Consider the following 111,421-nt stretch of genomic DNA (forward strand, 5'->3'; position numbering starts at 1 on the left):
CCTCCGAGCGGAGCACCGCGCGGCGGATGCGCCTCTCCACGGGGAGGCGCGTGATATCCAGGCCGGAGACCCGGCAGAATCGCCGCCAGCGGAATTCGGGCGTGGGGGGAAGGCTCTCCAGGCCGCGCAGGTCCACAGGGGCGGCGGGAACTCCGACGCGGGTGAGCATACCCAGTTCAGCGGGGAGAGCGGCCAGGGCGGGGCGGGGGGAGAGCAGGATCTTCTCCAGCTCCGCCTTGACGCGCTCACCGGATACAAGGTCCAGACGACCGGCGTTTCGGTGCAGGGCGGCGGCGGTACCGTTCTCCAGGGTGAAGTCCAACTGGGCGGCGAAGCGCACGGCCCGCAGCAGGCGCAGCGCGTCCTCCTGAAAGCGGCGGTCCGGGTTTCCCACACAGCGGATCAGTCCCGCGTCCAGATCTGCCTGCCCACCGAAGGGGTCTGCCAGGGTCCCATCCCGGCGCAGAGCCATGGCGTTCACGGTAAAGTCGCGGCGGGCCAGGTCCTCCCGGAGCCCCACGCCGAAAGACACGGCGTCCGGATGCCGCCCGTCGGCATAGTCGCCCTCCCGCCGGAAAGCAGTGACCTCCAAAGACATGTCTCCCAGCAGCACGGTCACGGTGCCGTGGCGGAGGCCCGTGGGTACGGTGCGGGGGAAGAGGGAGACCACCGTCTCCGGAAGAGCGGAGGAGGCCACATCCCAATCCCCGGGCGGCCGCCCCAGCAGGGTGTCCCGAATACAGCCGCCCACGGGGCAGGCCTCGTATCCGGCCTCCCAGAGGGCGGCGCAGCAGACCCGTACCGGGGTGGGCACCTGATTCCAATCCATCTTCTCTCCCCTTTTTGGTATCTTTTGCTTGCCTGAGGTCTATAATGGCCGTATAATATAATATTTGAGAACAGTCCCATTATAAACTTTGAAAAAGGGTGTGTAAACCCATGGATCACAACATCCATACCTATATCGCCCCCGGTCGCCGGGCCCATCTGGTGGGGATCGGCGGTGTGTCCATGTCTCCGCTGGCGGAGGTCCTCCACGGCGCGGGCATGGTCATCACCGGTTCCGATATGCGGGAGGGCACCGCCGTAGCACATCTCCGGAGCCTGGGGATTCCCGTGGCCATCGGCCACAGAGAGGAAAATGTGGGGGATGCGGAGCTTGTCATCCGTACCGCTGCCGTCCACGACAGCAACCCTGAGATCGCGGCGGCCCGGGCGCGGGGGATACCCGTCTTTGAACGGGCTCAGGCATGGGGCGCCATTATGAAGGGATATCAAAACGCTCTGTGTATTTCCGGGACCCACGGCAAGACCACCACCACCTCCATGTGCACCCATATCATCATGGCGGCGGGACTGGACCCCACCGTGATGATCGGCGGCACCCTGCCCCTGCTGGGGGCGGGCCACAGGGTGGGCGCCGGGGACACCATCATCCTGGAATCCTGCGAGTATTGCAACTCCTTCCTCTCTTTTTTCCCCACCATTGCCGTCATCCTGAACATTGAGGCCGATCATCTGGACTTTTTCAAGGACCTGGAGGATGTGGAGAGCTCCTTCCGGGCCTTTGCCGATCTGGTGCCTGAGGGCGGGCGCATCATTGCCAACCGGGACGATGAGAACACCATGCACACCCTGGCGGGCGAGACCCGACCCGTCACCACCTTCGGCCTGGAGGAGGGCGACGTGCATGCCGCGGGCCTCACCTGGTCAAAGGGGCTGCCCAGCTTTGACATCATCCTGCGGGGGGAGCGGTTTGCCCATGTCTCCCTGCGGGTGCCCGGGCTCCATAATGTAAAGAACGCCCTGGCCGCCGCCGCCGCCGCCGCCGCCCTGGGGGTGTCCGGAGAGGCGGTGGAGCGCGGACTGGGGCAGTTCGGCGGGGCGGGGCGCCGCTTCGAGTATAAGGGGAGCTTTCGCGGCGCGGAGATCTATGACGACTACGCCCATCACCCAGGCGAGCTGAAGGCGCTGCTGGATGCCGCGCACACTCTGGGCTATCAGAGGGTAATCTGCGCCTTCCAGCCCCACACCTACACCCGCACGGCGGCGCTCTTCGATGACTTTGTAGAGGTGCTCAAGCAGCCGGATGTGGTCCTGCTGGCAGAGATCTATGCCGCCAGGGAGACCAATGACATCGGCATCTCCTCCAAGGATCTGGCGGCCCGGATCCCAGGGGCCCGCTACTGCGCCACCCTGCCGGAGGTGACGGCGGCCCTGCGGGAGCTGGCCCGGCCGGGCGACCTCATCCTCACCGTGGGGGCGGGAGACATCTACACCGCCGGAGAGGCCCTGGTCGGCGAAGCGTGAGCGTGCCAACTTGAATCAGCATATTTTTAGGGGCCATCGTTTCCGGAACCGATGGCCCCCACTTTGTATTGACTTTGTATCAGAAGCCATCGATGCGGCGGACTTGCGGCGACCGTGACGGCGACGCGGAAAGTCCACCTGTTGACGCGGCGGATATAGAGCTGGCCGGGCAGGGTCAGATTCCGGAGAACACTTACTCCAGCCCGGCCTTGGCCACCCAGCGCCCACTTTTCCAGCGAAAGGCGCACAGCACGCCGCGGAAGATGAGATCGGCCGCCATGGCGGTCCAGACGCCCGCCAGGCCCACATCCAGTACAAAGACCAGAATGGGGGCGCAGACCACCCGGACCCCCCACATACAGAAGAGGGCCAGGAACATGGGAAAGCGCACATCGTGGGCGCCGCGAAGGGCGCCGGAGAGCACGATGAAGGCGGCAAAGAAGGGTTCTGACACAGACACGATGCGCAGCACCAGCGCGGCCTGGTCGATGACCGCCTGATCCGTGGTGAAGAGCCCGGCCAGAGGGCGGGCCAGGAAGAAGAGGGCCAACCCTGTGGCGGAGCAGAGGAGAAAGCCGGCAATGCCCGCCAAGGTGCCATAGGCCCTGGCGTCCTCCCGATTTTTGGCCCCCACCGACTGTCCCACCAGGGCAGTGGCGGCAAAAGAGATGCCGTAGGCCGGGAGATAACACAGTCCCTCGGCAGTGGTGGCGATATGGTTGGCGGCCAGGGCTACGGTGCCCAGCTTGGCCACCACAAAGGTCATGGCGACCTGGCCCAGGTTGATGGTGGCGCGCTCCGCGATATAGGGAACGCCCAAGTGGGCCGCCTGCCGGATGATGGCCCTGTCCGGATGAAAATCCTCTCCCCATTCGATGTGGATCTCCCGTCGACGGTCAAAGGCGGCGCGGAAAGTGAGGACACCGGCGGCCGCAAGGGCCATGGCCGAGGCGATAGCGGCGCCGGCCACGCCCAGTCCGGCCCCCGGAATGGTGACAGTGCGGCCCAGCAGGGAGACGGGCCGAGTCTCGTAAATGAGGAAGAAGTTAAAGACGATGTTGAGCAGGTTGGCCGCTGTGTTGAAGAGCAGTGGCCGCTTGGTGTCTCCCATACACCTCAAAATGGAGGAGAAGACAGATACCGCGGCCGCGAAGGGAAGGCCCAGGGAGTAAAAGCGCAGATACTCCACGGCATAAGGGAGCACCTCCGGCTTGGCACCCAGCCAGACAGGGATATAGGAGGCCAAAAGCTGGAACACGGCCAGGACGGCCAGACCGGCAGCCGCAGTGGCCAGCACCGCCTGCCGGATGACACGGCGGGCCTGCTCCGGGTCACCCGCCCCGATGGCATTGGCCACCTGGACCGAATAGCCAACGCCGATCCCGGCCAAGGTGCCGTTGACCAGCCAGATGGAGGCGGCGTTGATGGCCACCGCCGCTGTGGATGTGGCGCCCAGGACCCCCACCATGCCGGTGTCCACATAGCTCACCATCGTGCCCAAGATCTGCTCGATGATGGCGGGCCAGGCCAGATGGGCCAGAATACGCAGGCGGTCTCCGCCGCCCGTCAGCCTTGCCGGTGTGGTTGCTCCCACGTAGGATCCCCGTCCCCTCTGCGTTATAAAAAAATATTGATTGGATTATTTTTTATTATACAGCAGAGCACCCTCTGCCGTCAACCGCTCTTTCCACGCCTCGGCCAGCACCTCCAGGTCCTCCCGGTAGGCGCGGTCGGTCTGCTCGGGGCGCTTTTTCAGGGTCTCCAGGATCTCAAAGGTGAAAGCGGAGGCGCCGCAGCGGGACCAATCCTCCTGAAGGGGAAGAAAGGTGCAGGAGCCGGTGGACGCGGAAAAGAGAAAGCGGTTCTGCTGACCTCTGGGATCCATCGCGGTGAGCACCAGGATCCGCCCGGAGACGGTATTCCGAATGGCACAGATACCGCCCTCGGTGGGACGGGACTTGTAGGCGGCGGTGAGCTCCTTTTTCCGTTCCGCACTGGTGGACATCAGTAACCCATCTCCTTCAAAAGACTGGCAAGGAGCCGCATCCGCTCCCCCAGAAGCTCTCCGTCCCGGCTCAGAGCCTCCCGAAAGAGGCGGACATCCTCACTGATATGGTCGTTTTCCGTGCAGACCACCACCGTCATGGCATCCCCCTGGAGGCCCACCCGGTCGATGACCGGGTGGGCCTCGTCGTAGCCCTTTGGGTAGCGGTAGGCCTCCTCCCGGAAATAGAGCAGGGAACGACAGGTAAGGATGGCCAGGTCCAGGACCCGGTGGAGAGGGAGCTCCTCCGACTGCCGGGACCACTTTTCGCCGGTATAGCGCCAGACTTTGGCGGAAATGTCCACTTTGCCACGGTCGTTCCACTGTGCAAGGCCCAGAGAGAGGCCCTTAGTGTCGGTTTGATAGGCGTTCCGACCGTCAACGTGCTCATAATCCTCAGCTACGATGACTGGTTTGTGCCTGAGTGCGGTGGGGATCTTCATGGCAATGCCTCCATCTAGTAAATTAGTAAATAAGTAAATAAGTAATGCAAGTATAACACGCATGTTTTTTACTGTCAAGGGGAAAACTATGCGAGCCAAAGGAGGAAGCGTTTTATGGATATGACCAATAAGGAATATGGGGAGTATGTCAACGGCAAGTCCAAACCCTCGCCCATCCTAAAAAATTTGATATGGGCGTTTGTGATCGGCGGACTGATCTGCACGGTGGGACAAGGGCTGCTGAACCTGTACAAAAAGGCGGGACTCACGGCGGAGGACGCAGGGAGCGCCGTATCGATGACCCTCATTTTCGCAGCCGCTCTGCTTACGGGACTGGGGCTCTTCGACAAGCTGGCCAAGCGGGCGGGAGCGGGCACGCTGGTGCCCATCACCGGCTTCGCCAACGCCATGGTCTCTCCGGCGCTGGAGTTCAAAAGCGAGGGGTTCATCACCGGCACCGGGGCCAAGCTGTTCACCGTGGCGGGGCCGGTCCTGGTGTTTGGGATCAGCGCGTCGATTCTCTATGGGATTCTTCTGGTCCTCTTTTTCAGAGGCTGAAGGGAGGGGAAGTCCCCTCTCTACATAAGTTTTTAGAATTTCTTACAAATAGAGCTTGACAAAACTGCAATTATGTTGTATTATATAGCCAGAAAGGATGAGGTGAGTCCGATGTACTAAGGCAAAGCTCACGAATCCCTTTACCGGGCGTCGAACCTAGGCGGCGTCCACCGCGTTGAAGGTCCAGAGGCAAAGGAAAACAACCCCCGCAGCGCAAGTTCCCTGACAAGGCTCACTGATCGTGAGAAGGCACACGGCAAACCTCCAGCGAAGTATCGCAGACGACGGAACCGAATGTGCGACTGGTTGTACGAGTGGTAACTGCAAGCAAAGGTCGTTTCCCCAAGGCACCGGATGTTTGGCGCGTTAAAAATCCGCAGAAAGTCAGAGGTAACCAATTTGATCGAAATCCAGAATCACGTGTAGCCCCCCGGTCACGTTCGGATGACCGGGGGGTTGTGCTGTATTAAGAGGAGTTTGATGGGCGGCACGAGCCTCCCTTTGCATAAAACAAGCTCCCCCAATGCCGGACCTGACCTCAGGCGGACAAGGGGGGAGCTCTGGAGGGGCTCAGGTCTCCATATGGCGGCCTAAAAAGCCCGCAATGGTTTGGGCCAGTTTGTATTCGGTCTCGCCGGTGGGGGCGTCCCCGGGGGCGGCGGCGAAGAGGACGCAGCCCAGAACATCACCCTCGGAGAGAATGGGAGCGGCCACGTCCAGAAGGTATTTGTCCGTGTCCTCGCAGATGGGGAGCGGACTGTCCGCCTCCTTGCGCTGATAGATCTGGCGGCCCTCCATGATGTTTTCCAGTTCCGCGGATATCCGCTTGTCGGCCAGTTCCCGGCGGGCCGTTCCGGCTACGGAGATGCAGGTGTCCCGATCTGTAATTACGGCAATCCGTCCGGTGGTCTTGTTCAGAGTCTCGCACATCTGGCCGGCGAAGTCGCTCAGTCCACCCATCAGGGAATATTTTTTAAAAATGACGCCGCCGTCTTTGTCGGTATAGATCTCCAGAGGGTCGCCCTCACGGATTCTCATCGTGCGGCGGATCTCCTTGGGGATCACGACACGGCCTAGGTCGTCCTAATGTGTCAAGTAAAACATAAAATTTTTGGTGCGCTGCACCGCTGCTTCCTGCTTGATTTTTGCGCTACCTTCATGCGCGTTCCCAGGTTGCCTTTAGCGCATTCAAAATATGGAAACCCGTCTCACACTCCGCAAAGGCATCGTCGGTATCATAGGGGACGATGATTTTAACTCCGGCTTTCTGAAACTTATCAGCAAGCTGTGGGAAATCGTAATAGCTCCTCGCCAGCCTATTCAATCCACGAACGACAACGCCATCAAAGGTGTGAGCATCCAGCTGGGCGAGCAGCCTTTGAAGTTCAAAACATTCCGCAAGAACTCCTGGGGCATTATCCTTGAAAACCTCTACAACCTCATGCCCGTGCTCGTTTGACCAGCGCCTCAATTCCTGCTCTTGATACGAAATCGCATCCCCGGTGTTGTCGTTTGCAATTCGTATATATAATGCGACCCTCATACAGCTTTCCTTTCTCGGTAACCTTGTCCCGCAAACAGGTCTTCAAACTTCCATCGGATTTCAATACGCTCATTGCTAAAAACTTTTACGCGGTCAATCGCTTGGTACATACTCTCCGTCAGGAGCGCCCCATCCAGATGTGTGGCATAAAGGTATTGGGACAGCTCCCGCTTGGCAGACTCTCGCGCCTCAATCTGTGTCCGTTGTGCCTGGCGCTTCAGTTCAATTTCCGTGCGCTCGCCTTGGAGGTGTTCAATTCTTATGGCCAGGGCGGCCTTTTGTTCTACAAAAGCCCCCCGATCTAAGTCGCCGTTGCGGTATGCTTCGTAGTATTGGACTTTTTGCGCTTGGCAAGCGGCAATCTCACGATCAATTTTTCCTACCATCTCTGGCCAGTTTTCATTTGGGTGGCCGTCGCCTTGAAGCGCCAGCTCTTTTGCCCGCTCTCCGAGCAAATACAACTGGGCCTTATAGACCGGCAGCATGACGGCCTCTAAATCTGTTTTGCTCCATCGGATATTTGAGCAGGTGGCGTTTTCCTGGTATAACTGGGTGTCACACGCGAAATAGGTATCAAGGCCATGAGACTTCCTCAATTTCCTGCCACAATGCCCGCAATAGAACACTGTATCACAGGCGGGGGGAGATTTTCGCTCGGGTCTTTTTACCTCCCTTATCATGGCGTGGGCGGCGTCAAATTCTTCTTTCGTTACAAGGGCTTCGTGCGTATTTTCGGTGATGATCCATTCTTCGCGGGGGACCCGGCGCTGGTTTTTGTCGCGCATATACCGGCTCTCTCGTGTGTGATTGGTCATCACCCCGGTATATTTATCGTTTTTTAAGATGTTCAGCACAGTGATATGCGACCACATCAACTCCCGATTTTGGCACGCTGGCTTCAAACGGTGCTGTTTATAGGCCAGTGGCGTAAGCACACCGCGGGTGTTCAATTCCTTTGCGATTTGAGAGGTGCTTTTGCCCCTGATGATTGATTGGAAAATCTCGCGGACAATGGGGGCTGTGTTTGGATCAGGCACCATTAAATGCTTGTCACCCGGGGCTTTTTGATAACCGTAGGGAACATGATTGACAAACCGCCCCTTTTTCATGCGGGAGTGCATTGCGGAACGGACCTTGATGGAAAGATCTCGGCTGTAATTTTCGTACATGAAATTGCGAAAGGCAATATCCATCCCGCCGGTTTTGCCCTCATACTGTTTGCTGTCATAGCCATCGTTGACCGCGATGACCCTGACCCCCAAAAAGGGGAAGATGTGCTCCAGATAGTCGCCCACATCCAGATAGTTTCTGCCAAATCGAGAAAGGTCTTTGACGATGATACACTTGACCTCACCGCGCCGTGCAGCTTCGATCATCGCCTGAAACTGCGGCCGGTCCGTGTTGGTACCTGTCAGCCCATCGTCGATGAACTCTCTGATTTGAACTTCAGAAAACTCTGGATTATGCTGAACATATTCTAAAATTACCTTCCGCTGGTTGCTAATAGACTGGCTTTGGTCGGCAAGGCCATGAGCACGGTTAAAGTCCTCCAGGGAAGTCCGCAGGTAAGCGGCAGGCGTATCCGTCATGCTATGCCACCTCGCTTTCCACAGCCTTGCAGTGCGCCCGGATGCGAGATAATTCATCCTGGAACAAGAACGAGACTTTGATGGAGCCGTCAGCGGACAGCCGGATCTCACTGATAAATGCTGTGACCAATTCTCTGGACACGATTTCAGCACTTTTGTATTGTTCAATCAGAGCCATCCAGCTTTTAGCACAATCCGACACTTGGCTTGTAAGGGTAAGCCGCTCTTGGAGCTGGCTGATCCGCCCCTGTAAGGCAGCTACTTCTTCCTGGTATTTGCCACGGGCAAATGTGTATTCCTCCCGCGTCAGAAGCCCCGTCCGATAATCGGCATAAAGCGATGTCGCATACCCTTGTTTCCGCTTAACTTGCTGTTCGAGCTGCTGCAATTCATTTTCTTCGGTATGGGCAGGGAACTTCGGTTGTTTCTTTGATAGCCGCTCCAGCACTTGTTGCGCATCGCAAAAGAGCTCCATCTGTATTTTCAGTGTCTTTAACACCATGGCATCTAAAGCGTTACTGCGTATCGTCTTTTTGGTGCATCGCAGTTCCTGATGTTCCTCGTAGGTGGGGCAGATATAAGTGAAGTAGGCCTTTTTATGGTTTTTGCTTAGATTGCGATATAGCTTCATTTGTGTCCCGCAGTCCGCACAGACCAGTCTTTCCCGATAGGGGTTATCACCCTTGGGGAGGTGGCTGCAGGCTCCATAATTGGCATTATAGGCATCTGCCCGCGAACGGTTGATTTCTTGTACCTGATTGAAAAGCTCCTCGGTAATAATCGGATCATGCGTATGGTAGGCAATATCCCATTCAGACTCCGGTGTGCGATGGACGGGTATGCCGCGGGCCAGACTTGCCGTACATTTTCCTTGAGCCAAGTGTCCGATATAGACAATGTTGCGGAGAATATCGGTGAGTGCATGGCGATTCCACAGAAGAGAGCTGCCTTTTTTGTTGTTATTGGTAACAATCCCGTGTTCAAACCGATAGCGGCCCGGCGATGGAATACCACGCTCATTGAGCATTCGTGTGATTGTCCCGTATCCGAGCCCTTCGGCGCGCCATTGATAAATCTGCTGGATGACCGGCGCGGTTTCAGGGTTGATAATCAGGTGGTTTTTGTTTGAGGGGTCTTTCAGATAGCCGTGAGGGGCATAGCTACCGATATATTCTCCTCTTTGCCGTTTGGCTTTTAAGGCGCTGCCAGATTTCAGGGAAATATCTTTTGCATAGTAGTCATTTACGATATTTTTCAGAGACGCGGCAAATTCGTCCTGTGATTTGATCTCCGCCGTATCATAGTTATCGTTCACCGAGATGAAGCGGATACCCAGCTTTGGACAAATCCGTTCCAAAAAACGGCCCGTCTCAATATAGTTGCGGCCCAAGCGGGAAAGGTCCTTGACGATAATGCAGTTAATCCGCCCGGACTTAACATCCGCCATCATTCGCTCCCAGTTCGGACGATCAAAATTTGTCCCAGTATAACCGTTGTCGATATACCGCTCTACGATCTTCAATTCCGGATGACCGGCGACATACTGCTCTATGATGGCGATCTGGCTTTCAATCGGCTCCCCATCCACTTTGCCGTTGTCCAGCACGGATAGGCGGCCATAAAGCCCGGCGACCCATAAAGCCCCTTGGATCTCCGGGCGCATGGGGGATGCGTGGACTCTTTTCTTCCTGGCCATGCTCAACCCGCCTCCTTTTCAGCGGCGTGCTGTGTCTGCACCTGTTCCCGCAGGAACGCAATCACATCGGTCAGTTGGTCCTTGCAAAGCAAGGTGACGGTAATCTTTTTATCGGGATAAATGTGGATTTTGTCAATCAGATTGACGACCACCGTGCGAGTGAGCTTGGCAAGATTTCGATATTGACGGAATTGAGCCAGCCACCCCGTCTGGTTGACAAGACCAGCTCGGACGGCATCCAGCTCTGTTTTCAAACCCGAAATATCATCTTCGATGAAAGAAATCCTTTCAGAAAAGTCCTGCTTCATGTGTAGAAACTCATCTTGGGTGATCAGCCCGTCTCGAAGATCCTCGTAAACGCTGGTTTTCAGCGTTCTATATTTGGCAATTTCAGCTTCCTGTGCAGAAATAGCCGCTTCCAGACGCATAATCTCCCGACGCTCCCAGGCCAATGCTTCAACCTGCCCCAGAGCCCGGTCTACATCCAAAATCAGTTTGATCTCAGATTGAAGTGTAGTAAGGACAGCCGTTTCCAGCTCTCGCTCCGAAATGTTCCGCCCCTCACATCCTCCCGTTTTTTTCGCTGTGGGACAGGCGTAGTAGGCATATTTTTTCCCGTTATAAGAGACGGATTTCCGCTTTGCCAGTGCGCCGCAAGTCCCGCAGAAGACACGCCCGGACAGAGGATATACCGTATCGGAGCCTGGTGCCCGACGGCCATCCTCCTGCATCAGCCGCTGCACTAATTGGAACTCCCGGGCTGGGATAATCGCCTCATGAGCGTTCTCGATACGGCTCCACTCACTCTTGTCCTTGATGATAACTTTTTTTACTTTATAGTTTGGAGTTGTGCGGCGGCCTTGGATCAGAACACCCGTGTAGAGCTCGTTGGTCAGAATACGGATCACCGCTTTCGGACTCCATTTGCTCCGGCTACTGGTCTGAAAGGCGGTTTTGTATTTGATCCCAATGGAGCGTTTATACTCTGACGGTGGCAGGACCCCGCGGCCGTTCAGCTTCTCAGCAATGGTGACAGGGCTCATGCCCTCAATCTTCCACTGAAAGATCTCGCGCACATATTCACCGGCCACCTCGTCTATAACCAGCTTATTTTTATTTTCCGGGTCGCGCAGATAACCGTAAGCTGTATAATTGGCAATGAACTCGCCGTCTTGGCGACGGCTTTCAAAACTACTCCGCACCTTGATGGAGATGTCTCTGCTGTATGAGTCATTCAGGAAATTTTTTACGGGCAGAACAAGGCTGTCCCCGGTGGAATGATTTAAGCTGTCGTAGTTGTCGTTGACTGCGATAAAGCGTACACCGAGCTGAGGAAAAATCTTCTCAATGTATTTTCCTGCGTCAATGTAGTCACGACCAAACCGAGAAAGGTCTTTCACGATAACACAGTTGATTTTACCGGCCTTAACAGCTTCCATCATTCTCTGGAAGTCCGGACGATCAAAATTTGTTCCGGTATAACCGTCATCACAAAACTCCGCTACCAGCTTGATATTCGGATTTTGAGCGACAAATCGTTCGATTATAGCCCGTTGGCTGGAAATACTGTCGCTCTCCAGCTTATCATTGGATAAAGAAAAGTCGCCATCTTCCTTAGAAAGTCTAAGGTAGTCGGCGGCTTCATAAATCATATCTGCATTTAGCATAGCTACCGCTCCTGTCGAGATATTGACGGCCAGGCCATCATGACGACTGGAGTTTCACTGATTTTGTCCATGCTCAGTTTACCACAGCGGGTCAAAAAAGTCCAGCCGCATTTTCAGGTAAATCCTCACAGGAGCGACAGCATATCAGCAAAGCAGTCGTTTAGGGTTGGACCACCCTCTGTATAGGCCACATTGACAACAACATCTCCCACTCTGAAGCAGTAGGGATTTTTGATTTGCTGAAGAAATGACTGGATGCGTTCCGCTTGTCCCAAGCTGCTATCCAGCTTTACATCACGAATATCAACCAGTTCGTCGATGCTTTTATCAACCTGATGTTTTTCTGCCATGACCTCACCGCCTTGCAATCATTATTTCCAAGTTTTGGGCAATTATTCTAACGAAACGATAGCCCGTGGACATAGGAATAGGGACCGCCGGAATTACGGCGATCCCTATTTGTTCACACTGACATGATAACAGAAATAAATGATACTTACAAGCCCGTACCCTCTGCTCATTTTCTTTCAGGTAAATGGCAATCAATCTGCATAGATTGTTGAACTTACTCTTTCCCGCGCACCTAATCCGCAGAAGGCAGCTCGAACTTGTAGCCGCTGTGGGGGACGGTACGGATCGGGTTTCCCGGTCCCATCTTCCGGCGGAGCTGGCTGATGATGTTGACCACGGCCGCGCCGCAGTCCTCCGGGAACTCGTGCCATACGGCCTCGTAAATCTGCTCCTGTGTAAAAATCCAGCCGGGGTGCCGGGCCAGATAAGCCAGCGTGAAGAACTCCAGGTGCGTAAGGTGGAGAGGCTGGCCCTGCCACTTTACCGTCTGCTTGCGCAGGTGCAGCTCCAGGCCGGGAATGGTGAGGGTGTGCTTTGCGGCGGGCGGCTCCACGACCTCGATTCCAGGCTCTTCCGCCAGGAAGTCCTTGATCCTATCCAGAATTTGTTCCTCGCCATTGGTGACGGATAAAATCAGCAATTTCCCCACGCGGGGTCCTCCCTTTCTTCTGACTGCTTACCGGTCATTCCGGCTCCACCGCCCCTTTTAACAATTCAAAGGACCGCTGGCTGATGGTGTGCTCCATCCGGCAAGCCTCCCGTTCCGCAGTCTGGGGATCGACACCAGCCGCGATAAGCCGGCGGGTGAAAAAACAGTGCTTCTCATAGGTCTGCTCAGCCACCTCTCGGCCTATATCGGTCAAGCGCAGGGAAAAGTCCTCGTCCATGGTGAGGAAGCCACCGTCCTTTAGTGTTGCCACCGCATGGCACACGCTGGGCTTGGACACCTCCATATACCGGGCCACACCCACGGAGCGTACCATTCCTTTTTCCTTTTGGAGCACCAGCACGGCCTCCAAATAATCCTCGCCGGAAGCGTGCAGTTTTTTATCAGGAGGCATTGACCGCACCTGTTTCTTGCTCGTGGGAGAAGAAAGCCCGCAAGAGCTTCACAGCTTCCCCATCCATTGGCCGATGCCACAGCACCTTGCTCCCCTGAATGAACAACAGGTAGGTGCAGCATTTATAAATGAGTTCCGGGTCATGCGTGATCAGAAACAGGCTCTTTCCCATCTCTTTCAAGCGGTTTAAGTTGTCCGACACCTCCAGCATATGCCGGTAATCCAATCCACTGGTAGGCTCGTCAAATATCAGGATCTTTTTGTCCGAGGCTATTGCACTGCCAATCGCCACCCTCTGTTTTTCACCGCCGGACAGGGACATGGGGTGCAGCTTTACTTTGTCCAACAGGTCCAGGCTGTTCAGTATCTCCTTGGCGCGGGCCGTGTCAGCTTTCTCGTCCTCACCGCCCATACTGAGCAGCAATTCGTCCAGCACATCTTCCGTAAATAGCTGGTGGTTTACATCCTGCATTACCATATAGGAGATATGCCTGCGTTGCTTCGCGTCATAGGGGGTCCCATCCATTTCAAGCACACCTTTTGCTTTTTTATCCAGACCGCACAGACACCGGGCAAAGGTAGATTTTCCCGCGCCGTTGTTTCCGATGATGCCAATGATCTCGCCTTGAGGCAGGGTCAGGTCTGGAATATCCACATTGAGGGGGCCGTGCTTTTCATAGGAGAACTGGAACCCCTTGATATGTAATTTCGGAGCGGCCGGTTTGGGGGCGGCCTCTGGGGGCAGGTGGAATGGGTCCAGTGCCCGCAGCCCCATCCCCTGCAATTCATCGGGCGATAATTTTTGAAACTCCGTCCCGGTAAATTCCCGTACAATACTTCCGTGCTTCATATAAAGAATTCGATCTGCGTAGGGAACGAGATAATAAAGCCGGTGTTCCGCGACAATCACAGTCTTTTTCTCGGACTGCCAGTGCCGAATCACACCAATCAAATCTTCGATAGTGGCAATATCCAGGTTGGAGGATGGCTCGTCCAGTACAAAGATGTCCGGGTGGATTGCGTCGGCAGAGGCACAGGCGATTTTCTGTTTTTCTCCGCCGGACAGAGCAAACAAGCTCCGATTCAGCAGCTTTTCCAGCTTGAGGCTGTGGGCAGTCTCTTCCAGGCGCTCCCGCATCTCCGGGACTGGCAGGGCCATGTTTTCACAACCAAAAACGATCTGGCTGGTCGTATCTACATTGTAGAATTGAGTCCTTGGGTTTTGGAATACAGACCCCACCCGTTGCCCGATTTGATAAAGAGGATAGTCTTTTAACTCTTTCCCGTCTAAAAGGACTTGCCCGGTCAGCTTCCCGCCGTAATAATGCGGGATCAGACCGTTGACCAGCCGGGTCAGCGTCGTCTTGCCGCAGCCGGACTCTCCGCAGAGCAGGATGGTTTCGCCATCCTGGATTGTCAGATTGATATGGTTCAGGTTATTTTGGGTTTCTCCGCTCTCATAAGTAAAGGAAACATCTTTCAATTCGATCACGGTATCACCTCCTTACCACGGACTGAAAAAGTATGTGGAGAGCAGTGCGGCTCCGGCAATCAGCACCGCCAGCAGATCCCAGCCAGTAAAACCGACCTTTGTGATATTGGTGCGCCGGACCGGGTTATCCAAGCCGCGGGTCAGGGCCGCCGCGGAGAGATCATCCCCGATTTTGACCACCGAGATCATCAGGGGAATAAAACGGTATTCAATCAGGGCGGCGGGGTTTTGCCAGAATTTCTTTGTCCCGAACTGGACCTCCCGCATCCGCATGGCGTCCTTGATGGCGGCCGACTCCTCCTGCATGGTAGGGATAAAGCGAAACAGGACGGAGAGCGGAATGGTGATCTGCCGCCCAATGTGCATCCGGCCCAGCGCGGTAATGCACTCGCTGGCCGTGGTGGATTTGATGATGTAGGCCCCCATCACAAAGGCCGGAAAGAGCCGCAGGACCAGTCCCACCAACAGGACTACCAGCATATTGACGATCATGGGAAACTGGACGGAGTTCTGGATGGCCTGTACAAACAGCCCCGCCGCGAACAGGCAGAAGAACACCGTTGCCGTCTTATACTGCCGGTTAGTCAACAACAGGACGAAGGGAATCATCGCCACCGCGATCATAAAGGCGGTGTGGCTGTATAGAAATTCCGCGGTAGCGACAACGGCCATCAGCAGCAGCTTGGTTCGTGGGTCCAAGCAAAAGCCTGTTCTGTTTTCAACAACCGCTTGAAACTGCTCCATTACACAATTCCAGCTCTCTCAAAGTGTTTTTTCAGCATTTTATGACCCAGCAGCGCACCCAAAATACCGCCCACAAACAGCAGCGCAAAGCCCACATACAGCATCCAGGAGGGCATCAGGGATTGTAAAGTGTTTGCGTACTGATCGCCCATGGAGGTGTGGATGTTTTCCCAATACGCTTCGCCGGCAAACCAGAGATTGGCGGGGCAGCCCATGATGCCAAGGCAAAAGCAGGCATAGCTCAGAACAGTGGCCTTGAATTTCTGATAGCCGCCGATTTTGAGCACGACATCGCTTAGAATGCCACCGAGTACCCAGCCGAGCAGGCCGATCCAGCCATAGCCGATCAGATAGAAAAAGATGCCGCCGATGATACCTGTGATGGTCAGCATACCAAACTTCTGAATCTTGGTATAGTAGAGCATCATAGGAATGCCGCAGACGATAGGCCAAATTATGAACAGGAACGGGTAAACCACCGGCAGCGCAGTAAGCAGGCCGACAACAAAGAAAATAACGAGGGTCATGGCTGTGTAAATGCCGACATTGATTAGGTCTTTACCTGTGAGCTTCTTTGTGTTTTCCATTTTTAATATGTCCTTTCTGAAAAGAATTAAGTGTTGCAAAACCCCGTGCAAAGGGGACGCTGCGGTTTCACCTCCACATCATTTGGTTAGTAGATGCTAACTATTGCGCAAAAATTTTGGGGATCAGATCCCCAAAACTGTCTGCCATCCGGAGTTGAAAAAAGAGACAAGCGTATGAACATATTTCAGCGCGGCCTCCTTGGGGAAGTTGTGCATGACCACTTCAGCCAGAGATGCAAAATACGCATGGAGCAGAATATGCCACTCCTCTTCCGCCAATTCGCGGACCTGGAAGCCCCGAGATTTCAATTCCGCAAAGAACTTCAGCGTGACCCGGGTTTCCAGACAGACAACATCATCCAAAAAGGAGGAATACCGCGTGCCCTCCGCCCGCATGAGAAGCAGCCGGAATACATCAAAATGCTCATAGATGTATTCGATAATGACCGACAGCGTTTCCTCCGACAGTTTCCAGAGGGATTTCAAGTCATCCGTCTTTGCCAGTTCCATGTGCTCATTTACTGACGCCTCATAGATGGCCTTGACCTCCTGGACAACAGACTCCACCAGCGCGCCGAACAGGGCTTCCTTATCGTCAAAGTGGTTATAAAAAGCTCCATTGGTCACATGGGCGTCCTTGCAGATCTCCCGGATGCTGGCCCGCTCAAAACCGTATTCCAGAAAGTGTTTTTGGGCGCAGAACAAAAGATTTTCGTGTGTCTGCTGAAAGTCTCTTGACATTCGCTGTCCCTCCGTCCTATACTAAAATTACACTGTAATATTACATCGTAATTCAAATTTTAGCACAGGACCCTTGAAATTGCAATACCCTCCTTGCATTTTTTGTGGCCTGAAAGGAGGCTGGTTATGAAGTCGAAAGAACCGGGAACGATTCGGCAGCTCTTTGCTTTCGTGGGAGAAAACAACGGTAAAATGCTCCTCTCCATCTTCCTGGCTGTCTTGGGAGAACTGTTTGGCATAGGCCCGTTTTTAATGGTGGCTGTCCTCGCGGACGCCTTGTACCGGGGGACTGCAACGCCCAAGCTGGTATTGTTTCTCTGCGGAGGCGCCGCAGTTTGCCAGATCATAAAAATGCTGCTTACCTGGCGGTCCTCCCTGATGTCCCACAAAATTTCCTTTACCATACTGAAAAATATCCGGGAGGCCATTACAGGTCGGATGGCGAAGATCCCCATGGGCGTCATGCTGGAAACGCCCACAGGAGCTTTCAAAAATCTGATTGTGGACAATGTGGCGAAGCTGGAGGACTCCATGGCCCATTTCATGCCGGAACTGCCCTCTAACATCGCCGCGCCCCTATGCAGTATTCTTCTGATTTTTCTGCTGGACTGGCGGATGGGGCTGGCCGCACTGGTGACAATTCCGCTGGGCACCCTCTTTTTTGCCGCCATGATGCGGGGATATGGGCCCCGCATGGAGAACTATATGCGCTCTGCCAACGAGATGAACAGTGCTCTGGTGGAGTATGTCAACGGCATTCAGGTCATTAAGGCGTTCAACCGGTCCGCAGCTTCCTATGGAAAGTATGCTGATTCTGTCCGCTATTTCCACGATTCCACCATGGCATGGTGGAGCCAGTGCTGGCTTTGGAACGCGGCGGCCCGGGCGGTCCTCCCTTCTACGCTTCTGGGGACCCTTCCAGTGGGAGCGTGGCTCTACATGGAGGGAAGTCTTTCCCTCCATGTCTTTCTGGTGGCCTTGGTGGTGCCTCTGGGGTTCATTGCGCCTCTGATGAAGGTATCCGAAGCCATGGAGCAGGTCAGCATGATTAAGGGCAATCTGGAACAGGTCACCGCCTTTTTGAAAACACCGGAACTTGTCCGCCCCACAGAGCCCGCAGAGCTTGGGGAGCGGTGTTATCAATTTGAGGATGTCCATTTTGCTTATAACGAAGCCGAAATTCTCCACGGTATCTCATTCCAGACACAGCCCGGTACCATGACCGCCATAGTTGGTCCATCCGGCTCCGGGAAGTCTACGATTGCCAAGCTGATGGCCGGTTTTTGGGATGTAACCTCCGGTACGGTCCACTTTGGCGGGCAGGATATTCGTAGCATCCCATTTGGACAGCTCATGGGTGAAATCAGCTATGTAGCCCAGGACAATTTTCTCTTTGACAAATCCATTCGGGAAAACATCCGCATGGGAAATCCAGATGCCAGCGACGAGGAAGTAGAGGCTGCGGCCAAGGCCGCCAACTGCCACGACTTTATCATGCAGTTAGAGCAGGGTTATGATACCATGGCCGGCGATGCCGGGGCCCGCCTCTCCGGCGGAGAGCGGCAGCGCATCACCATTGCGCGGGCCATGCTCAAGCAGGCGTCCGTCATTATTTTGGACGAGGCGACCGCTTATGCAGACCCTGAGAACGAGGCGCTGATCCAGCAGGCTATCAGCAAGCTGGTGGTGGGAAAGTCTCTGATTGTCGTGGCCCACCGGCTGAATACAATCCGCAATGCCGACCAGATATTGGTTGTTGCCAACGGTGAGATTGTGGGCCGGGGCATCCAGGAGGAGCTTCTGCAGAGCTGCCCCCTTTACCGAAAGATGTGGCAGGACTACACAGGCTCTACGGAAGGAGGCGCAGAAGATGTTTGAAATGATTTGCCGTGTCTTTAAGATTGCGGGAAACAGCCGGAGAAAAATTGTGGCAGGCATCGTCTGCAACATTCTGAAATCCTTCTTCAACGGTTTTATGATGTTCGGTGTATTCTGGATTCTGCTCCATCTGGATGGACTCTCCCCGGCCATCATCGGGCAGGCTTTTGGCGTAATTCTGGGCAGTGTGCTGGGCCGCTTCTTTTTCCAGTGGATGTATGACCGTACCATGAGCGGGTCCGGCTATGACATTTTCCGGGATTACCGTCTGGAGATTGGGGAACGGCTGAAGCAGGCGCCCATGGGATATTTCTCAGAACAAAATCTGGGCACCATTCAGGCCATGCTCACCACCACGATTGCTGATCTGGAGGGGTACTCCATGCTGGCGATTGAGCAGATGACCAGCGGTGTGGCTATGGCTGTACTGATGTCCGTGATGATGTTCTTTTTCAGCCCGGTGATTGCGGGATTGAGCCTTGTGGGGCTGGCACTTGGGATGCTGGTCCTGCGTTGGGTGCGGCTTCGCGCCGCCCAATATGCCCCCATTTACCAGGAGGCCCAGGAGCATCTGGTCGGTAAGGTGATGGAATACATACGGGGCATTTCGGTGCTGCGTTCTTTTTCCAAAGGCGAGGAGGGACAGGTGGAAGTCCGCGCTGCGTTCCAGAAAAAATGGGATGCGGACTACGGCCAGGAAAAGGCTACAGCTGGCGTCCTCCGTTTCTATGGGCTGACCTTTAAGCTCATGAGCTGTGTGCTGATTGCGGCGGCGGCTCTGCTGTATCTGGCGGGGCAGATCAGCCGGCCTTATTGCCTGACTTTCCTGTTCTGCGCTTTCACAGTCTATTCCGATTTGGAGACGATGGGCAACAGCGCCTTTCTGAGTAAAAAGATCAATACGGAACTGGACCGGCTGGAGGAGGTCACCGACATTCCAAAGATGGATACCAGCTCGGAGAAACTGGTTGTGTCCCACTATGATATTTCTCTGGAGCATATCTCATTTGGCTATGGGGGCCGTCAGGTGATCCATGATATTTCACTGGAAATCCCGGAGCACACCACCTGCGCGATTGTAGGGCCCTCCGGCAGCGGCAAGACTACACTCTGCAATCTGATTGCCCGCTTTTGGGATGTGCAGGAAGGGACCGTTCGGATTGGCGGGAAAAATGTGAGGGATTATACTGCGGACAGTGTGCTGGAATACATCAGCATGGTCTTTCAGAATGTGTACCTTTTTCACGACTCTGTGGAAAACAACATCCGGTTTGGCCGGCCGGAAGCCACCCGTGAGCAGGTGATAGCGGCCGCAAAACGGGCCTGCTGCCATGACTTCATTCTATCTCTCCCTGATGGGTACGACACAATCATCGGAGAGGGCGGCTCCACCCTCTCCGGCGGAGAAAAGCAGCGTATTTCCATCGCCAGGGCCATTTTGAAAGATGCTCCCATCATCATTCTGGACGAAGCGACCTCCAGCGTGGACCCGGAGAATGAACAGGCGCTTTTATCTGCCATCCAGGAGTTGACAAAGGATAAGACCTTGATCTCGATTGCCCACCGCCTGAGCACCGTCCGAAACGCCGACCAGATTATTGTAATAGACCAGGGACGGATTGTTCAGAGGGGAACACATCATGAGTTGCTGCAAAAGGAGGGAATTTACCAAAGGTTTTTAACCCTGCGAACCGCCGCCACGGGATGGCAATTATAGCTCCGTTGGTTTATTTGTGGCACATCCTGGCAAAAAGCGCAACTGTTCAAGAGATGAAAAAGGTGGTATGCTCTACTTGTATTTAGGTCAGATTTTGTAGGTCAGATTTTTACCCGTGAGGGGCCAATGCGCCCCAAGCGGAGACTTGCCAGAACCTAAATACCGGACCGACCACGCACAAAAACCGCAGTTACCCCATTCAAGGGGCGGCTGCGGCTTTTTTGTGCACTAAACACAGAAAGGAGCAAACGACCATGAATGAAAACCTGTTTACTTTCCCCGGAGGGACAGCCGACGCAAGCGGTGACAACCCATTCGACCTGAGTGGCTTCACTGAATTGACCGGCAGCAACACCCAAAACCCATTTGCTGATCTGCTCGCGGGCGGAGAAGCGACAGAACAGCCTCCGGCAGAAGGCGCCGGCGCTGTGCAGGCAGATGACTCAATCCCGGAAGAGAAAGACGAAACCGACCAGAATCACGAGACCGTGGAAGAGGATGAGTCCCATGAGATTTCCAAATCTCCGGCCCCTCAAGATCCACAGCCAAAATCACCTCCCGCGCCGAAAAGTGAGGAGGACCATGCCTCTGATAAGCCGGAGGAAGCGGAGGACAATCCCCTTCTTGCCGCTATGGAGCGTCAAGAAGAAAAGACCGCCCCAAAAGTGGCCGAACCCATCTTCGCCCAGCTTCCGGTGTTCTCCTACAATGGATCGGAAGCGCCCATCGAAGACACCGAGCAGACATTCGATGAACTCCGCCTCTCCAAGCTGACGGACTTTCCGGAGTTTGACGAAGCGCAGAGCCTGAGCTGGAAAGTCGTTTACGGCAAGATCGTCAAGGAGATCGTTCTCCCCAAGAAAACCAAAATCGGCCAAATCAAGCGCGAGATCGAAACCTCCAAGGAATTTATCAACGCTTTGAAGAAGGCAACCGACAAGCACCCCAAGTGCCTGGTCAAACCCTCAATCAGTATGCAGAAAAAGGGAGATGCCAGTGCATATAAGGGCGCTTTTTTGTATCTGTCGGAGGCCCAGGCCTCGCCTAAAACCATCACCTTTATCCCCGGGCGGGATGGAAAGGTCTATGAGCGCCGTATTACAGGCGCGGGGGAGTTTGTCACCCCCGCTGAAAACATCACCGTGCTGGATGAGATCCGGCCGGGTTTCCACCCGTCCCTGCCCCGCATTCCCTATTCGCTGATGGAGCAGGCCATAGGCCTGTTCCGCACGATGATGCGCAAGGGAAAGGGGCGGCAACCGGCGGAGGCCCTGGTGCATTTCTACTGGGATAAGCAGGAGCAGCGGTACTTTATCCGCGTCCCGAAGCAGATCGTGAGCGGAGTTTCTGTTGACGCCCTTCTGGACGATGAAGAGCTGATGACCAGCGACCGCTATATCCACTACGCTGACCTGCACTCCCACAACCGGATGCCCGCGGTATTTTCCAAGACGGATGACCATGACGAAAGGGCAACCCGGGTCTATATGGTAGTCGGCCGGCTGGACCGTTACTTCCCGGAGATCACGGTGCGCATCAGCAACGGCGGGCGCTTCCTGGAGATTGCCCCCGAGCAGGTCCTGGAGATGCCCCCGGTAGGGCACTTTCCCCCGGAATGGCTGACACAGATCTGCACGGATGCAGAGGGCGCTTTTGGGGTGGCCGCATGAACTTCTCAAAAAAACGGCCTGTAAAGATCGTCATGCTGGGCGCCGGCGGGACCGGAGCCCACATTGCGCCGCACCTTTACCGGCTCTTATATGCGTTGGAGCGTCCGGTGAAATTTATCATCTGCGACGGTGATAAAGTGGAGCCTAAAAATCTGGTGCGCCAGAATTTCACAGAGGCTGACCTTGGCGAAAACAAGGCCAGGGTAATCGCAGAGCGATATTCCGATGTGTTCGGCCTTGAAACCTCGTATATTCCCCGTTTTATCGAGGATGCCGGACAACTGGAAGAACTGCTTAGGCCCGAAGTATTTCGCCACTATGTGTATGGGTCTGAGCCAAACACGGGCAGATGGGTCACCAACTCGGAACTGGTCATTTTGATCGGAGCCGTGGATAACAACAAGTCTCGTAAACTTTGTCACGAGGTATTCCTCAGAGCGCGGGACCTGGTCTACATTGACTCCGGGAATGGAGAATACACCGGCCAAATTGTCTGCGGCATCCGCAGAGCCGGTAAAACCGTCTACAAGCCTGTGGGGATGCTTTACCCGGAGGTAAGCACCCCGGAAGATCTGTTCCCCACGGAGGTCTCCTGTGCGGAGGCGTCGGTCTCCGCCCCGCAGACCATCGTGGCAAACCTGATGGCCGCCACTGCCGTGGTCACTATGATCTACAACATTCTGGTCATCGGCTGCAACACCGTACAGCAGACCACCTTCTCTACCAAATCGGTGAACATCCGATCTTTTCAAAAACAGCCAACGAGGAGGAAAGCCGCATGAGTACCTTCCATGCCTATGTTGACGCCGCACACTTCCACGAAGCATTGGGTAATGTGCTGCGCTTTGCCGCCAAGCGTTCCCGCCTTCCTATTTTGGAGGAAGCACAGGTCCGCTTTGAGGATGGGCACTGTGTCCTGACCTGCACCAATTTAGACCAGTGGTGTATGAGTACAATTCCCGCAGTCGGGGACTCTTTCTCCTTTGTGTTTGTGGGGACCCGGAAAATCCTCTCCGCCTGCAAATACTTTTCCGGAGAACTGGAGCTCACTTACACGATTGAACCCACAGAGACAAACCCTGATCCGAGGGGCCAAATTTCTATCAGCGACGGGAAACGGAGCCTGAAACGCAGTACGGAGCGCACTTCCGATTTCCCCGAGCTCAAGGAGAAGCCTTTGGACCGCCATTACCCTGTCAATCCGAAAAGACTGCTGGAGCGGTTCAAGCGGGTGAAATACGCCGTTTCCTCGAATGACGCCAGACCAAATCAGTGCTGTATTGAATTTCTGAAGGACAAGATCATCGCTGTGGACGGCTACCGCCTGGCAATGAGCACCGATCCCGCCGTCAATGTGGAAAAACCTTTTTACATTCCGCCGGAGGTCATGGCAGAGCTTACGATGTTCAAGGATCAGGACTGCACGATCTCCGTTGGAGAGGAGTGGGCGGCGGTTGAAAGCGAAACGCTGCGTGTGCTCACCCGGATACCCGGCTATGACGGCTTCGATGTCGAAAGGGCGATTCCCACATCGTTCAGTACGGAATATCCCGTTGATGTGGATCAGCTTTTGGATGAAGTCAGGTATCTCAACGGCTTTATCACCGCAAAAACCCGAAAGCCGATCCGGTTTGACGGGGGCACACTCTCTCTTGAAACACCAGGAGGCACCTATCTCTCCAAGGTCGGCCTGCCTCCCGTTGAGGCGCGGGGCCTCAATCCGAAATACCTGCTGGAGGGGCTGGAGCAGTTCAAGGCAAAGAAAGTGCATACGGTCACCATGAAAATGGGGCACCCGCACTCTCCCATGATCCTGACGGATGGCAAAGACGACCTGGCCATGGTCCTACCGGTCCGGCTGAAAGAAGTCGCATAATAAAAAAGGAGCGATCACAATGAAAAACCTGTATATTCCCAAAGGGAAAACCCTGCATTACGAGACCCTGTACTGCCAGAACATCGTCAATGACGGCACGCTGATCGTGGACGGAACGCTGCACGCCCGGAGCATTTCCGGCAAGGGCATTTTGAAAGCCGGCACAGTTTCCGTCCGCCATGTGGCGGAGATGGATATTGAGTGCGCCACGATGAATGGAGAAACCATGGCCGCTGAGCGTGTGTGCGCCGCTGAGATCGTCCTGTCCGGCTCCGCAACTGTGTCCTGCTATCTGGAGGCGGAGTATGTGGAGGTCCCCAAGCTGACCATGGCAAAGCACAACATCGGTACCCTCAAGGCCGATGATGTTATCACGCTTCCGGAGAAAAAGCGCGGGATCGTCGGCACCCTGGTGGCGGGCTTTTTTCGCCGCTTGTGGTTGTCCGTGATCCACCGTATTCCGGTAGACGCCCCGTATGTCCAGGTTGCGGCCCCGGCACCGGAAAGCACCGATACGGAGCAGGAACAGCCGAAGCCGGAGCGGGCCGGCGATTTTCAGTCTCAGCCCGTTACCCAGCCAATGGATCTGGACCTGGAAGAGGATTTCGAGTTCAAGCGGCTCAAGGCCATGTACCGTCTCCTGAAAGACTGCGGATACACCCTGCGTATCACAAAGCAGGAGGAGACTGTGCTGACTCCGCGGGAGGATAGCGCGTCTACCCTCCCCAAGGCTGCGTGACCTATGGAGAACATCATCATCCGGCAGCGCCGGGAGGTGACCGCCATGGGGATAACCCGGGTCCGGGAGCTGTGCGCCCAAGGCTACATAGACCAGTCAGGCGTTTTTCGCCTGAAACGCTGTGTCGGCCGATATGGGCCGAAAGAGCCGTGCAAAACGGCAAACCCTGTTATTACAAACCGTGCCGCGTAGGCACTGAAAGCAGAGGGGGACTGTGCGGAGCGCGGTCCCCCTCTGGCTAAATCACGGAGGTGATCAAACATGGAGCAGGTAAACGAGGCACAGCCTCAAAGCCAGCCCCCTTCCCAGCGGTTTTATGCCCTGGAACAGCTTGGCGAGCTTGCCGGTACCATTACTTTGATTTCGGAGGGCCTGCAAGCCTATCGGGCTCAGGTTGCCGGGCTTTTGGCCGGCCAGAAAAAGGCGGAGGCATTTGAACTGTACCGCCTGCTGGAGCGGCAGCGCACTTATCTGGTCGAACAGATCCGTGCGACCCGGCCTTTCCTGATGGAGCTGGAGAATCCGCTGGCCCCTGCCGCGCAAAAGCTGGCGGAGCAACTGGCAGCCTTTCCGCTGATGACCGCGGACTACTCCAAACTGACCGAAGTGCTGAAGCGGTTTGCGGACGCGCTTCCAGACCATCAGACCACAGACGCCTCAATCATCGGGCGCCTGATGAACAATGTCCGGCTGGGGCATTACCCCACGGACCTCACTCATGTGGGGTATATCGCCAACAGCATTGTCTTTCCCGCAGAGAACACGGCCAACCTGATTGACCCATGCTGTGGAACAGGGGACGCCCTGCTCCGGCTCGCCCTGGGGACGGACAGCCAATGCTACGGCATTGAACTGGATGACCACCGGGCGGAACAGGCACAGCAGCAGTTGTACCGTGTCGGCTTCGGCAGCTTCTTCGGCTCCAATATCAGCCCAGGAGCTTTTCATGCCGTTTTCCTGAATCCGCCCTATCTGTCTGTCCTGTCTGAGAATGGAGGACGGAGCAGAGACGAAAAGCGGTTTCTGATTGAGAGCATCCCCCTTCTTATGATGGGCGGGCTTCTGATCTACATTGTCCCCTATTACCGCCTGACGGCAGATCTGTGCGGCATCATCTGTGACAACTTTGAACAGGTGCGTATTCACCGCTTCCTGGACAGGGAGTTCAAGCAGTTTAAGCAGGTGGTCGTCACAGGCGTGCGCCGCAGACGGACGGAGGCGGAACAGGATGCGGAGGCGCTGTGCTCCGCCGCGGAGCACCCGGAGACCTTACCTACCGCCGACCTTCTGCCCAAGGCCTGCTATGAGCTCCCGGCAGTCTCCAAAAAGGTGGAGACATTCCGGGGGGCTGTGTTCAATGAAGACGAGCTGGCCCGCCAGCTGGCAAACTCCACCGGCTTTGACCGGCTGTTTGCCAAAAGCCGGCTGGACAGCGAGATCAAGCGTCCGCCCCTGCCCCTGTCTATCGGACAGGTGGGGCTGATCGGCGGCTCCGGCCTGATCAACGGACTGATGGAGTGCGACTATCCGCATATCGTCAAGGGCCGGATCATCAAAGAGAAGCACACCGTCACGGATGAAAACAGGGGGCCCCATGGGCGCCTGATTTCCACCGAGATACGGGAGACGATTTCCAACCGGATGATCTTCAATATCCTGACGCCGAGCGGTTTCCGCTCGCTGACTTAAAGGAGAAAGTGATATGAACGAAAAAAACTATTTTACCATTGTTGTGCCTCTTTCCCCTGATGCACAGAAAATCGTGCAAGGCAACCCATCAGCCGTCCCGCTGCGGGCGGCGGTTTGGTCGCAGGCGGCGGAACGCATGAAGCCGCTTCTGGGAGGTGTCTGCTCCCGTTTCTCTCCCGCGGTAGCCCCCTATGGAGAGCCGCTTCACCTGCCCTTCGGCGTCGCTTTGGGCGGTGCAGAAGCCGAACAGTTTCTGCTCTGCTATTTCCATGCCAGGGAAAATCAAGAGGAGGAGATCAGGAGCCGCACTCAGGCCATTCGAGCTCTGGGCAGAAAAGTTGGTCAGTTCCATCCTGATGAAGAAACGACTTTGACCGTCATGGCGTTTCGTTCTTCTGATCCTGAACTGCATAAGCAGATGGATGTTGCCCAGCGTTTCTTTTCCGACGATATTACCGCCGCTGCGGGTCTGTACTATTTAGGCTTTGGCTCCAACTACATCAATGAGCAGCAGGAGCGGCAGATCCTCTCCAATCCGGAGGCTTATGCTCTCTGTGTGGCTGAGCTTCAGCCAGTGGAGGAAGCAGCGCGATGAGGAAAGTGTTAGACCTTGGCGAACTCCATAAACAGCTCAGACAGACGGAGGAACATGAGCCGCACTTCGACGAGGAGCTAAACCCCTACCTGCTGGACACAGTTCTTCCGCAACTGGAGGGTGAGGAGCCCATCCGGCTGGAGCAAATCGACTTTGATCAGTTCGACGAAGAGGACCCGTTCACAATCCTCGACTATTATTACTGGCGGGAAAATCTTTGTAATACGATGCGCCACATCAACAGGCGGATTTCCGACATTTTGCCGTCTTGTGTGAAAACCAGAGCGTTTTTATAGGAGGCCGGACATGGACGAAGATACTTTGAACGCAGCCATGAGGATCTTAAACATGGCAAAAGTGCTGGAGAGCCACGGGAAATTGAACAGGCTCATGGATATGCTTGGAGATTGCACGGAGATCACCTGGGATAATCAGTGCATGGTGGAACGGTTTGCCTGTGAGAGCGTATTTCAGAATACCAAGTGCTATGAGCAGTGCGGAAAGCAGGTCTCCCATCATGCGTATGAACCGGATCGTGAGGTCTATGTTCTGCGCGACCCGCTGCTGGACAGGTTTCATGCTTTGTGCCGGGAATATGAATCCCGAAGAGGGATAACCCGAATTGAAAACCCCTATGCGCGGGAGCTGGAGGACGCGGTCCACAGTGCTATGCGCCTCAGCAACTATAACTTTGATTACCTTTGGGTAGACGGCTCGGAGGCGCGGAAAAGCCCCAAACTCCTGCTCTTTCTGTTCGAGGAGTTCTACTCCTTTGATGAGATTCCGAAGGCTCTGTGCGACATCCTGGACGCCTGCCAGAGCGGAATCAGGGAATTAGAACAGGAGCTGAAGAAGCCGGCGGGCAAAGTAATTGCCCTGCCTTCTCAGCCTGCGCTGAAGCAAAAGGAGGCGGCATAAATGGAGGCCAGCAACGACATTATGATCCGCATTTCGCCCAATGAGGGCAAAATCACCGTGGAAGAGGACGCGCAAGGTGTCTTCTCCCGGAAAAGCATCACCGAGGAAGATCTGCTTCGGTGCTTCAAAGACAGCCTGCGGACAGCAGACGAGGGCTATCACAGCGGTTTCCTGCCGCTGAATACTATCTCGCTCTATCAAAGCGAGACGGTAAAACGCTTCGTTCTCTGGCACCCCAGGCTGTACGCCGATGTTTCGGTCTACGATACGCCCTATCCCCACTTCCCGATCCCTCGTCTGGTATTTGGCTTTTCGCTCAATCAAGAGGGGAAAGCATCCCATTGCCGGATTGGGGTGGTGGCGGATGAAATCCCGACCCCGGAGACACCCATGTACTACTATCCATTTTCCAATGTGAGCCGCGAAAGCGGGAGCCTTTGCGTGGGAGCCAACACGCTGCCAATCTATAAAAAGCCGCACAAGGCACACAACCTTCCAGCGTTTCTCCTGAGTATTCCGAACAACATGCACTATTACAGCAGCTCCAACAACAAGTTAGGACTGGAATATCGGGAACTCATGGAGCATCTGAAGGACAAAGACCCCGAATACTACTATTCGGACATTCTCATCCCCAAAAAGGAAACGCTCGGCGAGTTTATTCAACGGGCCTAAAGGAGCGAATATCATGTGGAACAAATCAGCGGAAGAACTTCGGGCGGCCCTTTCCGCCCCCTTTCAGAGCGCCGACATTGAGTGGCGGATCTCCGCGACCAATTCAGCAAAGACCAGCGGCCTGGCAGTGCCCTATGTGACCAACCGAGCCATCCAAACCCGGCTGGACAGCACAGTGGGCATCGACGGCTGGCACAATGATTTTGTGCCGTGGAAAGGCGAGAGCGCCCAGCTGTGCGGCATTTCCATCTATTTTCCGTCCCAGGAGGCGTGGATCACCAAATGGGACGGGGCCGATGACAGCGATATTGAATCGGTCAAGGGCGGCCTCAGCGACAGTATGAAGCGGGCCGCGGTTGAGTGGGGCATCGGCCGGTATCTCTACGGCATGACGCAAAAATGGGTCTCCATTGAGCAGAGGGGAAAAGGGTATGTGATCTGCAACGACGAACGCCCCACCTTGGACGCCGTCCATGATCAGTGGGTGCAGTCACTCCAGCAGAAAAAGGACCACCCCGGCGAACAGGACAAACAGGGCCATCACACCCGGAGCCAATCTGCCGATCCCAATGGCCGTCCCCGCCAGCAGGGCGGACAGCCTGCCCCTCAGAGGCAGGGCGCAACCCCTCCGCCGCAGCCGCCGCAGGCACAGCCCGGGCGCCCGCCCCAGCAAGCCCCTCAGATGCAGGGACAGCCTTCCCAAGGCCAGACCTCCGCTTCCGGCATCCCGGCCGGGTGCTATCTGGTGACCGGCGCTGTCCTCAAGCCGACGATGAGCGGAAACAGCCGCACCAGCGTCCAGGTCAGGGACAGCGCGGGACAGGTCTTTCAGGCATATACCCGGGGCGCCGACAGCCGGCTTGCGCCGGGACTGATCCTGACAAACGCGAATTTTTCCACGCAGCACAGCAACGGCGTCACCTTCTATATTTTGGAGGCATACCAGATCCTCGACCTGGGCTCAGAACAGGCCGCATAAGTAAGGAGGCAATCAAATGATCCAACCGATCAAGCAATTCCGCGTGACCCGGCTTACAATCAGCGGGTTTAAGGGATATGCGGACCAGAAGACCTTTCAGTTTGGCGGCATGAATGTGATCTCCGGCCATATGGGCGTGGGGAAAAGCAGCATTGCCGACGCCATCGCCTTTGCCATCACCGGCGTAGGCTTCTATGCCGGCGCGAAGATTGACTACCTCTATCATCAGGATACCCGTGATTTGCTGGTAGAGCTGGAGTTTGAGGATGAGTCCGGCAAACTTCGGACCCTCGCCCGCCATCGCAAGGATGACAAAATGGACATCACGCTGGATGGTGTCCGCATCGGCCAGGGGGATCTCACCACCATGTTTGGAGAGCGCGATCTTTTCCTGTCGATGTTCAACCCGCAATACTTTATCAATGTTTTGGGCAGTAAGGGCCGCAACCTTTTGGAGCGGTATCTGCCGGAGGTGCCCAAGGCGGAAGTTCTCGCTCAGCTCAGCGACCAGACGCGGGCACTGCTGGAAAAGCAGGAGTTTCTATCCGCGGAGGCTTACTCCAAGCAGCTGCGCGAACAAGTGACCGACATAGAAAAGGATATGGTCTATATCCAGGGGCAGATTGACCTGCACGCCTCTCAACAGAAGGAGCAGGCACAGGAGCTCATGGAAGCTCAGGTAAGGCATACACAGCTTCAGGAGCGAATCGGTGAACTGGAGCGTAAGCGCACCACAGGTTTTGACGGAAACAGTATGATCGACCGTCTGGCCGACTTATACGCCCGTTATGAAGAATTACAGCGGGAGAATCCAGTGATTGCCGATACGGCAAACCTGGATCTTCAAATTCACGCCGCAGCTGAGAAGCTGGCCCGCCGCAAGGCGGACGCCTACCAGAGCAAGTATGCCGCCGCACTGGCCCAGGCGCAGGAGCGTATCCACAGGCTCAGTATGGAGTTCAAGCGAACCAAGCATATCCACGACGGCCTGACGGCGGGGGTGCAGTGCCCCATGTGCCGCCAGACCATCACGGAGCAGACATTGCCGCAGGTGAAGGGGGAATTTGCCGCCTCCCTGCGCCGCATCCAGGCCGAAGGCTGCCAGCTCACCGCCCAGTGCAAAGAAGTCCAGGAGTTGGACGCCAAGGCGCGGACCGTTTTTGAGCAGTTTCGGGAGGACGATATTGCCGCCGGAGAAGCCGAGCTTGAGGAACTCAGCGGCCAACGTAAACAGGCGCTTGAACAGGCGGAGGAACGGCGAAATTTCCACCAGCAAGAGCTTGAGCGCCTGCACAGCGAGATCCAGAGCACCGAGCTGGACCGGGAATGCGGTATGCTCAGCCAGGAGGAAATCGAGGAACTGAACAGGGCCCGCACGGAGTTTGCCGGGCTCAATGCCAAAATTGAGGTGCTGTCGAAGCTGGTCCAGGCCTCTCCGGAGGCTGCGGGGAAGCAGGAGCAGGACATCAAGCAGATGCAGGCCTCCATCCAGCAAAAGAAGGAGCTTCTTTCCGCCCTGGCCTTCTATATCTCAAAGCGGGTGGAGATCAACTTCTCTAAGCTCAGGATGAACCGGGTGTCGATCACCCTCTATGATGTGGTGAAGAGCACCGGCGAAGTCAAGGATGTATTCCGCTTCACCTATGAGGGCCGCGACTACATTTGTCTGTCTCACTCCGAGCGAATTCGGGCTGGACTGGAAGTTGCGGAGCTGATCAAGCGTCTGCTGGGCGTCGAGTACCCGACTTTTATCGACGATGTGGAGTCCGTTCCCGTCATCGACAATGTTCGCCCCACGGGGCAGGTGTTTATCGCCAAAGTGATCAAGGGCACCGCGCTGCAGGTCCAGGTGGCCGACAATACGGGTGTCCCGAAAGCCGCATAAAACGGTGAGCGCCTATGGGCAAGCACCGTTCCGGCCATTCTTATCAGGAATTTCCGATCCTGAATGTGGCGAGAAGATGTGGGCTTGTCCTGAATGACCGCACGCTGGAATGGGAGGAGGTGGAAGCCTCCTGCCCATTCTGCGGCGACCACGGGCCAGGGAAACACCATCTCTTTCTCAACACCACCAGAAATATTTTCCGCTGTGTGCTCTGCGGAGAAAAGGGCAACAGCGTGTCCCTCTATGCCAAGATGGAGGGGGTTTCAAACCGGCAGGCGTTTCGGGCGTTATCGGAGGACAGCGTTCTTTACCGGTTTCCCCAGCAGCCCCTGTCACAAAAACCGGCGGAACGGGAGCCCAGCTCCCTGGCCGTCCGGCACAATGTCTACTATGATATGCTCATGCACCTGGAGCTCTCCCCCAAGCACAAAGCCGATCTTTTGGCTCGGGGATTGAGTGAGGAGCGTATTGAGCAAAACATGTACCGCACTCTGCCCATGTCCAGCTCCGCCCGGCGTTTTCTGGCGGGCATCCTTTCCGACTTTCACAATCTGGAGGGCGTCCCGGGCTTCTATGTTGACCGGGGATACTGGAACATCCTCGGCCATTCGGGGCTTCTGGTGCCGTGCCGCGACAGGAACGGCTATATCCAGGGTCTCCAGATCCGGCTGGATGATGAGACCAAGCCGGATCGAAAATACCGGTGGCTCTCCAGCCGCGGCAAGGCTCATGGGACCCGCAGCTACTCCTATATCCATGTCACCGGGAATATCCATGCCAGGACCGCCTATCTCACAGAGGGAGGCTTAAAAGGCGATGTGGCCAGCTTCCTGGATCACGACGCGCTCTTTCTCTGCTTTGCTGGCGTGACGGCCATCGCCGGCCTCAAGGATGCGCTCCAGTCCATGGAGAATCTGGAAGAGGTCGTGGTTGCCCTGGACATGGATAAGCTGGTCAACTGGCGGGTGCGAAACGCCCTGGGAAAAATCCTGGAAACGGTACAGAGCATACCCAATCTCCGGGTACGCCTGATGAACTGGAACATGACCTTCAAGGGCGTGGACGACTTCTACAAGGCCCGCAATGAAGCGGCCTCAAAGGGTGTGAACATTTTGGATATGACTTCAAACTTTATCACCATGCGCCTGGAAAGCCTGTGGAAACAGGAATATCCCGAGCAGGACCGCGGCTTTATCCACACCTGCGAGTGGGAGGAATTAACAGTTCCGATAGACCAGCTGACTGCCGGGAAACCTGCGGACATGAAGAAAGCGCAATACTATCTGAAGCTCCTGTGGGCAGGCAAAGTGGACTTTCCGCCCCTTGTCAGCGTCAACGGCGTGGTGATCGACGGCCTGCACCGATTCTGGGCCTATCAGCAGATGGGGTATCAGACGGTGACGGTCTATCAGAACAAGCCGTGGGCCATGCCCACAGCGGCATAGGGCCCGCCAGCGAAAGGAGAACGCTTTGCCAACCAACCGTTTATGCTGCTGGTGTGGAGCTCCGGCAGAGTTTTCCACATACCGGACGATTTATGTGGACACGGAATACGAACAGGCAAGCCGGTACTTTGAGTGTGCGGCCTGCCATCAAAAGGCAACCAAAGATTTGATTTCGGAGGTAAAAAACAATGTTGAACAATGAGAAAACCATCCGCTTTGAAGACTTTGCCGCCGTTTCTCAGGACGGCGGAGATGTTTTGGGAAAGGTGCTGTACTATTCACTTTCCAGCATCCTGATCGACCGGGACGAGTTGGAAAGCCTGTGTGACGCCGTAGGATTTCCCAAGGGCAGGAGCAATCGGACTGCCATGGGGGACGCTTTTCGTTCCGCCACCGGCGATATTTACGAGCGCCGGGTAGTGAAAACCGACAGCGGCCCACAGATCTTCAAGGTGTACTGCCGGGATAACAAAGGTGGAAACGCCTCTGTGATCTCCCGTGAGCTGGTCAAGGAGACCGTGCATGAGGACACCAATGAATACCGCAAGCTGGCCAACATCACCTTCAATAAGACCAGCAAGCTGTTTTCCTATGATAATCTTGTCTCCGATCCGTTCATCGACCCGCTTCCGTACTGTATGGAGGCGCAGAGGCTTTTTGAACTCTACCAGAACTGCGCCGGCCGGCGGCAGATTGAAACCCTACTGGAGAACTATGTGGACTCTATGCAGGCCGTCAAAATAGGCCGGGGGCATTTCTTTTTCGTTCCCCGGGACTTTGCCGCCAGATTGCAGGTGTTTGAGGACTTTGTGGAGATGCTGGAGGAGCATAACCAGCTCAAGCGTCCCGACCGTGATCCGCTGGAGGTCAACAGCATTTATGTTGTAGACGACGCCAAACAGCGCAAGAAGATGACTGCCGCCTTCTATCGGTCTGTCCGCAGGGAGATTGCCGAGTATGAGGAGCGCGTCACCCACCTGATCCAGAGCGGAAGCCAGAGCCCCAAGATCATGGATCGCTGGGTCATGCGCATCCAGGGCCTGGAGGAGAAGAAGCGGAATTATGAGAATATTCTAAAGCGCGAGCTTACCGACCTGGACGAGGAGTTTACCTCTCTCCGCTACCTGTCGGACGAGCTTCGGATCAGAGCGGCAGGGCTCCGCGTCCATCAAAAGGCCGCTTAAAATACCTGGAATGGAGGAGCAAGATGAACAAGGAAAAGAAGGATAGGCCGAGCATCGAAGCCCCCCAAGCAGTCAAGCATCCAGATAAGCACCCGCCGTGTTACCGTTCGGAAACACGCAATCCCTATCCGCTCTGCCTGGGATGGGGAATGAAAGCCTGTGCCCATTGCTGCCTTTGGACAGACTATGATTCCGATGAGGACGAAAGCCGTGTAAACCTTCCGCTCTCCCTGGCGCAGCTTCAGGAGATGGACGGCACTCCCGCCTGGTGGGAGTGCGGACCAGAATACAGCTGCTGGGGTATTATTGCCGTGGACAGTAGCGGGCGTTGGGAGGGCATCCCCTTCTTTCAGGGACGATGGCGTGAAGTCAATTTTGTGTATAACATCGAAGCACGCAACATGGAGATCTACCGCCATCCGCCCTATGAGGAAACCTGATAAACCGCGTCCCCGCTTTTCTGGCGGAACAAGTTCGGGACGCCGCATAAAAAACAAACCGGAGAGGAGCACCTTGATATGACCTACCAAGGGAAAGAAGTTTTTACCTCGGACGATTTCGACTATGCCGCCGCAAAGCCTGGAGACTATGTAGAGGAGGCCGTGGTGGATGCGGCGATGAACTGCCTGCCGCCCATCTGCATGAGCAGCGCCTGCGCGCAAATGGGGGACCCCTATGGTATGCGCCAGGACCCTACAACTGGGGCATGGAGATCCACCTACGCCACATTCAAGCGTTGTCTGGATGTCTCCGGTATCTGGGAGTATTGTGGACATTGTTTTTCGGGCGAGACCGTAGAGCGCGGGACGCCGCCACCCAATATGTAACACACCAAATTAAGTAAAGAGCCAATCAACGCTCCGGCCGCAGGCGCGGCCAATGAAAAAAGCCCGAGGGGATACGCCGCATAGCGTACCCCTCGGGCACTTTTATTGAGAGACGGCTTACTGCTCCGCTCCACCCTCCCGCAGAGGAAGGGAAAGGCGCTGGATCATGGCCAGTGCCAGGGCCGCATCCTGTTCGCTCAACTTCCGGATGGCGTCAATGGCTTTTTGCACGGTGGGAGACTCAACATTCTCCTCGTCAAAGAACTCAGACAGGCTCATATTGAAATAATCCGCGATATTAAATAGCTCCTGTGTTGATGGCTTGGACTTTCCGGAGGTAATGCTCTGGATATAGCTTTTGCTGTGGCCCAGCTCCAGCGACATCTGATATTCTGAGATATTCCGAGCCATCCGGAGTTGAGTAATACGCTTTGCGATATAGCTTTCCTCCAACAGGTATCACCTCTTTATGTTGATGATACCCGATTATTCAAAAACAATGTTCGCTGGCAGCGTGATTATATTTTGGTATTAGGCCGCTGTCACTTGTTATTTACCGCTTATACTTGTATAATTTTATTTATATCATTCCGCTGTAATCGGTAGAGTTGATACTGCCGAGCGAAATAGGAAAGGGAGCATGACCATGAAGCAGCGTTCTGAGGTTGCGGCTGACCGGGCCGCTTCGTACTTGAGGGAAATGGGAATACGCCCCTCCAGCAAGGCCTATCAATACTTGCTCTTTGCTTTGACTCAGTTACAATGCGGGACCCCGTTTCAAAACTCGATCTGGGAGCTAACGGCGATCCACTTCGGACAAAAGCGGGAAAATGTGCTGGCGTGCGTGCGGCGTGAGATTGCCCATGCTTTCCGTATGGCACCGGATCGTTTCTCGAATGAGCGCGTCGGCGATGTCCCAGCACGGCCGCCTCAGAGTATGGCCTTCCTGCGGCTAGGGCTCTATATGATAAACAGAGTTGTATATTAAGTTTGCGGTCATTTTGCGGCCCAAGTTTTAATCTGAATGTATCTTGACGGAACTTGTGAAATAGCGTACATTGATGATTAGCGAAAGCTAACCCTTCTGCTTATAGAGGTGAAACAGAGTTATGACGCAAAGAAGTATTTATCAGAATTTGGACCCGACTCTAAATGGCTACCATCCTGACTGGTATGATAAAAACGCAAAATTGATAAGCCGTAAGCCGGGTTGTTCCGTCATTTCCTATCAGTGTAATGGTACTGGGATTTTATATGATTACTCCATATTTCCGGGTATCGACCTGATTTTCATGGATTTCAACTGTTCAGATATTTTTGATGAGCCGAATGAAATGCGAAATGTGTTGGAAATTCGGCATTATCAAGAAGGCCGGGTTGAATTTGAGTTTGAGGGTGACAAAGTGTTTCACCTGCAGCAGGATGAATTTTGTGTAAACGGTATGCTGAATATGCCGGCTCGGTACTCATTCCCATTTGACTATTGTAGTGGACTGAGCTTGGTGCTCGATAAAAATTCAATGACGGAAGTGACCAGATCTCAGCTCGCCCTCTTCCAGATTGATATTTCTGTTTTGGAGGAGGACTTAGACACAGCCCATCAATGGTATATTTGTAAAACACCTCCCTCCATGTGTCATGTGTTTGAGGAGTTGTATGCGGCCAAAGAGCATGAAACTTCCCAATACTTTCGCATCAAAGTATTGGAACTGCTCTACCACGCCACAAAACTGCGCAAGGAAGATCGTGTAGCCGCCACTTATTATGCCCGAGAACATATTGAAATTGTGAAGCGAGTTCGTAAAGCTATGCTTAAGGATTTAAGCCGCAGTACTCCGCTGGAGCAATTCCTACGAGGTGAGGCAATCAGTACCGTTACATTCCAGACCATTTTCAAGCAAATATATGGGCGTAGCCCATATGCTTATTTGAAACATTACCGGATGAATAGTGCCGCAGTTCAACTTCGAGAGAGTAATGAGTCCATCAATCAAATCGCACTCTCACTGGGATACAGCAACGCCAGCAAGTTTGCCCGCGCTTTCCGGGATGTGTTCGGGGTGCTTCCCAAGGATTACCGGACTGCGCAAAAAGCCATTTAGTTTTCGGGCTATTTTCGACCCTGCATTTATGAAATGGAGTAGAGAACAAAAATCGGTTCTTGTATAATAAATCCGTTGGTTAGACGCAGCTAACCAACGGATTTATATTTTTACAGGAGGGTCGTTCAATATGGAGAAATCAGTTCCAAGCGCAAAGAAAAAGTTTAGCATACGCGATATCATGACAATAGCCGCTATGATGGTGATTTGTTTTATCATCATGATGGTAATGAGTTCGCTTACACTCCCTTTCCCACTCGTATATCTGTATGGCTCAGCCGGAATTGACGGTTTCATCTGCGCAGTCTTTTTCCTGGTGGCTGCTAACCGCGTCAATAAGCATGGTCTTCTTTTTGCCTGGGCGGGTATCTACGGCCTGATCCAAGGCGTCATGGGCTACATGTTCCTCTTCCCGTATTTCCTGGCGGTAGGACTTATTGCAGAACTCTCCATGCTTGGTAAAGACACCTACCGCAACCCGCTCCGAACTCGTATCGGCTGGACGATTAACTGCGTGGGTAACTTTGTCGGCTGTGCTGTTCCCCTCTGGTGGGCATGGGACAGCTATACGGCAATGGCTCTGGAGAGTGGATTTACCTCTGAAACCTTAGAAATGCAGATGGCTATGGTAACTTCCCCGGCCCTGATGCTGCTGGGAGCGGCAATTACCGCTGTACTTACTTTCCTCGGGACATTGTTTGGTCAGCGCCTATTGCGGAAGCACTTCCAAAAAGCCGGTATTGTGGGATGAACAGAACAGGTACGACACAAAAGCGAATCGAGCAGGTAGATGGGCGGACGGTCTTATTTTTGACCGTCTGCTCCTGCCTGGTCAGTTTTCTAACCACAGACCTGATTGGCCATGCGGTGTTCACTTTCTGGCTACTCTTGATTCTCTGTTATTTTGGGCTATATAAGCAGGGGATCGGCTGTTATACAGTCTATTTGGTAACCGTTGTTGGCCTATATTTGGAGACAAAATACAGCATATCATTTCCATCTCCGCTTTTGCTGAGCATGATCTACAAGCTGCTCCTTCCCGCTATGCCAGCATATCTGCTTTTCCGTATTCCCTCCGGCAAGCTCACGGCCAGTCTGCGGAAACTGCCTATCCCAGCCAAGGCTATGCTGGTCCTGGTCGTCATGCTACGCTTTGCTCCGACGATCATCCTGGAGTTCGGAGAAGTTCGGGAGGCTATGAAAATCCGAGGCTTTCTTCGGTCGGTACCTACGGTCCTGCGGCACCCATTGAATACGCTGGAATATGCAATCGTGCCTATGGTATTCCGCTCTCTAAAAATTGCGGATGAGCTCTCCGCCTCGGCTATTGTCCGCGGCATTGAGAGTCCTTACAAAAAGCAAAGTTACTATGTCAGCCGCATCTCACCGCTGGACGCGTTCCTCATGTTGGTCAGCACTGCAGCTGGAATCGTATGCTGCGTTCTGCTGTAAAGGGGTATCACAATGGGAAAAGAAATCGCAATTCGGGATCTTACATTTTCTTATAGTGGTCGGGGCGATCAGATCAGTCATGTTACACTGGACATTCGCGCTGGGGAAGTAATCGTACTGACTGGCCCATCCGGAAGCGGAAAAAGCTCTTTGACCCGTGTAATCAATGGGTTGATCCCCTATTTCTATGAGGGGGAGCTGAGCGGGCAAATCCGTGTAGGGGATAAACCTTTGGAGGAAATCCACTCCTGGGAACGCGGGAAGCTGGTAGGTAATGTGTTCCAAGACCCCCGGAGTCAATTTTTTGCCAATGAGGTAGCCGGAGAAATCGCTTTCGGCTGTGAAAATTACGGATATACCCATGAGGAAATCCAGTCCCATGTACTCCAGGCAGCCCAGTACAATAAAATTGAGGACCTTTTGGATCACAGCCTGCACACACTGTCCTATGGAATGCGGCAAAAGGTAGCCATCGCCTCCGCTCAGGCCATTGAGCCGGAGATCTATGTCATGGACGAGCCTTCCGCAAATCTGGACATCGAATCCACCTACCGCTTCGGGGATATTATCCGCAATCTGAAGGCACAGGGAAAAACCATTGTAATCGCAGAGCACCGCTTGTACTATCTCATGGATGTTGCGGACCGATTTTTCTGTATTCAGCACGGTGCGATTGTGCGAGAGTTCTCAAGGGAAGAAATGAAGAGCCTCCCATCGGCAGAAGTGCATACGCTTGGCTTGCGGACGCCGGACCTCTATCAAATGGCGTTTCAGCAGATGCCATCGGCCGCCACAGACGAAGTAGTGCTGGAGACGCAGGGGCTCCATAAAGCCTTTGATGGCACGGTGGTGGCTGAACACTTGGATTTTGTCTGCCACAGAGGAGAAATCGTCGGTATCATCGGGCCGAACGGCACAGGGAAAAGTACATTTGGGCGCATCTTTGCCGGCCTTTTGAAGGAAAACTCCGGTGAGGTATTCCTGTTTGGTCATAAGACCCGGCCAAGAGAGCGGATGGGCAAAGTATGGTACATTCCACAGGATTTAGACAGTCAGTTATTTGGAGAAGACCTTGTTGATGAATTGACCACTGGGGCACCTACGGATGAGAAGCGCAACGCACGAGCCCGGACAATTCTCAAAGCCCTGGAACTGGAGGAGTATGCCGAGCAGCACCCGGCCACCCTATCCGGTGGGCAGAAACAACGACTGGCTTTGGGGGTAGCCTTGATGCACGACGCGCCTATTATTATTCTTGATGAGCCTACCAGCGGACTGGATGGCGCCAATATGCGCAATGTGAGCCAAATCATCCGCAAGCTGGCCGGAATGGGGCGTACCATTCTGGTAATCACCCACGACGCAGAATGTGCGCTCTCTTGTTGTGACCGGGCTATCCGCCTGGAAAACGGCGCAATCACGGACGACTTTCCTATCCACTCCGTAGATATTCTTTTGGACAAAATTGGGTATCAGAGCTGTGGCCAAAGAGGCGTTTGTTATTCTGGCACATAAGGAGGTGCTTTTATGGCACAGGAAGAAACGCGCAAGAAAAAAACCGGTATGGCTCGGTGTCTGGAATTGGCATCACAACATAAGGGCCTTGTTTTTATCTCAGGCATTCTTGCCGCAGCAGCCGCAGTGTGCTCTTTCCTACCGTATCTTTCTATCTATTTTATAATGCGGGAACTAATCGGAGTTTTTCCCGATATGGCGAACGCAAATATGAGCGTTGTTCTCCGATATGGCTGGATGGCTCTCGGGGGGATTGCCGGAAATGTAATCCTTTATTTCTGCGCGTTGATGTGTTCCCATCTGGCGGCTTTCGGAACGCTTTATGAGCTGAAGCTGGCCTTTGCGAACCATATTACGGAAATCCCTTTAGGGTATCATCTGACCATTGGCAGCGGTCGGATGAGGAAGATTATGGACGAGAACATTGAGAGCATTGAAAAATTTATCGCGCATCAGTTCCCGGATTTTGTTGCTTCTCTGGTGGCCCCACTCGCCCTGGTAATTCTTCTGCTGGCCATTGACTGGCGGTATGGTATCGTTTCTCTTTTTGGAATTATCTTGGCCTTTGTGGTGCAATTCCTTGGTTTTAATGGGAGTGCCAAAGAAAAAATGCACCACTATCAGACCGCGCAGGAAGATATGAACAATGCTTCGGTAGAATATGTCCGTGGTATGCCGGAAATCAAAGCATTTAATCAAACCGCAGATTCTTTTCGCCGTCTAAGCAAATCCATCACTGATTATACTTCTTTTGTGCTGGAGTACGCTATGGGCTGGCAAAATTGTATGCCGGGGTTTACGACAATCATCCATAATATTTACCTGCTCTTGATTCCGGTAGGGATATTTATTGGCATGGGAGCCGAGGACTATCGTACTTATTCCTTGACCTTTATTTTTTATCTTGTCTTGGCTCCCGCTATTTCGGGCGTACTTAATAAGATCATGTATATTTCAGAGTCTTTCACACAAATTGACGGAAATGTGGAACGCATGGAAGAGGTATTGAGCATCCCCGTTCTGCAAAATCAAGATGTGGGGGCCAGAGAGCAGGGGCATAGCATTGAGTTCGACCATGTTTCATTCTCTTACGATACGGGCACTTCGGTTAAAGCCCTCAACGATGTATCTTTCATAGCCAGACAGGGCGAAGTAACGGCCATTGTTGGTCCTTCTGGTGGCGGAAAGAGCACGATTGCCAATCTGATTTCTCGCTTCTGGGATGTGACAGAAGGATGTATTCGTATTGGCGGAGTAGACATCCGCAAAATACCACAGGCGGAGCTTATGCGGCAGGTCAGTTTCGTCTTTCAAGATACTTTCTTGTTCAAGCAGAGCATTTTGGATAATATTCGGATGGGTAATCCGACCGCCTCAGAAGCGCAGGTGATTGAGGCAGCAAAGGCAGCACAATGTCACGACTTTATAGAAAAACTGCCAGACGGTTACCATACTATGATTGGTGCGTCTGGCATTCGGCTCTCCGGTGGTGAGCGGCAACGCATCGCGATTGCCAGGGCGATTATCAAGGACGCTCCCATTATTGTGTTAGATGAGGCAACTGCTTTCAGTGACCCAGAAAACGAGTATCTGATTCAAAAAGCATTTGAAAAACTAATACAAAATAAAACGGTTATCATGATTGCCCATCGGTTATCAACGATCCGAAATGCAGATCAGATACTTGTGATGGAGCACGGACAGCTGATTGAGCAAGGGACTCACGATACCTTGATGGAACGGCAAGGGAAGTACACACAAATGTGGAATAGTTACATGGAGTCTATCAGCTGGAAGATCCGCGCAGGAAAAGGGGGTGCAATCGAATGAAATTTCTGAAAGAAAAATTGCTGTTGTCCGAGAAAGGCTACTCTGATTTGAAAAAAGCCATCGTCGCCTGCACCCTGACCAATATTGCACTTCTACTTCCTGCCGGCGTAACAACTTTGCTGTTTTGGCAATTACTAAATCCCTTTTATGGGAAAGACATTTCCTGGGGGAATATGTGGGGATTACTGATTGTCGGCATCATAGCTTCACTTCTGGTCTTCCTTGCAGCAAGAAATGATTACCGAAAAACCTATTTGGCGTCCTATAAGGAGGCCAGCAATACACGACTGCGAATCGCAGAACATTTGCGTAAGCTCCCTATGAGTTTCTTTAATTCGAGGGACCTGTCTGATATAACCACCAATATGATGGCCGACTGTGCGAGCATGGAGTCCATGCTGAGCAGCACCATTCCACCATTGATTGCCAATGTGATCTCTGTTACTCTTACCTGTGTTTGTCTGGCCTTTTTCGACTGGAGAATGGCTCTGGCATTGTTTGCTACCATGCCTATTACATTCCTGATTATTTGGGCCGGGCGCAACTTGCAGATACGCATGTTTGACCGGCAGGTAGGTATTAAGCTGGAAGCGTCAAGTCAAATTCAGGAGTATTTGGAGGGTATCAAGATCATCAAGTCCTGCGGGTTGAGCGGTGAAAGGTTTTCTACTTTGAATCGCGCACTTTTAGCCATGAAAAAGGTCGCAATTCAAGCGGAACTCGTTTCTGGTGTGTTGGTACAATCCGCCGCCTTAATTTTGCAGGCCAGTTTGGGCATCGCCATTTTCGTGGGTACAGTGCTTATTACGGGCGGACAAATCGAATTACTCCCATTGCTTGTTCTTTTGATGTTCTCCACTCAACTCTATGGCCCTATCCTTGCCATTCTTTCTCAACTCACCTCCCTCTTCCATTTAGGGACAGTCACAAAACGGATGCGTATGCTTCTAACGACTCCCGCGATGGAGGGAAACGAGCAGGATGTTCACACATACGATATTGAATTAAAGAATGTTACCTTTGCGTATGCTAAGGAAGATGTTATCAAGGATGTCTCGCTGAAAATCCCGTCGGGGAGTATCACCGCACTGGTTGGCCCGTCCGGCAGCGGAAAAAGTACCATCTCCAAGCTGATTGCCCGCTTTTGGGATGTTCAGAAGGGCTCAATTACTATCGGTGGAGAAAATATAAAAAACATCGAGCCTGAGCATTTGATGAAAAGCATATCTTTTGTATTCCAGGATGTTACTCTTTTCAACGATACGGTATATAACAATATTCGCGTCGGCAACATGGCCGCAACAGAGGAGCAGGTTATGGCCGCTGCAAAAGCGGCCTACTGTGACGAATTTGTAATGCGGCTTTCGGATGGATACCAAACCGTTCTCGGTGAAAATGGAAGCACCCTTTCTGGCGGAGAGCGCCAGCGTATTTCGATTGCCCGCGCTCTTCTGAAAGACGCCCCTATTATTTTGCTGGACGAGGCGACCGCATCCCTTGATCCTGAAAATGAGGTGCTGATCCAGCGGGCTATCGCCCGATTGGTCGAGGGGAAAACCGTCATTATGATTGCTCACCGTCTGCGTACCGTAGTGGATGCCGACCAAATCTTTGTACTGGAAAACGGGAAACTTGTAGAGCGAGGAACGCACGACGAACTAATTGCCCATAAGGGACTGTACGAAAAGTTATATCATATCCAGCAGGAAAGTCTTGACTGGGTAGTTTAAGGGGTGGTGGTTTCGATAAAATTACGAGCATCCGGTGAGGACTATCTGGAGGCCGTGCTGGTGCTCCAAAAGGAAAAAGGCATGGTGCGCTCCGTGGATGTGGCTCGGCACCTTGATGTATCAAAACCCAGCGTGTGTCATGCGGTCTCCACTTTGAAAGCGGGTGGTTTTCTCACCATGGACGAAAATTCTTTCTTGTTCCTGACGGATGTGGGCCGGGAGGTAGCCGAGCAGACCTATGAGAAACACTGCTTCTTTACTCGCCAGCTTGTCGCAGCCGGGGTCGATCCCCAGACCGCGGAACGGGAGGCCTGCCGGATGGAGCACACCATCAGCCAGCGGTCCTTTGAATTGTTAAAAGGGGCGGTGGAGCCGGAATGAACGGTGGAAAATCAGAAGAAGAGGTGGTCCCCGCATGGGGAAGCTGCTGATTTTATCCATTACAGATGGAGAGGAACAGCTCCTGGACAAGCTCAAGGACTTCCTGGCGGAAGCGCCTGGAATTGAAATCGTGGAGCCGCCCGCCACGAAGCACACCCTCACCTTTCCCGGCCTGGAGCTGCACCTGCGCAAGCAGACGGTAAAGTGGCGGGGCCGCTCCCTGCACCTCACGCATCTGGAGTTCTTTACGCTGGCCTACCTGGCCCGGCGCCCTGGCTGGGTCTTCACGCAGGAACAGATCTACGAGGCCGTATGGCACGAGTTCCCGGAGCATTGCGGCGCGGCCGTGGCCAACATCATCAGCCAGCTCCGCCGGAAGATGGGGCCGGGCAACCCCATCCGCACGGTACCCCACAGCGGCTATAAGTTCGAGCTGCCTCCATAACCTGAGAAGCCTTTTCCGAAAAAACGCAGTTATCCTCTATGGGTAACTGCGTTTTTCTATCTGAGTCAAGATCACAATAGCCCGCCGCTTTCACAAAAGTCTGTCCAAACAGAGCATAATCGTCTATATGGAGCGGACAGAACGATTTCTTTTCGCTAAAATAATGCAATGTTGAGGGACGCATGGCGTCCAATTCTTTATTCAAACGGTTAGCATTATCTAACCAAGAAGGAGTGTGTGCTATGTCTGGATCAAACAGCCGCCGCGGAATGGGCGGCAGGGATGTCATCACCGTGGGAATCTTCTCCGCCATCTACTTTGCCATAAACTTTGCCTTTATGCTCCTGGGCGGGCTACACCCGCTGCTATGGATTTTGATGCCGGGCTTTATCGCCCTGTTCACCGGCATCCCACACCTGATGATGTGCGCCAAGGTGCAGAAGGTGGGTTCAGTCCTGCTGATGGGCCTTATCACCGGGCTGATCTACTTCGTCACCGGCCAGTTCACCCCGGTAATCCTGGTCTCCTTTGTCATTGCCTGCGGCCTGGGGGAACTGGTCCGTGGCTGTACCCATTATACCAGCATCCGGGGAAACCTTGTGTCCTTCGTCCTGTTCTCCCTGGGCATGGTGGGCTCTCCGCTGCCCATCTGGCTGATGCGGGAGGACTTCCTGCGGCAGATCACGGAACAGGGGATGCCCGCAGACTATGTGAACACCCTGGCGGCACTGTCGTCCAGCTCCATGCTGGTGGTGCTGTTCCTGGCCCCTGTTGTGGGCGCGATCATTGGCGGCTTTATCGCCCGGGCCATGTTCCGCAAGCACTTTGAAAAGGCAGGCCTTGTCTGAGATGGAGCGGCGCATCTTTGACCCACGGGCCGGCCTGTGGCTTCTGGTGGCCGCCAATATCATCGCCTTCCGCCCCCATACCCTGTGGCTGGAGCTGGCACTGGTCGGCCTGCTGCTGCTCCTGATGGCTGCCCACGGGAAGTATTCCATGGCGGTCAAATGGGCGGTGGGCTATTGTGCCCTACTGCTCTTTCAGCAGTACATCCTGCCCGCCTCTCCCAAGATTATCGCCACCAGCTTTACCATTTTTGCCACCTACGCCCGCCGGATGTTTCCGTGCCTGATGACCGGATCGCTGATGCTGAAATGTACGCCTCTGCGGTATTTCATCGTGGGACTGCGCCAGCTCCGTGTTCCCCAGCGGCTGATCGTGGCCGTCTCGGTGACTCTGCGATACTTCCCCGCTATCCGGGAGGAGATGGGCTATATCCGGGACGCCATGAAGTTGCGGGATGTCCGGGGGCTGGCCCGACTGGAGGGCACGGTGATACCTCTGATGGTGTCCGCCACCGAGACGGCGGAGGAGCTCTCCGCAGCGGCGGTGACCCGGGGAATTGAGGACCCCGCGCCTAAGACAAGCGCCGTCTTCCTGCGGCTGTCCCCGGTGGACCTGGCCGGGATGGCGGCGGGCCTTGTGTTGCTGGCGCTGTCATTTGTGGTACAATAAGGAGGACCCTCGGAATGATCTCATTTGAGTATGTTTCCTTTGGTTATGACGGCTCCCGGGAGACCCTGGCCGGCCTGAACGCCGCCATCCGGCCGGGCGAATGTGTCCTGCTGTGCGGTGCCTCCGGCTGTGGAAAGACTACGGTGACCAAGCTCATCAACGGCCTGATCCCGGCCTTTACCCCCGGCTGCCGCCTGGAGGGACGGGTGGAGGTGGACGGCCTGGACCCCGCCAAGACGCCCATGCACCAGCTGGCCCGAAAGGTGGGATCGGTATTCCAGAATCCCAAGTCCCAGTTTTTCAATCTGGACACGGACAGCGAGCTGGCCTTTGGGCTGGAGAACGCAGGATGCCCGCCGGAAGAGATCCATGCCCGGGTGGCGGAGACCGTGGAGGCCCTTGGGCTGGAGAGCCTCTGCGGGCAGAGCATCTTCTCGCTCTCTGGTGGACAAAAGCAGCTGCTGGCCTTTGGCTCGGTCTACGCCATGGGCCCGGACATCTTTGTGCTGGACGAGCCAACCGCCAATCTGGATCAGGAGGCCATCGCCCGCCTTCACGACGAGATCGCCGGTCTGAAGCGGCAGGGGCGCACGGTGGTCATTGCCGAACACCGACTCTACTTTCTTACCGACCTGATCGACCAGGCATGGTATATCAGGCAGGGGAGCCTGTCCCGGCGCTTCACCCGTGAGGAGTTTCAGCGGCTGACTGATGAGGAACGGGAGAGGCTGGGCCTGCGCACGCTGTCATCGGCCCCCTGTACCCTGCCACCGGCGAAGCCGGCCGGGTCCGGGGAAGGCCTCTCTGTGGAGGGGCTGACCTGCGCCTTTCAGAAAAGAGAGGCGGTGTTCCGTGAGCTGTCCTTTTCCGTCCGGCCGGGTGAGGTAGTGGCTGTCACCGGGCCCAACGGCGTGGGTAAGACCACGCTCTCCCGCTGTCTGTGCGGGCTGCTGCGGGAGCAGGCAGGGACTGTCCGGCTTCACGGCCGCCCCCTGGGACGCAAGGAGCGGCAGCGGGCAGCCTTCTGCGTGATGCAGGATGTAAACCACCAGCTCTTTTCGGACAGCGTGTGGGGTGAGTGTCGAATATCCGCCCCGGATGCACCGGACGAAAAAATCGCCGAGGTGCTGGATCGCCTTCAACTGCTGTCCTTTCGGGAGCGGCACCCCATGGCGCTCTCTGGCGGACAGAAACAGCGGCTGGCGGTGGCCACCGCGCTGCTGTCGGAAAAGCCGGTGCTGATTTTTGACGAGCCCACCAGCGGCCTGGATTATGCCCGGATGGTGGAGGTGTCCGGCGTGATCCGGGATCTGGCCCGACAGGGCCGCATCGTGCTGGTGGTAACACATGACCAGGAGTTTTTGCAGCAGGCTTGTGACCGGGTCCTGCATCTGTAAGGAGGGGAACTATGCTGGAGCAGATGATAGCGGGAAATGGCTTTCCAAAAGTGGTGGTGGAAAATGATCATTGCCGGGTCTTTCAGATGATGGGCGGCACCGGGGATGGGAGCATGACCCAGTACGACCTGTACCCCGGGATCACTTTGATGTATAACGACTTCCACATGGAGGATTACGACTCCGACCTGACCATTACCGGAGATCTGCTGTGCATCGACTATTGCCGCCAGGGACGGATGGAGTACCCGGCGGGACCGGATGCTTATTCCTATGTGGAAGCGGGGGACCTGAAGCTGGACCGGCGGCTGGAGCACCGGGGGCACTTTGTCTTTCCACTTTCCCACTATCACGGGATCACGGTGGGGCTGGAGCTGCCTCGGGCAGCCCAGGCCCTGGCCGAATGGGTGCGGGACTTTCCGGTGGACCTGTACCGCCTCCGAGACAAATACTGCTCCGGCCCCCACCCCAAGGTACTCCACGGGGCCCCTTCGCTGGATCATATCTTCCAGGAGCTCTATGCCGTACCGGAACAGATCAAGCTCCCCTATTTCCGCATCAAGACGCTGGAACTGCTCCTCTATCTGGATGCCCTGGAACTGCCCGCGGAGTCGGAGAAGCCCTACTTCTACAAGACGCAGGTGGAGAAAATGAAAGCGATTCACCGCCTGCTGACCGGGGATCTGGAGCGTCACTACACCATCACTGAGCTGTCCCGGCGCTTTTCCATCCCGACCACGGCCTTGAAAGAGTGCTTCAAATCGGTCTACGGCCAGCCCATCAACACCTATATGCGGTGCCTGCGCATGGACCGGGCGGCCCTCCTGCTCCGGCAGGAGCCCCATGCCGGCGTGGCGGAGATCGCCGGCCGGGTAGGGTATGACAGCGCCAGCAAATTTGCCGCCGCGTTCAAGGCGGTAAAGGGTAAAACGCCCCTGGAATACCGCCGGGAGGGACAATAAATTCTTCTGTCCAAACGGGACAGGATCGGCGGAGCGGAGCGGAAAAGAGCTTTTTTATCAGTTACAATGGCTGCGGTTAGCGAAAGCAAATCGCAGTCATTTCTTTTGAGAGGAGTCTTGCCGATGAAAGAACGGACCTGGCTGAGCATCCTGCTCTCCTATGCCGGACCCTGCCGGGGCAAAATGGCCGCCTCGGTGGCCCTGGCGGTGGTCAGCGTGGCAGGAGGCTTTGTGCCGTATCTGGGAGTCTATCAAATCCTGCGGCTGTTTGTGGAGCGTCGGGCGGGCCTGGAGGGCATCCTGCTGTGGTGTGGGGTGTGCCTGGCAGGCTACGCCGTCAAGGTGGCGGGCTATGCCCTGTCCACCATGCTGGCCCATGTATCCGCCTATACCATTCTGGAGGGCCTTCGCCTCCAGGTGGCAGATCAGCTCATGAGGGCGCCCCTGGGCGAGGTGGAATCCCGGCCCATCGGGGCCATGAAGAGCACCATCGTGGACCGCATCGAGGATGTGGAGCCGCCCCTGGCCCACATGATCCCAGAGCTGAGCTCTAACCTGCTTCTGCCCCTGGCGGTCGTCATCGCCATGTTCGCCATCGACTGGCGGATGGGCCTGGCCTTGCTGGTGACCATCCCAGTGGCCCTGGTCCCCATGGCGGCGGGGATGCGGTCCTACAACAAGAACTATGCCGCCTATATGGCGGCCAACAACCATGTCAACAGCGTCATCGTGGAATATGTGGAGGGCATCCAGGTGGTCAAGGCCTTCAGCCAGGGGGAGCGATCCTACGCCAAGTTCGCCCAGGCTGTGAGCTCTTTCCGGGACTTTACCCTGAACTGGTTCCGCTGCACCTGGGCCTCCATGAATCTGTGCCTGTCCATCCTGCCCACCACCCTGCTGGGGACCCTCCCGGTGGGCATCTATCTTTACCAGACCGGGGTGCTGGACCCAGCTCAGGTGACGCTCTGCCTGATGATGGCCCTGGGCATCGTCTCCCCGCTCATGAGAGCTACCGCATTCATCAACTCCATGAAGAGTATGCAGTTTGCGGTGAAGGACACCCGGGAGCTGCTGGACCTGCCCCAGCTCTCTCAGGCGAAGCAGGAGGCGGATCTGGACGGCAGCGGCATCCGGTTTCGGAATGTGGCCTTTTCCTATGGCGGGACGGGGGGCGCGGAGGTGCTCCATGACCTGGAGCTGCACATCCCCCAGGGGAGCTTCACCGCCCTGGTAGGGCCCTCAGGAGGCGGCAAGTCCACCATCGCCCGGCTGGCTGCCCGCTTCTGGGATGTGACGGCCGGCTCCATCACCCTGGGTGGGCGGGACATCCGGGAAATGCCTCTGAAACAGCTCTCCCAGGCCATCAGCTTCGTCACCCAGGACAACTTCCTCTTTGACTGCTCTCTCAAGGAGAACATCCGCCTGGGAAAGCCGGACGCCTCGGACGAGGAGGTGCTGGCGGCGGCCAGGGCGGCCCAGTGTGAGGAGTTTCTGGCCCGACTGGACCGGGGCTGGGACACCCCGGCGGGAGAGGCGGGCAGACAGCTCTCCGGCGGGGAGCGCCAGCGTATCGCCATCGCCCGCGCCATTTTGAAGGACGCCCCCATTGTGATTTTGGACGAAGCCACCGCGTTTACCGATCCGGAAAATGAGGACAAAATCCAGAGCTCGATCATGGCCCTCTCCAAAGGGAAGACCCTGCTGGTCATCGCCCACCGCCTGAGCACCATCCAGAACGCGGATCAGATCGTGGTGCTGGAAAAGGGGCATATCGTGGACCAGGGCACCCAGGCGGAGCTGCTCCGCCGCTGCCTGCTTTACCAGAAGCTGTGGCAGGCCCACATCGGAGCCCAAGGCTGGGCAGTTACATCGGGCGCAAAGGAGGGACAGTGAGATGTTTCACAGTGTAGGACGGATCATGCGGTGGGCCGGAGCCTACCGGAAACGAATGGTGCTGGGCTTCGTGTGCTCCTTCTTCGCCACCTGGTGCACCGCCGGGCCGGTGGTGCTGGCGGCTTGGGCGCTGGGACAGCTGATTGTGGACGCCTGGGGAGAGGAGCGCCTGTCTCCGCACCTTCCCTGGCTGTGCCTGGGCGGGATCGTGGTGCTGATTCTTCTGCGGTTTTTCTTCACCTACTGGAAAAACCGGCTTCAGGAGAGTATCGGCACGGAACGGGCGGCAGAGCAGCGGATGGAGCTGGGGAATGTGCTCAAGCGGGTGTCCCTGGGGTACTTCGCCAAAAACGACCTGGGAGACATTTTGGCAGCCCTCACCACCGAACTGAGCACCCTGGAGCTCCAGAGCATGAAAATGGTGGATGCGGTGGTGAACGGCTATATCCAAGTGGCCGTGATCCTGCTGTGTGTGGCGTTTTTCTGCCCGCCTGCCGCGCTGGCGGCGCTGATCGGTGTGCTGGTGTCCGCCTTTGCTCTGCGGGGGATCGGCCGCCAGAGCGCCCGCACCGCCCCGGTGAGCCACCGGGCTCAGGAGGCGCTGTCCGGGGCGGCCATTGAGTACATTCACGGTCTGCCGGTGGTCAAGTCCTTCGGCCAGGATGGCGTTTCTGTCCAGCGGTTTCGGGAGGCCTGCCGGGCAAACAAGGCCATCCGCATCAAAAATGAGTTCGGCTTTGTCCCCTGGAACTGTCTGCACCTGTTTGCTCTGCGGGCGGCTTCCGTGGGGCTGGTGCTCACCGCCGGCTGGCAGGCCCTGGCCGGCGCCCTTCCCCTCCAGTATTTCCTGATGATCGCCCTGTTCTCCTTTACCATCTTCGGCAGTGTGGAGGCCATCAACGATGCGGCCCACATCCTGTCGGTGACGGACTCGGTGCTGGACCGTCTGGAGGAGCTGGAGCAAACCGATTTCATTGACAAGGGAGGAAAGGAGGTCGTGCCGGAGCGCTTCGATGTGGCCCTGAGCCATGTGTCCTTCGGCTACGGCGGCCGCGAGGTGCTCCACGATGTATCCTTTACCGCCCCCCAGGGGACCACTACCGCCATCGTTGGCCCCTCCGGCTCCGGAAAGAGTACCATCTGCAATTTGGTTGCCCGGTTTTATGATGTGAATGCCGGCTCTGTCTCCGTGGGCGGACACGATGTGCGGGAGTTTACCTGCGAGAGCTTGCTGAGAAACATCTCCATGGTGTTCCAAACGGTGTATCTGTTCCATGACACGGTGGAGAACAACATCAAGTTCGGCTGCCCGGACGCCACCCATGAACAGGTGGTGGCCGCTGCCAAGGCCGCCTGCTGCCACGATTTCATCTCTGCCCTGCCGAACGGCTATGATACCGTGATTGGAGAGGGCGGCTCCACCCTCTCCGGCGGGGAGAAACAGCGCATTTCCATCGCCCGCGCCATGCTCAAAAACGCGCCTATCGTCATCCTTGATGAAGCGACCGCCAGCGTAGACCCGGAGAATGAGCACCTGATTCAGCAGGCTCTGTCCGCTTTGACAAAGGGGAAAACCATCCTTACCATCGCCCATCGGCTGGCCACCATCCAGAGCGCGGACCAGATCCTGGTGGTGGAGGACGGCCGCATCGTTCAGCGGGGTACCCACGACGAGCTCATGGCCCAGGGCGGGCTTTACCGGCGATTCATTGAGATCCGGGAACAGGCCGAGGGCTGGAGACTGGCATGAGGGAGAACAGCAAGCGACAGCATCCCGCATCCTTACACGCTTCAGGCGAGGACTATCTGGAAGCCATCCTGATCCTTCATATGAAAAAGGGCACGGTGCGCTCCGTGGATGTGGCCCGACACCTGGGAGTTTCCAAGCCCAGCGTGTGCCATGCGGTGGCGTTGCTAAAGGACGGCGGTTTTCTCACCATGGATGAGGATTTCTCCCTATGCCTGACGGATGTGGGCCGGGAGGTCGCGGAGAGCATCTACGAGCGCCATTGTTTTTTTACAGAGAAGCTGATTGCCGCAGGGGTTGACCCCAAGGTGGCGGAAGCCGACGCCTGCAGGATTGAGCACATCATCAGCGCGGAGTCTTTTGAGCGGCTGAAAGAGGCGGCTAAAGGTATGAGGCAGGCGTAACGCCTCATTCTTTCGGCTCCTGAATAAGCACACTTAAAAGAAGCTGGAAAGGAACACCCCCTGCTTTGGCAGGGGGTGTTCCTTAATTGAAGCTGTTCAACCGTGCTCCGGCATTATTCCCGGCATTTTGCTCGTGACGCAAGTACAGAAATTTATCAGAAATTAAACATAATTCAGGAGAGTATAATACATCCATTTTCCATAAAAAGGAGATGAAATTACGAGCAGCGTCATTTCAGGAAAGCGTATTCTACTAATTGAGGAAAGCCAAGCACAGGCGGAGAGCATCCGAGCCTTATTGAGGAAAAACGGGGTTGATCCTTGCATCGCCTTGACAATCCAAAACGCGGTCAGCCAAATGATGATCCGCACCTTTGATGTAGTGGCTCTGGACGCGGATACCGAGGATGCTGCCCGTCTGATTGGTTTGCTGCTGGATCTTCGGCACGCAAAGAATACGCTTCTACTTATGTTCCCAATCGGTAAATCTGATGTTCGGGCGGCTTTTATGAACCGAGGGTTTGATATGTGCCTTGCGGAAAACAGTCCCAAGGAGTGCTCTGCCGCTGTCTGTGCCCTGCTTCGCCGTCCGTCGGCCGATGAATACCCTACGGAGGCCGCACCGCCTGGCCGTATCATTTATAAAGATCTGATGATGGACCCCTTGCGCCAAAGGGTCACAATGCGCGGAAGTCAGCTCTCCTTTACAGCTCTGGAGTTCAAGCTCCTCTATTTCCTGGCCAGCAATCCCTCTATCGTCTTTTCCAGGGAACTGATCTATGAACGGGTCTGGAGGGAGAGCAGTCTCTACGGCAGTAAGAGCGTTAACGACCTGATCTGTTCTATACGAAAGAAGATGGGCCTGTCTCCTAAAGATACCGATTATATCAAGACAGTCAAGGGAGTCGGGTACTGTTTCGCTCCATAATGTCGAAATAACACATATTCCGCCGCAAATTCTCTTTTAAGTCCACTTTGGGAGCGTAAGGAAACCATGATGCACCGCTATTCTGTGGATAACGGCACAAGAACCCACATCGCGACGAAATTTGCTTTCAAAGCATGGAATGAGATGGGGGAATATGAATAGGTCTGCGCCTCCACTTTTCCACCATGGCAGGGCAACAGCTTGGTCTACCGCTATCCTATTCTCCGGTGCCAATTTTCTTGCCTTGGATAAGAATTCCTCGCATGATGTCTCCTTGTGCTGAAAAATTTTATTTCAGAAAGAAAGGCGGGGGGATCATCATGGAGCAAACGAAAATAAGAGAACAGGTAATTGATGACTTGAAGCAATATCCGGAGCTGAAGAAGAAAGTCATCTTGCTTCGCTATGAGCAGGAACACCCCGCCAAGATTTCAGACAGCGAGGTGATCGACAGCATGGCGCTTTCACGGCCGGTGAGCGACGGCATTCGACCGGCGGGATTTATCTCAGATAAGACCATGCGTATCGCCACACAGTTCCGGGACAAGAAAGACCGACTCAACCAAGAAACCATTATGGAGATCGCCCAGGAGCTTTATACCGTTGAACAACAGATCTCCAAGCTGGAGTTCTATGTCTCACAATTAGAAGAAAAACAGGCCGAAGTGATCCGAAAATATTATTTTGAGGGGAAAACTTGGGGAGAATTACAGCGGGAAATGCATCTGGCGCCGCGGACACTGCTCAAGCGCAGAGACGATGGCCTGGATGCGCTTGTGTCCATCTACTCTTACATAGGGCAGGTGAAAGGAGATCGAAGGAATACATGACGGTACATTTTTATGACGATGCGCACGAAGCGTTTTTCCGTGAGAAATTGGAGCGGGCCGCAGCATCCGGGCGTACTCCAGACAACTATTTTCGTTCTTTCCTCTATCTGTGCGGGCTGTGCCCAGATACCAGGAGCCACTTCCATCGTTTATTTGACTGGCGGGAGTGGTGTATCTGCCCGGAGGCGCTGGCTGACGGCTGGCAGACTGGTACGAGCAAAAGAATCACCAGGCTGGCATTTAACCTGTGGAACGGCTATGGGCAGGAGCAACCGGAGGATGAACGGGTCTCTGCGGCATTCCTGCCGGATGAGATATTCTGCTGTGGGTTTCAGTCCTGCTTCTTTGAGGCGGTGCGGCTCCGTTTCCCAGAATATGCGGACGCTGCCTCATCACTCCCATGTATGGGACCAGGCTAAATGATTTTTGTAAATAACCCATACTGTGTTTTACAGGCCGACAGCGCAAAGCTGCCGGCCTGTGTTCTTTGATCCGATATTATTGTTCGCTTTGGCCGCTGTAACGAATATCCTCCGTCACATCATGGCCTGTTCCCGGAACGGCATAGACGCCGCAGCGGGAGATCTCCTTGAGCGTTTCAATGCGCCAACGCAGGGCACGGGCCACAGCAATGCGGCGGGCTTCATCCAGGAACAGGGAGCCCTTGGTCAGCTCCATCCATTCCTCCTCGATACTGTCCAGCCTGGACAGGTCCAGCCAGTCAAAGGAAGATACCAGCTTGATCTGCTCCTCATGGCGGTCCTTGAACGGCTTGCAGGTGACCCGCCCGCTTCCCACCATGCCGGTGGGCTTGTCAAACCACAGGGATGTGCCGCTGTCGTAGATCGGGGCGGCGCCCAAATACTCCAGCGTCTCAGCGTTGCGTACCACGCCGAAGTTATTTTGGTGCCGGTCCTCGTTGACGATCAGGTAGTCCAGTACGATCATCCGGTCCACGGCCTCCCGGACGCCGGGAATACCAAGGGCTTCACAGCAGTCCATATAATGCTGATAGACCGAGACATGATTGGGCCGCTTTACCGTCTGCATGATATACCACGCTGGGATCAACTCGGTTTCCGGGGTGATAAAGTCCTCACATACGCTGTACGGGTAGTCCTCCTGGACCGTCAGCGTATAGGTCACATGGGGGATACCCAGACGCTCCATCACGGAACTGGCCAGCACCTCATTGTAGGGCTCCTGCTGGGTGGCGCCGCTTCCGCCCTTCATCAGGCACCGGCGCTCATCCAGAATGGCCCACTTTTTCTTCAGCCAACCGTCCGAGGTGTTGTCCGGGGACATCAGGCTTACCCGGCCGCTGGATGAGCCGCGGCCGAGCAGGATATTGCCCACATCATCGGAAAAGGCGTTTTGAAAGAAGTTTACCTCCTCCCAGCGCACGCCGCTGGATGTCGGGCAGATCCAATATTGGTCGGACAGGCTTAGCCCCAGGCATTTGTCCAGGAGCAGTTGTGTGGAGGCCAACTCCAACTCTCGCAGGGCATCCCGGATGCGGTCACGGCTGGCTGGAATGGCCCGGCCGGTCCACCATGTATTGAGGGCGCTCCTGTCAATGACTCCCTTTTTCACAGGGATACCTACCGGAACATGGAGCGCGTTATAAACATGGCCGACAGACCGGATCACACCGGTGTCCGTATCCAATTGGAGGTCGGCCACAGGTGTATTTTTGTGCATAAGAACATAGCGACTGTCTGCCATTTTGGTTTCACCTCTTTCTGCTTGATTATAGTAAGAAAAAAGGAACTTGCAACTTGCCGTTGAGTATGCGATGCGCCTCCAAGGGGCTTTTTATTTTTGAGAAAACAGCAGGACCGGCACCGGGCGGCAATTTGAACTCCCCGGTGCGCCGATCCTTCGCAAGATGAATCAGATCGTTTCCTCTAAAAGCCGCTCTTTGATGACGACGGTATTTCCATGCTTCCTTTTCCAGGAGAGTACGGGCCTGGTTTGTATTCCATGGGTACCCGTTCTGAAAACGATACGGCGCAGGACTGCATATTCCGGAATGGAGGGGGCAATCATGGCGACGGTAGTCTCAATCTGCTCAATGGCCTTGACCAGATCGGAGCCCTTCAATTCGATGTAGTAGGAAGTCTTTGCATCATCGTTCAAAAGGAGATAATCACAGCGCGGAGACATATCCCCCGCTGCGACCACCTCTCCATCCACCTTGAACTGCCGGATCATGTGCCTATTTTTGTTCTTGCCGACATGGGTACAGCGATTTTCCGCCGAAGTAAATACGGAGTGCTGTCCCGCCCGATGCGGCGTAAAATCATTGATGTTGCAGCACATACCTATCCCTCCTCAGAAAACAAAAATCCGAGAAGGAAATCGCTTAACGCATTGATCTCAGTGGAGGCGCCGTCAATCAGTTCATTCTTGATCAGCTTCAGCCCATCATCCTCGTTCACAGCCGTTTCCAGCTTGCCGTCATGAATATAATAGGCGTTTGATCTTTCCGCATCAAGCCAAAACCTCTTGTTGAGACGCGGCTTGACCTCTTCTTGACGCTGAACAGGAACCTGGCCGGCGAGCATCAGATAGTTCAGTGTGCTGAGCACATAGGGGCTGTGTGTGGTCACGATGCCTGTGTTCCCGCTGGTAAGCATCAAAGCGAGCACATGGGAGATTGTCTGCTGGGAGGCCGGATAAAGGTGGGACTCCGGCTCTTCCACGATCAGGAACACCTTTCTCTGCTCAATCAGATAATAGAACAGAAGGTTAAAAAGCCACACAACTTCCTGCTGGCCGGAGGAAGCCAGGTTGATTTTCACATATTTGCCGTCTGAAAGATATAGACGCTCCTCATTTTCCGTATATCGGTAGCTGCCGTTCAACACCTGCTCCGCGGCTGTTCTCAAGAGGTTGACCGCGGGCCTGATCTCCTTGTACTTTTTCAGCCGAATCGGGTCAGCCTCAATTTCCCGGATAACGCCATCCATCCCGTAGCCGAAGGTCGGCTTGAGCTTTAGGATCAATTCCGTGTATCGCTTGGTGATATAGTCGATATTACGGAGTTGGGACTCCTCCAGCGAAGTAAAAATATAGTTGAGCTGCGCGCTCAGCAGTGTAATCAAATTGCGCCCGGCCGGAATAAAGACGGTTTCATACGGATCATTAAACAACTGGCTGAGCTGTTTCTCGGCATAGTCCCTCTGGCCGGGAGAGATATTGGAAAAATTCCGCCAGCCCAGCTCTGTGAAATACTCTTTCACAGAGCCGCTAAATTCAATTTCGATATAGTTTTTCAGGGGATCATCATAATTTTCAGTCAGGGATACCCGGATAGAGACATTCTTTTTATAGGTGTATTCCATCTTCATATCCAGCGGCATGACCCAGGAGGTCCCAAAAAGCTGCAGGAATTTGTTCTTCAGGCGCTGTTCCAAGACCATGGACCAGGAAGCGTCATCCCGGTCCGATACTGCTTGCGGGCCTCCCTGCATGATAATATTCAAAATATCCTGTTTGACCGTCCTGAAAAAATAGACGGCTTTTGCAACGGTGCTTTTTCCGCTGGACTGCGGGCCAGTCAAAACGGTGAAGTCGTTCAGGTCCAAATCACATTCTTGAATAGGACCAACATGATATAACCGGAGCTTGTGATCCATGCGGCACACTCCTTTTCCAAAGCGATTTTAAGTTCTGTATTTGTTGTTAGTATAATCAGATTTTAGAGATAAATCAAGTCGAGATGGTGAATGAGGCAAGTCTGGAGATTCGCGGCGAGACGCCTTTGGCGGCAGAGTGACACGGACGGATAGTTCGCAACTCTCCGTCCGTGTTCTCTGTGTAATAAGATGTTTTCTCGCCGCTATGCCACCCGGCTCACCACCAGCTGCTCCGCGATTTGATCGCGGGAGAGCTGGCTGGTGCGGTAGACATTGGTGCAGAACTCCCGGAGGCTGAACTCAAACCCGGCGTCCTCCTGATCCAGCAGGATGCCGGTGATCTGGAAGCCTCTGGCGGACTGTTCCGCCTTCAGCTTTTCCAGGAAACTGTCCGGCAAAACACATTCACCGTCCGTGACGAACACCATGTCGGCATTTTCAAAGCCCTCCTGCTCCATGAGGCGCAGGGCCTCCCGCAGCGGCGTCTCGTAGTCGGTGTTTCCGTTTAGGAAGGTCTCGGCACAGCGCAGAACATCCTCACGGTCGTACTGCCCCGGCAGGAAGAGATCAGTCTGAACATCTCCAACCCCGGCAAAATGGATCACGGCAAACCGGCGCTGGTCCCGCATGGCAATGTCCAGCAGGGCCAGGGCCACCGCCTTACACCAGGGTGCTTGGCTCTCCGCAGAACTGGACTCGTCCAGCATACAGATGATGTCGCCGCTTCCCTTGCAGATGGGCTCCCGGCGCTGGTACTGCTTGAGTGCCTTTCGCTGGAGCTTGCGCAGGAAAAGCGGCAGCGTCTCCGGCGCGGCAAGCATGGCGAACTCCGAGGCAATGGCCCTGTTGATGTCGCCGCCCAGCTCCAGGCTGTACTTCTCGCCGCGGCCATAGGCATAGCCGTTTTTGCGCTTGCCGTCCATCAGCTCCTTCAGGCGCCCCAGATAGCGGGCCACCTCCATGAGCGTGGGACTCTTGCCGACGCGGGCGGCCAACTCCAGGTCCGCCGCTCTCCGCTCCGGATCATTGCTGTCAGGGCCGTAGCCCCAGGCCAGAAGCGCCGACGAAACGCTTTCGGCTTTCTGTGCCGCCGCCCGTACCGCCTGTGCAAAACAGCCGGAGACGGCCTCTTTATTTTGGAGCATCTGGTCGCGGACCATATGGCCCACGGCTTCCGTCTGGTTGACCTGGCTCTGGGCCTGATTGGCAGCCTTGACGGCCTGCTTCTCCAGTTCGGGAAGCTGCTCAGGGCCGGCCTGTGCGATTTGCTTCATCAGTTTTTGAAGCTCCTCCATGCTCCTGTCCCTTTTTTGTTCCAGGCGCTCCAGGGTATTCAGCGCCCCTTTTTTTCCACTGGCTTTTTCCAGCAGCTCATCCAGGTTTCCAGCCACCTGACTGATAAATTCCGAAGCGGCCTCATAGGCGGGGAGCTGCCGCCCCTCACAGGCGGCTTTGATGGCGGGATAGTCCTCGCCGTCCATCACCTCATTTAGGATCGGTGCATTGAAGCGGCGGGCCTGCTCGGAAATGGCATCTTCTGGCTGCCGCCGCACATTCAGGGAATAAAAGCTCTGATAGATGTCCCTGCTCAGAGCGGGAAAGGTGGACAGCTTTTCGCCGCAGGCTTTTTCCAGCGCATCCAGCTCGTTATCACCCCGGCGCAGGTCCCGGTATGCCGCGTCCTCCAGTTTGGTTGATTTCAGCACCCGATGTCCGCCGGCGTGCCGGGGGGAGAATGTCTGCGCGGTCTGTGCCAGGGGAGAGCCCAGCACATCGCTTAAAGAGCGAAAATAAGTACGCATATTACTTTCCTTCCTTTGTCATTTTCAAAGTCCTGTTATGATCGAAATCCTCTTCGGGATCAATCTTATCCCGCGTTGTCTCTCAGGCCATCGCAGTCTGCCGCATTTTGGAGCGACAGCCAGCGCCGCTCCAACAGCGGCGCTATTTTTGCCACGGTGCCGTCCTTGTCAAATGGAGCGAGCACCAGATCACCCTCGTTGCTCCAGGTCCGGATGTGATCTTCGGCCAGCCGTTCTGATAGGCTCACAGCTTTGCCGCCGAACAGCTCGCTCTCCATCGGTAAAACAGTGCCGTAGTGCCAGACATTTGTGCGGGCGCCGAATTTCTGAATCGTCTTTCGGCCTTTTGGAGTGAGCGTGCCGTTCACTTCACGCTTGGTGAGGCATCCCCAGGTCTTTGTACCTGCCCACTTGTTGGGCTTGTCTTTCAAAATATGAACGGTCTTGGGCTTGCCCTTTGCGAGGATATACATGGACTCAAAAGCGTCTCCATATCGGACAGGGGTGGGCGGCGTGTTCCTTTCCTTTTCCACAAGGATGGTGTCGATCAGTCTCAACTGGATTGATTGAAAGTAGACTACCTGACGGAATTGCGCGGTGGAAAAGGTGGCCTCCCCGCGCTCATTGGGGACATGCCAGACCAGCACCCCGCCCGGCTTCAAAACCCGTAAGAGCTCAACCGCAGTCCTCCGAAACAGGTAATCGGATGGCCGGCCTTTTTGAAAAAACTCCTGCTTGCCTGGAGCGGCCAGAATCAAATCTATGGTCTCCGCGGGCAGCGCCAGTAAAACCTGGAGGTGATCTGCGCAGCGGATGACTTTTCCAGGCTCAGATAAGAGCATCGTATTCACCGTCCTTCTGTGACCTGCATCCAGCGGAGAGGCGCTTGGCGGTTGGGACATGGCGCTTCTCCATTTCTCGCTGAAGCTCCGCTTGAAAACGGGCGGCAGCGGCGTGGATTCTCCGCAGTTGACGAAGTTCCTCTTTGGAAAGGGACCCGTCATCTTCATAGGCCGCCAGTTCGCAGGCTGTGGAAAAGGCGGCGAGGGCGGAGACCATGTTTTGGCATTGAGCTTTTAAGTATGGATTGTCCATTGTACTATTCCTTTCCAAACAGCCTGGACGAGTCGAACAGGATTACTTTCCCGTCCTCCGTGATACGCATGGCTGTGAAGTGAAATGCACTCCTGGCGATACCGGATAGGTAGTCCAGGCGGCCCAAACGGGTGACGGCCTCATCTCTGGTAATAGGGGCGCCGTCCATCTCGTAAGTTGTTTTGTCTCTTCTGGTGGCTTCTTGGATCTGGGCGAAGTCTTTTCTGCCATATCCGCAGCGTTCAAGATACATCTTCTCTTCTTTTGTGATCTTCATTGAGATCTCTGCCTCCTGTTTTTGATTTAGGCCACGGCATAATTCAGGGCATAGAAGCCGTTTCCGCAGGAAATATATTGTCCCGGGTGCTCATAGGCGGTGGCCCGTATGCGATCCCGAAAATGCGGGTTTTTCTTTGCTTTTGGGTGAGCGGCCAGACGGTCTCCCAAGTCGGACAGCTTGGCGCGGCCGCTCAGCTCCTCCATGGTCAACCGAATCAGGTGGTGCCAAGTCAAGCCAGGGATGTCCTCCTTCCGTAGATCCACGGTGGTCTCCCGGCGCACCGCGAAAGGGAAAAAGAGTGCATCCTGTTTATGGAAAAGGAGCAAATACTCCGTTACCACAGGGATGAATGGCTTTTTGTAGCTGCGGGTGTCGCTGACGCAGTTGTATTGCCCTTTTACGATGAACGCTTCCATCTGTCCCACGCGCATAAGGTCATGCTGCATAGAGTAGAAACTCCCTTTGGTGCGGATGTCCCCAACCAGGATGGCAAGCCGGCCGTCCCTGCGCAGGGCCATAAAGAGCTTCTGGACAATGTAATTCAGCTTTTCCACAAACTCGGGATAGCTGGAACACCTGGAAAGGTCATCCTTATGCGGCGTGCCCCACATATTTCCGGAGTAAGGGATCAGATTATGGTAGGGCGGGTGGAGAAAAATCAAATCTGCCGAATCGTCCACTTCGTCCCGCAGCGCATCCCATCCGCCAATACCGCAGGCAGGGGCGGGATTGAGGTCATACAGAAGCGAGCGCACACCAAGGCTCTGCGCCGCCGCCTGGCTCGTCCCAGAGCCGGACATAGGATCAAGGAGCGTAAAGTCCTGTGTCTGCTTCCCGTAGTAATGCTTGCACTCAAGCACATAGCGGAGAATCGCCCGCACGACCTCCGGCGAGCAGTTTCCACGCCACTTGTTGTTCCCGCCGCTGCCGCGTTCCGGGAAAGCCATAAAAGAAGTGAGTTCCTTACCCACACGCTGGCGAAGCTCTTTGGTCCCCAGTTCCTGGACAATCTGTTTCCAGCGGGGGCCGAACTCTTTCTCCAATATCTGTACTGCGCGATCCTGTTCCGGAAAGCTCATGTATCATCGTCTCCTGTATCTTGGTATATTTGCTTTTGCAGGGAAGAAATACAGCGCGGGAGAGGACGAAGCCTCCCCCGCGTGTTGTTTTGCCGGAATTAGAAATCCGGCGCAAAGTCATCGCCGCCGCCCGGCACAGAGCCCTGATAGGCGCCGTAGCCCGCAAACTGGTCGTCGGCGGGGAAGTCGCCGGCGGCATCATCCTTCTTGCTGTCGGCAAAGTAGGCGTTGTCCACAAGAATCTCAATGCTGACGCGGTTGTTGCCTTCCCGGTCTTTCCAGCCTCTTGTCTGAAGCCGGCCGTCCACCGAGATCATGCGCCCCTTGGTGAAATACTTGCAGATAAACTCAGCGGTGGATCTCCAGGCCACGACATCGAAAAAGTCCGTCTCTTTCTCCTCGCCCTTGCCATAATCCCGGTCATTGGCAATCCGGAAAGAGGTGACGGAGACGCCGCTTTGGGTGCGGCGCAGCTCAGGGTCTGCAACCAGGCGGCCGGTCATAGTGATACGGTTTAACATAAGGTTGTCCTCCTCTTGATCATGAGAATGTGATTTGCAGGCCATCACTGTAATTGCCTGCTTCAAAGATGTAGTAAGTCCCATTTGGCAGCCGGATCAAGGGGTGCTCGCGCACCCGCTTGACCGCGCTTTTCAGACCGCCGGCGCTGACCGTCAGCGCCAGGGTTTCCAGCCCATTGGCATGGACATGATGGACTCGGAACAGTTTCATCATCCGGAGCTGCCCTCCTTGTGGGAAGGCTCCGCCGGAGCATCCTCTGGAGGATGCCAGTGATATATGCACTCAGGATTTCCACAGCGCCCATTCCACAGAATGCCGTTGTACTCCGGGTACTGCTGCGCGTAATACGGGCCGCCGCCAGTGTAGCTCATGGCGCTTTCTCCTCCCAGTCCCGGCACCGAAATGCCGTCTTCAGATGGCCGTCAGGGTCACGGGAGAGCTCCCGGTCGCGGCCAGTCTGGATGAACAGGAGAAAGACTGCCAGCCCCTTTTTCAGGCAGCCGGGATTGTGGCGGCAGGTGTTACAGTCCTTTTCCGAATCTTTACACATCGCCGGAGCCTCCGTTCCACTCAACCTCCGAGGTGAAATACAGCTTGTCGGTCAGAGCGTCGAAGAATCGGTGAAGCCTTTCCAGCTTGGACAGGCCGCTTTTCCGCCCCGCTTTGTAAATAGCGGCGGAGATGTCTTTGAGCGCATAGCTCCGCCAGCCCTCGCCGGGCATGACAAAGGAAAACCTTCCGGAGGGAAAATCGACCTGGAAGGCACCGTTCACATGAGGATCATTGCGAAAGCGCGCCATCGACAGCTCGGCAAAGTCTTGAGTAGAAAGGCGTTCCGTCTCTCCCAGCCTGGAACGAAAATCGCCGCTTGGGGATGACGGCGACTTTCGCACCGTCTCCCGGATAAAGGCGGCCAGGGCAAGGAGGTCCCAGGCCCGCGTGAGCTTATGGTACTCGCAGGCCCGGCCGGCGGTCAGCTTGAGGACGGACACGCGGTAGGTCTCCGCCTCGTGCCGCACCCGCTCCTCCGCTTCATGCTGTTCCTCCCGGGCCAGCTTTTCGGCAATCTCAACGCGCTGTTCGGATGGGACCAGGCGTTCGTAGAGTTCCGTCAAGACCCTGCCCAGCTCTTCCTCCACACTGGAGCCCGCAGGCTCCAGTGCAGTGGATAGCGCATTGAATTTGTCTTCCGGATACCAGAGAGTGATCTCAAGGCAATTTGCCATGTCAGTCCCTCCCGGTGCGAAGCTCGCCGAGGTATTCGCCAAAGCGCTCCTTATCGAAATCCTCGATGATCTCCATATCTACACAGAAGCGCAGAAATTCCAGGAACATATTCCGGGCGGCGTTGTACTCGTCGCCGCTGAGTTCTTTTTGCTGCTCCAGTGCGTCCAGACACTCGGCCGCATCTCCATAGGTGTTTTGGAATCGGCAGTAGCTCATGTTCGACATAGGATACCTCCTGAATTTAAGCCGCAAGTGCGGCGGTTTCCGTGGGGAACGGCACGACCTTCGAGCGCGCCTGGTCCATCTCCAGCTTGATTTCACCGGGTTTGACCTGAAACATACGGGCAATCTCCAGGTCGTGGTAGCCCTGTGCGCGCAATGCGGCGATCTGCCGCTGCTTTTGCGTCAGCTTGCCGGAGAGTTCCTGAAAAGACAGCACATTTTCATAGGCCGCCGATACGGGGTCCAGCAGATCCCGGGTATGAAGCTCTTCATCCAGGGACTCTACCAGGGCACGGCGCTTCTTGCGCATCCAATACTCCTTGGAGTGGTGGACATCGCAGCTCATGGCCCGGTAGGCAATGGTGGAAAAGCTGTACTTGCGCAGTTCTGGCCGGGCCAGATATTTGCGGACTGCCCGCAGGTAGCCAAAGACCACAACATCGTAAAAGTCATCCTCCGGCAGCCCCGCCTTGCGCAGATACCCATAGATAACGGAGTGATGTTCGGCAGCAAATTCTGATTCAGCTTCAGTCAGCGGCAGATTGTAATTTAACATAATTGGCACCTCTTTCTTTATCATTGGATGCTGTCAACTGGCCTTCAGGTCATAGAGCTCCCGAAGCGGAACATAAGAGTATTGGACCGACGCATGGGCCTCCTTGCTGTACCGCTCCAGTTCTTCCAGACAGGCGTTGATCTTTTCCCGCTCCGCATCGCTCTGAGCATTGGAGAGCATTTGACTGAGCGTGATATAGAGGGACATAAATTCATCCCGCAGTTTTCCGATCCGGCGGGCCGCAGGGGCGTCGGCCGTATCGGTAAACTCCTGATACCCCTCCACGGCTTCCGCCAGAATGGTGTCCAGCCGGTCCTTGAGGGGATCGTTGCACATCCGCTCCAAGGTGGATTGGATGATAGTCCGCTCCTCCGGAGCGGTCCACAGGTAGGCGCAGAGCGTGGTCAGATCAGACGGCTCCACGGTGTCCCTGCCGCTGAGCCAGGCCTTTGCCTGTGCGATAGGGGCGTAGTTAAAATATTTCCGGTCAGAGATATGGATGCCCTTGCCGCGCAGCCCACACAGCACATCGTCCATCAGCTCATTTACCTGGTCCGGGACGCGGACCTGAAGCACTTCGTCCTGCATGGCCTGCAGCTCCGCCAGGGAAATGACGGCCGACGGATTTTGCGCCGTGCCCTGCGCCGCCTGCTTCTGCTTCAGAATCGTCAGGCGGGCGTCCCTGTCTTCCACATACTCAGTGACCACCTTGAGCTCAAACCGGTCATAGAGCGGCTTGAGGATCTTCTCCTCCGGATTTGCGAAATTCGGAATTTCATTGGAGGCGGAAAAGAAAGAGATCGTGGGGATGTGGATGGTTTTGCCCTCATTGGTGTACCGGCGCTCGTTGAGCGCGGTCAGGAGGGCGTTGAGGATACCGTCGGACGCCTTAAAAATCTCGTCTAAAAAGACAATATGGCTGTCCGGCAGCTTTCCTTTGGTGATGATCCGGGGCTCGCCGCTGTGCAGCTCAGCGAGCGCCTTACGGTACTGTTCCATCTCCGCGGTCAGGTCCGCGAGTTGACTTGCGCTGTTCGGCCCACCGGTCTGAAGTTCTGTCTCCAGCTTCCGGCGCAGCTCCTGATAGTGCTGGTCTTTCTCCAACACCTCCTCCGGCACGCCGCCGGGGATGAGGCTGGAGAGGTCCAGACGCCCGAACAACGCCTCTTCATCGGTCTGCTTGGACATCAGCCGCTCAAACTGGTTGGTGCCGGTGATGCCGGCGCGGAACAGGTTGATAACGGCGCTCTTGGCCTGGCCGGTATCGCCCAGGATAAAGACATTCTTGCGGGTGAGCAGGGCGATGGCGATGATCTCAATGAGCTCATCACGCTCGGCCACCTGTGCCCGGACTTCCTCCATCCGGGTGAGCATCTTGTTTCTCGGTGTTTGACTCATTTGTTTTTCCTCCTTTAGCATCTCCAGAGACGAAGCCGGCCGGGCGTCGGCGCCAGCAGGCGGTCCGGGATCGGCTTGCCGCTGCGGAGCATAGCCGTAATTCCACAGCCGAGCCAGGTAAAATGCGAGGCGGTAAGCTCCGCCGGACGATGGCAGTCTCTTGTCCACTCCGGGAGCTGGTGTCGATGTATGCCTGCGCCTCCTCATAAGTGCGGAATTTCATGGCGTGAAGCGGCTCGTCATAGCCAACGGCATCCGGGACCCCGCCTATTTCGCCGTGCTCGGCATAGTATAGATCGGTGTCTCTGGTGTTGCGGATCAGATAAAGGCTATATGCCATTTGCGACCCTCCAGCAGAATTTCAGGATCACGGATGCCGGCAGGGTCTTGAATGTCTCTTGCCGGTCCGGCGAGAGGGCGTCGAAGATCTGGCAGACGACATTCGCAGTGGTCGCGTCCAGCCAGACCCAGCCGGCCCCCGCTTCAAAGGGTTCGCGTATGTCATACAATCCGGGAGTATGCTCCCGCGGGCGGATCATACGCAGCCCATGTTCGCGTACAGTTTGGCAGCACTCTAAAAAGGTCATGGCTGAAAACCCATCCCTTCTCTTATTTGGGCGAAAGCATCGGTTTCATTCCGGCGGTAGCTTCCCATGTACTGCCCATTTGCGATCATGTACTCGCGCAGGGTCAATTCGTTGTCCCATAGTACGGAATTGTCGTCCTTGATAAGCGCGGTCAAGCAAAACTTCAGGGTTGGATAATGCCGGGAGACAACGCGAAACATATTTTTGGGGAGCGTGTCCCATACGAAGAAACGGTAGCGCCGTTCTCCCAATACCCGTTTGACCTGCATTTCACACAGGTCTCCGCCGGCTTCCCAATAACCCGCGCACCACAGGCGTCCGGCCTTGAGAAAGCCGCGGCGCTGGATCTCCTCCGGCACCGGAAACAGCGCGTGGAACGAATACCTGGGCTTGGTGTTTGGGGGGCGGTCGGCCCACTGTGGGCCGCATCCGCTCCGAAAAGCCTTGTCAAAGGTGTTGAGAAACGCCGCGTCCCCGCTGACGCTCAGCAGGCATTCGATATACTGGGGGAGTTCCTGCTCCGCCCCGGATTGATTGCTCAAAGGCTCAGGCATGGCGGCTGTCCTCACTGGTACTTTCCGTCACGGCGGATTTTCTGTGCAGCTCCGCTTCCAGTTCCCGCTTTGGCGTATAGCGGTGCAGGTTTTCGTTGACATATTTCGCTGTATGGTACATCAACACCCCGCACAGCTGACCCATCAGCCGACAGGCCTCGGCGTCGTCCCGAAGCGTCTTGAATGTGCCGATGGAGCAGCGGTCATTTCCGGACTCGTCAAACTGTCCCTCAAGGAACAGCTCCACATAGATCCCCTCGCAGCCAAAGTCTATGGTAGATACTGCGGAAAAGGCGTAGTTTGTCAGATAGGAGTCCTTATCCGGAGACAGCGGCTCATTTTTGTTGGGGAGATAGTAGTCCCAAATGGGCTCGATCTCCCTCAGATCGCCGTTGGCCCTGGCCCGGTCCAGCACGGCATACAGCAGCGTGCTTTTCCGGTCCCGCCGGGGAACGGTATAGGGCTCCTCAGCCCGGTTGCGGCAGATCCAGTCCTCTACTGCGCGCTGATCCTCCTCGTGGAACAGCTTGAGGAACTGGGCGTTTTTTTCGCCCAGCGTGAGATCGTCCTGTTCCATGTACCACGCTGCGCGTCCTAACAGGCTACGATTGTATGTACCGTCACTGCGCCGGTGTTCAAAGGGACGGTAGTGTTCCATCTCCCGATAGATACGCTCCAGGAGAGCGTCACCGGAAAGCTCATCCGGGATAGATATGCCGCTTTGCAGGTCCTGCCCACCACAGCGCAGGCACCAGCCGGTCATATACAGAAACCGCTGTGGCTCGTGCTGTTCAAGAGAGGTGTACTCCAGCTTCCAGCCCGTAGGAATGAAGTTGCGGCTGTAATGGTCTGTGGCGATCTGGAAACTCCCGCTCTTTGAGGCGGGACAAGTGCAGTTTCGATGCTCATTCATGGCTATTCTCCTTTAACAGTCCATTTTTTTGCAGATGGTTTTCCACCGCCTGCGGAGTCTGATACCGCTCCAGCCAGTAGTTTCGTTCCCAGGTCTGCGGAAGCGGGGGATCGAACGCCGGCCTGCGGAAATAGACCTTTTCAAATACTTTGATTTTGCGGCCATCGGTAAAGATAGCGATTCTGCAGGGAGTGTCGTGCATCCCCGGGATAAAGCTATCCAGGATTTTAGCAAGCCGCATGGGTGCTGTCTGCTCACTTGGAGCGGCGGTGTGCTCAGGCATGGTGCGCGCCTCCCTCATGTTCGAGGCCGAACACCTTTGCCGGAAGGACGGTACTCTGGCTATAACAGTAGAAGAAATGAGAAGCCAGGCCGTCGTCAATTTCGATCAATTCGCCATTTTTCAGCGGCGTGCCGTTGAGCACACTCTCCACCGGCTCCTCCTGGAGCGCGTTGTAAAACTGCTCAGCAGTCATGCCCAGTGGAAACTCGCTCTGGAGCTGGTAGTGGTGGGACGATGGAAAATACCAATCGTGTTTGTCCGGCTCAAAGTTCAGCCGGTTATCCAGCTCCAGGGCCTCGTGCATCTCGTCCTTGAAGCCGTAGATACGGCAGACGGGTGTTTTCAGGCGGCGGGGGCACCATTCGGGAGGTCTGCGTTTCAGGTCTTTCTTCCCCAAACGCCTGCCCTTTTTGCCCTTTTTCATGCAGTAGCAGGTTTCGTTCAGCACAGACCCGACGCTCTTGAAATGCGGGCAGCCGAAACGGCAGTTGGGCTCAGAAAAGGTGATCTTCTTTTTCTTCATCTCTCCGTACCCCCGCTTCCGTCGCCGCAGCACAGCTCCATAAGATGCCAGCCTTCTGGCTCCGAGAGCCATTGCTTTGCAAAGGCTTGGTCCTCCTCGTGAAACAGCGTCGGAAACACTTCCCGAAAGCTGCTCGTTCCGGCCGGAAGAGGATACCCGAACTGCTGGAACGCCAGACCGGCCAAAAGGCAGATTGTCGGCATCAGTTCTCTGACTGTTTTTTCGGGTGGCAGTGTTGTGCCGTCGCACATACGGCCCCCGCACACGCGGCACCGGCCGATTCTGCACACACGGACAGGCTCCCTTGCGTCCAGGGAAGCGTACTCCAGTTCTACATGGAGAAATTCAAAGTTTCGGATGAAGTGGTCGATTTCCACATCGAAATCTTCATCGGGCCAGTCGATGCACCGGCAGAGCTGATCTTTCTTTTGACAAGTTGGCATTATGCCGCCTCCTTTTTGTGTTTGCCGTATTTCCGGCACAGTCGGATCACCTGTTCGCATTCGTCCATTTCCATCATGCCGATGTGGGTTTCGTGTTCCTTCAGGTGAAGATTTTGCGCCAGCCAGCGGTAGGCCGCGCTCCGCGTCCAGCCCTGCTCCCGCCAAAAGCGGTCGAAGATCCGATGTGTCTCCTGACGCTTTAGCCGCAGGACCGTGTTGGCTACTTTCCCCATTGGGCTTCCGTCGGGGTAACAGCCTACATAGGCGTTGCAGTTGACGCACAGATAAATCGGCTCGCTGCCTTTGGGGTAGAGCGCCCGGGTCGTGGACTTGATGATTTTTCCGCCGCAGTAGCGGCAGATCGTGGGAATTTTCATATAGGCATGGATCGCCTCCGTTTCTTACGCCGCCTTGCCGGTTTCAGCCGCCTGAACAGGCGCCCTCATGGGAGACTGCACATACCGGGTGGAGCCGGAACGGACCACGAGAAGGCCGAATTTGTCAAATTCCAGCGTGATCTTCTCCTTCTCCAGGCGCAAATACTCTAGCAGTTTCCTGGAGTTGTAGTAAAATGGCTGTTTGGGTGCATTGAGCACCAGGGCCTTGACCGGGGCGGAAGATCTGCCGCAGGCGCTTTCGGCGCTTACCGTAATCTCATGCTCACCAAAGGTAAGCTCGACCCGGTGGTTGCTTTCCGAGACGGACTCTGCGACCTCAAGGGCGCGGATAAACTCGGCGGCATCCAGATGGACGGAGTATTGGCACTTGAACTGCTCAAAAATACCGCTGGTATTCGGGAATTTCCCTTCCACCAGCCGGGCGGAAAAGAGCAAGGTGCCGCTCCAGAACACCAGGCTTTTCCCAGTCACCCCCATCTCGTAAACATCGCTGTCATTTGAGAGGGAGGCCAGGACTTTGAGAGATCGGGCAGGCAGCAGCAGCTCGATCTGCCCTTTGCACTGCTTATCGCCATCTGCCTCCATGATGCAAAAGCCATTTGAGGCGGACGCTTTCAGTCCGTCCGGTCCGACATGGAGCCGGACGCATTTCATGGGCGGCGAGGGCACCCCATCTTCCGCAACGGCGAACAGTGTATTGCGCGCCAGCGAACGAAGCCCGCTGACAGGCAGGGTGTCGTCCGGAAAGGGGAGCTCCGGCATGGGGTACTTGTCCCCGGAGAGCGCGGACAGGCGAAATCGTGCGTGCCCGGAGCGAATGGTCAGCTGGCCGGGATGTTCCGTCTCCAGGTCCACATCCTGTTCGGGAAGGCTGGCTATGGCCGCGGGGAATAAGGCGGCGCTGATGACAACGCTTCCGGACTGTTCCACAGAGGCGCCCATGGAGGCGCGGATCACGATTTCGTAGTTGGTAGCGGTCAGCGTGAGCATGGACCTTCGGCTGTCCGCCTCTACATGAATGCCCAGGACTGCCTCTGAGGTTGCGGTTTTCGGCGCCGCCTTTGCGGTCTGGGCGGCGATGGCAAGGAGTTCATCGCGTTTGACATGAACGAGCATTTCAGCACTCCTCCCCACAATCAGCGGCGGTGGGCGGGACGATGTTTGCCTTGGAACTGCCCGCACGCGGAATCATCTCGCAGATCCCATTGTCGTGGAAAATGATGTGCTCGGCGCTCTCAAGAGCCTGCCGGGGGAACGGCAAAACCGTTTCCTCTGGGACCCACTGAGGGTATGCACGGGCAAGGCCGTCCAGTGTCCGGTATTTTGCCAGCGTGAGCTTTACCAGTTCCTCAATCAGAGGGCGCCAGCGGCCGACGCTCTCCGGTGTGTTCTCCTTGTAGGGAAACTCCTGGATGAGAACATCGTTGTACCGGATTTCAGGCGTTCGGATAAAGTCGGCACGCGTGACGGCGCATATCTGGTCGTCGCCCACGGCCCAAACAATTTCCCCGGTCTCCGTGTCTACGGCCTGGATCAGCAGGTAGCGGCGGTGGTCCGGGGAGGAAGCGCACGCTTCCTCCTTGATTTCAAAAGGATTATCATTCATAGGTCATTCTCCTTTATGCAATTTTGAACAGCGGGATCTGGTCCTCACTGATCACAGCCTTGGCCGACTTGCGCTTTGCGTGGGGCTTGACTGCGGCCTTCGGCATAGGTGTCGAAACAGGTGTTGCCGCGATAACCGGCTTTGGCGTCTGGAGCGGGACTGGATTTCCAAAGGTGAATTCCACGATTGGCTCATTGACTGCTTTCTTTACCAGTACCGTTTCATCCTGGGCGGTGGGGGCCTCCGCGAAAATAGACCATGCGGCGGCCTGAGGTTTGAGATTTGCCATGCGCTTGAACATGGCGGAAACATCCTCCACGCTGTCCTTGATGCCAAGCATCAGCTCCTTGGCCATCAGGGTGGTCATATCCTCGCACTCGGACATGGCGGCAAGGCCCTCCTCTGAGAACGAGCCCTCGATAATTCCCGCCACAGCCAGCTTGGAGGCCATGAGCTTGATCGCCTTGTGCTGCATGGTGTCCCGATAGTAAAACATATAGACCTCTACCCGCGGGGCAGTCTGGTTGATCCGCCAGCTCCGCCGGCTGGCCTGCCTCAGTGTGAACAGCTTATAGCCGGTGTCATAAAAGATCAGCGTGGTAAAAGCGTTCAGGTCAAGGCCCGTTTGCACAAGGGTCGGATTTGCAATCAGGACCTGGAGCCCGGCGCTGAGCCGGTCCGCTACCCATTGCTCCCGCTTTGCCGGTTTGACCTTGGCCGGCATAATGATGGTGTTCCACCCACGGGCGGTTAGCAGCGTTTGAAGCCTCATCTGGCTGTCCAGCCGCGTCCAGTTGGTGTAGATGAGCACCTTTTCCCCTGCGGCAATCTTCCGCTCCACGATATTCAGCACCTCTTCATCCTTAGGGAGGATTGTACCGGGAGCCACTGTGTCTTCCGGTGTTACAATCGGGTGGCCGTCCAAAGGATGATAAACGGGCTTTTGCTCATAGGGCTGATCCGGGTAGGCGGTCAGAAGATTGAGATAGGCGGACAAAATTTTCTTTGCGGCCTTTTTGTCATTTTTCAGGACAAATTTGAGTTCTTTTTCGATTTCCTTGTACTCTGCTTCCACCGCTGCGGGCATCTTCAGCGCAACAGGGATCTCCTCGTACTCCGGCAGGTCCTTGCCCATGTCGGTCAGGGAAAGAAACGCGGCCTTGTCCAGCAGGAAGCGGGAATAGACCAGCGGCGAGACGCCCGGCAGAAGCCGGGAGTTCTTCTTGCTCTGCACGGTACGGCGGTTGGAATTGTATTCCGGCTCCTGTTCCACATAGGTGTTCTGGATCACGCCGTACTCCGCATCAAATTTGGAGGGATTTTCATACCGTTTGTTGTCCTTGCGCATCTGTGCGGGGCAGATCCGGTAGAGGAGATGGAATATCCCCGAGCTGTACCCGTTGATCAGGGTGGCGGTCATGCCTACCACCTTTTTTGCCGTGCCGTAGAGCTCGGCCATGGCTTCTCCCTGGCCCGACTTATTGGAGTATTCGTGAAGTTCATCCACAATCAGGCCATAGATTTTGCCTTTGTACTTGCGTTTGATGTAGGAGCTCAGCGCATAAGCGCGGTAAGCGCCTCTGGCCGGAAAGCAGGCGTCCGGGTGGTCTTGAATCTCATAGAGCTTCTGGAGCTGACCCTCTCCGCCGGCTTTTTTGAAGTGCTCATAGACCAGCGGGCGGTAAACAAAGCCGTAATCCCCGATCTTGGCCCACTTTTTCTGCCTACGCCAGGCATCCGGATTCAGGGCTGACCACAGAGGGGCGCCGCAGGCGGCGCATTTGTGATTGCCGCTGTGCTCCCGCCGAAAATAGTAGGACTTGGCCGGGACCCGATAGGATACGCCGTCCTGTGTAAATTCGGCCATGACCACGGCGCCGCACTCCGGGCAGCAGAACACCGGCTTGTGCGGGTTGCCGTCTATGTCCGCCCCATCGTGAAGCGGAGGATTGCGCTCAATGGGAAGCGCCTCGCGATTCCACGGCCGGTAAATGACCGCCGGGGCCCTCATGTAGCCATCCCGGGCCTTTTCCTTGGAGAGGACGGCGAAACAGAATTTGTTCCCCCGCTCAAACATCTGGTACAGGTGATCCAGCTCCGCAGGGGTATGGACTACGGCGGCGAAGGCATTCGGTACGGTCTCCTCCAGTTCACGCACCCATTTCTCGGTTACATGGGAGGGGCACAGGATCAGGTTAAAAGTCTTGCTCACCTTGACGGACATCTGGTGGGAAAGAAGTCCCGCAGCCGTTGCGGCGATGGATACCGCTCCAATCTTAGATTTTCCAGAGCCGCATTCTGCCACAATGAGCCCCACCTTGCTCCGCTCCAGCTGGCGCTTGATGGCCTCTGCCACCGCAAGCTGGGCGTCGTAGAGGGGATAGCCGGCGTGATCCTCAATGTACTGGTTGATTGCCAGCACTTCCGGGGACAGAGATTCCGTTGCAGGGTCAAAGAGCGGTACGAACAGCTTCTTGATCCGCTCCGCCACGGTAACGCCGAAGGTATTGAGGTATTCCGTGATAGAGTTGATTTCGTCCAGCGGGTTTAGGCCGACGGTCGCACCCGGAATGGAGATCGCTCCGCTTTTGAGTCCATCCTCCATGACCGCGACGATGTTTTTGTCCTTCTCCTCACAGCGCAGAAGCCACGCCTCCAGCTTACGGGACAGGGACTTGACCTGAAGTGGCCGCAGGATATTCCTCTTTTGCAGTTCCGTGAGGACATAATCCTGGTACTCCGGGATCATGGGAACGGCGGTCTTTTGGTCCACCGCGTCGAACAACTCCCGGCGTTCCCCCGGTGTGCAGAAAATGTAGGTATTGCGCGGCGGGAGATCCTGCTGGATTTGATCGTCGTCCTCGTCGTTCTTGTCCTTGTCCGGCTCATCCTTGTCGCCAGCATTCTGTTTGGCGGATTGGCCGTCATCCTCTGCGATCAGGGTAGCCTCTGCGTACACTCCGTCATGGCTAAGTTCCCGGCGGTACTGCCTGGTGAGGGTTTTCAAGGAGTAGGTGTCTTTACCGTCCTCGATTTCGATGGTAGCCCCGCCATAAATTGCGTCTGCGAGTCCCTGCACACGCTCCGGGTAGCCGCCAAACCGCAAAGCGGTAAGGGTCGGCGTGGGTTTGGTGTCCCATACTACGGTGTCGGCGTAGCAGAGGAGGCGGATTTGGCTTTTGGGGTCGTAGTAGGTGACCTTCATCAGTTTGCTTGTGCTCATTCATGGTCTGTCTCCTTTCTGTGTTTGATGCACAAAAAAAGCCGCAGCCACCCCTGAATGGGGCAACTGCGGTTTTTGTGCGTGGTCGGTCCGGTATTTAGGTTCTGACAAGTCTCCGCTCGGGGCGCATTGGCCCCTCGCGGGTAAAAATCTGACCTACAAAATCTGACCTAAATACAAGTAGAGCATACCACCTTTTTCATCTCTTGAACAGTTGCGCTTTTTGCCAGGATAGATTGGCTGTAAAACGCACACTTATGATTGCTTCGCCCACCAAAAGACTTGCAGAATCTTGAGATTTATGCTATTATTGGGTTAGCAAGAACTAACTTCTGGGCGCCAAAATCAGGAGTTCAGATACGCGAAGGTACCTGAAAACTGTTTCTTTGGCGTTTCATTTTGCTGAGAGGTTAGCTAAAACTAACAAAATGAGGAGGAAACTGTTATGCTCCAATATACCATCGTGGTGGAAGGAATGGCCTGCTCTATGTGTGAAGCCCATGTCAACGACGCGATCCGCAAGGCATTTCCCGTTAAAAAGGTCACCTCGTCTCACAGCAAAGGGCAGACGCAGATTCTGTGTGAGAATAGATTGGACGAGGACGCCCTGCGCGGTGCGATCTCCGCCACAGGCTATCAGGTCCTTTCCATCCAGTCAGCCCCTTATGAGAAGAAGGGCCTGTTCTCCTTCCGAAAGTAAGCGCCATGCTGGACGCACTTTTATCCTGGGACGGCTGGACCGTTACCCAGTTGCCCGCGGAGCAGGCGGCTATCTTCCGGCTGGAAGGGGTACCCCCCTCGGAAGAGTTCCTGTTTATTCAGGAGTCTGAGGCGCTGGAGATCCTATTCTGCCGCAAAGGCGGGCTTTTTTTGGAATGGGCCGGCCACCGGCGTCTTAGCCTCAGCACCGATCAGGTGCTGTTTCTCCCGGTCCGCACAGAAGCGTACCGGGGACGGTTTGCTTCAGAGCCATTCTACGGCACCCTTGTTCGGATGGAAGCGAAAACCGCATGGTCGACCCTGCGTGCCATGCACTCCGACCTGGGAGAGTCCATCTCCCGCGCCTGGAATGATCCCTGTATGTTGAGAGCGGCACTCTGGAGCGAAGCTCTGTTTTCTGCCTTGGACTATATGCAGCTGGGACATATCGGGGACTACTATGTTATCAAGGCGCTGGAAGTCCTGTTCCTGCTCCACGCGCAGCGGGAGGGGCTGGCCCTGACACCGCAGTGCGATTACCATACCCAAAGCCAGATCGAGACCATACGCGAGATCCAGAAATACATGGTGGGACACCTGGACGAGCGGTTGACAGTTCGGAGCCTGTCTCAGCAGTTCCGAATTTCCGGCACAGCGTTGAAGTCCTGTTTCCGCCAGGTTTATGGGGTCCCAGTCCACCAGTATCTTCTGGAGCAGCGCATGGCCCGGGCCGCGGAGCTCCTCACGACTACGACCCAGTCCGTACTCCAGATCTCCACGGTGGTGGGCTATTCCAGCGTCAGCCAATTTGGAATCGCCTTTAAGCGGCGTTACCATATGCCGCCCGCCCAATTCCGCCGGAACGCAAATAAAAATCCATTTACAACGGTTCCTGACCAGAACAGATAGAAAAACCTCAAATTCTTATGTTATTATAAGCGACCGAAATAAGGTGCCATGTCTGGCGAGGGAGGGACTATCCAATGAAGCACCACCGTTTCTGGGCCTGGGGCGCTGTTATCTGCATGGTCATGACTTTCATTACCGGGTACCGGCACCGCTGAATGTGAGGTGAACACCATAATGATGAATTTCCATAAAGGAGCCGCCCTGTTTGTGGGCGGGGTGCTGTTCGGCTCTGCCGGCTTCAAGCTGCTGTCCAGCAAGGATGCGAAGAAGGCCTATACCCACATGACCGCGGCCGCACTGCGTGTGCAGGAGTCCGTGATGGAAACGGTCACTTCCGTTCAGGAGAATGCTGCTGACATCCTGGCTTCCGCTAAGGAGATCAACGAGCAGCGTGCGAAAGCGGAGGAGGCCACCAGCGTGGAGTGCTCTGAAGCGTAACGCGCAAGAAATGAGAGAGGGGCCGCCGGGGGCGGTCCCTCTTGTTCTGTGGAGGCAATCATGAAATTTCAAATCAAACACGAATGCCGCGGGCGAATCCGTGTTCAGGCTGTGCAGCAGCGCATGACGCTGGAGCAGGCCGATATGCTGGAGGCGTGGCTGCTGACTCTGCCGCAGGTGGAGTGTGCGTCTGTCCATGAAAGAACTCGTTGCGCAGTGATCGAGTATCAGGGGGATCGGAAGGATTTACTGAGGATTCTCGCTGGCTTCTCCTATCAGGATCATGCGCTGGCGGAGCTGGTCCCGGTCCACAGCAGCCGGGCGCTCAACCGTGCCTATGAGGAAAAACTGGTGGGTATGGTGGCGTTTAAGGCCGTCCGATCCCTGTTCTTCCCGGCTCCGCTTCGTGCGGTCTACACAGTTATTCGGTCGGCTCCTTATCTGTTCCGGGCGCTTCGGTGTCTGCTGCGGAGACAGCTCCATGTGGAGTTGTTGGATGGAATCTCCGTCTGCCTGTCCATGGTACGGCGGGACTTCGACACGGCCAGTTCCGTGATGTTCCTGCTGCGGCTGGGCGAGCTTCTGGAGGAGTGGACCCACAAAAAGTCCGTGGAAAACTTGGCCAGGAGCATGTCCCTGAATATCGACCGGGTCTGGATGAAAACCGAAAGCGGAGAGGAACTGGTCCCGCTCCACCAGGTACAGGCCGGAGATCAGGTGGTCATCCGCATGGGCGGCATGATTCCCCTGGACGGCACCATTGCGGAGGGCGAGGTCATGCTCAACCAGGCGTCCCTCACCGGCGAGTCCATCCCCGTCCCCAAGCGGCCTGGGAGCAGCGTCTATGCCGGAACGGTGGTGGAGGAGGGCGAGTGCGTCCTTACGGTCACCCAGCAGTCCGGCAAGGGCCGCTATGACAAGATCGTGGCCATGATTGAGGAGTCGGAGCAGCTCAAGTCCACAGCGGAAAATCACGCAGCGCATCTGGCTGATCGACTGGTACCCTACACGCTGGCGGGGAGTGTGCTGGTCTATCTGCTCACCCGCAATGTCACCCGCGCCCTGTCCGTGCTGATGGTGGACTTCTCCTGCGCTTTGAAACTGTCCATGCCCCTGGCGGTTCTCTCCGCCATGAGCGAGGCCAGCCGCTTCCATGTGACCGTGAAAGGTGGAAAGTACCTGGAAGCTGTGGCCCAGGCGGATACCATTGTTTTTGACAAGACGGGTACCCTGACCCATGCCAACCCCGTGGTGGCTCAGGTGGTCCCATTCGGTGGGAACAAGGAGCTGGAAATGCTCCGGCTGGCCGCCTGCCTGGAGGAGCATTTCCCCCACTCCATGGCCAACGCCGTGGTTCAGGCCGCCAGGGAGCGGGATTTGGCCCATGAGGAGATGCACTCCCAGGTGGAGTACCTGGTGGCCCACGGCATCGCCAGTACGGTAGACGGCAGGCGGGTCATCATTGGCAGCGCCCACTTCGTCTTTGAGGATGAGGGCTGCACTGTCCCGCCGGGAGAGCAGGCCGCCTTCGACACCCTGCCCAAGCAGTACAGCCATCTGTATCTGGCGGTTGGCGGCGTGCTGGCCGCGGTTATCTGCATCTCCGACCCGCTGCGCGCCGAGGCTGCGGATGCGGTAGCTGCCCTCCACAGCCTGGGAGTGGGCAAGATCGTCATGCTCACCGGCGACAGTGAGCGCACCGCGGCGGCCATCGCCGCCCAGGTAGGGGTGGACGAGTACCGGGCTGAGGTGCTGCCGGAGGACAAGGCCCACTTTGTGCAGGCCGAGCGTTCGCAAGGCCGCACGGTGGTCATGATCGGCGACGGGGTCAACGATTCCCCGGCTCTGTCCGCTGCCAATGTTGGTATCGCAATCAGCGACGGTGCCGCCATCGCCCGGGAGATCGCGGACATCACCATCGCGGCAAACGACCTGTTCGAGCTGGTGCAGCTGCGGCGGCTGTCCATGGCCCTGATGAACCGCATCCAGTCCAATTACCGCTTTGTCATCGGCTTCAACGGTGGTCTCATCGCCTTGGGTGCCTTGGGCGTCCTGGCACCGGCCACCTCCGCCACGCTCCATAACCTGTCCACTCTGGGCATCAGCCTGCGCAGCATGACCAGTCTGCTGCCGCCGGCAAAAGCATGAACACAGCCCCGTCTGACCGTATGAACAAGGCCAGACGGGGCTGTGTCTTATGCTGTGATTTGTCGTACCCCTGCCTGGGTTTGTCCACGGAGCGTTGGACGGGAAAGGGTCACTGTTTCGCAACTACCAGGTACATTTTGAATGGGGTTACGGCCTGGACCGCATGGGGGATGCCGGCCGGCATGATGACAGCCTCCCCGGCGTTCAGCGTGTGCGGGACACCGTCAATGGTGATCTGAGCGGTGCCCTCCAGGATGGTGGCCATGGCGTCCCCGGGGGCGGCGTGGGTACTGATGGCCTCGCCCGCATCAAAGGCGAACAGCGTCATCCCCACACCAGGCCGCTGGGCCAGGGTCAGGCTGACGACTTTACCGGGCTCGTACCCGACCTGATCCTTCAGGGGAAAGGGCCGTGCATGGGGCAGGTTTTTGATCAACGGTTCCATACAGATCCTCCTCAGTTTGATTGGATGGTAATTTGCAGCAGTTTGAAGGGGCCGCTCCCGCCAATGGCGTGGGTGGTCTGCGCCGGGACAGCCAGACAATCCCCTGCGCCCAGGCGGACCTCGTGTCCCTCCAGGCGCAGAGGCATATCACCCTCCAGCACATAATAGACCGTGTCGCCGAAGTAGCGCTCCTCACTGATGCTCTCTCCGTCCCCAAAAGCCAGCAGCGTCATTTGGCAGTGCTCGCTGCGGGAAAGGGCCATGCTCACCACGCGCCCCGGCTGGATGGAGATGAGTTCCCTCAGAGCCGCCGGCTGCTGAACCGGCAGATTGCGGAGAATGTCCATTTCTGAGCCTCCTTCCGTGTTCTAAAAGCTAATATATCACATTTCCTTGTGGGACGCCATTGCCGTGGCAACCAGACCGGTTCTAACCGGTGATCCGCCGGATGATCTCTTGGCGCAGCCGGGCCAGTTCAGGGGCGGAGGCGTCCCGCCCCTCCGGGCCGGGGAGGTCAAACCACTGGCAGATTGCAGTGGGGCGCGGAGCGAGCACGGCGATGCGGGTCGCCACAGTGAGCGCTTCGTCGATTTCATGTGTGACAAAAAGCACCCCGGGCCGCTCCCGCTGCCAGATGGATAACAGCATGGACAGCATCTCCATGCGGATTCCGTAGTCCAGCCCCTGAAATGGCTCGTCCATCAGGAAAATCTCACCGCCGAAGTGGAATGCCCGGGCCAGGGCGCACCGGCGGGCCATGCCGCCGGAGAGTTGGCCGGGATAATAGCGTTCAAACCCCTCCAGCCCCACAGCGGTGATGAGGGAGCGCACTTCCCCGGCGGGCGCTTCCTCCCGCACCAGCCGGATGTTTTCCTCCACCGTGCGCCAAGGAAGCAGCCGGGCGCTCTGAAACATATAGCTCAGCCTGCCGTCCGCACCCTCCACCGTACCGGCGTCCGGCGCCGTCAGGCCGGAAATGATGTTCAGCAGCGTGGTTTTCCCGCAGCCGGAGGGGCCAATCAAGGCGACGATCTCGCCCCGGGACAGGGTGAGGGACAGGTTTGAGAGTACGGGCAGATCCTCAAAGCGTTTGCAGATCCCGCTCAGTCTCAGCATGGGGCTCCCCCTCTCCTGGACAGAAGCAGGCACACCAGCTTCTGCGTAATAAAGCACCCTGCCACCAGCAGGAATGCCCACGCGATGATCGCATCGGGCTGAATATTCAGCCGCGCGGTGGTGATGGCGCCGCCGATCCCGCTGTTCGTGGTGAGGACCTCTCCCATCACCGCCAGTTTCCACCCGCCGCCCACGACGATCTCTAACGCGGAGAGGAAATAGGGGCGGATAGAGGGCAGCGTCACATGAAGCAGGACTTTCCGGCGGGAAAAGCGGTAGAGCCTCGCCATCTCCAGAAGTTCCGGGTCTACGCCCCGCACGCCGTGGCTCAGGTTGATCACCACCGTCGGAATGGTGGATGCGGCCACGATGAATACACAGGGCCAGCCGTTAAACCCAAACCATACCAGAGCCAGCACAACCCAGCATACCGGCGGCACCGACTGGAGCACATGGATGAACGGCGCCCCCACATCCTCCAGTTTGGGGCACAGGCCGAACAGCAGACCCAGAATGGAACCCACCGCAATCCCGATCCCAAGGCCGAGCGCCAGGCGCAGCAGGGTGGTACCGACGGTGGGCCAGAAGTCCGGCTCCCGGATCAGCCACGCCAGCGTGCCCGCGACCTGTGGAACGGGAGGGAGCACCAGAGGGGAGAAACAGAGCGAGGCCAGCTGCCAGACACCCAGCAGCAGGCCCACGCCCAGGGCGCGGCGGAGCCAGAGGGCCGCCTTACCCCGCATAGTATAACCCGTCGTTGGGGAGTTTTCCGCCGATCATCGAGGGGTCAAAGTCGTTGAGCAGGTTATAGAATGTATCCAGTTCTCCCCAGGCGTCCTGGGCGCTTTTGAAGGTCAGGCCCATATTGGGGATCGCGGCCTCCACCACGGCGGCCTTCATGCCCAGGTGCTCCTCGGCCAGAGCGGCGGCCTCGGCGGGGTGATCCAGCACCCACTGGACACTCTCGGCGTAGGCGGCCTGGAACTGCTCTGTCAGCTCCGGGTTTTCGTCAATGAAGCCCTGGGTGGTGCCGAAGCCGGCGTTGGGGATCATGGTGTCGGTGCCGGTGACCCGCTGCCACTCCTCTTCAAAGCTGAGCGCCCGGCGTACTTCGCTGTTCTGGCTCATCGCAGATGTGACCTGCGGCTCGATCAGGGTGGCGTATTCCGCCTCGCCGGAGGCCAGCAGGGCGGCTACCTCTGCGGTGCTGGCGTAGACGATCTCCACATCCTCGCCCACCGTCAGCCCGGCTTCATTCAGGAAATACTGGGTCAGAGCGTCCGGAGGAGAGGACTGGAGGGGGATATAGACGGTCTTGCCGGCCAGATCGGCCCAGGTTTCAAACGCAGGATCCGTGGTCATGAAATACGTGACGCCCCAGGTATTCACATTCATCAGGCGCACATCCAGGCCCTTGTTGTAGAGTGTGGAAACCACAGTGAGCGGGAAGGCGTACAGGTCGTGCTCCCCGCCCTGAACCATGGCCAGCAGCTCCTCGGGGGAGTTCCACACATTCAGGTCGATGGTCACATTCTCTCCCAGCAGTCCGGCCTCCATCATGTGCAGGACGGGAAGCGCCGGGGGCGCGGTAGGCACACCCACTGAGATGGTCACCGGCTCGGCGGCCTGCGTGGAACTGGCCGGCGGGGATGTGGGGGATGCGGCGGGATTTTCGGCCGGATTATTTCCGTTGGAGCAGCCAGCCAGGGCAAACAGCAGCATCGCAGATGCTACCAGGGATGCAAGAGCGCGTTTCATGTGCGACTCTCCTTTCAAGAATTTTGGTTAGCAACAGCTAACCTGTTGCAGCGATATGATAGCACCCGCAAAAAAGCCTGTCCGTTGCCATGGCAACGGACAGGCAAAATTTATACGCTGAGAAAACTCTGATCCAGAATACGCACCTGTTGGCCCTGAAAGGCGAGAATCCCCTCTTTCTGCATACGCCCCAGTTCCCGGGAGAGGGCGCTGCGGTCTACACACAGATAGTCGGCCAGTTCGCCCCGCCCCATGTCCAGATGGAGTTCGCCGCCGGGCTTGACAGGGAGCATCTGGAGATAAAGCTTGATCCGGTTGCGGAGCCGGTTCTGGGCCAAGATCCGCATTTTCTGATTGAGAAAAAGGGCGCTCCGCCCCATTTCACGGAGCAGGTTGGCGGTGACCTGGGCTTTGTGCGGGCAAGCGCATTCCTGCTGAAGAAGCAGCGGGTCAAAATCCAGATAGAGCACCTGCACATCGGTCAGCGCGTCGATCTGGATGGGACTGTCCTCCGCCATGGAGCACACCAGAGTCTCCCCAAATACCTGCCCCCGCCCCAGCCGCTCGATGGTGACCAGATTGCCGTCCTCACTATACAGGGAGATCCGCAGCGTCCCATCCATCACAACGCCGGGCCGCTTCTGGCACTCGCCGATCTGGAGGAGGATGGCATCCTTACGAAACAATTTGGTTTCTCCCCGAAGGCAGGCCAGTACATTTTGATATTTCTCTTCCGGGATGCCGTCAAACAGGCGGCACTGACGCATCACCGTAGTAATTGGGTTCATGAGATACCTCCATGTTGCCGTGGCAATCGACAACTGTGCTGTAAACTGCTATGGTTAGTAAATGCTAACCGCATTATAGCGCTTTGCCTGGCAAATGTCAACGAGCGCGGAATGGGAGGATGACGATGAACGGAATCGGATTAGATTGTGGAAACGCCACATTGAAGCTCGTCCTGCTTTCCCCGGAGGGAAAGTTCCTTTGGGAAAAAACGGCTTTCCACTATGGAGCGGTGGTTCAGAGCGCCCGCCGTCTGCTGGGGGCGCTTTTAGCCGCGGACCCGGGGGCCTGCGGCTGCCCGGTGGTCATCACCGGAAACGCGGGCGACCGGCTGAAAGAGGGGTGCGATGCCCTGGCCGTGCTGGGGGAGATCCCAGCCATCCACCTCGGCGTCCGGCTGTTGGCCCCGGAAGCCCGCTCCGCCATTGAAATCGGCAGCCAGAGCGCCCGCTTCCTCACCGGCTTGGATCAGAACACCCCGCCCCGGTTTGCGGTAAATGAACACTGCGCCGGAGGTACCGGCTCCTTCTTTGAGGATCAGATGTCCCGGCTGGGACTGAAACTGGAGGACTACTCCCGCCTGGTGGGGCAGGCCCGCTCCATCCCAAGGCTCTCCGGCCGCTGCGCGGTCTTCGCCAAAACGGACATCATCCATCGGCAGCAGGAGGGGGTGCCCACACCGGACATCCTCCTGGGCCTTTGCTACGCCATGGTGCGCAACTACAAGGCGGTGATCGTCCGGGGGCTTCCCGTGGAAAAGCCCGTGGCCCTGTGCGGCGGCATCGGGCATAATCAGGGTGTGATCCAGGCTGTGCGGGAGGTCTTCGGATTGACGGAAGCAGAGCTGATCCTGCCGGAGAAATTCCCTTACGCCGGCGCCGCGGGAGCCGCGGAGGCAGCCATGGAGACCGCCACCTGCTCTATGGGGGAACTGCTGGCCAGTTTATGCGGCGGGGCGCTGGAAGGTGGGGATCGGCTGTGCCGTCAGCCGGCGCTGCGCGTACTTCCCGGTACACCTCCGTCTGTCCCCGCGGCCACCGGTACCATCCCGCCGGATGGGTGTGTCCTGGGGATTGATGTGGGGTCCACCAGCACGGATCTGGTGCTCACCGGCCGGGACGGTACGCTGATCGACTACCAGTATCTCCGCACAGCCGGGGACCCGGAGGGGGCGGTGCGCCGGGGCCTGGATGTCATCCATGAACGCTTTGGGCCGGTGTCCTTCCTGGCAGTGGGCGTCACCGGCTCCGGCCGGGAGCGCATTGGCCGCCTCATCGGGGCAGACGCCGTGCGGGATGAGATTACCGCCCAAGCTCGGGCGGCTGTCCACTGGTCGCCGGATGTGGATACGGTCTTTGAGATCGGAGGGCAGGACTCCAAGTATATCTCCCTACGGGGCGGACAGGTGGCCGACTTTCAGATGAACAGGATCTGCGCCGCCGGAACCGGCTCCTTTGTAGAAGAGCAGGCCGCGCGCATGGGTATCCCATTGGCGGAGTTCGGCCCTCTGGCCCTCAGCGCGCCCAGCGCGGTGGAGCTGGGAGAGCGGTGTACGGTGTTTATCGAGACAGCCATCCAGTCCGCACTCTCCCGGGGCGCCTCCCAGGCAGAGGTGGCGGCTGGCCTGTGCCGGTCCATTGTCCGCAACTACCTCCACAAGGTCGTTGGGGCCAAGCCTGTCGGAAGCCGCGTGGTGCTTCAGGGCGGTGTTGCCTACAATCCCGGGATCGTGGCCGCCTTTCAGCAGGAATTGGGGGAGCGGCTCACAGTTTCACCCTGTTTCCCCATCAGCGGCGCCTATGGAGCGGCCCTGCTGGCGCTGGAGTCAGTCCGCGGCCCGTCCTGCTTCCACGGATTTGACACAGCGGCCGGGGCGGAACACGCCGCCGGGCCAGGGGTGGCGGAGAACATCGCCTTCTACCAGCGGGCGGGGGCGCTGCTGCTGGAGGGGTATGACCCCATCCGGGTCCCAGGGAAAAAGATGGTGGGCGTCCCCTATGCGCTGGTGATCCACAAATTCTTCCCCATGGCAAATGCATTTTTCCGGAACTTGGGATTCAATGTCCTGCTCTCTCCGCCCACAAATGAGGAGATCATCCGGCTGGCCCAGCAGACTGCCCAGGCGGAGACCTGTTACCCGGTGAAGCTGCTCCACGGCCACATGGCATGGCTGGCGGAACAGGGCGTGGACTATATCTTCATGCCCTCTGTCCACACCATGAAGCACGAGTCCTCCCATGTAGAGCACAATTATGGCTGTGTCTATATGCAGACCGCGCCCCGGCTGGCGGCCAATGCCCTGGATCTGGAGCGGCGGGGAATCACCCTGCTCAGCCCGGTGTTCGACCTGGACTTTGGACAGGAGGCAATGGCCTCCGCCATGCTGGGCGTCGGGAAGCAGCTGGGAATACCAAAGCCGCGCTGTCTGCCCGCCCTGCTATCCGGGGCCAAGGCGGTGCGGCGGCATACCGCGGCGGTGGAGAAGCAGGGGCAGGAACTGCTGGCGTCCCTCAGACCGGACGACAAGGTGCTGGTACTCATTACCCGGAACTACGGCCTTTCCGATCCGGTGCTCAACATGGGTATTCCCCGGCTGCTGCTGGAGCGCGGGCATAAGGTCATCACCCTGTCCCACTTGCCCGCCCACGACCTGGATCTGTCGGAGGACTACCCCAATCTGTACTGGCCCTTTGGTCAGCACATCCTGTCCGGGGCCAAGCTCGTGGCCCATCATCCAAACCTGTATGCCGTCTATCTGACCAACCACGGCTGCGGCCCGGACACCATGCTTTCCTATCTGTTTCGGAAGGAAATGGGAGACAAGCCCTATCTGCAGATCGAGGTGGACGAGCATTTCTCTCCCGTGGGCGTGATCACACGGATCGAGGCGTTTCTTCAGAGCCTGGAGGGCCGCCCTGCCCAGCCGCTTCCGGCGGGCTTTTCCCTCACCTCCGTGGTACACCGCCCTACTGCGGTGGCCGCCGTGCCGGAGAGAACCGGAGGGCCGCTGCTCGTGCCTGACCTTCCGCCGTTTACCGCTTATCTCCGCGCATATTGTGAGGCGGCCTGGGAAACGGAGACGCGCACCCTGCGGCTCGACAGTACCACCCTGCCGCTGGGGAGGGCGGAGACCAGCTCCAAGGAGTATTTGCCATTCCCGGCCCTGCTGGGCGGCGTCCTGACGGCGGCAGAAGCGGAGAGCGGCCCGTTTCAGGTGCTTCTTCCCTCCACCCAGGGCGCGGAGGCAGACGGGCAATACCCCTGGGGCGTGGAGACGGTATTGGAACGCCAGGGGCTTTGCCGCGTGAAGGTCATCGCGCCGGAACTGGAGACGCTTCCGGAGCGCTGCCCGGAGCCGGATCTGCTGTTCCGGGCGTTCCTCGTCGGAGATCTCCTGCTGTGCGCTCCGCCGGAACAGCGGGACGCACTGGCTCCGGCGGGTGTGCCAGGCTGGGCAGAGCTGGAAACCCTTGCGGCGCACATCGGCGCCATTCCGCCGGAGGGACGGACGCTTGGGATCGTGGGTGAGCCGTTCACCCTCTTCACCCTTCATGACGGCGTCCCCGATACACTGGAACAGGAGGGCTGGCGGCTGCTCCGGGCGCCGCTGAGCGAATATCTGTGGTTCCTCTGGCGGGATGCGGGAAGCTCGGCCTGCCGGGAGTGGGCGGGCCGCGTGGAAGTACTCGGCCGTCTGCTGGGCCCCCGCAGCAGTTTTTCCCCTGAACTGGAGTCTCTGCGCTCCTCCGCAGACCGCCTTCTGCCCGGATTTTCCGGAGCCAATGGCCGGCATCGTTTGGCTAAAGGGCTGGAGTTAGGCGGACGGTGCGCCGGGGTGCTGACCATGGCGCCCAGATATGAAAATACCACCGCGATCTTGGAGATGACCGGTGCGCTGGACGGCGTACCGCACTTCCACCTGGCCATGGATCACGACTGGGATGAGGCTGCCCGGTCGCGCCTTCGTTCGTTCTTGTACTATTTGTCTTGAAAATAAATGCAAAGGGAGACCCTGCACCTTGAGGTGCGGGGTCTCCCTGTTTGCGGATAGGCGCTCATGTACTCAAATCAAGCCGTACAACCGCGCCCATGGCATCCAGCTCCGCAACATCATGGGTGACCAGGAGCACTGTCCGTCCAGCGCAGCGCCGGCGTGTGTCCGCCATCACGGTTTCTTTGGTCTCCCGGTCCAGACCCTTGAACGGCTCATCCAGGAAGAGCAGGTCGTATTCCGCCAGCAGTGCCCGCAAGATCGCCACCCGGCGGCGCATTCCGCCGGAGAGTTCCCGGGCTGGCTGCCGCAGACAGCCGGCCAGCCCCACCGCCGCCAAGGCGTCCTCCGTTTCTCTCCGTCCCAGGGTCGGATTGATCAGGCGGATATTTGCGGACGGGTCCAGATTGTCACAGAGCCGGTCCTCCTGAAAGACCGCGCTGAGCCGCAGGCCGGCAAGGCCGTCTATGGTGCCGCCGTCCGGCCGCTCCAGCCCCATCAGGATACGCAGCAAAGTGGTCTTGCCCGCCCCGGACGGGGCCATGAGGCCGGTCACCTGCCCGACCGGGAGTACGGCGGAGAAATCCCGCAGTACCGGCTTTCCAGCAAAGGACTTGCACAGGTTTCGGATCACAATGTCCTCCATGGCTCACATCCTCTCCATCGCTCTGGCGCCCCGCCGCAGCAGCGCCAGGAACGCCCGCTCAAAGGCCAGGCTCACCAGCACAATCACCAGAGTCCAGGCAAACAGGTCCGGGGTATCCAGATAGACCTTGGCCTGCTGGAGCTGCTCGCCGATAGAGCCCTCCGGCATACCGATGACCTCCGCGGCAATCCCTGACTTCCAGCACAGGCCCAGAGCGGAGCCGCAGGCCGACAGGAAATAGGGCATCACCTGGGGCAAATACACATAGCGGATGCTCCGCCCCACCGGGATGCGGAATACACGGGCCATCTCCATCAGCTGTGAGTCAGCAGCCCGGATGCCGCCCAGGACATTGGAATAGAGTACAGGCAGGACGATCAGAAATGAGATGGGTACCGCCAGATTCCGGGAGGAAAACAGGATCAGGGCCAGGATGATGAACGAGGCCACCGGGATGGACTTGATGGCCAGCATGGCGGGGGCCAGCAGCTCCTCCACCCGGCGAAACCGCGCGGAGAGGGCCGCCAGCACCGTGCCCGCCGCCACCCCCAGAAGGAAGCCTGCGGTGATCCGCACCAGGGAGTAGGCGATGCTCCCCCAGAAATCCGGTGTGGGGATCAACTCCCAGAGCCGGGACAGCACCCGCAGCGGAGAAACCAGGATGATCTGCTGGTCGATCGCCATAGCGCCCAGCTGCCAAAGGGCAAGCCAGACGAGCACCGCCCAGGCGCGTATGGTTCGAGGGCGTCTCATGAAAACTCAGCGGCTGTAGTAGAAGGCATCATCGGGCAGGGCACCGCCCACAGATTTGGGGTTCTGCTCAAACAGGACGGAAAGATACCCGGAGAGGCTGTCCTTCATCTCCACACCCTCGATAAAGACAATATTGCACTCCGGCAGGGCCTTCTGTGCCACTTCTGCGGCGACGATCTCATACTGGCCTACGAGCTGTGCGGCTTCATCCACATTGGCGTTCACATACTCCACCGACGCCCGGTAGTGCTCCAGGAACGCGGAGACCGCTTCAGGGTGCTCCGCTACAAACTCCGTGCGGCCAACCACCACACCGGTGACCAGCGTGGAGGGGGCGTCGCTCTCCGCCTGGATCTCGTCCCACTCCTCGGTCAGATCCAGCGCCACACGGATATTTTCGCTCTTTGTCTGAGCGGTGGTGACGAAGGGCTGAGGCAGCATGGCGATGGTGTTCTCCTCCGCCATAAGGGCCGACAGGCACTCAGCCTGTTCGCTCTTCCACTCGATAGTCACATCGGAGGCCGGGTCAATGCCGTTCTGGGTCAGCACATAGTTGAGGGCATACTCCGGCGTATTGCCCTTTCCGCTGGCGTAGATGGTCTTGCCCCGCAGATCCTCCACAGAGTGGACGGTATCGCCGCTCTCTACAATGTAAAGCACACCCAGGGTGTTGATGGCCAGCACCTGCACGCCGCCCTCGGTGTTGTTATAGAGGACGGAAGCCAGATTGGCCGGGACCGCAGCAAGATCCGTAGTCCCTTGGGCCAGAGCGGCGGAGACCTCATCGGTGGCCGCGGTGATGCTGAAGTGATAGTTGTTGTCGGTGAGTTCGCCCGTGTCTGCCTGGCTCATGAATTCCACCATGCCCATGGCAGTAGGCCCCTTGAGGGCCATCACATTGACATCCACCGGAGCAGCCGTCTCCTGCTGGGACGTAGTTTCCGGCTCCGTTAAGGTCGGAGAAGTGGACTCCGCACCATCCGCCGCTGCATTGGTGTTGCCGTTTCCGCCGGAGCATCCGGCCAGAAGTGCGGCAGACAGGGACAGTGTGCAAAACAGAGAGAGCAGTTTTTTCATTGGTACGGTACTTCCTTTCCTGATCATTTGGTGCGGGAGGGGTGGTAGAGCAGCTTTTCCAGCGCGGGCGTATCCAGCACGGTGAGGAGATTTCCCTCTGACCGCAGGACGCCCATGGATTGAAGGGCCGCCAGTTCCCGGAACAGCGCCGCCCGGCTGACGCCCAGCTGGCGTGCGAGGTCCTCCCGGGAGCCGGTGGGCTTCACACACCCGTTCCTGTCCTGACCGGCCAACAGATGGGCGATGACCCGCCCACGGCAGGACTGCATGGTGAGCAGTTCGATGCGCCGGAGCAGAAACTGGAGCTTTTGGTTGCACAGCTCCGCGTACCGGAGGGACAATCCGGCGTCCCGCTCCATACACGCCAGCAGTACGGGTTTAGGGATATAAAGAACTTCGGTTTCCTCCCCGCAGCGCAGGACCGTTTCCAGTTCAGCGCCGGCCAGCAGATTGCAGACACCGAAGCACTCCCCGGCAGGGAGCGTGCTGAGCTGGACATCTTTGCCGTCCAGGGCCACGGAGTAGACCTCTACCCGCCCGGACAGGATCAGCCCTACGGAGGGCACGCCGCCGGGCCGGTCGCTGAGGATATGGCCCGCCGGAAATGACTGGACGCGCGCCTGCTCCGCCGGCAGGGAGACCCCTGCCAGAAGAGGCGACTGTGCCAGCCTCCGTTCCAGTTCCACCTGCTCCAAAATACCCCTCCTCTCTGGTTAGTTACTGCTAACCTCTGGCGTATATTTTACCGGGTTCGGAGGCGTCCGTCAAGTATCAATCGAGATTGCCGGAGTCTCACTTGGTACTGACAAACTTGTGTTTCCTGTGGTAAGTTATGGCTAACCGATTTCAATACGAGGAGGAACTGCCGTGCCGCGCCATGTCTATCTGTTTTCCGGGGCTTCCGCCGTGGGGAAGACCTCGGCGCTGAAGGCCCTGCTTCCCCTGCTGGAAGAGGGCGGCACCGCTCCCTGCGTCTGCAAGATCGATTGCCTGAAGACCGGGGACGGGGCGCTCTTTCAGCGCATGGGGCTACCCTGTGTGACGGGTCTGAGCGGGGACATCTGCCCGGATCATTTTCTTGTCTCCAACCTGCCGGAGCTCTGGGACTGGGCGGACCGATTGAAGCGGGACACCCTGGTCATCGAGACTGCCGGACTTTGCCACCGCTGTTCCCCGGCCACGCAGCACATGACGGCCGGATGTGTGCTGGACTGCACCGCCAGCTGCCGGGCGTCGGGACAGCTTGGCCCAATGCTCACCCAGGCGGACTTTGTGGTGCTCACCAAGATCGACATGGTCTCCCAGGCGGAACTGGAGATCATCTCCTGGCAGATCCGGCAGATCAACCCCGGAGCGGCGCTTTTTCCGGTGGACGGTCTGGCGGGCTATGGAACCGACCTTTTGGCCCGGTGGCTGCTGGACCGGCCTGCGTGCGGCAGCTTTGAGGGGGACATTCTGCGGCACACCATGCCCAGCGGGGTCTGCTCCTACTGCGTGGGAGAGCAGCGTGTGGGCAGCGCATTCCAGCAGGGCGTGGTGGGCAAGATCAACTTTGAGGAGGCGGAAGTATGCAGTCTGTGACCATTCTTCCCGGCCGGGACAAGACCGGGAAGCCGGAACCCTTCCAGGGCATCACCCTGGAGCGGGGCGAACTGTGTACCATCGTGGGCAACACCGGCTCCGGGAAGTCCCGGTTCATCAAGGATGTAGAGCAGCTGGCCCATGGGGACTCGGTCACCCGCCGCCGGGTGCTCCTGGACGGCGTGGAGATCCCGGCGGAACGCCGCCAGTCCTTGTCTTCCCAACTGGTGGCCCACTTGGGGCAGAATATGCGCTTCGTGCTGGACGCCTCGGTGGAAGAGTTCCTGGCCCTCCATGCCCAGTGCAGGGGGAAGGAGACCCCGCCGGTGGAGGTGCTGGCCCTGGCCAATGAGATCACCCCGGAGCCTGTTGCCCTGGGCCAGAGCCTGAACCAGCTCAGCGGCGGCCAGTCCCGGGCGCTGATGATCGCCGACATCGCCCTGCTCTGCGACAGCCCCATTGTCCTCATCGACGAGATTGAGAACGCCGGCATCGACAAAGAGCGGGCGCTGGGCCTGCTTCAGCGTCATGACAAGTTGGTGCTGGTGGTCACCCATGACCCGCACACCGCCTTGATGTCCCGGCGGCGCATCGTCATGGGGGGCGGCGCGGTGGCTGCAGTGGTGGAGCGCAGCCCACAGGAGGCCGCACTCTATATGGAATTAGGCGAGCTGTACCGCCGGCAACAAACCTATCAGGCATCGCTTCGGAGAGGAGATCATCTGGCATGACACACATTCTGCTTTATTGGAACCACATCTGCGTCCTGCACCGCCAGGAAAAGGCGTTTTTGCAGGAGCTGGCCGGGCGGCTGCACCGGGAAGACATTGAGCTGGAGGTTCGTTTTTTCGGCTTGGGATACCCGGAGCATATGTCGGAGTATCTGGCCCGGCCGGATGCGGTGCTCCCAGACCTCATCGTTTCGGCGGATCTGGAGGTGTTCGAGGATCGGGCCATTTTTTCCAAGATGGAACCGGAGCTGTACCCGGCGGCAGATTGGGTCTCCCTGCGGGAAAGTCCTGCTCTGGACGCCGTGCGGCGGGGCGACAAACTCCTGCCCGCGGCGGCCATCCCTCTGGTCTACTATACCCGCGAGCTGGGGATATGCGAGCAGATGCGGCTGCCGGACTGGGACGGGCTGGCCTTCGGCGGGATCAACAACTCTGCCGTCAAGACGGTAGTAAAGGTTGTCTGGGAAACATGGGGCCGGGAGGCAGCCTCCGGCCTGCTGGACCGCAGCTTTGTAACGGATATGCCCATCGGAGCATTTCAAACTGTGCGCCAGGGACAGGCCCGTACCGCCCTGGTGCCCTCTCTCTACGCACTGCGGGCGGATGGGCAGAGCACCTTCCTCCGCACGCCCCAAGAGGGGCCGGTGCTGATCCCGTCCTATCTGTGCGCGCGGACCTCTGCCCCCGAGTGGGCGGCCCGGCGGGTGGCAGAGGAGATCTTGTGCCGGGAGCTGTGCGATTTCTATGTGTCCAACGGGGATCTGATCCTCTTTCCGGCCTGCACCCAACTGCACAGCAGCCAAGAGGGCGAGCGGGTCTGCTGCCCCTCCGCGGTGTGGCTGGACACCCTCGCTCGGGACGATTTCTATGGCCTGTACTGTAATAAACTTCCAACAGCAACCGACCCGATTCAGCGAATCAAGAAGCAATCCTAGGTTTAATATACTGTGAAAAACACGGAAGCGGAAGGGGGTACCCCCTTCCGCTTCCATGTTATGCGGGAGTCTCTATCCCAGTGCCACATCAAGGGCCATCATCAGGGTGAAGCCCAAAGCAAAGGTCAGCGCGCCCACATCTGAGTGCTCTCCCTGGGACATCTCAGGGATTAACTCTTCCACCACCACATAGATCATAGCGCCGGCGGCAAAACTCAGAAGATATGGAAGAGCCGGAACCACCAGCCCTGAGGCCAGAATCGTCAGCAGGGCGCCCAGCGGTTCTACCGCCCCGGAAAGTACGCCTCCTGCGAAAGCCCAGGGCTTGCTCATTCCCTCCGCGCGCAGGGGCATGGAGATAATCGCTCCCTCGGGGAAGTTCTGAATGGCGATGCCCAGAGATAAGGCCAGAGCGCCCATCATGGTGATTTGACCGTCTCCGGCCAGATAGCCCGCATAGACCACACCGACTGCCATTCCTTCCGGGATGTTATGGAGGGTAACCGCCAGTACCATCATGGTGGAGCGCCGCAGCTGCGTATGGGGCCCTTCCGCGCGGGAACTCTTTTGGTGGAGGTGAGGGATCAGATGATCCAACCCCAGCAGAAAGAGAATACCAACCCAAAAGCCAATGACCGCCGGCAGGAAGGCCCAGGTCCCTGCCCCGGCGGACTGATCCATGGCGGGGATCAGCAGGCTCCAGATCGACGCGGCCACCATGACGCCGGAGGCGAAGCCGGTCAGCCCCCGCTGCACCCGATCCCCCAAACCTTTCTTCAGGAAAAAGACGCAGGCGGACCCCAGCGAGGTGCCCACAAAAGGGATCAGCAGACCATAAATAACCGATGTTTGCATGGAATCACACCGGCCTTAGCGTTCCGTTTGCTCCTGCGTGTGGCTGTGCCGCCCACAGCAATGTTCGCCGTTGTTTTTCCTGCAGCAGCATCCGCCGTCCGGGTCTGTAGGGTCCAGGTGCAGAAGATCGACTTTGACGGGGCTTTCCTGCGTTCCCAGGGATTCCAGGTGATTGAACATAATCTGTCCTCTTTTCTATCATAATTTTGCTTGCATAATAGGATGTACTTCGCGGTTAGTCATTGCTAACCGCGGGATAATTATATAAAACCATACGCACTCTGTCAAGAGGATGGAAATAGGCAGGCCCCCTGCCTATTTCCGCTTTGGATTTTTTGGAAACCAGCCCCGCTCCACCCTGCGGGCCTGCTCCTTCAGTTCCCGGATGCTCCATATGCAGGCAACACCCAGCAGCCCCAGAAGGACAGAGAAAAGGCCCTGGATGAAAAGCGCGGCGATCAGGCAGAGCAGGCCCGCGATCAAAAATACTGGCCAGATACTCTGCGTGAAGTGATACTCAAACCAGATCACCAGAGGATGGAACGCTCCAATGATCACAAGGGACATCACGCCAACAACTACGCCTTCAAAGTTTAATTCCACAGACACCACCTCCCGGATATTATAACATTGATTTTTGGAGCCGGGCAAGTTGGATGCTGTAAAATCTTGAGATATTTGTGTGTTCTGTCCGTCAAAGTTTCTCATGGCTAAGGCGCTCCAAGTGCCTCCTGCGCCGATACTCTAACGGGGATATGCCGAATTGCTTCTTGAATGCCGCGGCGAATTTGCTCTGGTTGATGTATCCGACCTGTTCCGTCACCTCAGATACCGAAAGCCGGCTGCCCGTCAGCAATTCCGAGGCTTTTCTCATTCGGAGCTCCCGAAGATACGCCGATATGTTTTGCCCGAAGACACCGCGAAAATAATTCTTCATACTGGTTTCACTGATAGAAAACCTCGCGGCCAGTTCCCAGGCCGGATGATGCTGCCGCAGGTCGGCTGTGATAATCTGTTCGACCTGCTTTGCAATACTCACCTGCGTTTCCGTAAAATAGGCGCAGACCTGGGACAGAGGGATTTCCGTCTGCTCCATCAGCAGAGAAAACAGCGCCAGGGAATAGATCTTCATCTGCATTACAGCAAAGGGCATAGGCTCATGATACAGTGACCATAGTTTTTTCAGCAATTCTTCCGCGTCGGGGACAGCCTTGGAGATGTAGGTGCTTCCATTCCGGCAGTACCGCTCCACAACGCAGTGAAAGTCAAGCCCGAATTCCTCCAGAAGCCATACGCTCTGCGCCGCAAGCGTATCAAGCTCTGCGAAGAACTCCAGCCCCTCGTAGATGCGGCGTGGATAGACATACTGCCTTTGAGCAAAATGTTCTGTCAGAGACAGATCCCCATCCGTCACATACACAAAATTTCCGTTATTCAGAATGATCTCACAGCGCCCAGTTACGCAGTAGTTCAGAAGCAGCGGGCCTTTTTCATCAGAGCCCTCTCCTCGCAAATCCGGTGCTGTCCAGAGCGGAGCGTTTACTGAAATATAAGCCAGTGTCAGTCCCGGGAATAGCGGAAAAAATGTTACAAAGCCTTTTCCGTCCTTCTCATTTAGAAAAAGCCCCGCGCTGTATTCTCCCCGTTCGATAGATATTCCGGGAACTTCGACGCATTTTCGGATAATCTCATCAATGTTCATGGGTGAGTCCTCCTCTTGGCTCCGCAAGAAAAGAATTGCTTTTTGCTATATTATAGGCGTGAAGAGTCTGGCTCGTCAATTTAAAACTCGATGTTGATTGGAGCTAAAAAGCTGTTCAGTTGTAGAAACGCCAGTCCGGGTATGGTATTCTATGACGGGGTTAGAATGAGCTAACCAATGAATGCGGAGGTGTTTCTTATGAACAACAAGATTCAGGCAAAAGATTTGATCAACCTTGGGCTGTTCACAGTACTGTATTTTGTCATCGGCTGCTGTGTCGCAATTCCCATCGGGTTTGTACCAATTTTCCTTCCCGTCCTGGGGGCGCTTTGGGCGCTGATCACCGGCATCCCATTTATGCTGTTCCTGACAAGGGTGAAAAAGTTCGGGATGGTCACCATTATGGGCATTTTGAGCGGCCTGCTGATGGGGTTGACCGGCATGGGCTTCTGGGGCGTCCCCCTGGGGGCTGTTTTTGGACTGCTGGGTGATTTGATTTTGAAATCCGGCGGCTATAAGAGCGCCAAGAAGAGCCTGCTGGGGTATGCGGTGTTCAGCCTCTGGATGGTGGGTACCTATATCCCCATGTACTTTATGGTGGAAGACTCCTGGGCGAGTTTTGCGGCCAGCTTCGGAGAGGAATATGCGGATCAGGTAATGGCTGTCATGCCGATGTGGAGCATAATCCTGGTAATTGCAGGAATCTTTGTGTTCGCCATTTCCGGTGGACTGCTGGGCAAGGCCCTCTTGAAAAAGCACTTTGCCAAGGCGGGCATTGCGTAATGAGCAGCGCGTCATACCCCATAGTAACAGGAAGCAAGAAAGGCATCCAGCTGGACCCGCGCACCAAGCTGCTTCTCCTGCTGACCATCACCACCCTGATGTTCAGTACCAGCAATGAAGGGATCATGAACTTGGTAAAGCCGCTTTTGAGCCTTGTCCCATTTATCCTGATCCTCTCCGAGCGACGCTTTCAGACGGCGGCAAAGTACCTGATTTTGTACGCGGCCTGCTTTGCGCTGGAGCGGGTGGCGCTGATTTGGGCAAGCGGGCTCCCCTCCTTTGTTCTGTTGGCGGTCACATCCATCATGACCCGCTTTGCACCCGGTATCATGATGGGTGCCTATCTGATTGCGTCCACATCGGTGAGCGAATTCATTGGCGCCATGGAGCGGATGCACCTGACGGAGAAGATCGTGATCCCGCTGTCGGTGATTTTCCGCTTCTTTCCTACCGTCAGCGAGGAGTATCAGGCCATCCGGGACGCTATGAAGATGCGCGGGATACGCTTCGGAGGAAAGAACCCGTTCCTGATGGTCGAGTACCGGCTGGTACCGCTTATTGTATCCGTGGTCAAAATCGGGGATGAACTTTCCGCTGCCGCCTTAACGCGGGGCCTTGGAGCTCCGGGAAGGCGTACCAATTTGTGCCGGATTGGGTTTCATGCACAGGATCTTATGGCAGCGCTGTTCTGCGTCGCCTGCTTCGCTCTGTTTCTGCTCCAGCCGCAGATCGCTTTTTGGGGAGGTGTCAGAGGATGATTCAGATTGACCATGTGACCTTCTCTTATGGAGAAGAAACGGAGCATACCGGTGGTGTTCGGGACATTGAGCTTCAGATCAAGCGCGGTGAGTTTGCTGTGCTCTGCGGCGAGAGCGGCTGCGGAAAAACCACGATCACACGCCTGATCAACGGCCTGATCCCCCATTATTACGAAGGGAAGATGAGCGGCGGCGTGTGGGTCAACGGGGCTGAAGTGTCAAAACAACCGCTCTATGATACGGCGAAAATCGTGGGCAGCGTGTTCCAAAACCCGCGTTCCCAGTTTTTTAATGTAGATACAACCAGCGAGATCACCTTTGGCTGTGAAAATCTGGGCCAGCCTGCAGAAACAATCCGGGCGCGGCTGGAGAGGACGGTCTGTGATTTCCGATTGGAAAAGCTGATGGACCGGAATATCTTCCACCTCTCCGGAGGAGAGAAACAAAAAGTTGCCTGCGCCGGCGTGTCGATCATGGAGCCGGAGGTACTGGTACTGGATGAGCCATCCTCCAATCTGGATGCGGCATCCATTTCCGACCTGCGGAAAACCCTGGCTTTCTGGAAAAGCCAAGGGAAAACCATCATCGTATCGGAACACAGGCTCTATTATCTCCGTGGTCTGGCGGATCGTTTTATTTATATGAAGGGCGGCAAAATCACACGGGAATATACTGCGGAGGAATTTAATGGCCTGTCGGAGCAAGCCCGGACGGAAATTGGGCTGCGCACTTTCGCCCTGGAACAATTACAACCGCCGCAAACACCGCAATGCACAGGGACGGAACTGGAGCTGAAGCAGTTCCGCTTTGCGTATCCCCACGGATCGTCAATCCTGCACATACAGGATTGTACTATTCCGGCCGGCCGCATTGTAGGCATCATTGGCAATAACGGGGCTGGCAAGTCCACCTTTTCACGGTGCTTCTGTGGGCTGGAGAAGCGATGCGGCGAGGTAATCTGGAACGGCAGGCGATACCGTTCGAAAGATCGGCTGAACACCTGCTATATGGTCATGCAGGAGGTAAACCATCAGCTCTTTACAGAAACAGTCCTGGACGAAGTGTTGATCAGCATGGAGGAGCCGGATACAAAACAGGCAGAGGAAATCCTGACCCGGCTGGATCTCCTCCTGTTCAGAGACAGGCACCCTATGTCGCTTTCCGGCGGGCAGAAACAGAGGGTGGCCATCGCATCTGCCATTGCATCAAAGCGGTCTATTCTCTTCTTTGACGAACCCACCAGCGGCCTTGATTACCGGCACATGAAAGAGGTCGCCGCTGTTTTGCGGCAGCTCAGCACGGAAGGTGTCACTGTTTATGTGATCACACACGATCTGGAACTGCTGCTGGACTGCTGCACGGACATCATCCATTTCGCCCAGGGAAACATTGCTGGCCAATACCCTATGGATGCGGGCGGCCTTTCAAGGGTCTGTGCTTATTTTATGGGAAGCGGCGCCTAAAGTGTGGCCAGCTTCTGTGCGCGCCGGTACTCCAACGGGGACATGCCGAATTGCTTCTTGAATACCGCTGCAAACTTTCCCTGATTGGAATAGCCAACCTGCTCCGCGATTTCTGCAATGGGGCGGCTGGTGTTCGCTAAAAATTCAGCGGCGGCTTTCATACGGACCTCCCGCAGATAGGTGGAGATGTTCTGGCCGTACACCCCACGGAAGTAGTTTTTCAAACTGGTTTCCCCAACGGAGAATTTTTCCGCCAGCAGACGCACGGGGATATGTTTCCGGAGATCTGCGGTGAGGATTTGTTCTGCTTTTTTGGCGATCCCCACCTGAAGTTCCGTATAAAAGCCGCAGGTTTTTGAAGGGCGCGGCTCTGTATGGAGTAGTTCGTAAATCAGTTCCAGCGTATAGATGCGCAGATAAAATAGAGACGGCTGCTCCGACAGTGCCCAGAGTTTGCGGAAAATAGCGGTAAGTGTGCTGTCCGCCTCGTTGATATAGGTCTTTTGCCTGCGGCAATAGTTCTCACGCAGCAGAGTAAAATCCAGCTCAAAGGCGGACATCAGTTCCTGGGCGTTCTGAGAGAGCTGCTCTATATCAAAATAGATTTTAATGCCCTGATAGAGCCTGGTTGGGAAAATATAGCCGTCCTGGGCAGTCTGCTCACTGACGGCAAAATCATTTTCCTTCAGGTATATGTAGGCTCCGTCATCCAGAAGAAGCTCACTTCTTCCTGCAACGCAGTAATTGATCAGCAGGGGCCGCAGCTCGGCATTTGCCTCGGACTCCGGCCAATTTGAGGCGCTTACCTGAATAAACGCCAGGGTTACCCCCGGAAAGAGCGGGTGGAAGACCATCCTCCCGCGGCCGTCCTCCTGCTCCAAAAGAAGTTCGCTGCTATTTGGGCCGCTTTTCCACTCTACGCCCAAAACAGTATCGCTGTTTTTCAGGATACTTTCCATCATGTCGCGCAACAAATTTTCCCCCTTTCGCAGCAAAATGATTGAGTTTATTATAGGGCGGCCCCTTTTAGAGGTCAATCATCAAACAACAGGAAAGAGAAAACTCCTTGCTATTCGGGCCTAAACTGTCGGTATGTGCATAGAAGCGTGATTTGATCTGTGCTACTATTACGACGGTTAGCGTTGTCTAATCCGAAAATCAATTATGTGTAGGAGGATTCTCAATGAACAGGCTTCAAGGGAAAGACTTGATCAACATCGGTATTTTTACGGCGATCTACTTTATCGTGATCTTTGCCGCGGCGTCTATTGGCTTTATCCCTATTTTCATCCCGCTCATCAGTGTGATCGTTCCGCTGGTCGGCGGCATCCCCATGATGCTGTTTTTCTCCAAAATTAAAAAGTTTGGTATGCTGACCATCTGCGGCCTGTTGCTCGGCGTCATTATGCTGCTCACCGGAATGGGCTACTGGTGCATCCCCACCGGCCTGATTTTTGGATTGATCTCTGATTTCATGATGAAGGGCTGCGGCTACAAAAACGCCAAGCGCGAAGTCCTGATCCACGGCGTTTTCTCCATGTGGGTGATCGGCGCGTTCATCCCTATTGTTGTGACACGGGATGCTTACTATCAAAATCTCCTTCCCGGCTATGGACAGGAATATGCAGATACGCTCATGGCCTATATGCCGGACTGGATTTTGCCGGTGCTTCTGGCGGCGGCCTTTGTCAGCGGACTGGTGGGCGGCCTGATTGGGCGCAAACTTTTCAAAAAGCACTTTGAACGGGCGGGCATTGTATCATGAGCCGCGAACTTCTTGCCAGTCAGAAAAACCACAGTGGGATTGTTTTAGATCCTCGCACAAAATTGGCGGTGCTGACCACCATAGCCGTTTTCATTTTGGGCGGCTCGTATGAAGGCGTCATGCAGTATTACATCATCGTGCTGGCGGCGATCCCCCTGCTGCTTCTGCTCTCGGCAGGAAAATGGAAAGGCGCTGTCCTCTATCTCCTGATTTTTGGGGGAAGCCTCTGCTTGGAACTGTTTGGACTATCCTATCTGACCGGGGTTGCAAATTTTATCGCGGTTGCCATTGTGGGGCTGTTCCTCCGGTTTACGCCGGGAATTGTCATGGGGTACTTCGTAGTCACGACCACAACCGTCAGCGAATTCGTGGCCGCTATGGAGCGGCTTCACCTGCCGCAGCAGATCACAATCCCCATGTCGGTCATGTTCCGCTTTTTCCCGACGGTTGCAGAAGAATGGAGCGCCATTGGGGACGCCATGCGGATGCGCGGCGTCCGCTTTGGCGGTGGAAAGGCCGGCTCTATTCTGGAATACCGCATGGTTCCCATGATGATCTGCTCTGTCAAGATTGGAGAAGAGTTGAGTGCGGCGGCACTGACCCGCGGTCTGGGCGGACCGGTCAAGCGGACCAACATCTGTAAAATCTGGTTTCGCGCACAGGACATTGTGTTGCTCCTGATCTGCCTTGGGGCATTTGCCGCGCAAGTCTATGTGTGGGCTGCAAGGGGGTGAATGCCATGATTGCGTGCAGAGATGTGTCGTTTTCCTATCCGGCAAGCGGCCCTGTGGATGGGGAATGTCTGACGGAAGGGGCGCTGAAGCATATCACCTGTACGATTGAGGACGGCTCCTTTGTTCTTCTCTGCGGGGCCTCCGGCTGCGGCAAGACGACCTTGACCCGTCTGCTGAACGGACTGATCCCCCATTACCACGAGGGAACTTTTACAGGCTCGGTCTATCTGGGCGGGAAAGATACCCGCGATCTGTCGCTCTTTGAGATTTCCCAAATGGTAGGCTCTGTGTTCCAAAATCCACGCTCCCAGTTTTTCAATGTGGATACGACCAGCGAGCTGGCCTTTGGCCCGGAAAATCACGGATTGCCCGAGAAGGCTGTCCGTGAGCGGGTCCGCCTGGTGGCGGAGCAGCTGAGGCTGGAATCCCTGCTTGACCGGAGCATCTTCTCCCTCTCCGGCGGGGAGAAGCAGAAAATCGCTTGTGGGTCGGCGGCTGCCATCGACCCGGATATTTATGTCCTGGATGAGCCGTCCTCCAATCTGGACGCCTACGCGATTGCGGATTTCCGAAAACTGCTCATGCGCCTAAAGGCCCAGGGAAAAACCATCGTTATTTCGGAACACAGGCTCTACTACCTGCGAGATCTGGCCGACCGTGTCCTCTATATGAAAGATGGAGAGATCCGAGGCGACTATACCGCCGCAGAATTCCAAAGCCTGCCCGCAGAGCGACGGGAGCAAATGGGCCTGCGCCCACTGGACCTGAACGACCTAAAGGGGATAGCGCTGCCTCACGGCCGGACCGGGGACTCCGAATGGAAAATCCGGCAGTTCTCCTTTGCCTATAAGCATCAGCCGGAAACCCTGCACATTGACGAGGTGGAATTCCCCTTTTGCGGTGCAACCGCAATCATTGGGCATAACGGAGCGGGAAAATCCACCCTGTCCCGCTGCCTGTGCGGGCTGGAAAAGCGGTGCGGCGGCACTGTGCAGGAACAGGGCAGGATTTATTCCAGAAAAGAGCGGCTGAAGCTCTGTTATATGGTGATGCAGGACGTAAACCACCAGCTTTTCACAGAAAGCGTGTTGGATGAAATATGTCTGAGCATGAGAACAGAGGACCGTGCAAAAGCGGAAGCTGTGCTGGCTGAGATGGACCTGCTCCCATATCGGGAGCGACATCCCATGGGGCTGTCCGGGGGACAAAAGCAGCGGGTGGCCGTCGCCTCCGCGATTGCATCAGAACGGCCGCTGATCGTATTTGATGAGCCCACCAGCGGGCTGGACCTGTTTCACATGCGGCAGGTGGCGGAGGTGGTGAACAGAATTACAGAACAAGGAAGAACTGCGGTTGTGGTGACGCACGACCCGGAATTTATTTTGCGGTGCTGTAAGTTTGTTATCCACATGGAGCACGGTAAGATTCAGGAAAGCTACTCCCTCTGCGAGCCGGAGGGCAGGGAACGCCTGTTGCGCTTTTTTCTGAACGAGATGGGATAGGAGGCAAAATGAAACTTCACGCGTCGGGCGAGGACTACCTGGAGGCCGTGCTGGTGCTCCAAAAGGAAAAGGGCATGGTGCGCTCCGTGGATGTGGCCCGGCACATGGAGGTGTCCAAGCCCAGCGTGTGTCATGCGGTGACGACCTTGAAAAAAGGCGGCTTCCTGACGATGGATGAAGACTTCTCCCTGCACTTGACTGATATAGGCCGGGAGGTAGCCGAGCAGACCTATGAGAAACACTGCTTCTTTACTCGCCAGCTTGTCGCGGCCGGGGTCGATCCCCAGACCGCGGAACGGGAGGCCTGCCGGATGGAGCACACCATCAGCCAGAAGTCGTTTGAATTACTGAAAGGAGCGGTAGAGCCGGAATGACCGGTAAGCAGTCAGAAGAAAGGGAGGACCCCGCGTGGGGAAATTACTGATTTTATCCGTCACCAATGGCGAGGAACAAATTCTGGATAGGATCAAGGACTTCCTGGCGGAAGAGCCTGGAATCGAGATTGTGGAGCCGCCCGCCACGAAGCATATCCTCACCTTTCTCGGCCTGGAACTCCACCTACGCAAGCAGACGGTAAAGTGGCGGGGCCAGCCTCTCCACCTTACGCACCTGGAGTTCTTCACGCTGGCGTATCTGGCCCGACATCCCGGCTGGGTCTTCACGCAGGAACAGATCTATGAGGCCGTATGGCATGAGTTCCCGGAGGACTGCGGCGCGGCCGTGGTCAATATCATCAGCCAGCTCCGCCGGAAGATGGGACCGGGAAATCCGATCCGTACCGTCCCCCACAGCGGCTATAAGTTTGAGCTGCCTCCATAACCTGAGAAGCCTTTTCCGAAAAAACGCAGTTATCCTTGATGGGTAACTGCGTTTTTTGTGCAGGCAGAGATTTGTAACTGATTCCATGCAGTAAAAATTCAGAGCATAGCCTGATAAAGCTCGTTTCAAAGATATGCAGCAGACCAGAAAACAGGTTCCTGATCCAGTTATCCTTCGTCGCAAGAATGCCCTGATTGCATTTTCTGCAAACGGAAAGCGGAGGACCGACTGCTTAGACTGTTGCTTGACTATATTGGCAATCAGCCATTCAAAAGGAACCCAGCCTGTGGTTCACCAGAATAAATTGTACCGGACATTTCTATCACTTCCAAGTGCATGACATCCTGAATGAGAATATATTTGTTGTCCGCAAGCGCCAGATGTAGTATATTGTGGTTAGCAATAGCAAACCGATGGCATGGGGGACAGATCAATGGAAATAAAACAACTGGAGAGCTTTGTGACTGCCTGCGAACGCGGAAGCCTTTCGCAAGCGGCGGCTTGTATGTACACCACGCAGCCAAATGTCAGCAAAACCATCCGAACCTTAGAGCATGAACTGGGGCGGCCCCTTTTGGTCCGGAGCGGGAAAGGCGTACAGCCTACGGTTTATGGAAAGAACGTGCTGGAGTATGCGAAGCTGATTCTGAGAGCAACGGCTACGATCTCCTCTCTGGCCGTGCCGGATGAGCAGAACGGTCTGCGGCTGTCGGCATATCCCAGCAACATGGTGTCCCGCCTTTTGGTAGACTTTTACAAAACCTGGGGGTCTGGAATCCATATTGAGCACCACGAGGGCACCGTGGAGGAGATCACCGACCATGTCCACCAAGGAATTTCTGAAGTTGGAATCGTATATGTGGCGCAAAAGCAGGTGCCTACATTTCAGCACATTCTTCTCCACAAGAAATTGGAGTTTATTCCGCAGAGTGAAAAGAGCATCTGTGTCTACGTAGGACCTCAGCACCCACTGTATCATGCGGACAGTGTGGACTTTTCAGATCTTCCAAATCTGAAATTCATGCGTGGAGTACGGGATTTCTTTTCTATGGAACATCATCTTGAAACGGTGAGCATGGGGGTCATTGACCAAAGCGTTATGAAGCACGTGATATACAGCGACAGCGACCACTCGATCATCAATTTCCTGCTCCATACGGATGTTTGCAGTCTGGGCCTGAATTTTATGCACCGCCCCTATGAGCAATATGACATCAAACCGCTGGCCATCAACGGATGCGAGCCGTTTCTTCAAATCGGCTATGTGCGGGACCCGGAGCGTCCGCTCTCGCCGCAGGCCTCCTGGCTGACAGAGCGCTTTGGAGAAATGCTGTAAAAGGCATAACAAATTGTTATGGGGTTCCATGAAAAATTGGCCTCTGGTAAGTCTTGGCTAACTGCTGTAAAATGAAAAACCATAGCGCAAGACTGTAATATTTAGGACTGGAGGCTTTTATGAAAAGAAGGATTTTTTCTGTGCTGTTGAGCAGCGCCCTGCTGTTGACGGCGCTCGCCGGCTGCGGACAAGGGGGCGAAGCGGCTCCAAGCGGAAGCTCGTCCGACGCAGACAGTGAAACGGGTACGCGGGATGAGCTGATATTTGTCAACTACCGGGATATCCGGGATCTGAACCCTCACCTGTACGCCGGTGAGATGTACGCCCAGAGCATCCTTTACGACACCCTGGTGAGCAATACGGAAGACGGCTATGTGGGCTGTCTGGCGGAAGACTGGACCATCAGCGATGACGGCCGGATTTATACCTTCAATATCCGGGACGGCGTAACCTTCTCCGATGGAACGCCCTGCGACGCCAACGCCATTCTGGCCAACTTCAACGCCATCTTGGAGAACCGTGAGCGCCACACCTGGCTGGAGATGATGAATCTGCTGGTCGGTGTGTCCGCTCCGGACGAGGATACCTTCGTCATTGAGATGAGCGAGCCGTACTACCCCATGCTCACCGAGCTGGCTTGCATCCGTCCGTTCGCAATGATTTCCCCTAACTGCATGATCGACGGCAGCACGATGAACGGTGTCAACGGCTATATCGGGACAGGCCCCTATGTGCTCACGGACTTTGTCACTGACGAGTACGCCGTTTTTGAGCGCAACGAGAATTATTGGGGTGAGGCGCCCGCAATTCAGAAGATCACCGTCAAGGTCATCCCCGACAACCAGACGCGCATTATGGCCCTGGAGAATGAGGAGATCGACCTGATTTTCGGCAAGAACATGCTGGACGCTGATGCCATCAGCCAGTATGTGGACAGTGACCGGTTCACCGTAAGCCTGTCTGACCCCACCTCCACCCGGCATATTGTGCTGAACACCACCCACGATATTTTGGGAGACACAGCGGTGCGAAAGGCGCTCCAGCACGCCACAAACCGGCAGGCCATCTCCGAGGGTATTTTCTACGGCCTGGAACCGGCAGCGGATACCCTTTATTCCCCAACCGTTCCCTACTGTGATGTGGATTTGGAGCCCTATGCCTACGACACCGAGGAAGCGGCCCGCCTTCTGGACGAGGCCGGCTGGGTTATGGGAAGCGACGGGGGCCGCTCCAAGAATGGGCAGAAACTGGAACTGGACCTCCTCTACAATAGCGACAGCGTTACTGAGAAGACCATTTCTGAGTATCTTCAGAGTGAGTATTTGAAACTGGGCATCTCCCTGAACATCCACGGCGAGGAAGAACAGTCCTATCGTGACAATATGAAGGCCGGTAATTTTGATATGGTGTTCAACATCTGCTGGGGTATGCCTTATGATCCCCAGTCCTCTCTGGCCGCTATGAGGGCCCCAGTGTATGGAGACTATGCCGCACAGCAGGGACTGGAGGACAAGGCAGAGATTGATCAGGCCATCACGGATATCCTCACCTCCACCGATGAGGCAGAACGTCAGGAACTGTATGACTTTGTTCTGACCCGGCTCCATGAGGATGCTGTCTACATTCCCCTGACCTACGAAACCAACAAAGCCCTTTATACCTCGGAACTGAAGGGGGTCCACTTCGGCACCGACCAGTATGATGTGGATTTCGCAAGCATGTACTTCGAGTAATCGTTGATGGCATCGGGGCCGCTTCTTTGGAGGCGGCCCTTGTGCTGAATTGCCTTCGCTCGCGGGGGTGTTCACACTTTCCACAGGTGCGAAGCACGTAAGAAGCACGCGTGCGCGGGCTCCGCAAAATAGAGTTTAAGTTTTGCAACTATGCAAAAAAGAAAGGGGCATCTATGAAGCGCTATGTAATCCGCCGGCTGCTGATGGCAATCCCCCTGCTGCTGGCGATTTCCTTTGTCTGTTTTGTGTTCATCAACCTGATCCCCTCAAATCCGGCGGAGGTCGTCCTCCGAATCCAGCAGACGCCCATTATCACTGATGAGGCGATTGCGGAGATGGAGGAGGCGCTGGGTCTGAACAAACCTTTTCTGGTGCGGTATTTTGACTGGGTCCTGGGCTGTCTCCAGGGGGATTTCGGCATCAGCTATGTCAATCCCGCCCGCACAGTCGCCGGAGAACTGGCCCGCTGCCTGCCCGCCACGCTGCAGTTGGCGGCGGCCTCGTTTGTGATCGTGCTGCTGCTGAGCATCCCTATCGGCTTCCTCTGCGCTGTGTACAAGGATGGCTGGTTTGATAAGATTATGCGGGGCCTGGTCTTTATCTCCACGGCCATGCCTGCCTATTGGGTTGGGCTGCTCCTGATGTGGGGGATCAGCGTCAAGCTGGGTCTGCTGCCGACCAACGGAAACGGTACCTGGCAGCATATGATACTGCCTGCCTTTACCGTGGCGCTCAGTTACATCTCTACCTATATCCGGCTCATCCGCAATAATATGCTGGAGAATATGAAGCAGGATTATGTGCTCTACGCCAATGTCCGCGGCCTGCCCCAGCGCTCCATCTGGGTGAAACATGTGCTCAAAAATTCCATGCACACCTGCATCGTGGCCATGGGTATGAGCATCCCCCAGATGATTGCCGGCACCATCGTGGTGGAGAACGTGTTTTCCTGGCCGGGGCTGGGGACGCTGTGCATCAGTTCCATCTTCAATCGTGATCTGCCGGTCATCCAGACTTATGTGCTGTTCATCGGCGTATTGTTCGTGGTATTCAATCTGGTGTTCGACATCCTTCAGACCGTGTCCGACCCCAGACTGAGAAAGGAGAGCTGAGCCATGGGAAAACGCTTTCTGCACAACCGTGCCGCTGTGGTGACGGTGGCTTTCGTCCTCCTGATCGCGCTGATCGGCATTCTTGCCCCGCTCCTGGCGCCGCATGATCCCTATGTTACGGATATCCTCAACAAATTCGCGCCGTACAGCCTGGAGTACCCATTGGGCACAGACCATCTGGGCAGGTGCGTCCTCTCCCGCCTGATTTACGGCATCCGGCCAACGCTGGGACTTGCCCTTCTGACCATGCTGGGGACCATCGCACTGGGCGCGCTGCTGGGCGTTATGGCCGGCTACTTCCGGGGCGTGGTGGAAGAGGTCATCATGCGGGTGGTGGACGTGATGCTTTCCTTCCCCAGCCAGATCATGGTGTTCGCCGTGGTGGGCCTTCTGGGGATCAATGTCCAAAATGTCATCATTGCCAATGTGTTCATCAAATGGGCGTGGTATGCCCGCATGATCCGAACCGGTGTCATGCAGTACCGGGACCGGAACTTTGTTCAGTTCTCCCGGTGCGTGGGAATGCCGGAGCGGTTCATCCTGTTCCGACACCTTCTGCCGTCTATTACCTCTGATCTTGCGGTGCTGGCCTCTCTGGATGTGGGCTGGGCCATTATCAATATCTCTACCCTGTCCTTCCTGGGGCTGGGCGTACAGGCCCCAACCCCGGAATGGGGAGCCATGCTCAACGAGGCGAAGGATGTACTTACCAGTAATCCAACCCAGATGATCGCGCCTGGTATTGCCATCGTGGTTCTGGTGTGCTGCTTTAATCTGATGGGCGACGCCCTGCGGGATGTGCTGGACCCCAAGGAGGTGGAAAAATGACCCCGGTTCTGGAATTGCAAGATCTCCATGTTCTGCTCTGCACACACCGGCATCAGGGGGTGGAGTTGGTGAAGGGAGTTTCCTTCTCGGTATATCCTGGGGAGTGCCTTGGAATCCTTGGGGAGTCCGGAAGTGGAAAATCCATGTCTATGAAAGCGGCGATGGGCCTTTTGGATCATAGCTTCCACGTGCTTGGAAGTGCCAAATTCCAGGGAGAGGAGCTGCTGGGGAGAAGTGATGAAGAACTGCGCCGTCTAAGAGGCGGTCAGGTAGGCATCATCCTTCAAAACCCGATGACCTGTTTTGATCCTCTCTACCGGATCGGAGCCCAGATTGCCGAAACCTTTGCGGCCCACAATGATTGGAGCAAGGCGGATATCCGCCAGCGTTCTCTGGAGATGCTGGAGAAAATGCGGATTCGTAATCCGGAGGAGGTGTTGGAGAAGTACCCGCATCAGCTCTCCGGCGGAATGCTTCAACGGATTATGATTGGCATTGCGACCTCTATGAAGCCGTCCCTTCTGATCGCGGACGAACCTACCACAGCTATTGACGCCATCACTCAATTTGAGATCCTGGACGAATTGCTGCGGATCAAGCAGGAACACCAGACAGCGATGGTCTTTATCTCCCATGACTTGAATGCGATTTCCCGTGTGGCAGACCGGATCGTAGTCCTCAATCAGGGGCTTGTGGTGGACCAAGGCGATTTCCAACACATTCTTCACCATGCAACCGATTCCTATACCAAGCTGCTGGTGGAAAAGCGGACGGATGTGATGCGCCGATACAGCCAGGTGCTGGGAGGAAAGGAGCGTGTCTATGCTTGAACTGAAAAATATCTGCGTCAGTTTCCGAAGCGAGCGTCAGGACAAGGTGTTCGGACATACCCGTCAGCAGGTGCTCTTTGATGTGTCCCTGAACGTAAAAAGAGGGACCTGCCTCGGTATTTTGGGAGAGTCCGGCAGCGGAAAATCCACTATGGGCCGGGTGCTTTGCGGGCTTCTGAAACCGGACAGCGGCGAGGCGATTCTGGACGGCGTATCGGTCTACGCCTCCCGAGCGGGCCGGCGGAACCTGCAGAACAAGCTCAGTGTGGTATTTCAAGACTACACAACCTCTGCCAATCCCCGTTTCCGTGTCAAAGACATCATCGGCGAGGGCCTGACCGTCCGGGAGCGCCGGGAGGGGGGCCGGCTGGAGCGAAAGAAGGAAATGGCCGCCCTTCTGGAACTGGTGGGACTCCCTGCTGATTTTGCGGGCAGATTTCCCCACGAGCTCTCCGGCGGCCAGCTTCAGCGGGTGTGCATCGCCAGGGCAGTGGCCTGTAAGCCAGAGGTCATCCTCTTTGATGAGGCGATCTCCTCCCTGGATGCGCATACCCAGGTCCAGGTAATGGATCTGCTGCGGGATCTGAAGGAAAAGCTGGGGCTGACCTATGTATTTATCACCCACGACCTGACCTCGATCACATATCTCTGTGACGATGTGCTGTTCCTCTATCAGGGCCGTGTAACAGAATATTTGCCCGTCAGCCGCATCAGCGAGACTAAGGATGAGTACGCCCGGCGGTTGCTGGAGTCCATTGTGGTATTTGACACCGAGACTTCGGAGGTGGACGTATGATTTTTTGTGGGATAACACTTTTGCCTGGTGAGCGAAAAAACGTACCGCTCCCGGTACCGGATGCTCCGTCCCTGAATGCGCTCTGCCTGTGCGGTGCCGCCCCGGGCAAGACGCTGGTGGTCACGGCAGGGGTCCACGGCTGCGAGTATGTGGGAATTCAGGCCCTGCGCCGTCTGGCGGCGGACCTGGATCCGGCGAGGCTGTCGGGGAACGTCATCCTACTGCCGCTGGCAAATCCCAGTGCTTTTTATGCCGGAGCCAAACAGGTGGTGCCGGAGGACGGCGTCAATTTGAACCGAGCCTTCCCCGGCAACTCTGCGGGCCCCCTTTCCGCTCGATTGGCCTTTGCCCTGGAGGCGGCTTTATACCCGGAAGCCGATCTGCTGGCAGATCTCCACAGCGGAGACTGCAGCGAAACGCTTCATCCATTGGTGTTCTTCCCGGCAGCAGGGAAGAAAATGGTCAACCAAGTCTCACTGGATGCCGCCAAGGTCCTGACGGTACCCTACCGGGTCCGCTCCACCGCCAAGAACGGGCTTTACAGCTGGGCGGTGCAAAGAGACATTCCCGCACTGCTGATTGAGAGGGGCGGGCAGGGGCTTTGGTCTGAACAGGAGGTGGACGCCTGCTGTGAGGACGTCCGCTCCCTGTTGCGCCATCTGGAGATTATGCCCGGAGGGAACCCGCCGCGGGATCAGCTGGAGATCACAGAAACCTTCTATGCAGAAGCTGAGTCGGAGGGATTTTGGTATCCGGCAGTAGGTTTAGACCAACGGGTCCGAAGGGGAGAACTGCTCGGACACCTGGAGGCACTGTCTGGTTGCCGCTTACAAGAGGTTCGGGCCGAGTTTGACGGCATTGTCCTTTACTACACAATCGCCTTGGGCGTCCGGGCGGGAGATCCGCTGATCGCATATGGCCATCCGTAAGGAATTCTGGCGGCTGGCCTGGCCCGCCGCGGCAGAGGGCCTGTTGCTGATGCTGCTCACCGCCGCCGACCTGCTGATGGTTTCCGCTCTGGGAAACACAGCGGTGGCGGCGGTCAGTATTTTTTCCCAGCCCCGTATGGTGATCCTCTGCGTAACCCGCTCCTACTCTGTTGCACTGAGCGCCTATGTTGCCCGCCGGCGCGGCAAGCATCCGGATGAGTCCCTGACCTCCTGTTCCCGCGCTTCGCTCATGCTGGGGTGCGGTCTCTCGATGCTGCTCCTGGTCGGGACCTGGATTGGAGCTGGCCCGCTTCTACGACTGGCCGGTGCACAGGATGACTATATCAACTTGGGGTTGCAGTATGCCTTTCCCACCCTGGTGAGTCTGGCGCTCTCCGGTCCGGCTATTGTCCTTCACGGCATCTTGGCGGGGCTTGGCGATACCAAAAGCGTGCTTGTGTCCAATGTGCTAGGCAACGGAGTCAATGTCGTGTTCAATGCGCTGCTGATTTACGGTCTGGGCCCATTCCCGCAATTGGGAGTTTTCGGCGCTGGGCTGGGAACTGCTATCGGTGCTGGCGCCACGCTGGTCTATACGCTGGCGCTTTTCTTACGGCGGCGGCATCCGGCCACTCTGCGGGGCAGAGGGGCCTGGCTGCCGGAACGGGAATACCTCTGCTCCCTGGCCCCCCTTGCCACGGGCACATTCCTGGAGCAGGCAGCGGAACGGTTTGGGATGTTCACATTTTCACGCCTGGTAGCAGACCTGGGCACAGCGGCGCTAAGCGTCCACAACATCTGTGGGAGCCTGTGCGACATTTACTATAGCTTCTCCCAAGGGCTTGGGAAGGCCAGCCTGGTTCAGGCCGGCCAGGCGTTGGGATCTGGAAGAACGTGCAACCTGAAACGGATCGGGGCCGTATCCCGCCGGGCGGCGCTTTGGACTGGGGGTGCGGCCACGCTGCTCTATTTGCTGCTCCGGTCACCCTTGCTTCAGTTCTACCATCTGGAGGGCAACGACCTGGCTCTGGGCTGTGAGATCATGATCTTTGTGGCTGCTGTCAATATTCCGGAGGC

General features: G+C 56.3%; 121 protein-coding genes and 1 pseudogene (1 of these 122 cut by a window edge). 64 read left to right on the plus strand and 58 right to left on the minus strand.

What is annotated here, in order from left to right; genetic code table 11:
* Positions 1-829, minus strand: an 829-nt coding sequence (locus ABUA09_RS06925) for a tRNA nucleotidyltransferase/poly(A) polymerase-related protein (RefSeq protein ID WP_349949233.1), incomplete at its 3' end; no start/stop codon positions are given.
* 110 nt (positions 830-939) lie between these two features.
* Between ABUA09_RS06925 and murC the strand changes: the two genes are divergently transcribed.
* Positions 940-2,310 carry a UDP-N-acetylmuramate--L-alanine ligase gene (gene murC, locus ABUA09_RS06930; protein ID WP_058117237.1) on the plus strand — a complete coding sequence of 457 codons (1,371 nt, stop codon included), beginning with the start codon at positions 940-942 and terminating at the stop codon, positions 2,308-2,310.
* A 193-nt stretch (positions 2,311-2,503) separates the two neighbouring features.
* Here the strand turns inward: murC and ABUA09_RS06935 are convergent, their stop codons facing one another.
* From ABUA09_RS06935 to ABUA09_RS06945, 3 genes are read right to left on the minus strand one after another with little or no spacing between them, the layout of a single operon-like run.
* Positions 2,504-3,904 carry an MATE family efflux transporter gene (locus tag ABUA09_RS06935; RefSeq protein ID WP_195607878.1) on the minus strand — a complete coding sequence of 467 codons (1,401 nt, stop codon included), beginning with the start codon at positions 3,902-3,904 and terminating at the stop codon, positions 2,504-2,506.
* Positions 3,905-3,949: 45 nt separating this feature from the next.
* Positions 3,950-4,315 (minus strand): GIY-YIG nuclease family protein, encoded by a 366-nt coding sequence (locus tag ABUA09_RS06940; protein WP_058117239.1) that lies wholly within the window; start codon positions 4,313-4,315, stop codon positions 3,950-3,952.
* On the minus strand, positions 4,315-4,797 hold the full coding sequence (locus tag ABUA09_RS06945) for a DUF6530 family protein (protein ID WP_058117240.1): 483 nt from the start codon (positions 4,795-4,797) through the stop codon (positions 4,315-4,317). Before ABUA09_RS06945 ends, ABUA09_RS06940 begins: the two co-directional genes overlap by 1 nt.
* A gap of 114 nt (positions 4,798-4,911) precedes the next feature.
* Here ABUA09_RS06945 and spoVAC point away from each other — a divergent pair, with 114 nt between their 5' ends.
* On the plus strand, positions 4,912-5,355 hold the full coding sequence (spoVAC, locus tag ABUA09_RS06950; protein WP_033116354.1) for a stage V sporulation protein AC: 444 nt from the start codon (positions 4,912-4,914) through the stop codon (positions 5,353-5,355).
* A 570-nt stretch (positions 5,356-5,925) separates the two neighbouring features.
* Here the strand turns inward: spoVAC and ABUA09_RS06955 are convergent.
* The 12 genes and pseudogenes from ABUA09_RS06955 to ABUA09_RS07010 all read right to left on the minus strand — a co-directional run.
* Positions 5,926-6,438: pseudogene (locus ABUA09_RS06955) on the minus strand (stage V sporulation T C-terminal domain-containing protein); the annotation flags it as partial.
* 73 nt (positions 6,439-6,511) lie between these two features.
* Positions 6,512-6,898, minus strand: a complete 387-nt coding sequence (locus tag ABUA09_RS06960; RefSeq protein WP_024723497.1) for a recombinase family protein — start codon at positions 6,896-6,898, stop codon at positions 6,512-6,514.
* Positions 6,895-8,487: a recombinase family protein gene (locus tag ABUA09_RS06965; RefSeq protein WP_009259490.1), complete on the minus strand. Its 1,593-nt coding sequence runs from the start codon at positions 8,485-8,487 to the stop codon at positions 6,895-6,897. Before ABUA09_RS06965 ends, ABUA09_RS06960 begins: the two co-directional genes overlap by 4 nt.
* 1 nt (position 8,488) lies before the next feature.
* Positions 8,489-10,183 carry a recombinase family protein gene (locus tag ABUA09_RS06970; RefSeq protein ID WP_009259489.1) on the minus strand — a complete coding sequence of 565 codons (1,695 nt, stop codon included), beginning with the start codon at positions 10,181-10,183 and terminating at the stop codon, positions 8,489-8,491.
* Between the two features lie 2 nt (positions 10,184-10,185).
* A complete protein-coding gene (locus tag ABUA09_RS06975) occupies positions 10,186-11,850 on the minus strand; it encodes a recombinase family protein (RefSeq protein ID WP_021633441.1) in 1,665 nt (554 codons plus the stop codon).
* 125 nt (positions 11,851-11,975) lie between these two features.
* Positions 11,976-12,200, minus strand: a complete 225-nt coding sequence (locus ABUA09_RS06980; RefSeq protein ID WP_009259486.1) for a DUF6870 family protein — start codon at positions 12,198-12,200, stop codon at positions 11,976-11,978.
* A gap of 233 nt (positions 12,201-12,433) precedes the next feature.
* A complete protein-coding gene (locus ABUA09_RS06985; protein WP_009259485.1) occupies positions 12,434-12,850 on the minus strand; it encodes a winged helix-turn-helix domain-containing protein in 417 nt (138 codons plus the stop codon).
* Between the two features lie 34 nt (positions 12,851-12,884).
* Entirely contained in the window at positions 12,885-13,262 is a 378-nt protein-coding gene (locus ABUA09_RS06990; RefSeq protein WP_080907314.1) for a metal-dependent transcriptional regulator, read from the minus strand.
* Positions 13,252-14,754 (minus strand): ABC transporter ATP-binding protein, encoded by a 1,503-nt coding sequence (locus ABUA09_RS06995; RefSeq protein ID WP_009259483.1) that lies wholly within the window; start codon positions 14,752-14,754, stop codon positions 13,252-13,254. The genes ABUA09_RS06990 and ABUA09_RS06995 overlap by 11 nt, the downstream gene beginning before the upstream one ends.
* A 12-nt stretch (positions 14,755-14,766) precedes the next feature.
* Positions 14,767-15,453 carry an energy-coupling factor transporter transmembrane component T gene (locus ABUA09_RS07000; protein WP_226923284.1) on the minus strand — a complete coding sequence of 229 codons (687 nt, stop codon included), beginning with the start codon at positions 15,451-15,453 and terminating at the stop codon, positions 14,767-14,769.
* A gap of 44 nt (positions 15,454-15,497) precedes the next feature.
* Entirely contained in the window at positions 15,498-16,085 is a 588-nt protein-coding gene (locus tag ABUA09_RS07005; RefSeq protein ID WP_009259481.1) for an MptD family putative ECF transporter S component, read from the minus strand.
* A gap of 123 nt (positions 16,086-16,208) precedes the next feature.
* Positions 16,209-16,826, minus strand: coding sequence for a TetR/AcrR family transcriptional regulator (locus tag ABUA09_RS07010; RefSeq protein ID WP_009259480.1), 618 nt, complete (start codon positions 16,824-16,826; stop codon positions 16,209-16,211).
* A gap of 126 nt (positions 16,827-16,952) precedes the next feature.
* Here ABUA09_RS07010 and ABUA09_RS07015 point away from each other — a divergent pair, with 126 nt between their 5' ends.
* The 18 genes from ABUA09_RS07015 (at position 16,953) to ABUA09_RS07100 (ending at position 34,903) form a co-directional block, all read left to right on the plus strand.
* Complete coding sequence (locus ABUA09_RS07015) at positions 16,953-18,704, plus strand: ABC transporter ATP-binding protein (protein ID WP_009259479.1); 1,752 nt, start codon at positions 16,953-16,955, stop codon at positions 18,702-18,704.
* Positions 18,697-20,421, plus strand: coding sequence for an ABC transporter ATP-binding protein (locus tag ABUA09_RS07020; protein ID WP_009259478.1), 1,725 nt, complete (start codon positions 18,697-18,699; stop codon positions 20,419-20,421). The genes ABUA09_RS07015 and ABUA09_RS07020 overlap by 8 nt, the downstream gene beginning before the upstream one ends.
* 254 nt (positions 20,422-20,675) lie before the next feature.
* Positions 20,676-22,091 (plus strand): Mov34/MPN/PAD-1 family protein, encoded by a 1,416-nt coding sequence (locus tag ABUA09_RS07025; protein WP_009259477.1) that lies wholly within the window; start codon positions 20,676-20,678, stop codon positions 22,089-22,091.
* The gene (locus ABUA09_RS07030; protein WP_009259476.1) at positions 22,088-22,873 is read left to right on the plus strand and encodes a ThiF family adenylyltransferase; all 786 of its coding nucleotides are present in this window, start codon (positions 22,088-22,090) and stop codon (positions 22,871-22,873) included. The genes ABUA09_RS07025 and ABUA09_RS07030 overlap by 4 nt, the downstream gene beginning before the upstream one ends.
* Positions 22,870-23,967: a DNA polymerase III subunit beta gene (locus ABUA09_RS07035; RefSeq protein WP_009259475.1), complete on the plus strand. Its 1,098-nt coding sequence runs from the start codon at positions 22,870-22,872 to the stop codon at positions 23,965-23,967. Before ABUA09_RS07030 ends, ABUA09_RS07035 begins: the two co-directional genes overlap by 4 nt.
* Before the next feature lie 19 nt (positions 23,968-23,986).
* Positions 23,987-24,706 (plus strand): hypothetical protein, encoded by a 720-nt coding sequence (locus ABUA09_RS07040; RefSeq protein ID WP_009259474.1) that lies wholly within the window; start codon positions 23,987-23,989, stop codon positions 24,704-24,706.
* 3 nt (positions 24,707-24,709) lie between these two features.
* Positions 24,710-24,898: a hypothetical protein gene (locus tag ABUA09_RS07045; protein WP_021632142.1), complete on the plus strand. Its 189-nt coding sequence runs from the start codon at positions 24,710-24,712 to the stop codon at positions 24,896-24,898.
* A gap of 69 nt (positions 24,899-24,967) precedes the next feature.
* Positions 24,968-26,395 carry a DUF6094 domain-containing protein gene (locus tag ABUA09_RS07050; RefSeq protein ID WP_009259473.1) on the plus strand — a complete coding sequence of 476 codons (1,428 nt, stop codon included), beginning with the start codon at positions 24,968-24,970 and terminating at the stop codon, positions 26,393-26,395.
* Positions 26,396-26,408: 13 nt separating this feature from the next.
* Positions 26,409-26,990, plus strand: a complete 582-nt coding sequence (locus ABUA09_RS07055; protein WP_009259472.1) for a hypothetical protein — start codon at positions 26,409-26,411, stop codon at positions 26,988-26,990.
* Complete coding sequence (locus ABUA09_RS07060; protein WP_009259471.1) at positions 26,987-27,286, plus strand: hypothetical protein; 300 nt, start codon at positions 26,987-26,989, stop codon at positions 27,284-27,286. Before ABUA09_RS07055 ends, ABUA09_RS07060 begins: the two co-directional genes overlap by 4 nt.
* Before the next feature lie 10 nt (positions 27,287-27,296).
* Positions 27,297-27,908, plus strand: coding sequence for a hypothetical protein (locus ABUA09_RS07065; RefSeq protein ID WP_009259470.1), 612 nt, complete (start codon positions 27,297-27,299; stop codon positions 27,906-27,908).
* Complete coding sequence (locus ABUA09_RS07070) at positions 27,909-28,583, plus strand: hypothetical protein (protein ID WP_009259469.1); 675 nt, start codon at positions 27,909-27,911, stop codon at positions 28,581-28,583.
* A 13-nt stretch (positions 28,584-28,596) separates the two neighbouring features.
* Positions 28,597-29,562 carry a Rad52/Rad22 family DNA repair protein gene (locus ABUA09_RS07075; protein WP_009259468.1) on the plus strand — a complete coding sequence of 322 codons (966 nt, stop codon included), beginning with the start codon at positions 28,597-28,599 and terminating at the stop codon, positions 29,560-29,562.
* Positions 29,563-29,578: 16 nt separating this feature from the next.
* Positions 29,579-31,447 carry an AAA family ATPase gene (locus ABUA09_RS07080; RefSeq protein WP_009259467.1) on the plus strand — a complete coding sequence of 623 codons (1,869 nt, stop codon included), beginning with the start codon at positions 29,579-29,581 and terminating at the stop codon, positions 31,445-31,447.
* A 14-nt stretch (positions 31,448-31,461) separates the two neighbouring features.
* A complete protein-coding gene (locus ABUA09_RS07085) occupies positions 31,462-32,892 on the plus strand; it encodes a hypothetical protein (protein WP_009259466.1) in 1,431 nt (476 codons plus the stop codon).
* A gap of 188 nt (positions 32,893-33,080) precedes the next feature.
* A complete protein-coding gene (locus ABUA09_RS07090; RefSeq protein WP_009259465.1) occupies positions 33,081-34,076 on the plus strand; it encodes a DUF6744 family protein in 996 nt (331 codons plus the stop codon).
* Positions 34,077-34,099: 23 nt separating this feature from the next.
* Positions 34,100-34,516 (plus strand): hypothetical protein, encoded by a 417-nt coding sequence (locus ABUA09_RS07095; protein ID WP_009259464.1) that lies wholly within the window; start codon positions 34,100-34,102, stop codon positions 34,514-34,516.
* A 78-nt stretch (positions 34,517-34,594) separates the two neighbouring features.
* Entirely contained in the window at positions 34,595-34,903 is a 309-nt protein-coding gene (locus tag ABUA09_RS07100) for a hypothetical protein (RefSeq protein WP_009259463.1), read from the plus strand.
* Positions 34,904-35,020: 117 nt separating this feature from the next.
* Here the strand turns inward: ABUA09_RS07100 and ABUA09_RS07105 are convergent, their stop codons facing one another.
* Positions 35,021-35,356, minus strand: a complete 336-nt coding sequence (locus tag ABUA09_RS07105; protein ID WP_009259462.1) for a helix-turn-helix domain-containing protein — start codon at positions 35,354-35,356, stop codon at positions 35,021-35,023.
* Positions 35,357-35,543: 187 nt separating this feature from the next.
* On the opposite strand from ABUA09_RS07105, the gene ABUA09_RS07110 reads away from it, so the two are divergent.
* The 19 genes from ABUA09_RS07110 to ABUA09_RS07200 all read left to right on the plus strand — a co-directional run bounded on the left by ABUA09_RS07110 (position 35,544) and on the right by ABUA09_RS07200 (position 54,453).
* A complete protein-coding gene (locus ABUA09_RS07110; protein WP_009259461.1) occupies positions 35,544-35,891 on the plus strand; it encodes a hypothetical protein in 348 nt (115 codons plus the stop codon).
* A gap of 121 nt (positions 35,892-36,012) precedes the next feature.
* Entirely contained in the window at positions 36,013-37,005 is a 993-nt protein-coding gene (locus ABUA09_RS07115) for a helix-turn-helix transcriptional regulator (protein WP_009259460.1), read from the plus strand.
* A gap of 130 nt (positions 37,006-37,135) precedes the next feature.
* Positions 37,136-37,756, plus strand: coding sequence for an MptD family putative ECF transporter S component (locus ABUA09_RS07120; protein WP_009259459.1), 621 nt, complete (start codon positions 37,136-37,138; stop codon positions 37,754-37,756).
* Entirely contained in the window at positions 37,753-38,457 is a 705-nt protein-coding gene (locus ABUA09_RS07125) for an energy-coupling factor transporter transmembrane component T family protein (protein WP_009259458.1), read from the plus strand. Before ABUA09_RS07120 ends, ABUA09_RS07125 begins: the two co-directional genes overlap by 4 nt.
* A gap of 12 nt (positions 38,458-38,469) precedes the next feature.
* Positions 38,470-39,972, plus strand: coding sequence for an ABC transporter ATP-binding protein (locus ABUA09_RS07130; RefSeq protein WP_009259457.1), 1,503 nt, complete (start codon positions 38,470-38,472; stop codon positions 39,970-39,972).
* A gap of 12 nt (positions 39,973-39,984) precedes the next feature.
* Positions 39,985-41,802: an ABC transporter ATP-binding protein gene (locus tag ABUA09_RS07135; protein WP_009259456.1), complete on the plus strand. Its 1,818-nt coding sequence runs from the start codon at positions 39,985-39,987 to the stop codon at positions 41,800-41,802.
* Positions 41,799-43,532 carry an ABC transporter ATP-binding protein gene (locus tag ABUA09_RS07140; RefSeq protein ID WP_009259455.1) on the plus strand — a complete coding sequence of 578 codons (1,734 nt, stop codon included), beginning with the start codon at positions 41,799-41,801 and terminating at the stop codon, positions 43,530-43,532. The genes ABUA09_RS07135 and ABUA09_RS07140 overlap by 4 nt, the downstream gene beginning before the upstream one ends.
* A gap of 15 nt (positions 43,533-43,547) precedes the next feature.
* The gene (locus ABUA09_RS07145; protein ID WP_024723492.1) at positions 43,548-43,913 is read left to right on the plus strand and encodes a metal-dependent transcriptional regulator; all 366 of its coding nucleotides are present in this window, start codon (positions 43,548-43,550) and stop codon (positions 43,911-43,913) included.
* A 34-nt stretch (positions 43,914-43,947) separates the two neighbouring features.
* Positions 43,948-44,358, plus strand: coding sequence for a winged helix-turn-helix domain-containing protein (locus ABUA09_RS07150; RefSeq protein ID WP_009259453.1), 411 nt, complete (start codon positions 43,948-43,950; stop codon positions 44,356-44,358).
* A gap of 242 nt (positions 44,359-44,600) precedes the next feature.
* Entirely contained in the window at positions 44,601-45,206 is a 606-nt protein-coding gene (locus ABUA09_RS07155) for an MptD family putative ECF transporter S component (RefSeq protein WP_024723491.1), read from the plus strand.
* A 1-nt stretch (position 45,207) separates the two neighbouring features.
* A complete protein-coding gene (locus ABUA09_RS07160) occupies positions 45,208-45,873 on the plus strand; it encodes an energy-coupling factor transporter transmembrane component T (RefSeq protein ID WP_034565448.1) in 666 nt (221 codons plus the stop codon).
* A 14-nt stretch (positions 45,874-45,887) separates the two neighbouring features.
* On the plus strand, positions 45,888-47,270 hold the full coding sequence (locus tag ABUA09_RS07165) for an ABC transporter ATP-binding protein (protein ID WP_009259449.1): 1,383 nt from the start codon (positions 45,888-45,890) through the stop codon (positions 47,268-47,270).
* An 11-nt stretch (positions 47,271-47,281) separates the two neighbouring features.
* Positions 47,282-48,232, plus strand: coding sequence for an AraC family transcriptional regulator (locus ABUA09_RS07170; RefSeq protein ID WP_009259448.1), 951 nt, complete (start codon positions 47,282-47,284; stop codon positions 48,230-48,232).
* Positions 48,233-48,355: 123 nt separating this feature from the next.
* Positions 48,356-50,125 (plus strand): ABC transporter ATP-binding protein, encoded by a 1,770-nt coding sequence (locus ABUA09_RS07175; RefSeq protein WP_009259447.1) that lies wholly within the window; start codon positions 48,356-48,358, stop codon positions 50,123-50,125.
* Position 50,126: 1 nt separating this feature from the next.
* Positions 50,127-51,875: an ABC transporter ATP-binding protein gene (locus ABUA09_RS07180; RefSeq protein WP_009259446.1), complete on the plus strand. Its 1,749-nt coding sequence runs from the start codon at positions 50,127-50,129 to the stop codon at positions 51,873-51,875.
* The gene (locus ABUA09_RS07185) at positions 51,872-52,276 is read left to right on the plus strand and encodes a metal-dependent transcriptional regulator (protein ID WP_009259445.1); all 405 of its coding nucleotides are present in this window, start codon (positions 51,872-51,874) and stop codon (positions 52,274-52,276) included. Before ABUA09_RS07180 ends, ABUA09_RS07185 begins: the two co-directional genes overlap by 4 nt.
* A gap of 358 nt (positions 52,277-52,634) precedes the next feature.
* Positions 52,635-53,204, plus strand: a complete 570-nt coding sequence (locus ABUA09_RS07190) for a response regulator transcription factor (RefSeq protein WP_009259444.1) — start codon at positions 52,635-52,637, stop codon at positions 53,202-53,204.
* A 320-nt stretch (positions 53,205-53,524) separates the two neighbouring features.
* Complete coding sequence (locus tag ABUA09_RS07195) at positions 53,525-54,034, plus strand: hypothetical protein (protein ID WP_009259443.1); 510 nt, start codon at positions 53,525-53,527, stop codon at positions 54,032-54,034.
* Complete coding sequence (locus ABUA09_RS07200; protein WP_009259442.1) at positions 54,031-54,453, plus strand: DUF6075 family protein; 423 nt, start codon at positions 54,031-54,033, stop codon at positions 54,451-54,453. Before ABUA09_RS07195 ends, ABUA09_RS07200 begins: the two co-directional genes overlap by 4 nt.
* A 79-nt stretch (positions 54,454-54,532) precedes the next feature.
* Here ABUA09_RS07200 and ABUA09_RS07205 read toward each other — a convergent pair whose 3' ends face one another.
* The 26 genes from ABUA09_RS07205 to ABUA09_RS07330 all read right to left on the minus strand — a co-directional run bounded on the left by ABUA09_RS07205 (position 54,533) and on the right by ABUA09_RS07330 (position 74,386).
* Positions 54,533-55,759 (minus strand): HipA domain-containing protein, encoded by a 1,227-nt coding sequence (locus ABUA09_RS07205; RefSeq protein WP_009259441.1) that lies wholly within the window; start codon positions 55,757-55,759, stop codon positions 54,533-54,535.
* A 168-nt stretch (positions 55,760-55,927) separates the two neighbouring features.
* On the minus strand, positions 55,928-56,356 hold the full coding sequence (locus tag ABUA09_RS07210; protein ID WP_009259440.1) for a hypothetical protein: 429 nt from the start codon (positions 56,354-56,356) through the stop codon (positions 55,928-55,930).
* Between the two features lie 2 nt (positions 56,357-56,358).
* Positions 56,359-57,675 carry an AAA family ATPase gene (locus tag ABUA09_RS07215; RefSeq protein WP_009259439.1) on the minus strand — a complete coding sequence of 439 codons (1,317 nt, stop codon included), beginning with the start codon at positions 57,673-57,675 and terminating at the stop codon, positions 56,359-56,361.
* 203 nt (positions 57,676-57,878) lie between these two features.
* Complete coding sequence (locus ABUA09_RS07220) at positions 57,879-59,477, minus strand: vWA domain-containing protein (RefSeq protein ID WP_009259438.1); 1,599 nt, start codon at positions 59,475-59,477, stop codon at positions 57,879-57,881.
* 65 nt (positions 59,478-59,542) lie between these two features.
* Positions 59,543-60,319: a DNA methyltransferase gene (locus ABUA09_RS07225; protein WP_009259437.1), complete on the minus strand. Its 777-nt coding sequence runs from the start codon at positions 60,317-60,319 to the stop codon at positions 59,543-59,545.
* Positions 60,306-60,572, minus strand: coding sequence for a hypothetical protein (locus ABUA09_RS07230; RefSeq protein ID WP_009259436.1), 267 nt, complete (start codon positions 60,570-60,572; stop codon positions 60,306-60,308). The genes ABUA09_RS07225 and ABUA09_RS07230 overlap by 14 nt, the downstream gene beginning before the upstream one ends.
* Positions 60,573-60,576: 4 nt before the next feature.
* Complete coding sequence (locus ABUA09_RS07235) at positions 60,577-60,849, minus strand: hypothetical protein (RefSeq protein ID WP_009259435.1); 273 nt, start codon at positions 60,847-60,849, stop codon at positions 60,577-60,579.
* Between the two features lie 26 nt (positions 60,850-60,875).
* Complete coding sequence (locus tag ABUA09_RS07240) at positions 60,876-61,931, minus strand: TRM11 family methyltransferase (RefSeq protein WP_009259434.1); 1,056 nt, start codon at positions 61,929-61,931, stop codon at positions 60,876-60,878.
* Between the two features lie 98 nt (positions 61,932-62,029).
* Positions 62,030-62,452 carry a single-stranded DNA-binding protein gene (locus ABUA09_RS07245; RefSeq protein WP_009259433.1) on the minus strand — a complete coding sequence of 141 codons (423 nt, stop codon included), beginning with the start codon at positions 62,450-62,452 and terminating at the stop codon, positions 62,030-62,032.
* A gap of 19 nt (positions 62,453-62,471) precedes the next feature.
* Complete coding sequence (locus tag ABUA09_RS07250; RefSeq protein WP_009259432.1) at positions 62,472-62,666, minus strand: hypothetical protein; 195 nt, start codon at positions 62,664-62,666, stop codon at positions 62,472-62,474.
* The gene (locus ABUA09_RS07255; protein WP_009259431.1) at positions 62,663-62,824 is read right to left on the minus strand and encodes a hypothetical protein; all 162 of its coding nucleotides are present in this window, start codon (positions 62,822-62,824) and stop codon (positions 62,663-62,665) included. Before ABUA09_RS07255 ends, ABUA09_RS07250 begins: the two co-directional genes overlap by 4 nt.
* Positions 62,821-63,003 (minus strand): hypothetical protein, encoded by a 183-nt coding sequence (locus ABUA09_RS07260; RefSeq protein WP_009259430.1) that lies wholly within the window; start codon positions 63,001-63,003, stop codon positions 62,821-62,823. The genes ABUA09_RS07255 and ABUA09_RS07260 overlap by 4 nt, the downstream gene beginning before the upstream one ends.
* On the minus strand, positions 62,996-63,679 hold the full coding sequence (locus tag ABUA09_RS07265) for a hypothetical protein (protein WP_009259429.1): 684 nt from the start codon (positions 63,677-63,679) through the stop codon (positions 62,996-62,998). The genes ABUA09_RS07260 and ABUA09_RS07265 overlap by 8 nt, the downstream gene beginning before the upstream one ends.
* Before the next feature lies 1 nt (position 63,680).
* The gene (locus ABUA09_RS07270) at positions 63,681-63,905 is read right to left on the minus strand and encodes a hypothetical protein (protein ID WP_009259428.1); all 225 of its coding nucleotides are present in this window, start codon (positions 63,903-63,905) and stop codon (positions 63,681-63,683) included.
* Between the two features lie 16 nt (positions 63,906-63,921).
* Positions 63,922-64,458, minus strand: coding sequence for a sigma-70 RNA polymerase sigma factor region 4 domain-containing protein (locus ABUA09_RS07275; RefSeq protein WP_009259427.1), 537 nt, complete (start codon positions 64,456-64,458; stop codon positions 63,922-63,924).
* A 33-nt stretch (positions 64,459-64,491) separates the two neighbouring features.
* The gene (locus ABUA09_RS07280) at positions 64,492-65,856 is read right to left on the minus strand and encodes an AAA family ATPase (protein WP_009259426.1); all 1,365 of its coding nucleotides are present in this window, start codon (positions 65,854-65,856) and stop codon (positions 64,492-64,494) included.
* A 329-nt stretch (positions 65,857-66,185) separates the two neighbouring features.
* Complete coding sequence (locus ABUA09_RS07285) at positions 66,186-66,365, minus strand: hypothetical protein (RefSeq protein ID WP_256315659.1); 180 nt, start codon at positions 66,363-66,365, stop codon at positions 66,186-66,188.
* Between the two features lie 74 nt (positions 66,366-66,439).
* A complete protein-coding gene (locus ABUA09_RS07290; protein ID WP_009259424.1) occupies positions 66,440-66,997 on the minus strand; it encodes a hypothetical protein in 558 nt (185 codons plus the stop codon).
* Complete coding sequence (locus ABUA09_RS07295) at positions 66,990-67,910, minus strand: hypothetical protein (protein ID WP_009259423.1); 921 nt, start codon at positions 67,908-67,910, stop codon at positions 66,990-66,992. The genes ABUA09_RS07290 and ABUA09_RS07295 overlap by 8 nt, the downstream gene beginning before the upstream one ends.
* Positions 67,903-68,193: a hypothetical protein gene (locus tag ABUA09_RS07300; protein WP_009259422.1), complete on the minus strand. Its 291-nt coding sequence runs from the start codon at positions 68,191-68,193 to the stop codon at positions 67,903-67,905. Before ABUA09_RS07300 ends, ABUA09_RS07295 begins: the two co-directional genes overlap by 8 nt.
* On the minus strand, positions 68,186-68,716 hold the full coding sequence (locus ABUA09_RS07305; RefSeq protein ID WP_009259421.1) for a hypothetical protein: 531 nt from the start codon (positions 68,714-68,716) through the stop codon (positions 68,186-68,188). The genes ABUA09_RS07300 and ABUA09_RS07305 overlap by 8 nt, the downstream gene beginning before the upstream one ends.
* Positions 68,713-69,159 (minus strand): hypothetical protein, encoded by a 447-nt coding sequence (locus ABUA09_RS07310; protein WP_009259420.1) that lies wholly within the window; start codon positions 69,157-69,159, stop codon positions 68,713-68,715. The genes ABUA09_RS07305 and ABUA09_RS07310 overlap by 4 nt, the downstream gene beginning before the upstream one ends.
* Positions 69,159-69,536 (minus strand): zinc-finger-containing protein, encoded by a 378-nt coding sequence (locus ABUA09_RS07315; RefSeq protein ID WP_009259419.1) that lies wholly within the window; start codon positions 69,534-69,536, stop codon positions 69,159-69,161. Before ABUA09_RS07315 ends, ABUA09_RS07310 begins: the two co-directional genes overlap by 1 nt.
* A gap of 24 nt (positions 69,537-69,560) precedes the next feature.
* On the minus strand, positions 69,561-70,673 hold the full coding sequence (locus ABUA09_RS07320; protein WP_009259418.1) for a DNA polymerase III subunit beta: 1,113 nt from the start codon (positions 70,671-70,673) through the stop codon (positions 69,561-69,563).
* Position 70,674: 1 nt separating this feature from the next.
* A complete protein-coding gene (locus tag ABUA09_RS07325) occupies positions 70,675-71,163 on the minus strand; it encodes a hypothetical protein (RefSeq protein WP_009259417.1) in 489 nt (162 codons plus the stop codon).
* A 13-nt stretch (positions 71,164-71,176) separates the two neighbouring features.
* Positions 71,177-74,386: a helicase-related protein gene (locus tag ABUA09_RS07330; RefSeq protein WP_009259416.1), complete on the minus strand. Its 3,210-nt coding sequence runs from the start codon at positions 74,384-74,386 to the stop codon at positions 71,177-71,179.
* Between the two features lie 445 nt (positions 74,387-74,831).
* Here ABUA09_RS07330 and ABUA09_RS07335 point away from each other — a divergent pair, with 445 nt between their 5' ends.
* The 5 genes from ABUA09_RS07335 (at position 74,832) to ABUA09_RS07355 (ending at position 78,580) form a co-directional block, all read left to right on the plus strand.
* Entirely contained in the window at positions 74,832-75,086 is a 255-nt protein-coding gene (locus ABUA09_RS07335) for a heavy-metal-associated domain-containing protein (RefSeq protein WP_009259415.1), read from the plus strand.
* Between the two features lie 5 nt (positions 75,087-75,091).
* Positions 75,092-75,994, plus strand: coding sequence for a helix-turn-helix transcriptional regulator (locus ABUA09_RS07340; RefSeq protein WP_021632107.1), 903 nt, complete (start codon positions 75,092-75,094; stop codon positions 75,992-75,994).
* Between the two features lie 74 nt (positions 75,995-76,068).
* On the plus strand, positions 76,069-76,149 hold the full coding sequence (locus ABUA09_RS07345; protein WP_226923292.1) for a DUF6219 family protein: 81 nt from the start codon (positions 76,069-76,071) through the stop codon (positions 76,147-76,149).
* A 19-nt stretch (positions 76,150-76,168) separates the two neighbouring features.
* A complete protein-coding gene (locus ABUA09_RS07350) occupies positions 76,169-76,432 on the plus strand; it encodes a DUF6110 family protein (RefSeq protein WP_009259413.1) in 264 nt (87 codons plus the stop codon).
* Between the two features lie 60 nt (positions 76,433-76,492).
* The gene (locus tag ABUA09_RS07355; protein ID WP_009259412.1) at positions 76,493-78,580 is read left to right on the plus strand and encodes a heavy metal translocating P-type ATPase; all 2,088 of its coding nucleotides are present in this window, start codon (positions 76,493-76,495) and stop codon (positions 78,578-78,580) included.
* A gap of 109 nt (positions 78,581-78,689) precedes the next feature.
* Here the strand turns inward: ABUA09_RS07355 and ABUA09_RS07360 are convergent, their stop codons facing one another.
* From ABUA09_RS07360 to ABUA09_RS07385, 6 genes are all read right to left on the minus strand, one after another.
* Complete coding sequence (locus ABUA09_RS07360; RefSeq protein WP_009259411.1) at positions 78,690-79,025, minus strand: cupin domain-containing protein; 336 nt, start codon at positions 79,023-79,025, stop codon at positions 78,690-78,692.
* Positions 79,026-79,036: 11 nt separating this feature from the next.
* A complete protein-coding gene (locus tag ABUA09_RS07365; RefSeq protein WP_009259410.1) occupies positions 79,037-79,372 on the minus strand; it encodes a cupin domain-containing protein in 336 nt (111 codons plus the stop codon).
* 82 nt (positions 79,373-79,454) lie between these two features.
* On the minus strand, positions 79,455-80,141 hold the full coding sequence (locus ABUA09_RS07370; RefSeq protein WP_009259409.1) for an ABC transporter ATP-binding protein: 687 nt from the start codon (positions 80,139-80,141) through the stop codon (positions 79,455-79,457).
* Entirely contained in the window at positions 80,135-80,884 is a 750-nt protein-coding gene (locus ABUA09_RS07375) for an ABC transporter permease (RefSeq protein ID WP_009259408.1), read from the minus strand. Before ABUA09_RS07375 ends, ABUA09_RS07370 begins: the two co-directional genes overlap by 7 nt.
* Positions 80,874-81,899 carry an ABC transporter substrate-binding protein gene (locus tag ABUA09_RS07380; protein WP_009259407.1) on the minus strand — a complete coding sequence of 342 codons (1,026 nt, stop codon included), beginning with the start codon at positions 81,897-81,899 and terminating at the stop codon, positions 80,874-80,876. The genes ABUA09_RS07375 and ABUA09_RS07380 overlap by 11 nt, the downstream gene beginning before the upstream one ends.
* 110 nt (positions 81,900-82,009) lie before the next feature.
* Positions 82,010-82,687, minus strand: a complete 678-nt coding sequence (locus ABUA09_RS07385; protein WP_009259406.1) for a Crp/Fnr family transcriptional regulator — start codon at positions 82,685-82,687, stop codon at positions 82,010-82,012.
* Between the two features lie 125 nt (positions 82,688-82,812).
* Here ABUA09_RS07385 and ABUA09_RS07390 point away from each other — a divergent pair, with 125 nt between their 5' ends.
* The gene (locus tag ABUA09_RS07390) at positions 82,813-86,676 is read left to right on the plus strand and encodes an acyl-CoA dehydratase activase (RefSeq protein WP_009259405.1); all 3,864 of its coding nucleotides are present in this window, start codon (positions 82,813-82,815) and stop codon (positions 86,674-86,676) included.
* 64 nt (positions 86,677-86,740) lie between these two features.
* On the opposite strand, the gene ABUA09_RS07395 is transcribed toward ABUA09_RS07390, so the two are convergent.
* From ABUA09_RS07395 to ABUA09_RS07410, 4 genes are read right to left on the minus strand one after another with little or no spacing between them, the layout of a single operon-like run.
* Complete coding sequence (locus tag ABUA09_RS07395) at positions 86,741-87,322, minus strand: ATP-binding cassette domain-containing protein (protein WP_009259404.1); 582 nt, start codon at positions 87,320-87,322, stop codon at positions 86,741-86,743.
* Positions 87,323-87,325: 3 nt separating this feature from the next.
* Positions 87,326-88,075 carry an ABC transporter permease gene (locus ABUA09_RS07400; protein ID WP_009259403.1) on the minus strand — a complete coding sequence of 250 codons (750 nt, stop codon included), beginning with the start codon at positions 88,073-88,075 and terminating at the stop codon, positions 87,326-87,328.
* Between the two features lie 6 nt (positions 88,076-88,081).
* A complete protein-coding gene (locus ABUA09_RS07405; protein WP_080907303.1) occupies positions 88,082-89,152 on the minus strand; it encodes an ABC transporter substrate-binding protein in 1,071 nt (356 codons plus the stop codon).
* 23 nt (positions 89,153-89,175) lie between these two features.
* The gene (locus ABUA09_RS07410) at positions 89,176-89,838 is read right to left on the minus strand and encodes a Crp/Fnr family transcriptional regulator (RefSeq protein WP_226923290.1); all 663 of its coding nucleotides are present in this window, start codon (positions 89,836-89,838) and stop codon (positions 89,176-89,178) included.
* Between the two features lie 181 nt (positions 89,839-90,019).
* Between ABUA09_RS07410 and ABUA09_RS07415 the strand changes: the two genes are divergently transcribed.
* The 3 genes from ABUA09_RS07415 to ABUA09_RS07425 are packed head-to-tail and all read left to right on the plus strand — an operon-like array spanning position 90,020 to position 92,399.
* Positions 90,020-90,733, plus strand: coding sequence for a GTP-binding protein (locus ABUA09_RS07415; RefSeq protein WP_009259400.1), 714 nt, complete (start codon positions 90,020-90,022; stop codon positions 90,731-90,733).
* A complete protein-coding gene (locus ABUA09_RS07420; protein ID WP_009259399.1) occupies positions 90,721-91,464 on the plus strand; it encodes an ATP-binding cassette domain-containing protein in 744 nt (247 codons plus the stop codon). Before ABUA09_RS07415 ends, ABUA09_RS07420 begins: the two co-directional genes overlap by 13 nt.
* Positions 91,461-92,399, plus strand: a complete 939-nt coding sequence (locus ABUA09_RS07425) for a hypothetical protein (RefSeq protein WP_009259398.1) — start codon at positions 91,461-91,463, stop codon at positions 92,397-92,399. The genes ABUA09_RS07420 and ABUA09_RS07425 overlap by 4 nt, the downstream gene beginning before the upstream one ends.
* 72 nt (positions 92,400-92,471) lie before the next feature.
* On the opposite strand, the gene ABUA09_RS07430 is transcribed toward ABUA09_RS07425, so the two are convergent.
* From ABUA09_RS07430 to ABUA09_RS07445, 4 genes are all read right to left on the minus strand, one after another.
* Positions 92,472-93,254, minus strand: a complete 783-nt coding sequence (locus tag ABUA09_RS07430; protein WP_080907302.1) for a ZIP family metal transporter — start codon at positions 93,252-93,254, stop codon at positions 92,472-92,474.
* Between the two features lie 15 nt (positions 93,255-93,269).
* Positions 93,270-93,434, minus strand: coding sequence for a hypothetical protein (locus tag ABUA09_RS07435; RefSeq protein ID WP_009259396.1), 165 nt, complete (start codon positions 93,432-93,434; stop codon positions 93,270-93,272).
* Positions 93,435-93,569: 135 nt separating this feature from the next.
* Positions 93,570-93,857 carry a DUF4491 family protein gene (locus tag ABUA09_RS07440; protein ID WP_024723481.1) on the minus strand — a complete coding sequence of 96 codons (288 nt, stop codon included), beginning with the start codon at positions 93,855-93,857 and terminating at the stop codon, positions 93,570-93,572.
* A gap of 91 nt (positions 93,858-93,948) precedes the next feature.
* Positions 93,949-94,956 (minus strand): helix-turn-helix domain-containing protein, encoded by a 1,008-nt coding sequence (locus ABUA09_RS07445; RefSeq protein WP_009259394.1) that lies wholly within the window; start codon positions 94,954-94,956, stop codon positions 93,949-93,951.
* A gap of 198 nt (positions 94,957-95,154) precedes the next feature.
* Between ABUA09_RS07445 and ABUA09_RS07450 the strand changes: the two genes are divergently transcribed.
* From ABUA09_RS07450 to ABUA09_RS07460, 3 genes are read left to right on the plus strand one after another with little or no spacing between them, the layout of a single operon-like run.
* Positions 95,155-95,739, plus strand: a complete 585-nt coding sequence (locus ABUA09_RS07450; RefSeq protein WP_009259393.1) for an MptD family putative ECF transporter S component — start codon at positions 95,155-95,157, stop codon at positions 95,737-95,739.
* Positions 95,739-96,497, plus strand: coding sequence for an energy-coupling factor transporter transmembrane component T (locus ABUA09_RS07455; protein WP_009259392.1), 759 nt, complete (start codon positions 95,739-95,741; stop codon positions 96,495-96,497). The genes ABUA09_RS07450 and ABUA09_RS07455 overlap by 1 nt, the downstream gene beginning before the upstream one ends.
* Positions 96,494-97,960, plus strand: coding sequence for an ABC transporter ATP-binding protein (locus ABUA09_RS07460; protein WP_009259391.1), 1,467 nt, complete (start codon positions 96,494-96,496; stop codon positions 97,958-97,960). Before ABUA09_RS07455 ends, ABUA09_RS07460 begins: the two co-directional genes overlap by 4 nt.
* Here the strand turns inward: ABUA09_RS07460 and ABUA09_RS07465 are convergent.
* Complete coding sequence (locus ABUA09_RS07465) at positions 97,957-98,922, minus strand: helix-turn-helix domain-containing protein (RefSeq protein WP_021632088.1); 966 nt, start codon at positions 98,920-98,922, stop codon at positions 97,957-97,959. The two genes, ABUA09_RS07460 and ABUA09_RS07465, sit on opposite strands and share 4 nt — an antisense overlap.
* Positions 98,923-99,143: 221 nt before the next feature.
* Here ABUA09_RS07465 and ABUA09_RS07470 point away from each other — a divergent pair, with 221 nt between their 5' ends.
* The 13 genes from ABUA09_RS07470 to ABUA09_RS07530 all read left to right on the plus strand — a co-directional run.
* Positions 99,144-99,725, plus strand: coding sequence for an MptD family putative ECF transporter S component (locus ABUA09_RS07470; protein WP_009259389.1), 582 nt, complete (start codon positions 99,144-99,146; stop codon positions 99,723-99,725).
* The gene (locus ABUA09_RS07475) at positions 99,722-100,459 is read left to right on the plus strand and encodes an energy-coupling factor transporter transmembrane component T (protein WP_009259388.1); all 738 of its coding nucleotides are present in this window, start codon (positions 99,722-99,724) and stop codon (positions 100,457-100,459) included. Before ABUA09_RS07470 ends, ABUA09_RS07475 begins: the two co-directional genes overlap by 4 nt.
* A gap of 5 nt (positions 100,460-100,464) precedes the next feature.
* Positions 100,465-101,961, plus strand: coding sequence for an ABC transporter ATP-binding protein (locus ABUA09_RS07480; RefSeq protein ID WP_009259387.1), 1,497 nt, complete (start codon positions 100,465-100,467; stop codon positions 101,959-101,961).
* An 8-nt stretch (positions 101,962-101,969) separates the two neighbouring features.
* Positions 101,970-102,335, plus strand: coding sequence for a metal-dependent transcriptional regulator (locus ABUA09_RS07485; protein ID WP_009259386.1), 366 nt, complete (start codon positions 101,970-101,972; stop codon positions 102,333-102,335).
* Positions 102,336-102,369: 34 nt separating this feature from the next.
* Complete coding sequence (locus ABUA09_RS07490) at positions 102,370-102,780, plus strand: winged helix-turn-helix domain-containing protein (RefSeq protein ID WP_021632085.1); 411 nt, start codon at positions 102,370-102,372, stop codon at positions 102,778-102,780.
* Positions 102,781-103,213: 433 nt separating this feature from the next.
* Positions 103,214-104,116: a LysR family transcriptional regulator gene (locus ABUA09_RS07495; protein WP_009259384.1), complete on the plus strand. Its 903-nt coding sequence runs from the start codon at positions 103,214-103,216 to the stop codon at positions 104,114-104,116.
* 119 nt (positions 104,117-104,235) lie between these two features.
* On the plus strand, positions 104,236-105,849 hold the full coding sequence (gene nikA / locus ABUA09_RS07500) for a nickel ABC transporter substrate-binding protein (protein ID WP_021633318.1): 1,614 nt from the start codon (positions 104,236-104,238) through the stop codon (positions 105,847-105,849).
* 173 nt (positions 105,850-106,022) lie between these two features.
* Positions 106,023-106,961 (plus strand): nickel/cobalt ABC transporter permease, encoded by a 939-nt coding sequence (gene opp1B / locus ABUA09_RS07505; protein ID WP_009259381.1) that lies wholly within the window; start codon positions 106,023-106,025, stop codon positions 106,959-106,961.
* Positions 106,962-106,964: 3 nt separating this feature from the next.
* A complete protein-coding gene (gene opp1C, locus ABUA09_RS07510; RefSeq protein ID WP_009259380.1) occupies positions 106,965-107,789 on the plus strand; it encodes a nickel/cobalt ABC transporter permease in 825 nt (274 codons plus the stop codon).
* Positions 107,786-108,619, plus strand: coding sequence for an ABC transporter ATP-binding protein (locus ABUA09_RS07515; RefSeq protein WP_009259379.1), 834 nt, complete (start codon positions 107,786-107,788; stop codon positions 108,617-108,619). Before opp1C ends, ABUA09_RS07515 begins: the two co-directional genes overlap by 4 nt.
* The gene (locus ABUA09_RS07520; RefSeq protein WP_009259378.1) at positions 108,612-109,415 is read left to right on the plus strand and encodes an ABC transporter ATP-binding protein; all 804 of its coding nucleotides are present in this window, start codon (positions 108,612-108,614) and stop codon (positions 109,413-109,415) included. The genes ABUA09_RS07515 and ABUA09_RS07520 overlap by 8 nt, the downstream gene beginning before the upstream one ends.
* Complete coding sequence (locus tag ABUA09_RS07525; protein ID WP_009259377.1) at positions 109,412-110,344, plus strand: M14 family metallopeptidase; 933 nt, start codon at positions 109,412-109,414, stop codon at positions 110,342-110,344. The genes ABUA09_RS07520 and ABUA09_RS07525 overlap by 4 nt, the downstream gene beginning before the upstream one ends.
* A protein-coding gene (locus tag ABUA09_RS07530) for an MATE family efflux transporter (RefSeq protein ID WP_009259376.1) crosses the window boundary here: on the plus strand, positions 110,331-111,421 show its 5' portion. 247 nt of this gene lie beyond the right edge of the window; 1,091 of the gene's 1,338 nt are visible here — the first part of the coding sequence; its start codon is at positions 110,331-110,333; the stop codon falls past the right edge of the window. The genes ABUA09_RS07525 and ABUA09_RS07530 overlap by 14 nt, the downstream gene beginning before the upstream one ends.

The organism is Intestinimonas sp. RTP31139st1_F5_RTP31139_211217 (assembly GCF_040226735.1).
Lineage (GTDB): Bacteria > Bacillota > Clostridia > Oscillospirales > Oscillospiraceae > Intestinimonas > Intestinimonas butyriciproducens.

Bases quoted from the DNA above. Each gene is read 5' to 3' on its own strand.
- murC (WP_058117237.1), top strand. From the start codon at position 940: ATGGATCACAACATCCATACCTATATCGCCCCCGGTCGCCGGGCCCAT.
- ABUA09_RS06940 (WP_058117239.1), bottom strand. From the start codon at position 4,315: ATGTCCACCAGTGCGGAACGGAAAAAGGAGCTCACCGCCGCCTACAAG.
- ABUA09_RS06945 (WP_058117240.1), bottom strand. From the start codon at position 4,797: ATGAAGATCCCCACCGCACTCAGGCACAAACCAGTCATCGTAGCTGAG.
- spoVAC (WP_033116354.1), top strand. From the start codon at position 4,912: ATGGATATGACCAATAAGGAATATGGGGAGTATGTCAACGGCAAGTCC.
- ABUA09_RS06960 (WP_024723497.1), bottom strand. From the start codon at position 6,898: ATGAGGGTCGCATTATATATACGAATTGCAAACGACAACACCGGGGAT.
- ABUA09_RS06965 (WP_009259490.1), bottom strand. From the start codon at position 8,487: ATGACGGATACGCCTGCCGCTTACCTGCGGACTTCCCTGGAGGACTTT.
- ABUA09_RS06970 (WP_009259489.1), bottom strand. From the start codon at position 10,183: ATGGCCAGGAAGAAAAGAGTCCACGCATCCCCCATGCGCCCGGAGATC.
- ABUA09_RS06975 (WP_021633441.1), bottom strand. From the start codon at position 11,850: ATGCTAAATGCAGATATGATTTATGAAGCCGCCGACTACCTTAGACTT.
- ABUA09_RS06980 (WP_009259486.1), bottom strand. From the start codon at position 12,200: ATGGCAGAAAAACATCAGGTTGATAAAAGCATCGACGAACTGGTTGAT.
- ABUA09_RS06990 (WP_080907314.1), bottom strand. From the start codon at position 13,262: ATGCCTCCTGATAAAAAACTGCACGCTTCCGGCGAGGATTATTTGGAG.
- ABUA09_RS07005 (WP_009259481.1), bottom strand. From the start codon at position 16,085: ATGGAAAACACAAAGAAGCTCACAGGTAAAGACCTAATCAATGTCGGC.
- ABUA09_RS07010 (WP_009259480.1), bottom strand. From the start codon at position 16,826: ATGTCAAGAGACTTTCAGCAGACACACGAAAATCTTTTGTTCTGCGCC.
- ABUA09_RS07015 (WP_009259479.1), top strand. From the start codon at position 16,953: ATGAAGTCGAAAGAACCGGGAACGATTCGGCAGCTCTTTGCTTTCGTG.
- ABUA09_RS07020 (WP_009259478.1), top strand. From the start codon at position 18,697: ATGTTTGAAATGATTTGCCGTGTCTTTAAGATTGCGGGAAACAGCCGG.
- ABUA09_RS07025 (WP_009259477.1), top strand. From the start codon at position 20,676: ATGAATGAAAACCTGTTTACTTTCCCCGGAGGGACAGCCGACGCAAGC.
- ABUA09_RS07030 (WP_009259476.1), top strand. From the start codon at position 22,088: ATGAACTTCTCAAAAAAACGGCCTGTAAAGATCGTCATGCTGGGCGCC.
- ABUA09_RS07035 (WP_009259475.1), top strand. From the start codon at position 22,870: ATGAGTACCTTCCATGCCTATGTTGACGCCGCACACTTCCACGAAGCA.
- ABUA09_RS07040 (WP_009259474.1), top strand. From the start codon at position 23,987: ATGAAAAACCTGTATATTCCCAAAGGGAAAACCCTGCATTACGAGACC.
- ABUA09_RS07045 (WP_021632142.1), top strand. From the start codon at position 24,710: ATGGAGAACATCATCATCCGGCAGCGCCGGGAGGTGACCGCCATGGGG.
- ABUA09_RS07050 (WP_009259473.1), top strand. From the start codon at position 24,968: ATGGAGCAGGTAAACGAGGCACAGCCTCAAAGCCAGCCCCCTTCCCAG.
- ABUA09_RS07055 (WP_009259472.1), top strand. From the start codon at position 26,409: ATGAACGAAAAAAACTATTTTACCATTGTTGTGCCTCTTTCCCCTGAT.
- ABUA09_RS07060 (WP_009259471.1), top strand. From the start codon at position 26,987: ATGAGGAAAGTGTTAGACCTTGGCGAACTCCATAAACAGCTCAGACAG.
- ABUA09_RS07065 (WP_009259470.1), top strand. From the start codon at position 27,297: ATGGACGAAGATACTTTGAACGCAGCCATGAGGATCTTAAACATGGCA.
- ABUA09_RS07070 (WP_009259469.1), top strand. From the start codon at position 27,909: ATGGAGGCCAGCAACGACATTATGATCCGCATTTCGCCCAATGAGGGC.
- ABUA09_RS07075 (WP_009259468.1), top strand. From the start codon at position 28,597: ATGTGGAACAAATCAGCGGAAGAACTTCGGGCGGCCCTTTCCGCCCCC.
- ABUA09_RS07080 (WP_009259467.1), top strand. From the start codon at position 29,579: ATGATCCAACCGATCAAGCAATTCCGCGTGACCCGGCTTACAATCAGC.
- ABUA09_RS07085 (WP_009259466.1), top strand. From the start codon at position 31,462: ATGGGCAAGCACCGTTCCGGCCATTCTTATCAGGAATTTCCGATCCTG.
- ABUA09_RS07090 (WP_009259465.1), top strand. From the start codon at position 33,081: ATGTTGAACAATGAGAAAACCATCCGCTTTGAAGACTTTGCCGCCGTT.
- ABUA09_RS07095 (WP_009259464.1), top strand. From the start codon at position 34,100: ATGAACAAGGAAAAGAAGGATAGGCCGAGCATCGAAGCCCCCCAAGCA.
- ABUA09_RS07100 (WP_009259463.1), top strand. From the start codon at position 34,595: ATGACCTACCAAGGGAAAGAAGTTTTTACCTCGGACGATTTCGACTAT.
- ABUA09_RS07110 (WP_009259461.1), top strand. From the start codon at position 35,544: ATGACCATGAAGCAGCGTTCTGAGGTTGCGGCTGACCGGGCCGCTTCG.
- ABUA09_RS07115 (WP_009259460.1), top strand. From the start codon at position 36,013: ATGACGCAAAGAAGTATTTATCAGAATTTGGACCCGACTCTAAATGGC.
- ABUA09_RS07120 (WP_009259459.1), top strand. From the start codon at position 37,136: ATGGAGAAATCAGTTCCAAGCGCAAAGAAAAAGTTTAGCATACGCGAT.
- ABUA09_RS07125 (WP_009259458.1), top strand. From the start codon at position 37,753: ATGAACAGAACAGGTACGACACAAAAGCGAATCGAGCAGGTAGATGGG.
- ABUA09_RS07130 (WP_009259457.1), top strand. From the start codon at position 38,470: ATGGGAAAAGAAATCGCAATTCGGGATCTTACATTTTCTTATAGTGGT.
- ABUA09_RS07135 (WP_009259456.1), top strand. From the start codon at position 39,985: ATGGCACAGGAAGAAACGCGCAAGAAAAAAACCGGTATGGCTCGGTGT.
- ABUA09_RS07140 (WP_009259455.1), top strand. From the start codon at position 41,799: ATGAAATTTCTGAAAGAAAAATTGCTGTTGTCCGAGAAAGGCTACTCT.
- ABUA09_RS07150 (WP_009259453.1), top strand. From the start codon at position 43,948: ATGGGGAAGCTGCTGATTTTATCCATTACAGATGGAGAGGAACAGCTC.
- ABUA09_RS07155 (WP_024723491.1), top strand. From the start codon at position 44,601: ATGTCTGGATCAAACAGCCGCCGCGGAATGGGCGGCAGGGATGTCATC.
- ABUA09_RS07160 (WP_034565448.1), top strand. From the start codon at position 45,208: ATGGAGCGGCGCATCTTTGACCCACGGGCCGGCCTGTGGCTTCTGGTG.
- ABUA09_RS07165 (WP_009259449.1), top strand. From the start codon at position 45,888: ATGATCTCATTTGAGTATGTTTCCTTTGGTTATGACGGCTCCCGGGAG.
- ABUA09_RS07170 (WP_009259448.1), top strand. From the start codon at position 47,282: ATGCTGGAGCAGATGATAGCGGGAAATGGCTTTCCAAAAGTGGTGGTG.
- ABUA09_RS07175 (WP_009259447.1), top strand. From the start codon at position 48,356: ATGAAAGAACGGACCTGGCTGAGCATCCTGCTCTCCTATGCCGGACCC.
- ABUA09_RS07180 (WP_009259446.1), top strand. From the start codon at position 50,127: ATGTTTCACAGTGTAGGACGGATCATGCGGTGGGCCGGAGCCTACCGG.
- ABUA09_RS07185 (WP_009259445.1), top strand. From the start codon at position 51,872: ATGAGGGAGAACAGCAAGCGACAGCATCCCGCATCCTTACACGCTTCA.
- ABUA09_RS07190 (WP_009259444.1), top strand. From the start codon at position 52,635: ATGATGATCCGCACCTTTGATGTAGTGGCTCTGGACGCGGATACCGAG.
- ABUA09_RS07195 (WP_009259443.1), top strand. From the start codon at position 53,525: ATGGAGCAAACGAAAATAAGAGAACAGGTAATTGATGACTTGAAGCAA.
- ABUA09_RS07200 (WP_009259442.1), top strand. From the start codon at position 54,031: ATGACGGTACATTTTTATGACGATGCGCACGAAGCGTTTTTCCGTGAG.
- ABUA09_RS07205 (WP_009259441.1), bottom strand. From the start codon at position 55,759: ATGGCAGACAGTCGCTATGTTCTTATGCACAAAAATACACCTGTGGCC.
- ABUA09_RS07210 (WP_009259440.1), bottom strand. From the start codon at position 56,356: ATGTGCTGCAACATCAATGATTTTACGCCGCATCGGGCGGGACAGCAC.
- ABUA09_RS07215 (WP_009259439.1), bottom strand. From the start codon at position 57,675: ATGGATCACAAGCTCCGGTTATATCATGTTGGTCCTATTCAAGAATGT.
- ABUA09_RS07220 (WP_009259438.1), bottom strand. From the start codon at position 59,477: ATGCGTACTTATTTTCGCTCTTTAAGCGATGTGCTGGGCTCTCCCCTG.
- ABUA09_RS07225 (WP_009259437.1), bottom strand. From the start codon at position 60,319: ATGCTCTTATCTGAGCCTGGAAAAGTCATCCGCTGCGCAGATCACCTC.
- ABUA09_RS07230 (WP_009259436.1), bottom strand. From the start codon at position 60,572: ATGGACAATCCATACTTAAAAGCTCAATGCCAAAACATGGTCTCCGCC.
- ABUA09_RS07235 (WP_009259435.1), bottom strand. From the start codon at position 60,849: ATGAAGATCACAAAAGAAGAGAAGATGTATCTTGAACGCTGCGGATAT.
- ABUA09_RS07240 (WP_009259434.1), bottom strand. From the start codon at position 61,931: ATGAGCTTTCCGGAACAGGATCGCGCAGTACAGATATTGGAGAAAGAG.
- ABUA09_RS07245 (WP_009259433.1), bottom strand. From the start codon at position 62,452: ATGTTAAACCGTATCACTATGACCGGCCGCCTGGTTGCAGACCCTGAG.
- ABUA09_RS07250 (WP_009259432.1), bottom strand. From the start codon at position 62,666: ATGATGAAACTGTTCCGAGTCCATCATGTCCATGCCAATGGGCTGGAA.
- ABUA09_RS07255 (WP_009259431.1), bottom strand. From the start codon at position 62,824: ATGAGCTACACTGGCGGCGGCCCGTATTACGCGCAGCAGTACCCGGAG.
- ABUA09_RS07260 (WP_009259430.1), bottom strand. From the start codon at position 63,003: ATGTGTAAAGATTCGGAAAAGGACTGTAACACCTGCCGCCACAATCCC.
- ABUA09_RS07265 (WP_009259429.1), bottom strand. From the start codon at position 63,679: ATGGCAAATTGCCTTGAGATCACTCTCTGGTATCCGGAAGACAAATTC.
- ABUA09_RS07270 (WP_009259428.1), bottom strand. From the start codon at position 63,905: ATGTCGAACATGAGCTACTGCCGATTCCAAAACACCTATGGAGATGCG.
- ABUA09_RS07275 (WP_009259427.1), bottom strand. From the start codon at position 64,458: ATGTTAAATTACAATCTGCCGCTGACTGAAGCTGAATCAGAATTTGCT.
- ABUA09_RS07280 (WP_009259426.1), bottom strand. From the start codon at position 65,856: ATGAGTCAAACACCGAGAAACAAGATGCTCACCCGGATGGAGGAAGTC.
- ABUA09_RS07290 (WP_009259424.1), bottom strand. From the start codon at position 66,997: ATGCCTGAGCCTTTGAGCAATCAATCCGGGGCGGAGCAGGAACTCCCC.
- ABUA09_RS07295 (WP_009259423.1), bottom strand. From the start codon at position 67,910: ATGAATGAGCATCGAAACTGCACTTGTCCCGCCTCAAAGAGCGGGAGT.
- ABUA09_RS07300 (WP_009259422.1), bottom strand. From the start codon at position 68,193: ATGCCTGAGCACACCGCCGCTCCAAGTGAGCAGACAGCACCCATGCGG.
- ABUA09_RS07305 (WP_009259421.1), bottom strand. From the start codon at position 68,716: ATGAAGAAAAAGAAGATCACCTTTTCTGAGCCCAACTGCCGTTTCGGC.
- ABUA09_RS07310 (WP_009259420.1), bottom strand. From the start codon at position 69,159: ATGCCAACTTGTCAAAAGAAAGATCAGCTCTGCCGGTGCATCGACTGG.
- ABUA09_RS07315 (WP_009259419.1), bottom strand. From the start codon at position 69,536: ATGAAAATTCCCACGATCTGCCGCTACTGCGGCGGAAAAATCATCAAG.
- ABUA09_RS07320 (WP_009259418.1), bottom strand. From the start codon at position 70,673: ATGCTCGTTCATGTCAAACGCGATGAACTCCTTGCCATCGCCGCCCAG.
- ABUA09_RS07325 (WP_009259417.1), bottom strand. From the start codon at position 71,163: ATGAATGATAATCCTTTTGAAATCAAGGAGGAAGCGTGCGCTTCCTCC.
- ABUA09_RS07330 (WP_009259416.1), bottom strand. From the start codon at position 74,386: ATGAGCACAAGCAAACTGATGAAGGTCACCTACTACGACCCCAAAAGC.
- ABUA09_RS07335 (WP_009259415.1), top strand. From the start codon at position 74,832: ATGCTCCAATATACCATCGTGGTGGAAGGAATGGCCTGCTCTATGTGT.
- ABUA09_RS07340 (WP_021632107.1), top strand. From the start codon at position 75,092: ATGCTGGACGCACTTTTATCCTGGGACGGCTGGACCGTTACCCAGTTG.
- ABUA09_RS07345 (WP_226923292.1), top strand. From the start codon at position 76,069: ATGAAGCACCACCGTTTCTGGGCCTGGGGCGCTGTTATCTGCATGGTC.
- ABUA09_RS07350 (WP_009259413.1), top strand. From the start codon at position 76,169: ATGATGAATTTCCATAAAGGAGCCGCCCTGTTTGTGGGCGGGGTGCTG.
- ABUA09_RS07355 (WP_009259412.1), top strand. From the start codon at position 76,493: ATGAAATTTCAAATCAAACACGAATGCCGCGGGCGAATCCGTGTTCAG.
- ABUA09_RS07360 (WP_009259411.1), bottom strand. From the start codon at position 79,025: ATGGAACCGTTGATCAAAAACCTGCCCCATGCACGGCCCTTTCCCCTG.
- ABUA09_RS07365 (WP_009259410.1), bottom strand. From the start codon at position 79,372: ATGGACATTCTCCGCAATCTGCCGGTTCAGCAGCCGGCGGCTCTGAGG.
- ABUA09_RS07370 (WP_009259409.1), bottom strand. From the start codon at position 80,141: ATGCTGAGACTGAGCGGGATCTGCAAACGCTTTGAGGATCTGCCCGTA.
- ABUA09_RS07375 (WP_009259408.1), bottom strand. From the start codon at position 80,884: ATGCGGGGTAAGGCGGCCCTCTGGCTCCGCCGCGCCCTGGGCGTGGGC.
- ABUA09_RS07380 (WP_009259407.1), bottom strand. From the start codon at position 81,899: ATGAAACGCGCTCTTGCATCCCTGGTAGCATCTGCGATGCTGCTGTTT.
- ABUA09_RS07385 (WP_009259406.1), bottom strand. From the start codon at position 82,687: ATGAACCCAATTACTACGGTGATGCGTCAGTGCCGCCTGTTTGACGGC.
- ABUA09_RS07390 (WP_009259405.1), top strand. From the start codon at position 82,813: ATGAACGGAATCGGATTAGATTGTGGAAACGCCACATTGAAGCTCGTC.
- ABUA09_RS07395 (WP_009259404.1), bottom strand. From the start codon at position 87,322: ATGGAGGACATTGTGATCCGAAACCTGTGCAAGTCCTTTGCTGGAAAG.
- ABUA09_RS07400 (WP_009259403.1), bottom strand. From the start codon at position 88,075: ATGAGACGCCCTCGAACCATACGCGCCTGGGCGGTGCTCGTCTGGCTT.
- ABUA09_RS07405 (WP_080907303.1), bottom strand. From the start codon at position 89,152: ATGAAAAAACTGCTCTCTCTGTTTTGCACACTGTCCCTGTCTGCCGCA.
- ABUA09_RS07420 (WP_009259399.1), top strand. From the start codon at position 90,721: ATGCAGTCTGTGACCATTCTTCCCGGCCGGGACAAGACCGGGAAGCCG.
- ABUA09_RS07425 (WP_009259398.1), top strand. From the start codon at position 91,461: ATGACACACATTCTGCTTTATTGGAACCACATCTGCGTCCTGCACCGC.
- ABUA09_RS07430 (WP_080907302.1), bottom strand. From the start codon at position 93,254: ATGCAAACATCGGTTATTTATGGTCTGCTGATCCCTTTTGTGGGCACC.
- ABUA09_RS07435 (WP_009259396.1), bottom strand. From the start codon at position 93,434: ATGTTCAATCACCTGGAATCCCTGGGAACGCAGGAAAGCCCCGTCAAA.
- ABUA09_RS07445 (WP_009259394.1), bottom strand. From the start codon at position 94,956: ATGAACATTGATGAGATTATCCGAAAATGCGTCGAAGTTCCCGGAATA.
- ABUA09_RS07450 (WP_009259393.1), top strand. From the start codon at position 95,155: ATGAACAACAAGATTCAGGCAAAAGATTTGATCAACCTTGGGCTGTTC.
- ABUA09_RS07455 (WP_009259392.1), top strand. From the start codon at position 95,739: ATGAGCAGCGCGTCATACCCCATAGTAACAGGAAGCAAGAAAGGCATC.
- ABUA09_RS07460 (WP_009259391.1), top strand. From the start codon at position 96,494: ATGATTCAGATTGACCATGTGACCTTCTCTTATGGAGAAGAAACGGAG.
- ABUA09_RS07465 (WP_021632088.1), bottom strand. From the start codon at position 98,922: ATGATGGAAAGTATCCTGAAAAACAGCGATACTGTTTTGGGCGTAGAG.
- ABUA09_RS07470 (WP_009259389.1), top strand. From the start codon at position 99,144: ATGAACAGGCTTCAAGGGAAAGACTTGATCAACATCGGTATTTTTACG.
- ABUA09_RS07475 (WP_009259388.1), top strand. From the start codon at position 99,722: ATGAGCCGCGAACTTCTTGCCAGTCAGAAAAACCACAGTGGGATTGTT.
- ABUA09_RS07480 (WP_009259387.1), top strand. From the start codon at position 100,465: ATGATTGCGTGCAGAGATGTGTCGTTTTCCTATCCGGCAAGCGGCCCT.
- ABUA09_RS07485 (WP_009259386.1), top strand. From the start codon at position 101,970: ATGAAACTTCACGCGTCGGGCGAGGACTACCTGGAGGCCGTGCTGGTG.
- ABUA09_RS07495 (WP_009259384.1), top strand. From the start codon at position 103,214: ATGGAAATAAAACAACTGGAGAGCTTTGTGACTGCCTGCGAACGCGGA.
- nikA (WP_021633318.1), top strand. From the start codon at position 104,236: ATGAAAAGAAGGATTTTTTCTGTGCTGTTGAGCAGCGCCCTGCTGTTG.
- opp1B (WP_009259381.1), top strand. From the start codon at position 106,023: ATGAAGCGCTATGTAATCCGCCGGCTGCTGATGGCAATCCCCCTGCTG.
- opp1C (WP_009259380.1), top strand. From the start codon at position 106,965: ATGGGAAAACGCTTTCTGCACAACCGTGCCGCTGTGGTGACGGTGGCT.
- ABUA09_RS07515 (WP_009259379.1), top strand. From the start codon at position 107,786: ATGACCCCGGTTCTGGAATTGCAAGATCTCCATGTTCTGCTCTGCACA.
- ABUA09_RS07520 (WP_009259378.1), top strand. From the start codon at position 108,612: ATGCTTGAACTGAAAAATATCTGCGTCAGTTTCCGAAGCGAGCGTCAG.
- ABUA09_RS07525 (WP_009259377.1), top strand. From the start codon at position 109,412: ATGATTTTTTGTGGGATAACACTTTTGCCTGGTGAGCGAAAAAACGTA.